Here is a 113,261-nt window from a genome sequence, read left to right on the forward strand (position 1 = left end):
TTCGACCTCGCCGACCGGTACGGCGTGCTCGCCCTGCCCGGCTGGGAGTGCTGCGACAAGTGGGAGGGCAACAACAACGGCAGTGAGGCCGGCGAGAAGTGGACCGCCGCGGACTATCCCGTCGCCAAGGCTTCGATGGCCGCCGAGGCGGCACGGCTGCGTGACCACCCCAGCGTGATCTCCTTCATGATCGGCAGCGATTTCGCGCCCGACGCGACGATCGAGAAGAACTACCTCGACGCGCTGGAGGCGGCCGACTGGCCGACGCCGGTGATCCCCGCGGCCTCCGACAAGTCCTCGCCGATCCTCGGCAGTTCGGGCATGAAGATGACCGGCCCGTACGACTGGGTCCCGCCGAACTACTGGTACGCCAAGCGCGAGGGCGGAGCCACCGGCTTCAACGCCGAGACCAGCGCGGGCCCCGGCATCCCCACGCTCGACACGCTGCGCCGGATGATGTCCCCGGCCGAGCTGGAGACGCTGTGGAAGGACCCGTCGGCCAAGCAGTACCACCGCTCTCCGTCGTCCACCTTCAGCAACCTCAAGATCTACGGCGAGGCCCTGGCGGGACGGTACGGCACGCCGAAGAACCTCGACGACTATGTGCGCAAGGCGCAGCTCGCGCAGTACGAGAACGTGCGCGCGCAGTACGAGTCGTACGGGCGCAATGGCAGCGATTCCAGCAGGCCCGCCACCGGCGTCGTGTACTGGATGTTCAACAGCGGCTGGACCTCGCTGCAGTGGCAGCTGCTCGACCGCCATCTCGACCAGGGCGGCGCGTACTTCGGTGCGAAGAAGGCCAATGAGCCGCTGCACATCCAGTACTCGTACGACAACCGGTCGGTGGCGGTCGTCAACAACCGGCACGCGGCGGCCTCGGGCCTGACCGCGCGCGTGACGCTGTTCAACACGGACGGCACGCAGAGGTACGACAGCACCGTGGCCGGTCTGGCGGTGGCCGGCGACGGCGCGAAGACGACGGCTCTGACGCTGCCGTCGTCCGTCAGCGGTCTGTCCACCACCTATCTCGCCAAGCTGCTGCTCACGGACAGCAAGGGCAAGGAGGTGAGCCGCAATGTCTACTGGCTGTCCACCGAGCCCGACGTCCTGGACTGGGACAACACCGACTGGTACCACACACCGACCACCGCTTACGCCGACCTCAAGGGCCTGAGCTCCATGGCCGGGACGACCGTCTCCGCGACCGCTGCCACGACGGCCGCCGGCGGAACATCCACGACCACGGTCGCCGTGCGGAACACCGGAACGGGCAGGACCCCGGCGCTGCTCACCGACCTCCACCTGGTGGACGAGCGGGGCGCGCCGGTGCTGCCGGTCCAGTGGTCCGACAACCAGGTCAGCCTCTGGCCGGGCGAGTCGGCGACGCTGACCGCCGTCTACCGCACCGCGGATCTGCACGGTTCGGCACCGCGGCTGCGCTTCTCCGGCTGGAACATCCCGACGACGACGGTCCCGGCCGGCTGATCGCGGCCTGCCGGCCCTGGACCGGAGACCGGGGCTCAGAAGCCGAGGTCGGAGAGACCGGGGTGGTCGTCGGGGCGGCGGCCGAGCGGCCAGTGGTAGGCGCGGTCGGACTCCTTGATGGGCGCGTCGTTGATGCAGGCGTGGCGCGTGCGCATCAGGCCGTTGTCGTCGAACTCCCAGTTCTCGTTGCCGTACGAGCGGTACCAGGTGCCGGCGTCGTCGTGCCACTCGTAGGCGAAGCGGACCGCGATGCGGTGGTCGTCGTACGCCCACAGCTCCTTGATCAGGCGGTAGTCGAGCTCCCTCGACCACTTGCGGGCCAGAAAGGCGACGATCTCCTCGCGTCCGGTCACCCACTCCGCGCGGTTCCGCCAGCGCGAGTCCTCGGTGTAGGCGAGGGCCACCTTCTCCGGCGTGCGGCTGTTCCAGCCGTCCTCGGCGAGACGGACCTTCTCGATGGCGGACTCCCGTGTGAAGGGCGGGACGGGCGGCTTCGCGGACATGGCTTCTCCCGGTGCTTGGGTGCGGCCGGCCACGGTCGGCCGGGCGAGAACGTGCGTTCTCCGCTCCGCGTTGTACGTTAGGAGAACGATGATTCTCGCGCAAGTGGAGCACCCCGATGGACCGTGACGAAGCACGTACGAGACTGCTCGACGCCGCCGAGGAGCTCTACTACGAGCGCGGCGTGCAGGCCGTCGGCATGGACGAGATCCGGGCCGCGTCAGGCGTCTCTCTCAAGCGCCTCTACCAGGTCTTTCCGTCCAAGGCCGATCTGGTGCGGGCCTATCTGGAGCGGCGCGATGTCCGCTGGCGCTCGGAGCTCGTCGACTACGCGGACCGCCGGCCCGCGGGCCCGGACCGCATCCTCGCCGTCTACGACTGGCTGGCCCTGTGGTTCGCCGAACCCGGCTTCCACGGCTGTGCGTTCATCAACTCCTTCGGCGAGCTCGGAGCGGTCGATCCGGCCGTCGCCGCGGCCGCACGCCACCACAAGGCGGCCTTCCGCGAGTACGTCGCGAGCCTGGTGCAGGCAGCCGGACTTCCCGAGACGCTGTCGGATCCGCTCGTACTCCTCGCCGAAGGCGCGATGACCACCGCGGCCATCACCGGCTCGGCGGAGCCGGCGCGCCACGCGCGGCGGGGCGCGGCCCTGATGCTGCGGAGCGCGGAGCCGAGCGGGCACTGACCGCGGCCGAAAGCGGGCTCGCCCGGAGTCCGTTCCGGCCTGCGACCAGGGTGACTGAGCTATCTTGAGCAGGATCCGGACGAGAAGGAGTGACACCGGTGGCCTCAGATCAGCAGGCACGCGCACAGGCGTCTGCGATCACGCCGGGGCGACCGTCGGTCGAGGCCGAGCCGCCGCCCACCGACAGGGTTCTCGCCCTCTTCGGCGGCCACCGGCTGTCGCCCGCGCAGCGGCGCATCGCCCAGTATCTGGTCGATCACCTCACCGAGGCCGCGTTCCTGTCGATCACGGAACTCGCCGAACGCGTCGGCGTCAGCCAGCCCTCGGTGACCCGGTTCGCCTCCTCGCTGGGGTTCAGCGGCTATCCGGCGCTGCGTGAGGCGCTGCAGCCCATCGCGCTGAGCGCGGTCGCCGGTTCGCCGGACACCCGCGAGGAGATCCGGCGCAATGAGCTGCAGGCCGCCGTCGACGCGGAGATCGAGAACCTGGAGAATCTGCGCCGCCTGCTCGCCGACACCCATCAGGTGCTGGACGTGGGCCGCGAGCTGGCCCGTTCGGTCCCGCTGACCATTCTCGGCCTGCGGATCTCGGTGTCGCTCGCGGAGTACTTCGCCTACGCCGCCCGGCGCATCCATCCCGACGTGCGCACCGTGACCCGCGGCGGCAGCGTCGCCTACGACGGGCTGCTCCAGTCGCGGGAGGCGGGCGGGACCTGGGTGCTGGCCTTCGCGATGCCGAGGCACGCCAAGGAGACGCTCGCGGCGATGCGGGCGGCCCGCAGCACCGGCCTGCGCGTCGCGCTGATCACCGACCTGGCGCTCGGGCCGCTGGTGGAGGAGGCCGATGTGGCGCTGACCGCGGGCACCGGATCACGCCTGGTCTTCGACTCTTACGCGGCGCCCGGCGTACTGTCCGCGGCGCTGCTGCAGGCCATGGCCGACGCCGATCCGCAGCGTACGCAGGTCCGGCTCGAGGGCTATGAACAGGCCGCCGAGCAGCACACCTTCTTCCTCGAGGACTGATCCCGCCCTCACCGGGAACGCACCCCACCACTGACCCGGCAGCCCCGTCCGGCACAGGGGTTTTCACGTCGAGCAGAGCATGAAATTTTTCATACCCTTGATTACCAGACGGTATATATATTTACTGCCTTGGACGGCCCTGCGATCCGAAGGATCCAGAGCCTGCTTCCCGCCCTTCACCAAGGAAAGTCGGCCGCACGCACCATGCACACCAAGCCTCGGCCCCCATCGGCCGACTGCGGCGAGCCGTCGCGGGCCAGATAGACCGGACACCGCTGGACGGCGCACTCCTCCTCGCGCCACTCCACGCGGTGTTCCATCCGGGCATTCCGCCCCCTGCGGAGTGTCCCCTAGGCGGCCCCGGTCAACCCCTGGGCCGGGGCCGCCAGAAATCCCAGGCCAGCGATCCTGCGCCGATCCGCACAATCGGAAGCGACGACGATGTCCCAGACCTACACACCGATCGGCTCTGACTGGCCGTACCAGGTCAACGCGCCCGGCACTCCCGACTGGGAGCGCACGGCGGCCCGGTGGCTCCGAGACCTCCTGCCGGCCCGCTACGCCGGCTACTCGACCCTGACGCGCCACAACATCCTGCTGGCCCGGCACGCGCAGCTCCAGCTGCAGCACGAGATACGGGCCGTGCGCACCGCACTCCAGACCTGCCGGGCCGAACTGCCCACGCTGGGCGTCTCCGACCAGGTCATCGAGTCGGCCATCAGGCTCTACGCCGTCGAGCTTGAGCAGCTGAACCGGCTCGCTCGCGGCGTCCGGCTGATCACCGAGGCGCTCCTCGCCGGAAGCCAGCCGCAGCGCAGGCGGGTCCAGGTCACCTAGGGCCTGTCGGCTCAGTCCTGCTTCAGGGCGGCCGTGAGCGTGGCGAGCGACTCGGCGACCTTGGCCTCGGTGGTCGCCTTGTCGATGCCCGCGGCGGCGAGGACGCCCGTACCGGCCTCGTACTCCAGCAGCGCGAACAGGATGTGTTCCGTGCCGATGTAGTTGTGGCCCAGGCGCAGAGCCTCGCGGTAGGTGAGTTCGAGCGTCTTGCGCGCCCCCGCGTCGTACGGAATGAGGTCCGGCACCTCGTCCGACGCCGCCGGGAGCGCGGCGGTCGCCTCCTGCCGGACGGTGTCGAGCAGGACGCCCTGCGCGACGATCGCGCCCGCGGCGAGCCCCTCCGGTTCGGCCAGCAGACCGAGCACCAGATGCTCGGGGCGGACCTTGTCGTTGCCCGCGGCACGGGCCTCGTTCATGGCCACCATCACCGCGTTCCTGGCGCGCGGGGTGAAGCGGCCGAAACCCTGACTGGGGTCGAGGTCCGGCGTCTCGCCGGAATCCTTGGACACAAAGCGCTTCTGGGCCGCCTGCCGGGTCACGCCCATGCTCTTGCCGATGTCCGTCCAGGAGGCGCCGGAGCGCCGTGCCTGGTCCACGAAGTGGCCGATCAAATGGTCGGCCACGTCACCGAGATGGTCGGCGGCGATGACCGCGTCGGAGAGCTGGTCGAGTGCGTCGCTGTGGACCTTCTTGATGGCCTCGATCAGATCGTCGAGACGTACGGGGTTCGTCGTGCGAACTGGATTCTCCATGTGTCAACCGTAGGTTGACACCCCGCCACTGTCAACCCGTTGTTGACAATGACGGGGCGCGGAACGCTTCGCAGAACGCGGGACGGTCAGCCGAACGCCACCGAGCTGATCTTGTTGTCGAAGTTCACCGAGTTCAGGTCGGCGACATTGCCGTTGATGACGACCGAGTCGCCCTTGCAGTCGGGCTCCGACCAGATTTCCATCGAGCCGCTCACCGAGACCGAGGAGGCCACGCCCCGGCGCGCGACGTTCTGGCAGCCCTCGCCCGCGACTCCCTGAGCAGGGCCGCTGTCCGAGAAGTTCGGCTCATCAAAGAGGATCGCGCTGGTCGCGCGTGCGCCGCCCTGGTCACCGGCAGAGCCGTTTCCGGCCTCCTGACCGCCGTCCTGGCCGCCGTCCTGGCCGCCGTCCTGGCCGCCCTCGGCCGGCTGGCCGGCCTTCTGGCCGTCCGGGGTCACGCCGAACCAAGTGCCGCCCACGCCCTGGCCGTTGGTGTCGCCGGGCCGGGTGTCCTTGTTGAAGCGGTAGACCGGCCAGCCGCCGATCGTGATCTGGTGCGTGCCGTCGTCACGGGTGATGACGCCGACGGCCGACGACTCCACGCCGTCGACGAAGATCCGGCCGCCCGGATCGACGATCACCGGCGGCCAAGTGACGGCGCACTCGCCGGAGCAGGTGGTCGTGGACGGGTTGGCCGTGTCGTTGTCGAACCGGTACAGCGTGAAGCCCTGGCCATTCACGACCACCGGTTTCAGATTGCCCGCCTGGGAGGCCGAGAGCTGGGTCCACTGGCGCTGGACCGGCTGCGTGGCCGGCTTCCCCGGCTGGAGCGCCGCGTCGCCGCTGTTGCCCGGCGCATTGTTCTGCCGCGCCGTGCCGGACTTCAGGGTCAGGTCCATCGCGCCGGAGCCCGCCGCGCCGGCCGGAGCGGCCCCCGCGGCCCCTGAGGTGGACGAGGATCCGGCCGCGTCGTCGGTGCCTCCGCAGGCGGACAGCAGCAGGACCGCCACCGCCGTCACAGAAGCAAAGAGTGCGCCGTTCTTGTTGAGCATCGGGTGAGTCTCCTCGGGTCGGTCGCCGTTCGTCTCGCGGCGGTCGGCCCTAGACACGGGCAGGGGCGCGGTTGCGTTCTCCGATCGGGCGGCCGGATCAATCCCAGGTCAGGGGGCTGAACGGACGGGGCCGTGTATCGGATCGGCCACGGCCCGGCGTTGCGCGGTTGACGCGGACGGCGTCTCAGGAATTGGTTGAGCAATGCGGCCCCCGCGCCCGTATCCGTTTGCGTGGAAAGGCCGGATTGAGGGGAGGGCCGATGGACGAGCTTCTGAGGTTCACTGTGCTGGGACCCGTCCGTGCCCGGAGGGGCTCGGTCGAGGTGCCGCTCGGCGCACCGCAGCAGCGCGTGGTGCTGGCGGTGCTGCTGGTGCGGCAGGGGTCGCTGGTGCCGGTCGAGGAGCTGGTCGACGCGGTGTGGGGCGAGGATGTTCCGGCGTCCGCGACCAGCTCCGTGCGTACGTATGTCCACCGGCTGCGGCGGGTGCTCGAGGAGGGCGTGGAGTCCGGCTCCGTGATCAGCTCGGTGGGCCGGGGCTATCTCATGAACGCCGGAGCGGACGAGCTGGATCTCGCGGCCTTCCGGCAGCTGGTGGCCGACGCCGACCAGGCCCGCCGGGACCGCGATCCGGAGCGGTCCGTCGTGCTCCTGCGCGAGGCCCTCGCGCTCTGGCCGGGCAGCGCGCTCGGCGGCATACCCGGAGCCTGGGCGCAGGCGCAGCGCACGCATCTCGACCGGCTGCGGCTGGCCGCCGTCGAAGCACGGCTCACCTCGGAACTGGACCTCGGCGGCCATCAGGAGGCCGCGCCCGAGCTGACCGCTCTGGTCGCCGAGCACCCCTTGGACGAGCGCTTCCGGGAGATGCTGATGCTGGCCCTCTACCGTTCGGGCCGACAGGCGGCCGCGTTGGAGGTCTACCGGCGCGGACAGTCGCTGCTCGCCGATGAGTTGGGAGTCGATCCCGGCCCGGCGCTGCGGACGCTGCACGAGCGGATCCTGCGCGCCGACGACACCCTGCTCCTCCCGGAGCCGACCACCAGGGCCGCCGAGGAGCCGGTCGCCGTACCGCAGGCCGCACCCACCGCCGTACCGGCCCAACTCCCCCACGATCTGCGCGCGTTCACCGGACGCGAGGGCGAGATGGCCCAGCTGGCGGAGCTGTTGCCGCCGCCCGGTGAGGACGACTCCCGGGCGTACGGCATCGTCAGCGTCGTCGCCGGAACGGCCGGCGTCGGCAAGACCGCGTTCGCCGTGCACTGCGCGCACCGGATCGCGGACCGCTTCCCGGACGGCCAGATCTATCTCAATCTGCGTGGCTTCGACGCGCCCGGCCTGCCCGTCACTCCGACGCTTGCGCTCTGTGCCGCACTGGAGGGCCTCGGCGTGCCGGGCGACAAGCTGCCGCAGGAGGTCGACGCACTGGCGGCGATGTACCGCAGTCTGCTCGCCGGGCGAAGAGTGCTCGTGCTGCTGGACAACGCCCGCGACACCGCGCAGGTCCGTCCGCTGCTGCCGGGAGCGCCGGGCTGCATGACCATCGTCACCAGCCGCAATCAGCTCTCGGGTCTGATCGTCAAGGACGGCGCCCATCATGTGCGGCTCGATGTGCTCTCGCCCGCGGAGGCACGCGAGGCGCTGGCGCGCCGGATCGGCGACGCACGCGTGTCGGCCGAGTCGGACGCGGCAGTCGAAATCGTCGAACGCAGCGCCCGACTACCGCTGGCGCTGGCCCTGGTGGCGGCCCGTGCCGCGACCCGGCCGGGCTTTCCGCTGGCCGCGATAGCCGAGGAGCTACGGGACTCATCGGGCCAGCTGGACGCGTTCGGCGACGACGACGGCACGGTGGACGCGCGCTCCGTCTTCTCCTGGTCGTACCACGCGCTCACCCCCGCTGCCGCCCGCTTGTTCCGGCTGCTCGGCGCGCATCCGGGCCCCGACCTGACCGTGCCGGCCGCCATGAGCCTCGCCGGACTCGACGCGACGCAGGCGCGGCGGCTGCTTTCCGAACTCAGCAGGGCCCATCTCGTCGACGAGCACCGGCCGGGCCGCTACGCGCCGCACGATCTGCTGCGCCTGTACGCGACCGAGCTGCTGGCCGCGCACAACTCCGAGGAGCAGCGGCGCGAAGCGACCCACCGCGCGCTCACGCACTATCTGCACACCGGGTACGCGGCCTCCCGCAACCTCAATCCCATTTGGCCCGTCCTGTCGCTCACTCCGCCCGCTCCCGGCGCCGTGCCCGAGGACATCGCCGACCATGAGCAGGCCCTGACTTGGTACCAGGCTGAGAGCCAGGTACTTCAGGCTGGTATCGAACAGGCCGCCCGCACCGCCGGGTTCGAGAGACATGCCTGGCAACTGGCCTGGGTGTTCCTGGAGTTCCTCCAGCGCCGCGGCCACTGGGACCAGCAGATATCGACTCAGAGCACAGCCCTGGAGGCCGCGAGCCGGGCCGGCGACCGCGAAGGCGCGGCGCACGCGCACCGCAATCTCGCCCGCGCCCAACTCCAGACGCACCAGACCGACGAGGCGCTCGCCCATCTCCAGCAGGCGCTCATCCTCTTCGAGGGGCTCGGAGATCTGGCAGGACAGGGCAGCGTGCACGGCAATATCGCCATGGCGCGCACCGGTCAGGGCGAGGTCCGTAAGGGGCTCCATCACGCCCAGCTGTCCGTCGGCCTGTTCCGGAAAGCGGGCGTACCGGCCCTTTACGCGCGCGCCATGAACAACCTCGGCTGGACCCACGCCTCGCTCGGCGAGTACGAGCAGGCGCTGCATCACTGTCTGGAGGCGCTGGGCGTGGTCCAGCGCCTCGGTGACCGGATGGCCGAGGCCGGCACCTGCTCCAGCATCGGCTATGTCCACCATCAACTGCGGGACTACCACCGGGCTGTCGACTTCTACCGGCGCGCGCTCCGCCTGGACCGCGAGATCTCGGACCGGTACAACGAGGCCGACACGCTCAGCCACCTCGGAGACACGCTGCTCGCTCTCGGCGACCGCGAGGCGGCACGCGAGTCGTGGGGCAGCTCGCTCCCCGCGTTCGACGACCTCGACCCGGACGCCGCGAAGGCGGTCCGGGCCAAGCTCGAAGGCCTCGACAACGGCGCGACGCCGTAAGGCCCTGGCCGGAACGACCTGGGCCCTGTCCGGAGCCTGCCGTCAGCCTGCCGCGCTCACCGGCGCGAACCCCTGCGCGATCAGCACCTGGCGCAGTGAGCGGAGGGCATGGCTGGTGCGGGACTTGACCGTGCCCTCTGCGACATCGAGCTCGGCCGCCGTCTCCTCGACGCTGCGGTCCAGGTAGAAGCGGAACACCAGGACCTCCCGGTGAGGCTCGGTCAGATTTTCCATGGCGCGGGCCATGACCTGGGCGGTGACGGTTTCCTCGACCGCGTCGGCGACGGTCATGTGGTCGAGTGCCGACGAGTCGGACTCGGCCGGCCGGGCCTGCCGTGCCCGGTGGGCGTCGATCGCCAGCCGGCGGACCACCTTGAAGAGCCACGGCCGCACCATCGCGGGCGTGGCACCCAGCGTGGCCGCATGCCGCCAGGCACGGATCAACGCCTCCTGGATGATGTCCTCCGCTCGTTGTTCATCGCCCGCCGTGAAGCCTTTTGCGTAGGCGAGCAGAAAATCCCCGTAAGTGTCGTAGACGGAGCGTACGAACGCCTGGGCCGCCTTCTCGGCCTCTTCGGCGCACGGCCGCTTGCGTGGTGTGAGGTGGTGATGGTGAGGGCGCGCGGCCGGAGTCCGGACCGCGCGGTTCTCACAGGCGAAATCAGTGGGCGTGGAGCCCGTCCGATGCGTGCTCAAGTTGGTTCTCCCCGTTGCGCGCCATGCATCAAATGCCGTTCCTCCGCAAGTTCCGACCTGCGGACTCCTTGATGCTGGCAGTCGTCGATCGCCACCCGATCGCCGCTGTGTCGCCGTCCGATAGACGCCCGGTACACGCTCGTCGGGCGCCCCCGAGAAGGGCGCGGCCGAGGGTCAGACGTCGCCGGGTTCGATCGGCTCGACCCTCAGCTCGGTGCCCCGGTACGGCACGGTGGCGTCGCCCAGGTCCCAGCCGGGAGCGGGCTTCGGGCTTCCGTTCACCCACTGGGTGCCGGTCTGCCGCTGGTCCGGCAGGACGATGAGGCCGAAGCGGACCTCGTTGCCGTCGACCGTGCCCGAGGCGCGGTACAGACCGGCCGGAGCTTCGGACTTGCTGAGCGTGAAGCTGGTCTTCCACTGGCCCTTGGCCGCGGTTCCGCTCAGGGTCCCGTTCTGGACGGTGGCGTCGAGCACCGCGCCCTCGTCTCCGGAGAGGACCAGCCGGTCGGCCCCGGCGACACCGCTGAGCCAGGCCTCGTCCGCCGTGCCGTTGGAGACATACGCGATGGCCTCCGAACGCCAGACGACGACGGCGATCGCAAACCGGCCGTCGTCGCTGATGCCGACGTAGCGGGCCTTCTCGGTGGGCTGCGGCGTGGCTATCTCCGCCGCCGGCGGCTGGGTCCCCGGCGCGGCCTCCGCCGTGGGCAGGGGCGGCGCCACAGGAGGCGACGACGGCTGTCGGGCGCCGGTGGCCGCGGTGGTGTCGGTCTGCCCGCCGGTCACGAAGCCGGTGGCGATATCGGTGACGACAAGGGCCAGTGCGAGGGCAAGGGTGCTGATCAGGGCGATGAGCAGGCGTTTACGGGTCATTGGTGTCTCCGGGAGAGTGGATGGGGCCGGTACGAAGGGGGTGAGGGGTCAGCCCAGACGGCCCGCCTCTTTGTCGATCTCCAGGCCGAGCGCCCCGGTGTCCAGACCCCCGTCCACGCCGACCGCCAGCCGCCATGCCGCGTCCGGCACATCGCCGAGTACGACCATCGCGTCCGACCGGCGGAGTCCGGCCGGAGCGCCCCCGGCCCACATGTCCTCACGGAACCGGTCCGCGTCCACGACCAGCAGGCGAGGTGCCCGCCACTCGGCGTCGTCCGAGCCGCCGCCCTCGATGAGGCCGTAGATCTGGGTGACCGACGCCGAGCGGTTCGACCCGATCGCGGCCGTGTCCGTGCCGCGGGCGAGCGCCTCGTCGAGCGTGGCCGCGGTGTGCAGCCGCCCGGAGGACATGCCGGACAGCCCGGCCAGTTCGGCGGCGACCGAGCCGATCAGCGTCACTTCCGTGCCGCGGCCCACCGGTCCGGTGACCAGCTCACCGACGAACGCTCCGGCCAGCCGGTGCACATCCGCGGTCGCGCCGGTCAGCGCGACCGGAGCGCCGGCCCGCGCGAGATCGACCAGCATGCGGCTGCCGTCGTGCAGGCCGAGCGTCACGGTCAGCGGGAAGGGCTGGATCTGCCCGGCCACGTCCTCGCCGCCGGTCGGCCGCTTCCTGCTGATGGACCACTCCTCGCCCGACTCGTCCACGTCCCAGGGCCGCGGCGGATCGGTGTCGGCGCGGGTCAGCCTCAGGGTGATGCGGTCGGCCGAGCAGTCCAGGACATACACATCGGGCAGTTCCCGTCCTGCCCGTGCGCAGCCGACGGCCAGCGCGCGGAGCGCCAGATCGACGGCTTCCAGCGCGTCGCGCCCGGTCACGTCGGGGCCGACGACCCGCCGCGGGGCACGGCCTTGCGGCGGGGCTCCGCGGGACTCCCGGATCAGCGCTCCGATCGCGCCGAGCAGCAGCACGCCGATCACGACGGCCAGCACAACAGACACGGTCATGCGGTCCAACCACCTTGCAGTCAGAGGAATTCGGGCTCGGTCCGGCGACACAGGCGCAGACCGAGCCCGAATACGGCGGCGGAGGTGGATCGGTTCTCGGGTCCGCGCAGAGAACGCGTCCGAGCGCGCGGCCGTAACAGAGCGGACGCCTCGCAGTGCCTCCGAGACCGTCCGGTACTCCCTCGAACTCCTCGTACTCGTCCCGTACTCCTCTCGTACTCCTCCAGAACGGAGCCCCACGTGCAGCTGAGAATCACCGTCGTAGACAGCGTCGGAGACGCCTTCGACGTGCATCTCGAGGCCGATCCGCAGACACCGGTCGCCGCGGTCGCGCAGGCGCTCGCACAGGCCGGCGGGGACGCCGAGCCCCTCTCCGGGCCGAGCCTGATCGTCGAAGGGAAGGGCGTGGACCCGGAATCGACGCTCCAGGACTCGCCGCTGCGGGACGCCGCCGTGGTCCATCTGGCCCGCCCGCAGCGCGGCCTGGCGAAGGAGCCGGACGGCCTGGTCGAGGTCCGCGTCGTCGGTGGCACGGGCGCGGGCACGGTGCACCGCCTGGACATGGGCGAGTACGAGATCGGCACCGCGTCCGACGGCACTGTGCGGGTCGGCCGCAGCCGCCCGGCCAACCGGGCTGCCCGCCTCCGCGTGGGCCCCGGCGGCCGCTGCACCCTGCTGGCGCACCTGGGCGGATCGCCCCTCGAGCTGGACCGCGAGGACATCGACGGCGACACGCCCTGGCCTGCCGGGGCGCAGCTCTCGCTGGGCGCGCCGGGCGGCTCGCTGCTCGAACTCGTGCTGCCGCAGCGGCCCGACGCCGCCGTACAACCCTCGGAGGACGGCGGCGGACTCGACTACAACCGGCCGCCGCGGCTGCTCCCGCCGAAGCCCGAGACCCGGTTCAGACTGCCGTCGCCGCCAGGCGAACCGGAGAAGCGCCCGCTCCCGTACATCGCCGCGATCGTGCCGCTGCTGATGGCCGCGGGCGGCGTGCTGATCTTCGGCCGTCTCTCCGCGCTGCTGTTCGGACTGCTCTCGCCGGTGGCGGTGATCGGCAGTTACGTCATGAGCCGCCGCAGCGGCAAGGAGTCGTACGCGACCAGGCTGGCCAAGTGCAAGGAGGCCAAGGCCCGCATCGAGAAGGACGCCGAGGAAGCGCTGGTCGCCGAGCGCACGGCCCGCCGCCGTGGCTTCCCGGACCCGGCCGCCGTACTGCTGACAGCCGTCGGCCCGCGTCGCAGGCTGTGGGAGCGGCGCAAGGCCGACGCCGACTTCCTGGAGCTGCGCATCGGCACCGCCGACCAGCCATCCGAAGTCGTGCTCCAGGACCCCGAGGCCGACGAGCACAAGCGCCAGATTCCGCGCGAGGCGTATGACGTGCCGGTCACGGTGGCCCTGCGCGAAAGCAGGGTGCTCGGCATCGCGGGCACCGGCGACCCGGCGCGGGCCGTGGCCCGTTGGGCGGTGGGGCAGGCGGCGATCCTGCACAGTCCGCGCGATGTGCAGATCTACGTCCTCACCGGCGCGGGAGGCCTCGGCGGCGGCGCGGAGGACTGGGCTTGGATCCGCTGGCTGCCGCATGTGCGCCCGCAGTTCGGCCAGGACACCGTGATCACGGTGGGCACCGACACGGAGTCGTCTGCCCGCCGCGTCGCCGAACTCACCGCGCTCATCGGCGCCCGGCTGGCCGCCGCCGCACGCCCGGGGCGCCCGGCCTCCAGGGAGCCGGATGTGCTGGTGGTCCTCGACGGGGCACGGCGGCTGCGTTCGCTGCCGGGCGTGGTACAGATCCTGCGCGACGGGCCCATGGTCGGCGTGTACGCCGTGTGCCTCGATGCCGAGGAGCGGCTGCTGCCGGAGGAGTGCCAGGCGCTGGTCGTCGCCGAGCCCGGCGGCACGCTGCGCGTCGGCCGCTCCGGTGCGGCCACGGTCACCGGCGTACGGGCGGATGTGGTCACCACGTCCTGGTGCCGTTCGGTGGCCCGCGCGCTGGGTCCGCTGCGGGATCCGGGCGGCGCGGACGAGGAGGCTTCGGTCCTGCCGTCCGCCGCGCGGCTTCTCGACGTACTGTCGCTGGATCCGCCGACACCACAGGCGGTACGCGGGCGTTGGGCCGCGGGCGGACGGACGACGTCGGCTGTCGTCGGCGTCTCGCTGGACGGCCCGTTCGCACTCGATCTGCGGCGCGACGGCCCGCACGGGCTGATCGCCGGAACCACCGGTGCGGGCAAGTCGGAGCTGCTGCAGACCATCGTGGCGTCGCTGGCGGTGGCCAACCGGCCGGACGCGATGACCTTCGTGCTCGTCGACTACAAGGGCGGCTCGGCCTTCAAGGACTGCGTCGACCTGCCGCACACCGTCGGCATGGTCACGGACCTCGACGCCCACCTCGTGGAGCGAGCGCTGACGTCCTTGTCGGCCGAGCTCAAGCGCCGCGAGCACATCCTCGCCGCCGCCGGGGCCAAGGACATCGAGGATTACATCGATCTCCTGCGACGCGAACCGGGCCGGGCGCCGATGCCCCGACTCCTCATCGTCATCGACGAGTTCGCCTCCATGGCCCGCGATCTGCCGGACTTCGTGAAAGGCCTGGTCAACATCGCCCAGCGCGGACGATCCCTCGGCATCCATCTGATCCTGGCCACACAGCGACCCGGTGGAGTCGTCTCGCCCGAGATCCGGGCCAACACCAATCTCCGCATCGCACTCCGCGTCACCGATCAGAGCGAGAGCCAGGACGTCATCAACTCGCCCGAGGCGTCGGCCGTTTCGAAGGGCACACCGGGCCGGGCCTATGCCCGGCTCGGCCAGACCTCGTTGGTGCCGTTCCAGGCGGGAAGGGTCGGCGGCCGAAGGCCCGGCGCTTCGACTGCCTCCGCTCCGGAACCCTGGGTGGTGCCGTTCGGCTGGGAGCAGCTGGGCCACCCGCTGCCGCAGCGCCCGCGCGCGGCACTTCAGCAGTCGGACGACGCGGTCACCGACCTCGCCGACCTTGTTCAGGCGATACGGGACGCCGACCGGGAACTCAACATCCCCCCGCAGCACAGCCCGTGGCTCCCGGCCCTCGGCGTGAGTCTTGTACTCGACGAGCTGCCGGCTCCCGAGCGCGGCGGCTATGACCTCGCGCCGGTCGCGTACGGACTGGTGGACCTGCCCGCCGACCAGGCACAGCAACCTCTGGCCCTGGATCTGGCGGCCTTCGGTCATCTGCATGTCATCGGCTCACCACGGGCCGGGCGGTCGCAGACCCTCCGTACCATCGCGGGCGCGCTCGCCCGCACCCACTCCTTCGCCGACGTCCATCTCTACGGAATCGACTGCGGCAACGGCGCGCTGCTCGCGCTCGAGGCGCTTCCGCACTGCGGCGCCGTCGTCCAGCGCACGCAGCCGGAGCGGCTCGCCCGGCTGCTGTCCCGGCTGACCGCCGAGGTGGCGGCGCGGCAGGAACTGCTGGCCGCGAAGGGGGCTGCCGATCTGCCCGAACTGCGGGCCGCGCTGCCCGCGTCGGAGCGGCCGCCGCACATCGTCGTCCTGCTCGACCGGTGGGAGGTCTTCGACAAGACGCTCGCCGAGTACGACTCCGGGGCCCTGCTGAACGGTGTGCTCGGGCTGCTCCGCGAAGGCGCGAGCGTGGGCGTCCATGTGGTCGTCGCGGGCGACCGGACCGTGTTCTCGACGCGGCTCAGTTCGACCACTGAGGACAAGTTGGTGCTGCGGCTGAACGAGAAGTCGGAGTACAGCATGATCGGCGTCCCGCAGCGGTCCGTGCCCGACGACATTCCGTCCGGCCGTGCGCTGCGGGCGGTCGACAAGGCCGAAGTGCAGATCGCGCTGCTCGGGCCGGACACGTCGGGGCAGGCGCAGGCAGCGCTCCTGGGCGCCATCGGCGAAGCGTGCCGGGAGCGCGATGCCGAACTGCCGGACGCCAGGCTGCCGTTCAGGGTCGATCTGCTGCCGGACCGGCTGACCGCCGAGCAGGCCGCGGGGTATGTGCCGCAGCCGCATCCGGGTCCGCTGTGGGCCATGGTCGGCGTCGGCGGCGACGAACTGACCGCCATGGGCGTCGATCTGGCGCTCAACCCGTCCTTCATTGTGGGCGGCCCCGCGCGCTCCGGACGCAGCACGGTGCTGCTCACGATGGCGCTGTCGCTGCTGGCCGCCGGGGCCGATGTGGTGATCGCGGCCCCGCGCCGCTCGCCGTTGCGCGATCTGGCGGGCCGGGACGGCGTACGGGCGGTGTTCACCGACTCCGACATTCCGCGGGAGGACCTGGAGAAGGTGCTGGATGACGACCCGAGCCCGGTCGTGGTGATCGTCGACGACGCCGACGGGTTGCAGAAGTCGCAGGCGGACCCGGTGCTCGGCGAGATCGCGCGCAGCGGTGCGGAGAGCGGGCGAGGGCTGCTGCTGGCCGGGCAGACCGACCGGCTGTCGGCCGGGTTCTCCGGCTGGTTCGTGGAGGTACGGCGCAATCGGCAGGGTGCCCTGATCAGTCCGCAGGCAGCCGGCGACGGCGAGCTGATCGGCGCGAAGGTGCCGCGCAGCCGGCTCGGCGGGGGCAGGCCGGGGCGGGTGCTCTTCCATGCGGGAGACGGGAAGCTACGCACGCTTCAGGTGCCGGAGACCCGGCTGTAGTCGGGCCCGTACGGGAAAGGGCTCCCGCACCGTCGGCGGACGGTGCGGGAGCCCTTCGTCGTGATTGCAGGTCGGCTACTGCTCGCCGCCGTCGGAGCCCTGGTTGTTCTCGCGAACGGCCTCGCCCAACTCACCGGCTCCGTACAGGAGCCCGACGCCGGCGAGAGCGATACCCGAGTAGTCGGCCATCCGCCGGAACGTGTCCAGCTGGGTGGGCGGGGTCGGGATATTGCTCCCCGGAGGGGCCGGGGGCGGATAGCTGTGCGCGGGCGGGGTCGGGGCCTGGGGCGTCGGGGCAGGCGTCGCCGGGGCAGGCGGTTGGCTGACGGACGGCGGGGCGGACTGCGGACGCGGCGGCGGTACGAAGTCCGGCGACGGAGGACGCGGCGTCACGGGCGTGTTGGGCGGCGGCGACGGCGGCACGGGCGACTGCGGAGTCACCGGTGTGTTCGGCGGCGTGGGCGGTGCCTGCGCCGGAGGAGTGATGGTGGGCGGGGCGGACTGCGGACGCGGCGGCAGGCCTGGGTCGCCCAGCGGAGGCCGGTCCGCCGTCGGCGGCGTGGACCCCGGGCGCGGCGGCAGATCGGCCGGCGGCCGCGGCGACCCCAGAGGTTCGGGCGTCGCCGGACGCGGCGTCACCGGAGTGTTGGGCGGCGTCGGCGTCGGCGACACCGGAGACGGCGGCGGAGAGCTGGTGCCCGGCGGCGCGGACTGCGGACGTGGCGGCACGTCGGGCGTCGGCGGTCGGACGGTTGGCGGTCGAACGGTTGGCGGCGGCACCGGCGCGGGGGCCGTCGGGGTGGGCGTCGGCGTGGACGTCGGAGCAGGGGCCGGCGGGCGGCCCGGCGGCTTGAACAGGCCACCCAGTCCCTTGACGCCCTTCAGCGCTCCGATCGCGGCGAAGCCGCCGAACGCGATTCCGATTCCGCCCAGTACGAGGCCGACGATGTCCCACTCCCCCGTCGCGACCCCCTTGGCGATGACCATCCCGAGCCCCGCGACGCCGAGCAACAGGCCGGCTCCGATGGCGAAGATCTGCAGTCCGGGAACGAAGGCGGCGACCGCAGCGACGATGACCCCGGCGATGCCGAGGATCACCCCGACGACCTCGTCCCAGAAGCTGTCCCAGAAGCTCTTCTTCTTCACGGCATTGTCGGACGCGCCGTCCAGCTCGGTGGCCGCGTTCGCCGCATCTCCCACCCGCAGCTGCTCGGCGTCGGTCGCCAGCTGCTGGGCGGCCATCAGCTGAAACTGCGCGTCGGCCAGCTCGCCCTGCGCCGAGTCGTGTGCCGTCTGTGCCCTGGCCACCGCGTCGCGCGCGGCCGCACGGGTCTGCTCGTCGTCCGGCGGAGGCACCGCCTCCTGGCCCTGCGCGGTGGCCAGGTTCAGGCCGGCCGACATGACGGCGGCCTGGGCCGCGTCCACCCGGGCTTTGGCCTCTCTGCCTTGCTCCAGCGCACGGTTGGCCTGGTCCTGGTGGGTCTCCAGAAGCGGTACATAGCTCTGGAGCGCACCGGCCGCGGACCGGTAGGAGTCCTGCAACTTGCCGATCTGGTCCGGGAGTTCATCGAGCTGCTCCCGGAGCTTGTCCATGGTCTTGCCCTCACCCAGGTCCGAATTCCTGAGCCGGTTGATCACGGAGAAGGCGGATTCGGCGTCGTCGGCGATGGACTCGTATTCCACGGCGAGCCGCCGCAGTACCTCGGCGTCGCCCGGGGTCGGGTCGTCGGAGCGGTCGAGGACTTCCCATTCGCTCAGTGCTGGTCGCGCCATGACTATGCGACCCCTTCCGGCTCTTCGGGTTCAAAGCGGAGTGTTTCGGCGATCGCGTCGAACACCTCGAAGAACGGCTCCATGAGGGTGAGATTGGGCGTGGATCCTGCAATCACCAGGAAATCTGCGGTGCCCGGAATCGGAACCACGGTCTGCAGCATGGCCATGCGGACCCAGCCCTTTCCGTAGAAGTCGATGTCCTCGACAGAGGTGACCCGCCCCGCTGGTCCGGCGTACGGCAGGTCGATCATGTCGGTCTGGTTTCCCGGAGTGTTCTTGCCGAGCGGCAGCTTCGCATTCCGCACGGCATAGGCGAGCATCAAGTCGACGAGTTCCGGGGGTTCTTCGGGCGGCGGGACGACCCGCAGCACCATGCTGGTGCCGATCAGCGTCGAGCCGTCCTCGAACAGATCGAAGACCCCGGCCATTTGGAGTGCGCCGCGCGCATGTGCGCTGCGTGCGGACTTGCGTGCCGCGCGGACCAGGGAGTCGACCTGTTCGGGGCCGGCCTTGGCTCCTCCGGACATGGCGAGATTGGCCTGGATGCCGCGGCGTATCGAGGCGTCTCTGGTGCTCGGATCGAGATCGAGGTTCCACCAGCTCTCGGGGAACTTGAGAAAATAGTGCGTGGGAGCGGACACCGTCGGTGCGCTGTCCTGCCGAGTTCCGGTCATTGCTGTTCCTCCAGCTGCCTACGACGGTGATTCGAGTTGCTGCGCGAGCTTGTCGTCGGTGTCGGCGAAGTTGCGCAGAACTCCGTCGACGCTCTCGCGGAAGGTGTCTGCGTTCTCGCGGACGCGTTCCTGGCCGGCGCGCCATGCGCCGTCGAAGCCGCCCACGGAGTCTCGGAGCCGGGAATCACCCACGTCATCCTCGGTTCCGACCGACTCCAGGCTGGCGGTCCGCTCGATGCGGTCACGAATGCGCGTCAGCGTGTCGATCAGCTCGGCGAGTTCATCGCCCGGAATGCGAATTCTGGCCATCCATAACCTCCTTGGAGTGCCCGGAGGGGGCGGACCGGGCATCCCCGGAACCGCCCCCGCCGAAAAGGTCGGAGAAGGTCAGCCGATGGACCCGGCGGTCTGGTCGTCGGTGCCGACGAACGCCTCGGCGACCGCCTTCAGGAAGCTGCTGACGCCTTCGAGGCCCTCGATGGCGTTCTTGGTGCCGGTGTTGTACTCGTCCCAGTACGGCTTGAACTTGGTCTCGGAACCCGGCGTGCTGTATGCGGCGGCGACCACGTCGGCCATCTTGGTGTCGGCCTCCTGAAGGGACTGCTGCAGCTGCTCCTTCTGGTTGCGCAGCCAGGTGGCTGCCTCCTCGATCTCCGTGGGGTCGATGCTGATCTTGCCTGCCATGGCGGTTGTCCTTTCCGGTGGGGCACCTTGGATCCGGTGCCTGCTGCGGCCGCGCGGCCTGGGCCGCGACGTCCTCAGGCCCTCGATACGGACGGGCCCCGGTTCGCGTTCTCGCGCTCGTTCGCCGGATGGTCCGTCCCGCTCTGCTGTTCAATGGAGCTGTACGATCCCGGTACGTGAGAGGAGCCGCCGTGTCGCCCACCGTCGTGCCGCCCGTCGGCCCGCGCATCCGGCGGGCGCGCCTGGAGCGCGGCTGGAGTCTGCGTGCACTGGCGCGTGAGGTCGGGGTGTCCGCGAGCCTCGTTTCGCAGATCGAGACCGGCAAGAGCCAGCCCTCGGTCAGCACCCTGTACGCGATCACGACGGCGCTCGCCATCCCGCTGGAAGGTCTCTTCGAGGCGGAGGAAGAACCCGCGCCGGCCGCTTCCGCAGCCCCGGCGCCGGTGGGACCGCCCGGCACCGTTCTGCAGGCCCTCGCGACCTTCGCCGCCGCGCCGGCCCGCCGGATCGGCCCGCTGACCGGGCCCGACCAGCGTGAAGTGCTCGAACTCGACTCCGGAGTCGTATGGCAGCGCCTCGGCCATGTGCCCGGCACGGAGGTCGACTTCCTGCTGGTCACCTACCGGCCGGGCGGCTCCTCGTCCAGCGCGGGCGGACTGATGCGCCATCCCGGCACCGAGTACGGCTACCTCACCTCGGGAGAGCTGGTCCTCACCCTCGGTTTCGAGGAGCACGTCCTGCGTCCGGGCGACGCGGTGTGCTTCGAGTCGACCACTCCGCACCGGTACCGCAATGACGGACCCGAGCCTGCTGTCGGCGTGTGGTTCGTCGCCGAGCACGGAAGTGTTCCGTAACGGGAGTGTTCAGTAGCACTTGACACTCTCGCGAGGCGGTCGTTCACTGAAAGTGAGCGGACTCCAGGATTGGGAGTGGTCGCGATGGCGATCCGCACCTTCGGGCCCAACGCGGTCGACTGGGAAGAACGCGTCGACCTGGACCGGCTGCGCAAGGAACGGCTCGCCCGGCTGCGGGCCGCGCTCGAACGGTCCGAGCTCGGGGCCGTACTCAGCTTCGACTTCTCCAACATCCGCTATATGACGTCGACCCATATCGGCACCTGGGCGATGGACAAGCTGATCCGGTTCGCGCTGCTCGTACGCGGCGGCGAGCCGGTCATCTGGGACTTCGGATCGGCCGCACGCCACCACCAGCTCTACAACCCCTGGCTCGACCACGAGACCAAGGACGGGGCGCCCTCCGGCGCCCGTGCCGGGATCTCCACGCTGCGCGGCGCGTTCCATCCGGACGCCGGGATCGCCGAGGACGTGGCGCGCAAGGTGGCCGAGGAGCTTCGCGAACACGGCATGGCGGGCGAACCGCTCGGCGTCGATCTCGTCGAGATGCCGATCCTCGCCGCCCTGCACGCGCAGGGCATCGAAGTCGTCGACGGACAGCAGCTGTTCCTCCAGGCGCGGCGCATCAAGACGCCCGACGAGATCTCGCTCCTCTCACAGGCCTGCGCGATGGTCGACGCGGCGTACGAGGAGCTGTACGGCTATCTGCGCCCGGGCGTACGCGAGAACGAGTGTGTCGGAGTCGTCAGCAAGGTCCTCTACGACCTGGGGAGCGAGTACGTCGAGGGCGTCAACGCGATCTCCGGAGAACGCTGTTCGCCGCATCCGCATGTCTACAGCGACCGGCTGATCCGTCCGGGCGACCCGGCGTTCTTCGACATCCTGCACAGCCATCTCGGCTACCGCACCTGCTACTACCGCACGTTCGCCGTCGGCAGCGCCTCCACCGCCCAGCGCGACGCGTACACCCGCTGCCGCGCCTACATGGACGAGGCCATCGACCTGGTCAAGCCGGGCGCGACGACCGCCGACATCGTGCGGGTGTGGCCGCGGGCCGAGGAGTTCGGCTTCCCGGACGAGACGGCCGCGTTCGCCCTCCAGTACGGCCACGGCGTCGGGCTGTCGATCTGGGAGAAGCCCATCTTCAGCCGGCTGGTCTCGCTGGAGCATCCGGAAGTGCTGGAGGAGGGCATGGTGTTCGCCCTCGAGACGTACTGGCCCGCCGCGGACGGCTGGTCGGCGGCGCGTATCGAGGAGGAGGTCGTGGTGACCGCCGACGGATGCGAGGTGATCACCAAGTTCCCGGCCGAGGAGCTGCTGGTCGCGGGCCGCAAGTACTGGACGGTCGGAGGAGAGCTCAACACCCGGCGCGAGGCGCAGTCGCATCTCAACACCCGTGACGGCAGGGGCGCGTCATGACCGGCGCCGTCGAACTCCTCGCGCTGTACGAGCAGATGGCGGTGATCCGCCGCACCGAACAGGCGGCCTACGACCTGTTCATGTCCGGCCTGGTCAAGGGCACCACGCATCTCGCCGCGGGTCATGAGGCCATCGCCGTCGGCGCGAGCGCGGCGCTGCGCCCGGACGACTATGTCTTCGCGACCTACCGCGGCCACCATCACGCCATGGCGCGCGGCGCGACGCCCGAGGAGTGCCTGGCCGAGCTGATGAGCCGGGCCACCGGGGTGTGCGGGGCCAAAGGCGGCTCCATGCATCTGACCAAGGCGTCCGCCGGCATGCTCGGTTCGTACGCGATCGTCGGCGCCCATCTGCCGATGGCGGTCGGCGCTGCCTGGTCGGCCAGGCTGCGCGGCAGCGAGCAGATCGCGGTGGCGTTCTTCGGCGACGGTGCGACGAACATCGGCGCGTTCCACGAGGCGCTCAATCTGGCCGCAGTCTGGAAGCTGCCGGTGCTCTTCGTCTGCGAGAACAACCTGTACATGGAGTACACGCCGATCGCCGACGTCACGGCGGTGCCGCGACCGGCGGCCGACCGGGCACCGGCGTACGGCATCCCCGGCGAGGTCGTCGACGGCAATGACGTTCTCCTGGTCCGCGACGCAGTGGCACTGCTGGCCGAGCGCGCCAGGTCGGGTGCGGGTCCGAGCCTGCTGGAGGCCCAGACGTACCGCCACTTCGGGCACAGCCGCGCCGACCCGGCCACCTACCGCCCGGCCGAGGAGGTCGAGCGATGGCTCAAGCACGATCCGCTGGGTCTCGCCCGCGACCGTCTCGCGGCGCTCGGTGTCTCCACGGCGGATGCCGACGCCCGCGCGGCGCAGGTCGTCGCCGCCGCCGTCGACGCTGCCAAGAACGCACCAGGACCCGATCCGCGGGAGGCGCTGACCGACGTGTGGGCGGACGGAGGTGCGGCGTGGCGGACGTGATCACCTACCGTGAGGCGGTCGCCGAGGGCATCGCGCGGGAGATGCGCCGCGATCCGGCGGTGGTGTGCCTGGGCGAGGACATCGGCGCGCCGGGCGGCGTGTTCAAGACGACCGCCGGGCTGCACAAGGAGTTCGGCTCCGGGCGGGTGTGGGACACGCCGATCTCCGAGCAGGCGATCGTCGGGGCGGCGATGGGCGCCGCGATGACCGGAATGCGACCGGTCGCGGAGATCATGTTCTCCGACTTCCTGGCCTGTTGCTGGGACTATCTGGCCAACGAGATCCCGAAGGTGCGGTACATGACGGGCGGCCAGGTCACGGTGCCGCTGGTGGTGCGCACCGCGAACGGCGGCGGGCTCGGCTTCGGCGCACAGCACTCGCAGGCCACGGAGAACTGGGCGTTCACCGTCCCCGGACTGAAGATCGCGGCGCCGGCGACTCCTGCCGATGTCATCGGCATGATGGCGGCGGCGATCCGCAGCGACGACCCGGTGGTCTTCTTCGAGCACAAGGGACTGCTCGCGACCAAGGGCCCGCCGGCGCCACCGGGCCATGTGGTCGAACTCGGCCGCGCCTCCGTCGTACGCGAAGGCAGTGACATCACGCTGGTCGCACTGGCCTCGATGGTGCCCGTCGCGCTCGCCGCGGCCGAACGGCTCGCCGGCGAAGGGATCTCGGCGGAAGTGGTCGACCTGCGCTGTCTGGTGCCGCTGGACACCGCGACCGTGCTCGCCTCGCTGGCGAAGACGTCGCGGCTGCTGACCGTCGAGGAGAACCCGTACCAGGGCGGCTGGGGCGCAACAGTTGTATCGGTCGTCGCCGATGAGGGATTCGGCCTGCTGGACGCGCCCGTCCGCCGGGTGGCCGCGGAGTGTGTGCCGCTGCCGTTCGCGGACGTGCTCGAAGAGCAGGTGATCCCCACCGTCGACAAGGTCATGGCGAAGGTCCGTGACCTCACCTCGTACTGAACACGGAAACCGGAGGAAGGCGAGTCAAGGCGATGACCAGTCGGATGCTTCTGCGCTCGGGCCATGTGGTCACGATGGACCCTGACATCGGAGACCTGCCTCAAGGGGACGTCCTCATCGAGGACGGGAAGATCGCGGCGGTCGAGCGGGAGATCTCCGCGGACGCCGAGGTGCTCGACATGACCGGCCGTATCGTCGCGCCGGGTTTCGTCGACACGCACCGCCACACCTGGGAGGCGTCGATCCGCGGCTGCGCGCCCGACGCCACGCTCGACGACTACTTCGTCGACGTCCTGGACACCTTCGCGCCCGTCTACCGGGCGGTGGACGTCTACGCGGCCAATCTCGCGGGCTCGCTGGAGTGTCTCAGCGCCGGCATCACCACGCTCGTGGACTGGTCGCACATCAACAACAGCCCGGATCATCCCGACGCCGCGCTCCAGGCCCTGAAGGAGACGGGCATCCGCGCCCAGTACGCGTACGGCAGCGCCAACACCTCGCTCGCCGCCTACTGGTTCGAGAGCAAGATCGCCATTCCGGGCGACGACGTACGGCGGGTGCGCGAGCGGTACTTCTCCTCCGACTCACCCGACGGCGGACTGCTGACGATGGGCCTGGCCACTCGCGGTCCCGGCTTCTGCGTCAATGACGTCGTCGAGTCCGAGTGGCACCTCGCCCGCGAACTGTCCATCCCCATCACCGTGCACGTCGGGATGGGCCGGCTGGCCGGCCGCTTCGGCATGGTCAAGCAGCTGCACGACCTCGGCCTGCTCGGCCCCGACACCACCTATGTCCACTGCTGCCACTTCAGCGACGAGGAGTGGCGGCTGGTCGCGGACAGCGGCGGCACAATCTCCATCGCGCCCCAGGTGGAGACGCAGATGGGGCACGGCTGGCCACCGGTGATGAAGGCGATCGAGTACGGCCTGCGGCCCTCGCTCTCCATCGACGTGGTCACCACCACGCCGGGCGACATGTTCACGCAGATCCGCGCGGCCTTCGCGGCCGAGCGGGCCAGGGTCAACGCCGAGTGCTGGCAGGCCGACACGCCCGTGCCGGACACGATGCTGACGGCGCGCCGGATGCTGGAGATCGCCACGGTCAACGGCGCGCATGTCGCGGGTCTGGAGGACCGCACCGGCTCATTGACACCGGGCAAGCGGGCCGATGTCATCGCCATCGACGGGACGGCGCTCAATGTCGCGCCGGTGATCGACCCGGTGGCGGCGATCACGCTGTGCGCCGACGTGTCCAACGTGGAGACCGTCATCGTCGACGGCACGGTCCGCAAGCGCGACGGCAGGCTGCTCGCCGACACCGAGCGGGCACGGCAGCTGGTCGAGGAGTCCCGCGATCATCTGATGGCGGCGGCCGAGGTACGGAAGCAGCAGGCATGACGGACCGTCCCGCGTTTCTGGTGCGCCGGGCGGCGGACGCCGAGTTCGCCGACCCGCCGGGACCCGCGCACTCCGGATTCCGCAGACGAACGGTGGTCGGCGAGGAGAACGGGGCCGTGCACACCGGCTTCGGCATATGCGAGCTTCAGCCGGACGGTGCGATCGGCGCGCATGTGCACGCGTACGAGGAGTCCTTCCACCTGTTGTCCGGAACCGTGATCCTCGACCTGCGCGACGGCTCGTTCCTGCTGGAGGAAGGCGACTACGGCCTGCTGCCGGTCGGCGTGGAGCACGCCTGGCGCGGCGCCAAAGACACCGTCGCACGCTGGGCGGACATGCTCGCGCCGGTGCCGCGCGCACGGTACGGCCACGACACGCAGGCCGTGCCCGCGCTGCCGGCCCGCACGCCGGCCCGCGTCGACGTACGTGATCCGCGCACCCGCTCGTTCGGCCACTTCGATGCCGCACAGATGGATCCCGGCAAGCAGTCCCAGGATCTGCCGGCGGTGTCGGCGAGCATGCGCACGGCGCTGCTCGTCTACAGCGGCATCGGCGTGAAGATGATGGTGGACAGCGATCTCGGGGCGGTGGCCTCGACGATGTTCATGGTGCAGTACGCCCCGGACGGCGTCGCAGGTACGCACGACCACCCCTTCGAGGAGACGTATCTGATCCTGGAAGGGGTCGTGGACGCCACGTTCGACGGCGAACGGCACCGGCTCGGAGTCGGCGACGCAGCCTGGGCCGGGGCCGGTTGCGTCCACGGATTCGCCAACGCCGGGCAGGGTCCGGTGCGCTGGCTGGAGACACAGGCGCCGCAGCCGCCCGCGCGCCACTCGTACCGATTCACCAGGGACTGGGACTATCTGCGCGAGGCACTGGAGAAGAAATCATGAACGATACGTCCCGCTCTGTGGTCGTCATCGGCGGAACCGCCGGAATGGGCCGCGAGATCGCCCGTCACTACGCCGACCGCGGCGACACAGTGGTGCTCACCGGCCGTGACGCGGACCGCGCGGACACCGTCGCCAAGGAGATCGGCGGCCGCAGCCGTGGCCTCGGCTTCGATCTCGCACGGCCGAAGGAGATCGCCGGCGCGCTGGCGGGCCTGGACCGCGTCGACGATCTGGTGCTCGCGGCCATCTCCCGCGACCACAATCCCGTCGCCGAGTACAACATCGAGGCCGCGCTCCATCTCGTCACGCTGAAGCTCGTCGGCTACACCGAGGTGGTCCATGCACTGATTCCCCGGTTCGGCGAGGAGAGCGCGATCGTGCTGTTCGGCGGGCAGGCCAAGGAACGGCCGTATCCGGGTGCGACGACGGTCGCGACCGTGAACGCGGGCGTGCTGGGCCTGATGCGCACGCTCGCCACCGAGCTCGCGCCGGTCCGCGTCAACGCGATCCATCCGGGCATCGTCGGCGACAGCCCGTTCTGGTCGGACAAGCCCGCCGAGGTGCTCGAAGCCTTCCGGTCGCAGACGCCGACCGGGCGGCTTGCGACCATGCGCGACGTGGTGGACTCCGTGGACTTCCTGCTGCGCAACCGTTCGGTCAACGGCGTCAGCCTCAATGTCGACGGAGGGTGGCTGCTGCGGTGACTTCCGGAATTCGGGTGGCGGTGATCGGCACCGGGCGCATGGGCGGCGCGATGGTGGTCCGGCTGCGCGGCGCGGGCTTCGGGGTGAGTGCGTACAACCGCTCGCGCGCGAAGGCCGAGGCGGTGGCGGCACGTTCGGGCGCGACCGTCGCGGCGACGGCCCGCGAGGCGGCGGCGGCAGCGGATGTCGTACTCGTCTCGCTCGCCGACGACGCGGCCGTGACCTCGGCGTACGGCGGTGAGGAGGGCATCGTCGCCGGACTGCGGCCCGGCAGTGTGGTGCTGGAGACCAGCACCGTCGCGCCGGAGACGGTCGCCGCGCTGCAACCGCTCGTCGACAAGCAGGGCGCGACACTGCTGGACACACCCGTCTCCGGCAGCGTCGTCTTCGTCGAGGAAGGGAAACTCGCCGTGATGGCGGGCGGCCCGGGTAACGTCCTCGACCGGGTGCGGCCGGTGCTGGACGCGCTCGCGGCGCGGGTCTTCCACGTCGGGGAGAGCGGCTCGGGCGCCGCGATGAAGCTGGCCGTGAACTCAATCGTCCATGCGCTCAACCAAGCCGTCTCAGAAGCGCTGGTGCTCGCCGAACAGGCGGGCGTGGAGCGGGAGTCGGCGTACGAGGTCTTCGCGGCGAGCGCGATCGCGGCGCCGTTCGTGCAGTACAAGCGGGACGCGTTTCTCCATCCGGACGAGACTCCGGTGGCCTTCACACTCGATCTCGTCGCCAAGGACCTGGATCTCGCCCTGGCCCTCGCGGAGCGGGTCGGCACGCCGATGCCGCAGGCCGCGGTGAACCGGCGGCTCGCCCGGGCGGCGGGTGAGGCGGGCTTCGCGGAACGCGATCTCAGCGCGATGGCGGCGTATCTGAGGCAGTCGCGGGAGCGCGGCGCTCCGTAACGCGTGGGCCGGTGTGCACTCGGACAGACGCTCCGCGACGCTCCGAAAGGACCGTTCTCCGGCGCTGCATCGTGCCGCTACATCGTGCCGTCGGCCCAGCCGCCGTCGACGCGCCTGCGGCCGCCACCGGGCCCGGCGCCCACGGACTCCAGATCACGGTCCGCCACGCGCATCAGCTGCCGGGCGAGGTCGCTCATGGCGCGGCTCGCGGCGAGTTCGTCGCCGATCGCCGGTACCTCGACGTCCTGCGGGTTGCAGTGGGCGCTGCCGCGGCCGGTCAGCGTCGCGGCGCCGGTGTCCAGCACCGCCCGGGCCTTGGTCGTGCCGTCCTCCTCGGACAGGAACAGGCCGACCTTCCACTCCAGCGTGCGTGTCATGACGCACCTCCTCGCCGGGTCAGAGCGTGCTGCCGCTGCCGTGCGGCGCGTACAGGTCCAGGAGCCGGACGCGTGCCGCGTGCAGGCGATGGGCCAGCACACTGCCGACCCAGTGGCCGATCGCGGAACCGAAGGCGAGATCCGCGTCCATCATCATCCGTACGTTCCGCGCATCGAATTCGAGGGCGCGCACCGGTGTCATGGCCTCGGCGCCGAGTCCCCACTCGTACGGCGGGAACAGCCAGGACCAGCCGACGAGTTCGCCGAAGCCGAGGCTCTCGATCACGACGGGACGCTGCTGCGGAACCTGGATGTCGAGCGTGACAGTGCCGGATCGGATGATCCAGAAGAACTCCGCGGGGCTGCCTTCCTCGAAGATCCGGGTGCCTTCGGGAATGTTGACCTCGCGCGCCAGCCCCATCAGGCGTGCGCGGTGTTCGGCGGACAGGGCGGACGACATACGAGTGGGAGAAGGGGTGCTCATCGCTGGGCCTCCGTATCAAGTGCTCCGATGTCCTCGTTGACCGCGGAGCACTCCATTCCATGGAAACACCCTGCGCGCGGTGTCACCAGGTACCACCCGGCCCCGGCCCGGTACAGGTCGGTCCCGCGCGGCGGAACCGATGGGGCCCGCGTCGTCGTGAAAAGGACGAAGGACCGGCCGGAGCGAGAGGGAGAGCCGTGGGCGCAACGCGGATCGACGGGAACTGTCTGGAACTGCCGGGCGGTGTGCGTGTCCGTTTCATACGGACGCTTCGGCTGCCGGAATCGGGCACGCATCCGCTGCCGCCGGGTCTCGGCGAGTTTCCGGTGCGGCGGGTCGAGGACTACCCGGACGGCGTGCCGCCCGAGTGGCTGAGGCGCGGCGGTGTGCTGGTCCCGGTCCATCTGCGCGAAGCGATGTGGCTGAGCTTCGCCGGTACGCATGAGCCGGCGGCTCTGCAGGTCGGCGTGGGCAAGGTGTGCGCGGTGTCCGGCAAGCCGTGGAGCAGCCGCCTGTCGCGGAAACCGCAGAACTATCTGGTGCTGCCGCAGCAGCCCTGGCTGGACGGCATCAACTCGGGCACCGGGACGGTACGTCAGTTTGTCGCCGTGCCGCTCGGCATGGGTGCGACGGTGGAGGGACAGATCACCGGCGAGGAGACCGTCGGCGGCGTGCAGCTGCAGACCTTCCCGCTTTCGGACACAGCCTTGTCGGCATGGCACGAGGAGCAGCGGGAGATCGCCCGTCGGGCCGCCGAACGCGCGCGGACCGCGCCCGGGTACGGCGGATACGGCGCGGCCGCCACGGGCTCCTTCGGCGGGCCTCCGCCGCAGGGAGCCCCGCCGGCACCGGGAGGCGTCCCGGCACCGGCGCCCATGGCTGCGGGTGGCCCACCGAGGGCGGCCGCCGCGATGGGCATCGGGGCCGGCGGCACGATGAAGCAGTCGATCTACCAGGACCAACGGCCGGTCGGTGACTGGTCCGCGGAGCCCTCGGGCCGGGTCTTCATCCATCTCGTCACGCCTCCGGAGTGGCAGCGGATCACCGGAGAGGCTCCCCCGCCGTCGCCCGCCGACCGCGCCGCCTACACGCGGGCCGGACTGCCGTGGTTCGACTACTACGACGCGGACGGCACGGATCTCGCTCCGTCGGAGGCCCTGAGCGATGTGAAGCCGGTCGGCGACTGGCTGGGGCAGGACCTCGATCCGTGGCAGCAGCCCGCGCCACCGCAGGTGAAGCCGCTCGGCGACCCGCCTCCGCCGGGGCAGGCGGTGTCGGACGGCGACTGGTGATCTCAGGCCGTGCCCGGCGCACGGCGCACGGCGGCATCCGGCCCGCGAGTGCCGCCGTCTTGGCTCCGGATCGTCGCGGCGGCGCGCTGCAACTCGCTGAGGACCGTGCGGACGGCTCTGCGTGCGGTGCGCTCGGGGCGGTGCAGGGCGTCGATGTGGCGTCGCGCGTGGACTCCGCCGAGCGGCCTCAGGACCACCGCGGGATGTGGACGCGCGGTCCAGCGGGGCATCAGGGCGAGTCCTCCTCCGGCGGCGACGACCTCGGCGACCACGGTGAATTCGTTGATGCGATGAACGATGTCGAGCCGGCGGTTCGCGGCGGTGGCGATGGCCTCGATGGTGGCCATCAGCGGGAAGCCGTCGTGGACGGTGATCCAGGGCTGGTCGGCGACATCGCGAGGAGTGAGGCGTCGCCGGGCGGCCAGCGGGTGGTCCGCGGGCATGGCGACGTCGAGCGGTTCGTGCAGCAGCTCGGTGACCGTCACGGTGTTGGGCCACGGCGGCGCATGGTCGAGACGGTGCGCCAGGACGAGGTCGTACTCCCGGGTCAGCGGTGGGAATTGGTCCTGCGCGACATCCTCGTCGGCGAGCGTGAGCCGGGGGCCGCCCGGCCCGCCGAGGCCGCGCAGCAGGAGCGGGCAGAACGCTCCGGCCGCGCTGTGGAAGGCCGCCAGCGACACGTGTCCGTCCGGCTGGTCCACGAAGTCGTCCATGGTGTGCCGGGCACGGGCGAGGGCCCGTTCCACATCGATCGCCGCGCCGGCCAGGGCCTGCCCGGCAGCGGTGAGGACCAGTCGTCGTCCGTCGCGTTCGGTGAGCGGCACGGGGATCGAACGCTGCAGAAGCCGTAGCTGCTGGGAGATCGCTGATGGCGTCACCAGCAGCGCCTCGGCGACGGCGGTGACACTGCCCAGTTCGCCGAGTTCCCGCAGGACCCGAAGCTGCCGCTCATCCATCCCCATAGTGTAGGCGGGCTAAAGCGTCCTTTGAGAAGGTCGTACTTGGCTTCAGTATCGGCGCACTGCAGGGTTGGGGCGTGCCTGATTCCCGCCGTACCGACCTGGTACTTCTGCTTGTCGCGATCGTCTGGGGCTCCAGCTACCTCGCGGCCAAGACAGCCACCGATGCCACCCCGGTCCTGGTGGTGCTGTTCGCGCGGTATGCGATCTCCGCGCTTGCGTGCATCGCCGTCATCGCTGTCATCGCCGTCGCCGCCCGCCGGAGGTCCGGCCGCTGCACCCGGGAGGAGATCAGGATCGGGTCCGTGCTGGGAGTCACCCAGGCTGCCGTACTGGTTCTCGAGACATACGGCGTCGCGCACACCAGCGCGGCCAACGCCGGCCTCATCATCAGCCTGACCATCGTGCTCACCCCGTTTCTGGACCGCACCGGCCGGCAGGGCATGCTGCCGCCCAGGTTCTTCGCCGCAACCGGCGTGTGCGTACTGGCCGTCGGGCTGCTGATGTCGGGCGACGGCCTGCACGCTCCAGGACTCGGCGACCTGTTGATGCTTGTCGCCGCTGTGGTGCGGGCGGTGCATGTGGCGCTGGTCGGGCGGCTGACCACGGGCCGCACTCTGCGTCCGCTGCAACTGACGGCCATTCAGACAGTCGTCGGTTCTGCCCTGTTCCTGGTGCCCGCGGCGGGCGAGCTGCCGGTGCTGGCCCAGGCCGGTGCCGCGACTTGGACCCAGCTGATCTATCTCGCCCTGTTCTGCAGCGTGTTCGCCTTCCTCGCCCAGACCTGGGCGGTGCAACGCACCTCCGCCAGCCGGGCCAGCCTTCTCCTGGGCACCGAGCCGGTCTGGGCCGTCGTGATCGGCATCGGTCTGGGCGGCGAACGGCTCACCGTCGCCACCGCCCTCGGTGCGGCACTGATGGTCGCCGGGACCTACTGGGGCCAGTCCGTCGAACGCGCCCACCGCGCCAGTGCCGGCCCGAGGCGGACCCCGGCTGAAGCGAAAGAGCCGGACGGGCGCTCGGTCACGGTGTGACGAGCACGGCCACCCCGGTGATCCGTCCCGCCGCCAGGTCCTTCAGGGCCTGGTCCGCCCGCCGCATCGGATAGCGCGTGACCCGCACGCTCGGACGCAGCCGCGCCGCCTCGGCGAGGAACGCGCGGCCGTCCGCACGGGTGTTGGCGGTGACGCTGCGTACGGTCCGCTCCTGGAACAGGTGCCGGTCGTAGTCGAGCGGTGGTATCTCGCTCAGGTGGATCCCGGCGATCGCGAGTGTGCCGCCCCGGTCGAGCGCAGCGAGCGCCACCGGCACCAGATTCCCGACCGGGGCGAAAAGGATCGCGCAGTCCAGCGGCTGCGGAGGTGCGTCGGCTCCCGCCGAGGCCGCTCCCAGCTCGAGGGCCAGCCGCTGGGCATGCGGCGAGCGCGTGACGACATGGACTTCGGCACCGCGGGCCAGGGCGAGCTGCACCGTCAGATGGGCGGAGGCGCCGAACCCGTAGATGCCGAGCCGGCCGCCGGGCGGCAGCTCCGCCCGTTCCAGTGCCCGGTGGCCGATGATCCCCGCGCACAGCAGAGGTGCGGCGTCCTCGTCGCTCCACCCCTCCGGCAGGCGGTAGGCGTAGCGCGCGTCCACGAGCAGGTGGTCGGCGTAACCACCGTGGATGTCCCAGCCGGTGTAGCGCGAGGCGGGGCACAGGTTCTCCCGGCCGGTGCGGCAGTAGCGGCACTCTCCGCAGGTTCCGGCCAGCCAGGCCGCCCCCACCCGGTCGCCGACGCGAAGGTCCAAAACGCCGGGCCCGGCGGCGATCACCTCTCCCACGGCCTCGTGGCCCGGCGTGCAGCGTGTCCGGTGCGGTGCCAGATCGCCCTCGGCCAGATGCAGGTCGGTCCTGCACACCCCGCAGGCGCGCACCCGCACCAGCAGCTCGCCCGGCCCGGGCCCGGGAGTCTCGCGCTCGACGAGCCGCAGCGGGGTGGACGCGATCGGCCCGGGCCGCTCGACCACCCAGGCGGATGTCGGCACGGGTACCTCAGAGGCCGTCATCGCTCTCCCGTCATGTGAGGGCCTTCGCGAGCGCCGCGGCGGTCTTGGCGATCAGCGGGTAGTCGGCCTTGGCGGCGGGATCGTTCTTGGTCGTGAGCACGGCCAGCACGATCGGTGAGCGGTCGGCGGTCCAGGCGATGCCCACGTCGTTCCCGGTTCCGTACTTCCCGGAGCCGGTCTTGTCCGCGACGCTCCAGTCCTTGGGGAGTCCCTTGCGGAACTGTTCCCCGCTGGTCGTGTTCTTCAGCAGCCATCCGGTCAACCGCTTCCGGTCCTGCGGCTCGAGCCCGTCGCGGAGGCAGAGCCGCGTATAGGTCCCCGCGATGGCCCGCGGGGTGGTGGTGTCCTCCACGCGCCACGGTTCCGCCGAGTTCAGTTCAGTCTCCCACCGGTCGAGCCGCGTGGCCGGATCGCCTATGGAGCGGCAGAACCGGGTGATCGCGGTGGGCCCGCCCAGCTCCCGCAGGAGGAGGTTTGCGGCGGTGTTGTCGCTGTGGCGGATGGCGGCGTCACACAGTTCCTCGACGGTCATGCCGCCGGCGAGGTGCTCTGCCGTACCGGTGATCGGTGAATGGGTCGCCAGGTCCGACTCGGTGTACCGGATGCGCCTGGCGAGGAAGGCGCCGTCCCGGTCGAGATCGCGCAGCACGGCCGCAACGGCGAGTGGCTTGAACACCGAGCAGATCGGAAAGCGTTCGTCCGCGCGGTGGCGCACGGTCGCGCCGGTGGCGACATTGTGCGCGAACACGCCCAGCCGTGCCGCATGCGTACGCTCAAGATCGCGCAGTTGTCCGGAGATCTCCTCTCCGTCCTTGGCCGGGGCCGCGGATCCCTGTGCCGCAGACGCGGATCCGCCCGCCGGGGCCGCGGACGCCGTCCCGCCGGCGGGAGTGCAGGCGGCCGCGAGTGCCGCCCCGGCGCCGAGGGCCAGAAGTGAGCGACGGGTGGGTGCGGCTCCTCGCGTGTCCACGGTGGAATCCTTCGCTGTCGAACGGCTGGTCTCAATCGGCTTCTCTCAATGATCAAGACAACCTCGACAGCGCGATCGGTTCCTTTCCGCTGCCGGCTCCTTCTTATGGCGCGATGTTGTGGTTCAGACGGAACAGGTTGCCGGGGTCGTAGCGCCGCTTGATCTCCCTCAAACGGTCGTAGTTCTGCCGGTAGTTGGCCCGGACGCGGTCCTGGTCGTCGTGGTCCATGAAGTTCACATAGCCGCCCTCCAGGGAGTGCGGCTCCAGCGCCGCGGCGTAGGCGCGCGCCCAGCCGACGGTGGCCTCGCAGTCGGCCCGGGTCAGGAGAGCCGGGCCGATGGCGGTCGAGAAGTCGGCGTCCCGGTAGGCGAACGCGGTGTCCTCGGGGCCCACCCGGTGGCAGGCGCCGTCGATCGGGAAGATCACGGTCGAGCTCTGGATGGTGGGCGTCGTGGCGCCGTACTCAACGTGCGCGTCGATCGCTCCGTCCGGCAGTCCGCGGCTGAAGGTGCCTTTCCAGTAGTGGAAGAGACCCGCGGGGAGCATTTCGTCGAAGAGCGTGTTGATCACCGGATACGGCATGCGTTCTACGTACTGCCCCACCACCGGACCGAGGCCGGCGAGACGGGCACGGATCTGGTCGTCCTCTTCCTCGGGGCCGCTCCAGCAGGTCACCACTCCGCACAGCGGCCGCCCGTGCCAGCGCTCGGGCAGGAACGGGACCGGCGGGCCGAGCCCGACGACCAGCAGCGCGCCGAGCTTCTCGTCGGAATCGGCGATCAGCTCGCGGTATCGCCGCATCGTGTCGCCGTCGAGGGGGTAGAACGTCGGCCCGCCGAGAATGTCGGCCACCGGATGCAGCCGGTACTCGAAGGACGCGACGACCCCGAAGTTGCCGCCTCCGCCGCGCAGTGCCCACAGCAGGTCGGCGTTGCGCTCCTGGGTACAGGTCACGAAGGATCCGTCGGCGGTGACCAGGTCGGCCGAGATCAGGTTGTCGCAGACCAGCCCGCAGGCCCGGGCCAGATGGCCCATGCCGCCTCCGGTCGTCAGCCCGCCGATGCCGGTGCTGGACACGACCCCGCCCGTGGTGGCCAGTCCGAAGGCGTTCGTGGCGTGGTTGAAGTCGGCCCAGGTGCTGCCGCCCTCGGCCCGGGCCGTGCGCGTCTGCGGGTCGACCCGGATCCCGCGCATCCGGCCGAGGTCGAGGACGATGCCGTCGTCGCAGGTGCCGGCGCCGGTGACGCTGTGGCTGCCGCCGCGCACGGCCAGCAGCAGATCGTGCTCGCGGGCGAAGCCGACGGTGGCGACGATGTCGCCCACGTCGACGGCCCGCACGACGGCCGCCGGCCGTTTGTCGTGCATGGCGTTGTACACGGCGCGGGCCTCGTCGTAGTCGGGATCGCCGGGCCGCACGATCTCACCGTGCACGGCTGCCTGGAGCCGCTCCACCATCGTGTCGTCGAGGGTTGTTGTGTAGGTCGTCATGGCCGCCACCGGCCTTCCGCGTCTTCGGGGCCTTCCGAGTCTTCCGAGTCTTCGGGGAAGGGATACGCATCCGTTCTAGACGCGGCAGCCGGCGGCGCTCATCGCCGGAACCGCCCATCTCGCGGATCCGCGGCATGGGCAGAACGGCCCATGCGCCGTCACGCCAGTCCGTGCGTGTAGGCGTACGCCGTGGCCGCGGCCCTCGACGACACACCGAGCTTCGCGAAGATGTTGTTGAGGTGACGGGCGACGGTGTGCTGGCTGATCACCAGCTCGGAGGCGATGGACCGGTTGGTGCGGCCCGCGGCGACAAGGCGCAGCACCTGGACCTCGCGCCCGGTGAGCTCGCCCGGGAGCTGATCGTGCACAGCGCTGAGCAGGGCGGCCGCCCGCCGGGCGTCGGGCACCGCGCCCAGCCGCTCGAACACCGCCTGTGCGGCACGCAGTTCCAGCCGTGCGCCTTCGTCGTCCCCGGCGGCGCGGTCGGCGGAGGCGAGAGCCATCCGGACCTGCGCGGCCTCGTACGGGACTCCGAGCTCCAGCCAGAGCGACAGCGCCCGGCGCAGCAACGGCAGCGCACGTTCGAGGTCGCGGTCGGCGAACGCCACCGCGCCGCCCGCGGCCGCGGCGATGGCGTGCAGCACGGTGGTCTCGGACTCGCGTCGCTGCTGCCAGTCGCGCGCGGTCGAGTCCAGTTCGCCGGCTGCCATACGGGCCTGGTCGAGCTGTCCGAGGGCGAGGGAGACCTCGACCTGGGCGGCGAGCAGCCGGCAGCGCTCGAGCCGGCCGGGACCGTCGCCTTCCTCGGCAGCCAGCGCGATCCGCAGGGCCGCGGCGGCGGAGTCGGCCTTGCCCTGGGCCAGCCGCAGCAGCGCGAGTCCGGGCTGCGGGTCGCGGCCCAGCTCGTGCGCCCGCTCGTACGACGCCTCGGCCGCGGCCAGCTCGCCGCGCCGCCGCTGGATGCCGCCGCTCAGGTAGAACGCCTCGGCGGCCGTCCGGGCCTCGTACGGCAGCAGCTCCTCGCAGGTCACGACGGCCTCGGTGGCGGCCCGGGGCCAGTCGCCGCACAGTTCGAGCACCTCGACCCGGTGCACCCGGCACAGACCCCGGAAGCTGTTCTCCTCGGGCATCGACGCGCACCAGGCCATGGCGGCGTCGGTCCACTCGACGGCCCGCTCCAGGTCGGCGGAGGCCATGCACTGCTGGAGACCCAGGCAGTAGATCCACCCGGTGAAGAACGAGCTGAGCTCGCCGGCCATGGCCGAGCACATGGCGTCGTCGAGCAGGGCGAGCCCGCCGGCGATCCGTCCCTGCGCCAGCAGCACGCCCGCCTGCGCCTGGGAGCTCATGGCGAGGAGATCCGGACTGCCGCAGCGCCGCGCGATACCCGCCATGCGCCGGGCCGAGTTCATGGCCTCGTCGAACGCGCCGCGCTGCTGTGCGTCCTCCGCCTCGACCCAGGCGAGATAGCACTGCTCGACACACTCGGGTTCGCTGTCGAGGTGCTGCCGCGCCCGGCGCAGCCAGCCGGCGGCCGCGGCGGTACGGGATGCCAGCTGGTGCTCGTAGAAGAGCAGCCAGGCCATGTATCCGGCCTGCCTCCCCGCGCCCTCCGCCACATAGCCGGAGTACGCCTTGGTCCGCGCCGCGATCGACTCCTCGACGTGACTGGTCCACCAGGCGGCGTCGGCCAGTGCGGCCAGGTCGTCCGGGGTCAGCCGCCCGGGGTCGAGGTCGCGCAGAACGGCGTACGCATCGGCCCATGCCTCGCGGGCGACAGCGTCTCTTGCCTGCTGGATCGCCTGCTCGATCGCCTGCGCACTGCCGGTGATCTGATCGGCCACCGCGGCACCCTCCTCGCTCCCCACGAGCCGGACTACCCCTCACCAGGATAGGAGCGGGCGGCTCCAAGAGGAGCGGCTTGAGGCGCACTGCGCGCACTGCACCCGGGCCGGACGGCGAAAGGGGACCGGCGCTCGCGCGCCGGCGCCCTGGTCAGCGAGGCGCGGGCGCGTACACGACCCAGGTCTGCCCGGCGGCGAACGTCATGTCCCGTCCGTCCGGCGTCGTGAAGGCGGTACCGGACTCGGCCGCGCCGCGCTCCCATTCGGCCTCGTGCACCATGCCGTCGCGCAGTACGAGCGCGGTGCCGGAGCCCACTGTCTCGGTGTACGGGGTCGTGTTTCCCCCTCGGTCGTGGAAGCGCGACGGGCGCACCGTCACGTGCTGGACGATGACGGTGGCCGCGCTCAGCTGCCGGCCCGCCTGCGTGCGGGAAGGGGTCCCGTCCATGGCGACCAGCCATTGCTTGCGCTCCGCCGACCAGCTGAAGTCGAAGCGGGCGGCCGGGTAGCGGACGGTGTAGCGGGGCAGCGGTTTGCCGCCCTGTGGTGCCGGCCCGAACTCGAACCCGGCGTACTCGGCGGCGTTCACACCGGACGCCTCGGGCACGGCGCGCTCGGGCCTCAGATAGAGGTTGTGCGGGGCGGCCCGGTCCCGGCCGCGGAAGTACGCGTCCGGCGCCTCTCCCGGCGGAAGCGGGCGCAGCGGAGCTGCCTCGATGAGCGGCAAGAGTTTGCTCTGTGCCCCGGAGAAGGCGAGGACCGGCCGGTCGAACTGCCGGAGCAGTTCCAGGTCGGTTTCGCGGGCGCTGCGTACCGGACCGATGACCGGCGGCAGCTGGGAGGAGTAGACGGCGAGCAGGCGGCTGAGACCCGCCTCCACCTGCTCGACATAGACGATGTCCGCCGCGTCGAGACCCGTCGGGGGCCTGGCGGGGCGGACGTTGTCGATCTTCACCGCGAGTACGGGCGAGTCGGAAACGGATGGGCCGGTGGACCGTGCACGGTCGTCCGGCGCCGGACTGCCGCCGCCCTGGCATCCCGACACGGCGACGGCGACCGCGGTGAACAGCATCGCGAGCGTGGCCGCGGCCGACCGCCGACCCGTCCCCCGGACAGCACGGTTGTGAACCTCTCCGACCTGGCTACGGCTCGGTCTGTTCCCCATCTCTCCATTCTGCGGTGGCGCGGCGTGAGGCGGTATGTCGAAGGCGTGAGGCGGTATGTCGAAGCGGTGTCGCCTTGCAAGTTGGCCTGCCCGGGCCCGGTGCCCGACAGCGCGGGATACCGGGGTTCACCTGGGCCCCGAGCCCACGCGCGGGACAGGACGGGACATGGTCTGATGGTTCTGGGAGCACCGGTCCCAGCTGCATCCCGGGAGAGATTCGGATGAGCACCTATCGAGTTGCTCAGGTGGCCGCCGCCGGCGGGCCCTTCGAGATCGTCGAGCGCGAGGTACCGAAACCGGGCCCCGGCCATGTACGGATTGCCGTGGACGCGTGCGGCGTCTGCCACAGCGACGTCGGATTCGTCGACGCCGCGTTTCCGGGCGTCCGGTTTCCGCTGGTCCCCGGGCATGAGATCGCCGGGCGCATCGATGAGCTCGGCGAGCGAACGCAGAGCCGCGGTTGGCAGGTGGGCGACCGGGTGGTGGTGGGCTGGTTCGGCGGCAGCTGTGGCTACTGCACGCCGTGCCGGCAGGGCGATTTCGTGGTGTGTGTGAACCTGAAGATCCCCGGATGGGCATACGACGGCGGTTTCGCCGAGGCCGTGATCGCACCGGCCGATGCCCTGGCCAGGATCCCCGACGCGCTGGCGGCGACGGACGCCGGGCCCTTGGGCTGTGCCGGGGTGACCACGTACAACGGTCTGCGGCGCAGCTCCGCGCGGCCCGGCGACCTGGTCGCCGTGCTCGGCATCGGCGGCCTCGGCCACCTGGGAGTGCGTTACGCGGCCGCCATGGGCTACGAGACCGTGGCCATCGCCCGCGGAGCGGGCAAGGCCGACTTCGCCAAGCAGCTCGGCGCACACCACTACATCGACAGCACGGCGGACACCACGGTCGCGGACGCACTGCAGGCCCTCGGCGGCGCCCAGGTCGTCCTGGCCACCGCCGCGAATTCCGACGCCATCACGGCGACCGTGGACGGGCTGCGTCGCCGCGGCGAGCTGGTGGTGATCGGCGTGTCCCCCGAGCCGCTGGGAATCAACCCGGTTCAGCTGCTCATGCCAGGCAGGATCGTGCGCGGCCATCCGTCCGGCACCGCGCAGGACGTGCAGGACACCATGGAGTTCAGCGTCCTGCACGGCATCCGCCCGATGACGGAGATCATGCCGCTGGAACAGGCCGATGAGGCGTACCGGAAGATGCTGTCCGGCACGGCACGCTTCCGCATGGTGCTCACCGCCCGCTGACCTTCAGCCCATCCTGTGGTCGAGGTTGATCGCCGAGCTGATGAGCGCGAGATGGGTGAATGCCTGCGGGAAGTTGCCGAGGTGCTCACCCGTCAGTCCGATCTGCTCGGCGTACAGACCCACATGGTTGGCGTAGGTGAACATCTTTTCCAGCGCGAGCCTGGCGCGCTCCACGTCGCCGGTGCGGGCAAGCGCCTCGACCCACCAGAACGAGCAGATGGAGAACGTACCCTCGGTGCCGTCCAGGCCGTCGGGCGCCTGCTCCGGGTCGTAGCGGAACACCAGGCTGTCCACCACGAGACGGTCGGCGATGGCGTCGACGGTGGACCGGAACCGTGGGTCGGTCGGTGAGAGGAACTTGACCATGGGCATCAGCAGCAGGGACGCATCCATGATCGTCTCGGGCGGCCCGGAGTCGGCCGCGAGGCGCTGGACGAAGGTTCCGACCTCCGGGTCCCAGCCGCGCGCCATGATCTGCCGGTAGATCTCGTCGCGGACCATGGCCCAGCGGCCCAGGTCGCCGGGCAGGCCGCGCTGCCGGGCCATTCTGATCATGCGCTCGACCGCGACCCAGCACATGAGCCGTGAGTACGTGTGATCCTGCTGGCCGGCCCGGGTCTCCCAGATGCTCTCGTCGGTGCTGTCCCAGTTCTCCAGCAGCCACTCGAGGATCTGACAGAGGTCGGCCCAGCTGTCGTGCGAGATACCGACGCCGTACTTGTTGAACAGGTAGATCGAGTCGATCAGTTCACCGTAGATGTCCAGCTGACGCTGGTCGCTGGCGCTGTTGCCGACGCGCACCGGATACGACCCCCGATAGCCCTCCAGGTGACCGAGAACCTCTTCGGGCAGATCGGCATGACCGTCGATCGAGTACATGACGTGCAAGGGGCCCGCGGGCCCGGCGGTCGCGGTGCGCAGGCGTTCGGCCAGCCACTCGATGAACTCCTGGGCTTCCTGCATGAAGCCCAGGCGCAGCAGCGCGTACAGGGAGAAGGCGGCGTCCCTGATCCATACGTACCGGTAGTCCCAGTTCCGCGGGCCGCCGACCTGTTCGGGAAGCCCGAGCGTAGGGGAGGCGATGATCGCACCCGTCGGCTCGTGGGTCATCAGCTTGAGCGTGAGAGCCGAGCGGTGAACCATCTCGCGCCAGCGGCCTGTGTAGGTGGACTGGCTGAGCCAGCGCCGCCAGAAGGCCACCGTGGCGTCGAAGAGCTCGTCGGCAGTCGTGGCATCCAGAGCGCCGTTCGCCGAATCGTCCCGATCGTCGCTCGTCTCGAGTACGAAGAGAGCTGTCTCGCCCTCGTTGAGGCTGAACTCCGCGTACGCGTCGGTGGCATCGAGCTTCAGATCGACGGTGGAGCGCACTGAGACGGCGAGCGTCTCGCCAGTGAACCGCACGCCCTGCTCCATCCGCTCCGTACGGGGCTCCTCGCGGCCGTAGTCCATGCGCGGCGCGATCCGCACCCTCAGGGCTATGCCGCCGCGCACATTGACCACTCGGCGCACCAGGCGTTGCCGGTGCCGCGGGTCCTTCTCCCGCAGGATGGGCATGAAGTCCTGGATCTCGACGATGCCGTCCTCTGTGAGCATGCGTGTGAGGAGGATGTTCGTGTCCGGAAAGTAGAACTGGTGATGCTTCACCTGTCGGCAGACCGGCGCGATCTCCCAGTAACCGCCCCGATGACAGTCGAGCAGCGAGCCGAAGAGGCTGGGCGAGTCGAAGCGCGGAGCGCAGAACCAGTCGATACGGCCGTCGGTGCCGACGAGCGCCGCCGTGCGCAGGTCGCCGATCAGACCATGCTCCTCGATCGGCAGATAGCCGCTCGGATCGGCGGTCCTCGACGTCTGCGCTTGCGTTCTCTCCATCGCTCACACCTGTCAGAACCAGTCCCGGCAACTCGCCGATGCGTCCAGCGTAGGCGCGTGCGGCCTGCTGCGCCCCCTCGTAGGTGACCGGCATGGGTGGTGAGGCTCCTCCTCTTGACAACAACCGACCCGAGGGAAAAGCTGTTGCGCATAGAGATGGTGGTTGTGTAATCAGAAACGCTCCCTTCATTTCGAGCTGCCGGCCGCCTGGCCTCGCACTGCTTCCCGCCACGTACCAGTACCGCCGGACAACACGCCCACGCGCAGACAAGGAAGCCGCCCGTGGCCATCTCCGTGTTCGATCTCTTCTCCATCGGCATAGGCCCGTCCAGTTCGCACACGGTCGGCCCAATGCGGGCCGCCCGCATGTTCGTCGGCCGCCTGCAGGAGGAAGGGCTCCTGGCCAGGACGGCATCGGTACGGGCCGAGCTCTTCGGCTCCCTCGGCGCCACCGGCCACGGTCACGGCACCCCCAAGGCCGTTCTGCTCGGCCTGGAGGGCAACGAGCCGCACACGGTGGACATCTCTCAGGCCGAGCTGGACGTCGAGCGCATCACGTCGGCGGGACGGCTGCGGCTGCTGGGCCGCGATGTCGGCGATGCGCACGAGATCGGCTTCGACGTGGACAGGCAGCTGGTGCTGCACCGCCGTCGTTCCCTGCCGTACCACGCCAACGGCATGACGCTCTTCGCGTACGACGCCGAGGGGCTGCCGCTGCAGGAGAAGACGTACTACTCGGTCGGCGGTGGGTTCGTCGTCGACGAGGATGCGGCCGGCGAGGACCGCATCAAGCCGGACGACACAGTGTTGAAGTACCCCTTCGGCGGCGGTGACGAGCTGCTGCTCCTGACCCGGGAGACGGGTCTGTCGATCTCGGCCCTCATGCTGGAGAACGAGAAAGCCTGGCGCACCGAGGCCGAGATCCGCGAGGGCCTGCTGGAGATCTGGCACGTGATGGAGGCGTGTGTGTCCCGCGGCCTGTCCTGCGAGGGCATTCTGCCGGGCGGGCTCAAGGTCCGCCGCCGGGCCGCCGCGGTGGCCAAGGCGCTGCGGGCGGACGGCGATCCGGCAGGTCGGGCGATGGAGTGGGTGACTCTCTACGCGATGGCGGTCAACGAGGAGAACGCCGCCGGCGGCCGGGTGGTCACCGCCCCGACCAACGGGGCCGCCGGCATCATCCCGGCCGTCATGCACTACTACCTCAACTTCGTGCCCGGCGCCGACGACGACGGCATCGTCCGTTTCCTGCTGGCGGCCGGTGCCATCGGCTTGCTGTTCAAGGAGAACGCCTCCATCTCCGGCGCCGAGGTCGGCTGCCAGGGCGAGGTCGGCTCGGCCTGCTCGATGGCCGCGGGCGCGCTCGCCGAGGTGCTGGGCGGCACTCCCGAGCAGGTGGAGAACGCCGCGGAGATCGGCATGGAGCACAACCTGGGCCTGACCTGCGACCCGGTCGGCGGTCTGGTGCAGATCCCGTGCATCGAGCGCAACGGAATGGCGGCGGTCAAGGCCGTCACCGCGGCCCGGATGGCTCTGCGTGGCGACGGCCGCCACCACGTCTCCCTGGACAAGGTCATCAAGACCATGAAGGAGACGGGCGCCGACATGAAGGTCAAGTACAAGGAGACGGCCCGCGGCGGACTCGCGGTCAACGTCATCGAGTGCTGAGGACACGGGAGTCGGCGGTGTCGTCGAGCTGGGGGTGAGTTTCATGGGCCGGGTCACCGAGCGGCGGCGCGTGCTGCGTATTCGGGACGGTGCGGTGAGCAGCCGCCCCGACACTCTGGTCGCGGAGGAGCCGCTGGAGATACGGCTGAACGGCCGCCCCCTCGCGGTCACCATGCGCACACCCGGCGACGACTTCGCGCTGGCCGCCGGATTTTTGGTGAGCGAGGGCGTCCTCGGCCGGGCCGAGGAACTGGCGAACATCGTGTACTGCGCGGGCGCAACAGTGGACGGTGCGAACACGTACAACGTCGTCGACGTGCGGCTCGCCCCCGGAGTGGTGGTGCCGGACATCTCGCTGGAGCGGAACGTGTACACCACCTCTTCGTGCGGCCTGTGCGGGAAGACGAGCCTGGACGCCGTACGGACCACCGCCCGCTGGCCGATCGCCGACACTCCCCCGGTCCGGATCGACCCCGAGCTGCTGGCGGCCCTCCCCGATCGGCTGCGGGCCGCACAACGGGTCTTCGACCGCACCGGGGGCCTGCACGCCGCAGGGCTGTTCTCTGCGGAGGGAGAGCTGCTGGACCTGCGTGAGGACGTGGGGCGGCACAACGCCGTCGACAAACTGATCGGCCGCGCTCTGCAGTCCGACGAGCTGCCGCTGTCCCGGAGCATCCTGCTGGTCTCCGGCCGCGCGTCCTTCGAGCTGGCGCAGAAGGCGGTCATGGCGGGCGTCCCGGTGCTGGCGGCGGTCTCGGCCCCGTCCTCCCTCGCGGTTGATCTGGCGGTGGAGACCGGTCTCACGCTGGTCGGCTTCCTGCGCGGCAGCTCCATGAACGTGTACGCGGGGGAGCAGCGCATTGCCGTGCGGCCGCGAGGAGGTCTCTCGAAGTGAGCCAGCAGGGGACGGGGACCGGTGGGTTCCCCGGCCGTCGCCGCCCGCGCCGCGTCGCGATGCTCAGTGTGCACACCTCGCCGCTGCACCAACCCGGTACCGGGGACGCCGGTGGGATGAACGTCTACGTCGTCGAACTCGCCAAGCGCCTTGCCGCGATCGGCATGGAGGTGGACATTTTCACCCGTGCCACCTCCGCGACGCTTCCTCCCGTCGTCGAGCTGGCGCAAGGGGTGTTCGCACGGCATGTGGCCGCGGGCCCTTACGAGGGCCTGGTCAAGGAGGAGTTGCCGACGCAGTTGTGCGCCTTCACGCACGGCGTGATGCAGGCCTGGGCCGGTCGCCGTCCCGGACACTACGACGTGCTGCACTCGCACTACTGGCTCTCCGGACACGTCGGCCGGCTCACCGCCAGGCGCTGGGGCGTACCACTCGTGCACACGATGCACACCATGGCCATGGTCAAGAACGCGTCCCTCGCCGAGGGCGACACCCCCGAGCCCGTGTCCCGCGTGCTCGGGGAGACACAGATCGTCCGGGCCGCGGATCGGCTCATCGCCAACACCGATAGAGAAGCGGACGAGTTGTTCCACCACTACGCCGCCGATCCCGCCAAGGTCGCCGTCGTCCACCCCGGCGTGAACCTGGACCTCTTCCGGCCCCACGCCGGCGGGATCGAGGCCGGCCGGACCGCGGCCCGCGCCCGTCTCCGGCTACCGCAGGAGGCGCTGGTACCACTCTTCGCCGGCCGCATCCAGCCCCTCAAGGCCCCGGACATCCTGCTGCTCGCGGTGGCCCGGCTGCTGGAGGAGCAGCCTGGACTGCGCGAACGGATCGTCGTGCCGGTCGTCGGCGGGCCGAGCGGCAGCGGCCTCGCCAAACCGGACGAGTTGCACAAGCTCGCCGCCCAACTCGGCATCTCCGAGGTCGTGCTCTTTCATCCGCCGGTCGGTCAGGCAGAGCTGGTGCACTGGTACCGGGCGGCCACCATGCTGGTCATGCCGTCCTACAGCGAGTCCTTCGGCCTGGTGGCCGCCGAGGCTCAGGCGTGCGGTACCCCGGTGATCGCAGCAGCGGTCGGCGGCCTGCCAGTGGCGGTACGGGACGGGATGACCGGTGTCCTCGTACCGGGGCACCGTCCTGCGGACTACGCGCGGGCGCTGCGCCGCTTCGCCGACGATGCGGCGCTCTCCGCCCGGATGGGCGCGGCCGCCGCCCGGCACGCCAGGTCGTTCGGCTGGGACACGGCCGCCGCGGTCACGGCGGACGTGTACGCGGCGGCGATGCGGGAGCGTGGCTGAAGGGCCTCTCAGCGGGCCGGCTCCAGCCGGACCACGATGGACTTGGAGGTGGGCGTGTTGCTGACCTCCGCGGTGGAGTCCAGCGGAACGAGGACGTTGGTCTCGGGGAAGTAGGCGGCGCAGCAACCGCGGGGGGTGGAGTACGCGACCGTACGGAAGGCCGGTGCCCGTCGCTCGACCCCGTCGGAGAACTCACTGATGATGTCGACCTGATCGCCATCGGCCAGGCCGTGTGCGGCGAGGTCGTCCGGATGTACGAAGAGGACCCTGCGGCCTTGGTGGACGCCGCGGTAACGGTCGTCCAGGCCGTAGATGGTGGTGTTGTACTGGTCGTGCGAGCGAATGGTCTGGAGGATGAGCCGCCCCGGCGGGACGCGCATCACCTCCAGGGGGTTGACGGTGAAGTTGGCCAGCCCGGTCCTGGTGGGGAAGCGCCTCTCGTCCCGTGGAGGGTGGGGCAACGCGAAGCCGCCCGGCTCTCTCACCCGGGCGTTGAAGTCCTCGAAGCCGGGCACCACGCGTTCGATGCGGTCCCGGATCCGGTCGTAGTCCGCCTCGAACTCCGCCCAGGGCACCTGCGAACCGTCGTCCCCGAGGACCGCCCGCGCCATCCGGCAGATGATCGCGACCTCGCTCAGCAGTGCGTCGGACGCGTGCGTCAGCCGCCCGCGCGAGAGGTGCACCATGCCCATGGAGTCCTCCACCGTCACCAGTTGAGGCCCCGCGGGCCGAAGATCGGCTTCGGTGCGGCCCAGGCAGGGCAGAATGAGCGCCTGCCGGCCCGCCACTGCGTGGGACCGGTTCAGCTTGGTGGAAATCTGCACCGTGAGTTCGCAGTTGCGCAGGGCTCGCTCGGTGAGTTCGGTGTCGGGAGCGGCGGACGCGAAGTTGCCGCCGAGAGCGACGAAGACCCGCACCTGGCCGTCGCGCATGGCTCGGATGGTCTCCACGGCGTCGTGGCCGTGCCGGCTCGGCGGGACGAAACCGAACTCCGCTCCGAGTGCGTCGAGGAAGGCGGCGTCCGGCTTCTCGTGGATGCCCATGGTCCGGTCGCCCTGGACGTTGGAGTGCCCGCGGACGGGGCAGAGGCCGGTGCCGGAGCGTCCGATGTTGCCGCGCAGCAGCAGGAAGTTGACCACCTCGCGGATGGTCGGCACCGAATGGCGATGCTGGGTGAGGCCCATCGCCCAGCAGACGACGATCTTCTTGGCGGCCAGTACCTCCTGGAAGGCCGCCCTGATCTCCTTCGCCGAAAGGCCGGTGGCTTCCAGGATGTCGTCCCACGACGCCTTGCGGGCCTGGCCGGCGAACTCCTCGAAGCCGTGGGTGTGCGCGGTGATGAAGGCGCTGTCGAGGACCGTGCCGGGGGCTTCGTCCTCCGCCTCCAGGAGCAGGCGGTTGAAGGCCTGGAAGAGGGCCTGGTCCCCACCGAGCCTGATCTGCAGGAACCTGTCGGACAACTGGGTGCCGCCGCCGACGATGCCGGTAGGCCGCTGGGGGTTCTTGAACCGCAGAAGTCCTGCCTCGGGCAGCGGGTTGACCGCGATGACGCGGGCTCCGCGGTCCTTCGCGGTCTCCAGCGCCGAGAGCATCCGGGGGTGGTTGGTGCCCGGGTTCTGCCCCACGACGAGGATCAGGTCGGCATCGTAGATGTCCTTCAGGCGGACGCTGCCCTTGCCGATGCCGATGGTCTCGACCAGGGCGGATCCGCTCGACTCATGGCACATGTTGGAACAGTCCGGCAGGTTGTTCGTGCCGAAGAGCCGGACGAGGAGCTGGTAGGCGAAGGCAGCCTCGTTGCTCGCCCGGCCCGAGGTGTAGAAGGCGGCCTGGTCCGGGGAGTCCAGGGTGCCCAGTTCCCGGGCGACGACGGCCAGCGCCTCGTCCCAGGAGACCTGCTGGTATCGGTCGCTGCCGGCGGGGCGGTACATGGGGTGGGTGAGACGTCCCTGCTGACCGAGCCAGTAGTCGCTGCGTTCGGCAAGCGCCGCCAGTGTGCTTTCGGCGAAGAACTCCGGGGTGACCCGGCGCAGGGTCGCTTCCTCCGCCACCGCCTTGGCGCCGTTCTCACAGAACTCGGCGCGGTGCCGGCGCTCGGGCTCCGGCCAGGCGCATCCCGGACAGTCGAAGCCCTCCTTCTGATTGACGCTCAGCAGGGTCAGCAGACTGCGGCGGACGCCCATCTGCGAGTGGGCGTGGCGCAACGAGGAGGTGACCGCGGGTATTCCCGCGGCGTAGTCCTTCGGCCGGTCCACGCGCAGACGGGCATCGCCGGGATCCTCGGCAGGTGCCTTGCGGGTCATCGGTTGCGCTCCGCGGTGTTCGGGGTTGAGTGAACGGAACTACTGGGGCCGGCCGGAGCCGAGACGGTCCTGGACCCAGTCGTGGAACTCGCCGATGTGGTGCTCGCTCGGCACCAGGACGCCGCCCTTCGCGTAAAGGCGCGAGCTCATCGCCGGCTGGCAGCGTTCACAGGCGTCGAAGTCCTGCCGGTTGACCCGGTCGAACAGCTCCACCGATCGGCTGACGTCCCGGCCGCTCTCCACCACGCCCTTCAGATACAGCCAGTCGCACTCGACGATCGTCCGGTCGACGGCCACCGGGTACATCCGGTGGAAGATCACGTGGTCGGGGACCAGGTTGATGAACACCTGCGGCCGCACCGTGATCGCGTAGTACCGGCGGTCCTGTCCCTCGGAGACCGTGGGAATGCGGTCCAGGCCCTCCGAGCCGTCGACGGTGAACCCCTTGACGTCCTCACCGAACTCGGCACCGTGCCCCACGTAGTACTGCGCCGCGAAGCCGTCGGCGAACTCCGGGAGCACCTCGGTCAGTTCGGGGTGGATCGTCGCGCAGTGGTAGGACTCCATGAAGTTCTCGATGATCAGCTTCCAGTTGGCCTTCACGTCATAGACGATCCGCCTGCCGACCTCCAGACTCTCGATGTCGTACCGGCCGATGGACTCCACGTCCCCCAGACGCGCCACCACGTCCTCGATCACCGACTCCTGGAACGAGGGCGGGTTCTCGGCCAGGCACACCCACACATAGCCCAGCCACTCGCGCACCGCCACGCCCGCCAGGCCGTACTCGGTCCGGCCCACGTCCGGCATCTTCGTCAGGTTCGGAGCCGCGACGAGTTTGCCGTTGAGGTCGTAGGTCCAGGCGTGGTACGGGCACTGAAACGCCCGCTTCACCTCGCCGGACTCCTCCGTGCACAGCTTCGCGCCCCGGTGCCGGCACACGTTGAAGAAGGCGCGGACGGAGTTGTCCCGCGACCGGGTCACCAGGACGCTCTCCCGTCCCACGTCGACGGTCTTGAACGCACCCGGCTTCGCCAGCTCCGACGAGCGCGCCGCACAGAACCACATGGACTCGAAGATGCGCTCCTGCTCCAGACGGAAGATCTCCGGGTCGGTGTAGTGATCACCGGGGAGAGTCGGGATCAGGCTGTCGGGCAGGCCGGTCGTGGTCATGGTTCACCTCAAAGGGAAGCGTCTCGGGCAGGAACCCCTGAAGTTGCTTTATGTGCAACGCGTATCGACTTGCGCAACAAACAGTGCAGGCCGCCCGAACCGCTGTCAAGAGGTCTCCCGGGGCCGCCGAAGGCGCTCCGCCTCCGGGAGGCAACGTCGAGTGCAGGCTCTTGACCGCAGGGCGCCACAACCAGGACCATGTTGCGCATCAGTCTCACTGTTGCGTAATACGCATCCTTCGGGAGGACTCAGTGTCTCTTCGACCGCAACCCGACGGCGAGTTCGTCCTCACCCTGTCGTGCCCCGACCGCTCCGGCCTCGTCCACGCCGTCACGGGCTTCCTCGTCCGGCACTCCGGGAACATCCGGGAGAGTCAGCAGTTCGACGACCGGCTGCAGGACCGCTTCTTCATGCGTGTGCACTTCGACGTCTCGAATCCGAGCATGTCCCTGGAGAACCTGCGTTCCGGCTTCGCCCCGGTGGCGGAGGCGTACCGGATCTCCTGGCAGCTGCACAACGCGTCGACTCCGACCCGCACACTGATCATGGTGTCGAAGTTCGGTCACTGCCTGAACGACCTGCTCTTCCGGCGGCGCACCGGCGCGCTGAACATCGAGGTGCCGGCGATCGTCTCCAACCACCGGGACTTCGAACCGCTCGCCGAGAGCTACGGGATCCCGTTCCACCACATTCCCGTGACCCGGGAGACGAAGGCCGACGCGGAGGCGAGGCTGCTGCAGCTCGTCGACGAGCTCGACATCGACCTCGTGGTCCTCGCCCGCTACATGCAGATCCTGTCGAACGATCTGTGCAAGCAGCTCGAGGGCCGGGCGATCAACATCCACCACTCGTTCCTGCCGAGTTTCAAGGGCGCGCGGCCGTACGTCCAGGCGCACGAGCGCGGCGTCAAGCTCGTCGGGGCCACGGCGCACTACGTCACCCCGGACCTCGACGAGGGGCCCATCATCGAGCAGGACGTCATCCGCGTGAACCACGCTCAGAGCCCCGAGAGTCTGGTCACCCTGGGGCGCGACGTCGAGGCGCAGGTCCTCGCCCGGGCCGTGGAGTGGCACAGCCAGAGCCGGGTCATGATCAACGGCAATCGCTCGGTCGTCTTTCGCTGACCCGGGTTGACCTGTTCGCATATGGTTTCGCCATGAGCAGCTACGGCACCGAGTCCGCAGGCACGTCCAGTGGCGGTGTGCAGTCCGTCGACCGGGCTGTCACCGTGCTGGAGATCCTGGCCCAGCGCGGCGAGGCAGGCGTCAGTGAAGTGGCCGAGGCAATCGATGTCCACAAGTCCACTGCTTTTCGCCTGCTCGGCGCGCTGGAGGCGCATGGGATGGTCGAGCAGGAGGGCGAGCGTGGAAAGTACCGCCTCGGCTTCGGAATCGTGCGCCTGGCCGGTGCTGTCACGGGGCGCATCGAGGTCACCAAGCATGGCCGGGGGATCTGCGAGCGTCTCGCCGAGGAACTGGGCGAGACGCTGAATATCGCGGTGCTCGAGGCCCACCACGTGATCAACCTCGACCAGGTGCGCGGCCCGTCCGCCATCACCGCGCAGAACTGGGTCGGACGGCAGACACCACTGCACTGCACATCGAACGGAAAGATCCTCTTGGCCCACCTCGAGCCGAAGCGTCGGGATGAGCTCATCGCCGCGGCCGGACTTGCTCGTATGACGGCACACACGCTGACTTCCAGGAAGAAGCTGGAAGCGGATCTGGCCGATGTCCGCAAGCGGGGCTACGCCATGACGGTGGAGGAATACGAGGAGGGCCTCAACGCCATGGCCGCTCCTGTGCGTTCGCGCGACGGCGAGACCATCGCTGCCCTCACCGCCTCGGGGCCCGCCTTCCGCCTCACCGAGGAGCGGATGCACGAGCTCGCACCCGTGCTGGTCGAGGGGGCGGACGAGCTGAGCCGCCGACTCGGCTTCGCGGGCTGACGCGTTACCCGAAGTCTCACAGCCTCCACTCAGCGGCCGCGTCCAGCAGCCAGTCCGTCAGGTAGTCGGCGAAGGACGAACGGACCAGTACCCAGAATCCCGCCCTGGGTTCGTCGCGGGCGACCAACACGACCTGGGTACGGCCCAGGGTGGTCTGGGCGCAGCGTCCGGCCGTGAAGGAGCGCGGGTGCAGATCCAGCGCGCAGCCGTGGGCCAGCAGGTCACGGGCGCGCGGACCCGCGACGAGGAGGGCGGTGCGCTGAGCGGAGACATCGATGACGGACACAGGCTCGTCACCGCAAGCCCCACGGATCCGGCCCTCCAAGTCCTGCTGACTGCCCGGCGGGCCGACCACGAGCCACTCGTCGGGGCCGAGCCACAGCGCAGTCAGCTCCCCTGCGCGTACGACAGTGTTGGGTTCGACGGGCAGTTGGAGGTCCAGCGCCAGCCCGACGGCGTCCGCTGCCGCTCCCTTGGGGTCGAGGCGCACATTGATCTGGGTGAGGAAGGGCAGTTCGGCCAGCCGGATCGCGCCCTCGGATGTGCGTGTCGCGGCGGCCAGGCGGTCGGCGACGTGCGACAGAGGGCTGCGGAGCGGGGCAGTTGGGGTGGTGTCAGCCATCGCGGCGGGCTCCCTCGGGGTCATAGAGGACGGGACTTGCGACGGTCACCGGGACCAGCCGGTCGCCCACGGGGGCGTAGAGCCGCTCGCCGATGCGCTCCCTGCCGCCCTTGATCAGGGCGAGCGCGAAGGTCCGGCCGAGGGCGGCACTGCGGTAGCTGGAGGTGACGTGGCCGAGCATCGGGACAGGCGGGGCGGGCAGCACACTGTCCGCGACCAGGTGCGTGCCTTCGGGCAGGAACGTGCCCGGGTCGTCGGGGAGCAGGCCGACGAGGTGCTTGCGGTCGGGGCGGACGGCGTCGGCGCGGGCGTAGGAACGCTTGCCGATGAAGTCCGGCTTCTTCTTCGACACCACCCAGCTCATGCCGAGATCCTGCGGCGTCACCGTGCCGTCGGTGTCCTGACCGACGATCGGGTAACCCTTCTCGGCCCGCAGGACGTGCATGGTCTCGGTTCCGTACGGGGTGATGCCGTACGGGGCGCCGGCCTCGTACAGCTCCTCCCACAAGGCGAGGGCCTCCCACGGCGAAACGTTGATCTCGTAGGCCAGTTCGCCGGAGAAGCTGATCCGGCACACCCGCGCGTCGATGCCGGCGACGGTCGTGTCGCGCCACGCCATGAACGGGAAGTCCTCGTTGGCCACGGCCAGTCGGGGTGCGAGCGAGCCGAGGACGTCGCGGGAGCGCGGGCCGACCAGAGCGACGGTGGCCCACTGCTCGGTCACGGACGTGCAGTGGACTCGCAGTTCGGGCCACTCCGTCTGGAGCCACTCCTCCATCCAGTCCAGTACCGCGGCCGCGTTGCCGGTCGTGGTGGTGACCAGGAAGCGGTCCTGGGCGAGGCGGATGACGGTGCCGTCGTCGAAAACCATGCCGTCCGGGCGGCACATCACGCCGTAGCGGATCATGCCGATCTTCAGGGTGCTCATCATGTTGGTGTAGAGCAGATCGAGGAAGGCGCCGGCGTCCGGGCCCTGTACGTCGATCTTGCCGAGGGTGGAGGCGTCCATGAAGGCGACGCCCTCGCGGGCGGCGGCGCACTCGCGCAGCACGGCCGTCTCCATGTCCTCGCCGTCCTGCGGGTAGTACCAGGGGCGCTTCCACTGGCCGACGTTCTCGAAGAGCGCGCCGTGCGCTACATGCCAGGAGTGCAGGGCGGTCGTACGGATCGGGTCGTGCAGCGCTCCGCGGTCGCGGCCGGCGAGCGTGGCGAAGGAGACGGGGGTGTACGGCGGTCGGAACGTGGTCGTGCCCAGCGCCGAGATGTCCACGCCGAGCAGTTCGGCGACGACGCCACTGGCCAGAACGCCCGAGGTCTTGCCCTGGTCGTTGGCCGTGCCGGCCGTGGTGTAGCGCTTGGTGTGCTCGACCGAGCGCATTCCGGCGCTGGTCGCGCGGGTCAAGTCGTCGATGGTGACGTCGCGTTGGAGGTCGACGAAGCGCGGGGCGCCTTCGCGGCCCGGGACGGTGAAGACCTCCATGGGGGGCGTCTCAGGCTGTACGGGCACCTGCGGGAGGCGGTGCGTCTCGCAGGTGTAGCCCTCGGCCTCGATCGCGCGGGCTCCGGCGCCGGCCCCTTGTGCGAGGACCCGGGCCAGGTCGAAGACGCCGCCGGCGCTGCCCGCGACCTCGACCAGCACGCGGGAGGTGTCGGGGACGAAGGTGCCGAGCTCCTCGTCGTGGCGCAGTTTGCCGCCCGCCTGGCTGAACAGGTGCGCGACGGGGTTCCAGCCGCCGGAGACCAGCAGCAGGTCGGCGGCGAATTCCCGCTGCCCCACGGACTCTCCGTACGGGGCCACGGTCACGGAGGTGAGACGCGGGGCGCCTTCCGTGCCGGTGACGGCGTGGCCGGACAGCACTTCGATGCCGGCCTGTCGGGCACGCTGCGCCCACTCCCCCGGCTCGGTGCGGGTGTCGACGATCGCCGAGACGGCCACGCCTGCCGCGGTGAGGTCCAACGCGGCCGGGTAGGCACTGTCGTTGGTGGTGAAGACGACCGCGTGGCGGCCGGGCAGGGCACCGTGACGGTTGACGTGGGCGCGGGCCGAGGCGGCCAGCATCACGCCGGGGCGGTCGTTGTCCGCGAAGGCGAGCGAGCGCTCGTGGGCGCCGGTGGCGAGGACGACGCGGCGGGCGCGGATACGCCAGACGCGTTCGCGGGAGACGTTCTCCGGGGCGTCGGCACCGAGGTGGTTGGTGCGGCGCTCCACGGCCAGGAGATGGTTGTCGTCGTAGTAGCCGAAGACGGTGGTGCGGCGCAGGACGCGGACATCGGGGGCCGCGTCCAGTCGGGTGCCGGTTTCGTCGACCCAGTCGAGGAGTTCGCCGGTGCCGAGGAGGCTGCCGCCGAGTTCCGGTTGGTCGTCGGCGAGGATGACGCGGGCGCCGGTGCGGGCGGCTGCCGCCGCGGCTGCGAGGCCGGCCGGGCCCGCGCCGACGATCAGCAGGTCGCAGTGGGCATGTACGGCGTCGTAGCGGGCCGGGTCCGGGTCGGTGGAGAGGCGGCCCTGGCCCGGGAGGCTGCTCGCCACGAGGCCGCCGTAGAGCTCGACGGTCGTCGCGGGGAGCATCGGCTCCGGGAAGGGTGCCTCGATCTGGACTACGGCGTTGGGCTCCTCGACGCCGGCCGAGAAGATGCCGCGCGGGCGGCCGAGCTTGACGCTGGTGCCTGCCTGGATGACACCGTTGGCCAGGAGGGCGGAGGCGAGGGTGTCGCCTCGGAAGCCTTGGTACTCGGTGCCGTCGAAGGTGAAGGTGAGGGGGGCGTCTCGGTGGATTCGGCCGCGGGTGGGGTGGCGGAACGGTTGGCCCGCGGCAGAGCCGCTGATGGATGCAGCGTCCCCGCCGTCCCTGCCCGTCCCATCCTGAAGGGGCTCCGCCCCCTGGACCCCCGTCGGCCCTGAACGGACCTCGTCCTCAAACACCGGACGGGCTGGATGCACTGGACGGGGCTCAAAAGCTGCCGGGCGCTCCTCCCCCGCCCGGTACACCGCCAGGATCTCGTTCGTCGCCGTGTTCCGCACCGCGTTGAACCACTTGCGGCAGCCCGCCGCATGGCTCCAGCGCTCGGCGAACGGGCCGTTCGGGTTGTCGCGGAAGAACAGGTACCGGGCCCATGCCTCGTCGGTCAGGGCCGCCGGGTCCTCCGGATACGGCACATGGGCCTGGCCGCCGTAGTGGAACTCGGCCTCGTCGCGGGGCCCGCACCACGGGCAGGGGATCAACAGCATGGTTCGGCTCCCTAGTGGGCCACGGCGGCTGCGCCGTGCTCGTCGACGAGCGCGCCTGTGGTGAAACGGTCGAGCGAGAAGGGGGCGTTGAGGGGGTGAGGGGTGTCGTGGGCGATGGTGTGGGCGTAGACCCAGCCGACGCCCGGGGTGGCCTTGAAACCGCCTGTTCCCCAGCCGCAGTTGAGGTAGAGGTTGTCGACCGGGGTCAGGCCGATGATCGGCGAGGCGTCGGGGCTGGTGTCGACGATGCCGCCCCAGGTGCGCAGTACGTGGGCACGGGCGAAGACCGGGAAGAGCTCCAGGGCCGCGGACATCTGCTCTTCGATGATGTGGAAGGCGCCGCGCTGGGTGTAGGAGTTGTACGAGTCGATGCCCGCGCCCATCACCAGCTCGCCCTTGTGCGCCTGGCTGACGTACACGTGGACCGCGTTGGACATGACGACCGTCGGGTGCACCGGCTCGAGGAGTTCGGAGACGAGCGCCTGCAACGGGTGGCTCTGGAGCGGGAGTTCGATGCCCGCCATGGCGGCGAGGACCGAGGTGTGGCCTGCCGAGCAGAGGGCCACCTTGCCCGCCGCGATCGGACCCAGGCTCGTCTGCACTCCGACCACCCTGCCACCGACCACGTCCAAGCCCGTGACCTCGCAGTTCTGGATGATGTCGATTCCGGCGGCGTCGGCCGAGCGGGCCAGGCCCCAGGCGACGTGGTCGTGCTTGGCGATGCCGGCGCGGGGCTGATAGGTGGCGCCCAGGACCGGATAGCGCACGTCCGGGGAGATGTTGACGATCGGGCAGAGCTCTTTGACCTGCGCGGCGTCGAGCCATTCGGCGTCCACGCCGTTGAGGCGGTTCGCCTCGACCCGGCGCACGCTGTCGCGGACGTCCTGGAGGCTGTGGGCGAGGTTCAGTACGCCTCGCTGGGAGAAGAGGATCGGGTAGTCCAGCTCGTCCGCCAGGCCCTCCCACAGCTTGAGCGCGTGCTCGTAGATTCCCGCGCTCTCGTCCCAGAGGTAGTTGGAACGGATGATCGTGGTGTTGCGGGCCATGTTGCCGCCCGCGAGCCAGCCCTTCTCCAGCACGGCGACGTTGGTGATGCCGTGGTTCTTCGCCAGGTAGTGGGCGGTGGCCAGGCCGTGGCCGCCACCGCCCACGACGATCACGTCGTACGAGCGCTTCGGCTCGGGTGTGCGCCACAGCCAGTCGGGGTGTTCGGGGAGCTCGGCGCCGGGGGTGCGGGGGCTCATCGGGCGTCTCCGTCTTCGGACAGGTGCGGGTAGAGCGGGTGCTTGGCGGCCAGTGCCTCGGTGCGGGAGCGCAGGGCGGCGACGTCCGGCTCGGGCTGGAGGGCCAGCGCAATCACGTCGGCGACCTCGGCGAAGTCTTCCTCGGTCAGGCCACGGGTGGCCAGCGCCGGGGTGCCGATGCGCAGGCCCGAGGTGACCATGGGCGGGCGCGGATCGAAGGGCACGGCGTTGCGGTTGACGGTGATGCCGATCTCGTGGAGCAGGTCTTCGGCCTGCCTGCCGTCGAGTTCGGAGTCGCGGAGGTCGACCAGGACCAGGTGGACGTCCGTTCCGCCGGTCAGCACCTTCACCCCGGCCGCCCCCGCATCCGGCTGAGTGAGGCGCTCGGCCAGGATGCGGGCGCCGGCCAGCGTGCGGGTCTGGCGCTCCGCGAACTCCGGTGACGCCGCCACCTTGAAGGACACCGCCTTCGCGGCGATGACGTGCTCCAGCGGGCCGCCCTGCATGCCGGGGAACACCGCCGAGTTGATCTTCTTGGCGAGGTCGGCCTCGTTGGTGAGGATGACTCCGCCGCGCGGGCCGCCGAGTGTCTTGTGGGTCGTCGTGGTCGTCACGTGCGCGTGCGGGACGGGGTTCGGGTGCAGCCCTGCCGCGACCAGGCCGGCGAAGTGCGCCATGTCGACCATCAGCAGGGCGCCCACCTCGTCGGCGATCCGGCGGAAGGCTGCGAAGTCCAGCTGCCTCGGGTACGCCGACCAGCCCGCGATGATCATCTTGGGGCGGTGTTCCTTGGCGAGCCGCTCGACCTCCTCCATGTCGACGAGGTTGTCCGCCTCGGACACGTGGTACGGCACGACGTTGAGCATCTTGCCGCTGTAGTTGAGGCGCATGCCGTGGGTGAGGTGCCCGCCGTGCGCGAGGTCGAGGCCGAGGATGGTGTCGCCGGGCTGGAGCAGCGCGAAGAAGACGGCGGTGTTGGCCTGGGCACCGGAATGCGGCTGCACGTTGGCGAACCCGGCGCCGAAGAGGGACTTGATCCGCTCGATGGCCAGGCGCTCGGTGACGTCGACGTGTTCGCAGCCGCCGTAGTAGCGGCGGCCGGGGTAGCCCTCGGCGTACTTGTTGGTCGCAACCGAGCCCTGGGCCTCCATCACCGCGGTGGGCGCGAAGTTCTCGGAGGCGATCATCTCCAGGGTGGACTGCTGGCGGTGCAGTTCGGCGCGGAGGGCTTCGTGGACCTCGGGGTCCAGCTCCGCCAGGGGGGTGTTCAGCGCGTTCATACGGGGTTCGCGTTCCTCTCGGCGGCCTCGACGACATTGGCGAGCAACATGGCTCGGGTCATGGGGCCCACACCCCCGGGCATCGGCGCGATCCACCCGGCGACCTCGGCGGCCTCCGGGTGCACATCGCCGACCAGGCCGTGGTCGGTACGGGTGATGCCGACGTCCAGGACGGCCGCGCCGGGGCGCAGCATGTCCTTGGTGATCAGTCCGGGCGAGCCGGCGGCCGCGACGACGATGTCCGCCTCACGTACGTGCCAGGCCATGCCTTTCGTTCCGGTGTGGCAGAGGGTGACGGTGGCGTTCTCGGACCTGCGGGTGAGGAGGAGTCCGATGGGGCGTCCCACGGTGATGCCTCGTCCGATCACGCACACGCGCGCTCCCGCGAGCGGGACGTCGTACCGACGCAGGAGTTCGACGATGCCGCGCGGAGTACAGGGCAGTGGTGCTTCGACACCGAGGACGAGCCGGCCGAGGTTGACGGGGTGCAGTCCGTCGGCGTCCTTGGCCGGGTCCATGCGTTCCAGCACGGCGTTGGCGTCCAGGTGGCGCGGGAGCGGGAGCTGGACGATGTAGCCGGTGCAGGCCGGGTCGGCGTTGAGTTCGTCGATGACGTCCTCGACCTGTCGCTGCGAGGCGTCGGCCGGCAAGTTCCGGCGCAGCGAGGCGATGCCGACCTGCGCGCAGTCGCGGTGCTTGCCGGCGACGTAGGCGCGGCTGCCCGGGTCGTCGCCGACCAGGACGGTGCCGAGGCCCGGCGGGCGGCCGCCGTTGGCGGTCAACTTGGCCACGCGCTCACCGAGTTCGCGGCGGATTTCGGCGGCGGTCGCCTTGCCGTCGAGGAGTTGCGAGGTCACCGGCGGTTGTCCTTTCCTCGAAAACGCAGTCGTGCTAGCCACGGAGGCGGGACATGGTCGGGTCGAACAGGGGCTCCTCGGCGACGACCGCCTCGACGCGCTGGTCGAAGTAGCCGATGTGGACGGTGGTGCCGGGAGTGGTGAGGTCGGTGGGCAGCCAGGCGTAGGCGATGCCCTTGCCGATCGTGTAGCCGTAGGCGGCGCTGGTGACGTAGCCGACCGCGCGGTCACCGTCGTACACCGGCTCCTTGCCCATGACGACGCCCCTGGGGTCGTCGATCGTGAGGCAGGTCAGCTTGCGTCGCACGTCTGCCTTGCGGCGCTCCAGCGCGGCCTTGCCGATGAAGTCGTCCTTGTCCGCCTTGACGGCGAAGCCGACACCGGCCTCGTACGGGTCGTGCTCGTAGGTCATGTCGGTGCCGAAAGAGCGGTACCCCTTCTCCAGGCGGAGGCTGTTGAAGGCGCCTCGGCCGGCCACGATGCCGCCGAGCGGCTCGGCCGCCCGCCACAGGGTGTCCCACAGCTTCTGGCCCAGGTCGGCGGTGGTGTACAGCTCCCAGCCGAGCTCACCGACGTACGACAGGCGCATCGCGGTGACGGGGACGGAGCCGATGTGGGCGCGCTTGGCGCGGAAGTACTTCAGGCCGGTCGCCGAGAAGTCCGCGTCGGTGAGCGGCTGCAGGACGTCGCGGGCGAGCGGTCCCCACAGGCCGATGCAGCAGGTTCCTGGGGTGATGTCGCGGACCTGGACCGTGCCGTCGGCGGGGAGGTGGCGGGTGAACCAGTCCAGGTCCACGTTGCCGTTGGCGCCGATCTGGAAGAGGTCGGCGGCCAGCCGGGCGACGGTGACGTCGCTGCGGATACCGCCGTCGTGGTCGAGGAGCAGGGTGTACGTCACCGAGCCGACGGACTTGGCGACCTTGCCGGTGCACAGCCGCTCCAGGAAGTCGGCAGCGCCGCGCCCGCTGACCTCGAGCCGCTTGAGGGCCGTCATGTCGTACATCGCGACGGTCTCGCGGGTGGTCTGGGCCTCCGCGCCGACGATGGGCGACCAGTACTGCGCGGCCCAGTCGTTGGGCGTGACGATGGAACGGCCTTCGACCAGGCCCGCGTTGGCCTCGTACCACTGGGGCCGCTCCCAGCCGTTCGCCTCCAGGAAGAAGGCGCCCAGCTCCTGCTGGCGGGCGTGGAACGGGCTCATGCGGATCGGGCGCGGATGCCCCGACGGCTGGAGCGGGTGCAGGATGTCGTAGACCTCGACGAAGTTCTGGCAGTCGCGGGCCAGCACGTACTCCGGGGAGAGCTGGTGCGGCTCGAAGCGGTTGACGTCGCACTCGTGCAGGTCGAAGGACGAGCAGTGACCGTCGACCAGCCATTCGGCCACGGCCCGTCCCACGCCCGCGGAGTGGGTGACCCAGACGGCCTCGGCGACCCAGAAGCCCTTGACGTCCGGGGACTCGCCGAGAAGGGGCAGTCCGTCGGTGGTGAAGGAGAACAGGCCGTTGATGCCCTCCTCGACCTTGGCGTCCCGGGTGGCGGGAAGCAGCGACTGGGTCTCGGCCCAGGCGTCCGCGAAGTCGTCCTCGGTGAACTTCAGGACAGACGGCATCTCGTCGGCGTCGTCCACGGACAGGATGTCGTCGGCGGAGACCGGCATGGGACGGTGGCCGTAGTAGCCGATGCCCAGGCCGTCGAAGCGGTCGCGGTAGTAGAGGTCGGCGTCCTGGTGGCGCAGGATCGGACGCACCGCCTCTCGCGTCTGGCCCGCCAGCGCCGGTATCGGTCCGGTCCAGGCCAGTTGGTGGGCGAGCGGGGTGAGCGGGAGGTTCATGCCGACCATGCGGGCGATCTTCGGGCCCCAGATGCCGGCGCAGCACACGACGGTGTCGGCGGGGATCTCGCCCTGGTCGGTGAGGACGCCAGTGACCTCGCCGTCGGCGTGCAGTACGTCGAGGACCTCGTGGCGGGCCAGGAAGCGCACACCGCGCTCGGTGGCCCGGCGGATCTGCGCCTCGACGGCGAGGACGGCCTTGGCGATGCCGTCCGTTGGAACCAGGAGGCCACCGAGGACCCGGTCCGGGTTCACGAGCGGGTGCTGGTCGACGCACTCCTCGGGACTCAGCAGCCGGCTCTCGATGCCCCAGGCGGTGAGCCAGCCCTGGCGGCGGTGGAGTTCCGCGACGCGCTCCGGAGTGGTCACCACCTCGAGTCCGCCGACCTGTTGGAAGCAGGGCTGGCCGTCGACGTCGAGTGAGCAGAACTTCTCGACCGTGTAGCGGGCCAACTCGGTCATGGTCTTTGAGGAGTTCGTCTGGAAGACCAGGCCCGGGGCGTGCGACGACGATCCCCCGGTGGCGGGAAGCGGGCCCTGGTCGACCACGGTCACATCGGTCCAGCCTCGCGCGGAGATCTCGTCGGCGAGCGCTGCCCCCACGACGCCCGCTCCGATGATGACCACCCGGGGTCCCGCCATCGCCGCACCTCCGACTCGAAAGCGATCCAGTTGCTGTGTGCGCAACATGGTTCAGGTTGCGCAACTCAATGTGCCTGTCGTGGGGGTGGGTGTCAAGGGGTCCGTGACGTCGGAAAACCACCCCGAACACGACTGGTAAAACCACCCCGAACGCGACGCGGCCCGGCAGGCTGACGGTGCAGCCTGCCGGGCCTTCGCGACGGGTTTCTCGGGGCGGTCGTGCGCTCTACTTGATCCAGGCACCGACCTTGTCGCGGTTGGCCTCGACCCACTTCTTCGCCGCCGCTTCGGGTGACATCTTGTCCACCGCGATGTACTTGGCCACGGCGTTCTGGTCGTCGTTCGTCCAGGTGAAGTTCTTCACCAGGTCATAGGCCGGGCTGCCCGACTTGGCGAACTTCGCGCTGACGATCTTGTCCAGCTTGTACACGGGATAGTCACAGGCCACCTTCGCCGCGTCGGCGTCACAGCCCGCGGTGTACTCGGGCAGCTTGACCTTGACCAGCGGCACCTCGGACATGAACCACTGCGGCTCGTAGAAGTACCCGATCACCCATTCCTTGTTCTTCTCGGCGTTCCTGAAGGCCTGGATGAGCGCGGTCTCGCTGCCCGCGTACACCACCTTGTAGTCCAGCTTCAGGTTCTTCACCAGCGCCTCGTCGTTGGTGACGAACGACGGGTCGCCGTCGAGGAGCTGGCCCTTGCCACCCGACTCCGAGGACTTGAACGCGGACGCGTGCTTGTTGAGGTTCTTCCAGTCGGTGATGTCGGGGTGGGCCTTCGCCAGCCACGGCGGCACATACCAGCCGATGAGGCCCTCGTTGCCGGTCGGCCCCGCATCGACGGCGGTCTTCTGGTCGGTGATGTACTTCTTCTTCAGGTCGTCGTGGCCCCAGTTCTCCACGACCGCGTCGACCTCGCCCGTCCCGAAGCCCTGCCAGGCGATCTCTTCCTTCAGATCCTTCTTGGTGACCTTGCAGCCGAGGTCCTGCTCGGCGACATACGCGATGACCGCGGCGTTCGCCTCATAGCCCACCCACGGGTTGACCGCGAGGTTGAAGGTGCCGCACTTGCCCGAACTGCCCGAGCCGCCGGCGCTGTCGTCACCGACCTTTGCGCCACCGCAGGCCGTGAGGGTGAGGCCGAGAACCGCTATACCGGCCGCGCCGGCCCGCCAGTGTCTTGCCATGGTGTCGTGCTCCTTATGCGATGGTGCGGCGAGCCGCTGCCTGAGTGATCCGGTCGAACATGACTCCGAGCAGGACGATCGCGAGCCCGGCCGCCAGCCCCTTGCCATAAAGCTGTCCCTGCGAGAAACCGGCCACGACGTCGTAGCCGAGGGCGCCTGCTCCTACCAGGCCGCCCACCACAACCATCGACAGCACGTAGATCAGGCCCTGGTTGGTCGCGAGCGTCAGGGCACTGCGTGACATCGGCAGTTGAACCTTGGTGATGATCTGCCAGGTGTTGCACCCGGCGGACGTCGCCGCTTCGACGGTGGTCTGGGGCACCGCCCGCACGCCGTCGGCGATGATCTTGATGGCGACCGGCGCCGCATAGACGACGGCGGCGACGATGGCCGTGAACCGTGTCGCGCCGAACAGCGCGAGGAACGGCACGAGATAGACGAACGGCGGCATGACCTGCGCCGCGTCCAGGGTGGGCCGCAGCAGCCGGTCCACCAGCATGCTGCGCCCCATCCACACCCCGAGGACGACACCGAGCAGCATCACCAGCACCGTCGCGACCGCGGTCGACGCCAGTGTCGTCATGCCGTCCGACCACACGCCCGTACCGACCAGCAGTCCCACGCACACGGCCGTGGTGACCCCTGCGCGCCGGCCACCGAGCACCGTGCCGACTCCGATCAGAGCCGCGCCGACAAGCCACCACGGGGAGTCGGTCAGCAGGGTCTGGAACGGATTGAGCAGGCCGTTGGTGATGGCGTCACGGAAGGCGTTCGTCAGGCCCGACAGGTTGTCCTGCGCCCAGGTGGTCACGGCGTCCGCCGCCTTGGCGATGGTGCTGCCGGTGCTGCCCTCGCCGGGGAACTCGGCCGCCCACATATACGTGTGCGACAGATACGCCAGCACCGCCGCCGCCACTCCGCCGCCCACCAGCAGATGCCGCCGCCACTTGAGGAAGGGGCTCTTCGAGCGCCGGGCGGCCTCCGCCCGTCCGCTCGCCGCGGTGGTGACCCGGTCCAGCACGATGGCCATGACGACGATGGCGAGACCGGCGTTGAACGCCGTGCCGACGTCCAGTGACTGCAGGGCCTGGACAACGGTCTTGCCGAGGCCGGGTGCGTCGATCAGGGCTGCGATGGTGACCATGGCCAGGGCGGCCATGATGGTCTGGTTGACGCCCATCACCACGGTCCGCTTGGACATCGGCAGCAGGACCTTGAGCAGCGCCTGCCGGCGCGTGGCCCCCATCGAGCCGGCCGCCTCGACCGTCGTCTCCGGTACGGAACGGATGGCGTGCGCGGTGATGCGGATCGCCGGCGGTGCCGCGTAGATCAGGGTGGCGATCGTGGCGGAGGCAGGGCCGATGAGGAAGAACAGGGTCAGGGGGGCCAGGTAGACGAAGGTCGGCATCGTCTGCATGAAGTCCAGGAAGGGCGTCACGATCTTGTTGACCCGGTCCGACAGCCCCGCCCACACACCCAGTGGAATCGCGAACAGCAGCGCCACGAAGACCGCTGAGAGGGTCAGCGACAGCGTGTCCATGCTCTCCTGCCACAGACCCTGCAGCCCCAGGAAGGTGAAGCCGGCCACGGCCAGGAGCGCGACGCGCCAGTTGCCCACCGCCCACGAGACGTACCCGGTCAGGCCGACGACGCCGAGCCAGCCGATCTGCGGCACCGGTCGGTCGCCTGACGGCTGCGAGACCAGCTCCTGGACGAAGGTCACCAGGTTGTCGATGACCAGGCGGATCTCGTTGAAGAAGTACAGGAAGAGCGGGTTGGAGTTGCGGTTCGCGCCGATCGAGTCGTTCACGTCGTTGAACCAGCGGTGCAGATCGGTGAGGTCGGCCGCGGCCAGTGTCAGGGTCTGCTTTCCGCGCAGTACGGCGAAGAGCACCAGCCAGACGACCAGGATCGCGGCCAGCACTGTCCGGCGGCTGATCCTGCGCGCGCTCGCGACGGGCGGCGCGGCCCGCTCCACCGTCTCCGTCTTCTCCGGTTTCTCCATGGCGACGGTCATCGCATGTCGCCTTCCTGTCCGGCGACCACCGCGAGGATCTCCTCGTCGCCGACGATGCCGAGCAGCTTGCCGTCCTCGACGACCTTGATCGGCTTCTCGGCCGCGAGCACCGCCCGGGTGGCCTCCCGCACGACGACGTCCGGGCCCAACTCGGGCCCGTCCAGCGGGTCGTCGGGCTCGGCGGGACGCATGATCCACCGCAGCGTCAGTACGTCGCCGCGCGGCACGTCCTTGACGAAGTCGCGCACGTAGTCGTCGGCGGGGGCGCCGACCAGTTCGTCGCCGGTGCCGCACTGCACCATCTTGCCGTCGCGCATGATGAGAATGCGGTCGCCCAGCTTGAGCGCCTCGGAGAGGTCATGGGTGATGAACACCATCGTCTTGCCGACCTCGTGGTGCAGCCGGATGACCTCGCTCTGCATGTCACGGCGGATCAGCGGGTCGAGCGCCGAGAACGGCTCGTCGAAGAGGAGCACGTCCGGATCGCCGGCCAGCGCGCGGGCGAGACCGACGCGCTGCTGCATACCGCCGGAGAGCTGGTCGGGGTAGGCGTTCTCGTAGCCGGCGAGGCCGACGAGTTCGACGACCTCCAGCGCCCGCTTGGTGCGCTCGGCCCTGCCCATGCCGCGGATCTCCAGCCCGAACGCCACGTTTTCGACGACGCGGCGGTGGGGCAGCAGCCCGAAGTGCTGGAAGACCATGGAGAACTTGCTGCGCCGCAGTTCGCGCAGCCGCTTGTCGTCGGCGTCCCGGATGTCCTCGCCCTCGAAGACGATCTCACCGGCGGTGGGTTCGATCAGCCGGGTAAGACAGCGCACCAGGGTGGATTTGCCGGAGCCGGACAGGCCCATGACGACGAAGACCTCACCGGGCGCGACCTCGAAGTTCACGTCGCGCACGGCGGCGGTACATCCCGTGCGGTCCATCAGCTCGCGGCGCGTGAGCCCGCACAGCTCCTCGGAGTCCGGTACCTGGTCCGCCTTCGGCCCGAACACCTTCCACAGCTTGCGCACGGATATGACCGGCGTGGGTGCCGCGTCCTCGGGAGTGCCGCGTCGTCGCAGCGCCTCGGTCTGTGTTGGCGTCATGGTCGCCCTCTTTCGGCGTTCAGCCGCGGAACCAGTGCTGCGGCCGGGGTTGGATGTTCTGCCAGATGTGCTTGGGCTCCCGGTACTCGTTCAGGCCGGTCGGTCCCAGTTCCCGGCCCACGCCGGAATGCCCGAAGCCACCCCATTCCGCCTGCGGCACATAGGGGTGGTAGTCGTTGATCCACACCGTGCCGTGGCGCAGCCGCCGGGCGACCCGCTGGGCCTTCCCGGCGTCCTGTGTCCAGACGGCTCCGGCGAGTCCGTACTCGGTGTCGTTGGCGATGCGTACGGCGTCGCCCTCGTCGGTGAAGCGCTCCACGGTAAGAACGGGTCCGAAGGACTCCTCGTGCACCACCCGCATGTCCTGCCGGCATTCGTCGAGCACGGTGGGCGGGTAGAAGTGGCCGTTCGCCAGGGCCGGTTCATCGGGGCGTTCGCCACCACAGCGCAGTACGGCACCTTCGGCCAGTCCGGCCGCGACATACGCCTCGACCTTCGCCAGGTGCTGCGCGGAGATCAGCGCTCCGGTCTCCGCCTGCGGATCGAAGGGGCCGCCGAGGCGGATCTGCCGGGCACGGCGGACCACCTCGTCGACGAAACGGTCGTGCAGTGAGTCCTCGACGATCAGCCGGGCGCCGGCCGAGCAGACCTGCCCGGAGTGCAGGAAGACGGCCGTGAGCGCGAAGTCCACGGCCGACTCGAAGTCGGCGTCGGCGAAGACCAGGTTGGGGTTCTTGCCGCCGAGCTCCAGCGCGACCTTCTTCACGGTCGCGGCGGCGGTGGCCATGATCCGCCGGCCGGTGTCCAGGCCGCCGGTGAAGGAGACCATGTCGACGGCGGGGTCCTCGGAGAGCGGGGCACCCACCTCGGGCCCGGCACCCAGGACGAGATTGGCGGCGCCGGCCGGCAGCCCGGCCTCCTGAAGTGCCTTCATCAGCAGGATCGAGGTGGAGGGGGTGAGTTCACTGGGTTTGAGGACGATCGTGTTGCCCGCGAGGAGGGCAGGGGCGACCTTCCAACTCGCCTGGAGCAGCGGGTAGTTCCAGGGGGTGATCAGTCCGCACACGCCGATCGGCTCGTACACGACACGGCTTACGGCGTCGTCGCGGCCGGTGTCGATCACGCGGCCGGCGTCGGTGCCGCCGAGCCCGCCGTAATAGCGGAAGCAGGAGGCGACGTCGGCGATGTCGTACTCGCTCTCCACCAACCGCTTGCCGGTGTCCAGCGACTCGGCGCGGGCGAACTCCTTGGCGTCGCGCTCGAGGATGTCGGCGGTGCGCAGCAGCAGCGCGCCGCGCTCGCGCTCGGGGGTGCTCGGCCAGGGTCCTTCGTCGAAGGCCCGGCGGGCCGCGGCGATGGCGGCCTCGGTGTCGGGACGCGTCCCTTCGGACACGGTCGCGGAGAGCGTGCCGTCAGCGGGGCAGCGGATGTCCCGGTGACCTCCGGCCACCGGATCCCGCCATTCTCCGGCCACGTACAGGTCTGCCACGTCGGAGCCCTTCGAGTAAGCTTCGTTGCGCATTACGCACCGTATTGCTTGTGGTGGAACACTCTGGAGAAGGCTGGAACCCACGTCAAGTGGTTGGGGGATGTCGGTTTGGCCAAGCCGACGACTGCGAGGACACCTGGTCCACAGGCCGTATACAGCTGATTTCCGATCCGAGCGCGAACGGAAAAATCTGCGTTACGGCAGTCGGTCGAGCAGAGCGCGACGCCACCGCTCGGTCTCGGCGATCTGGTTGAAGGTGAAGAGGTGCAGGCCGGCCACTCCCGCCGCGGGCGTGGTGAGCGCCTCTGCACCGCGCGCGAGCAGCCGCTCGGGCGAGTAGCCGCCGGGGGTCACAAAGCGCAGGAACCAGGAGGGATGCCGGGTCAGAAAGCGAGTCGACTCCCCCACGCCGATCTTCGTCGCCATGGACAGCAGCTTCGCCCGCTGCACCGGCCCCGCGACACCCACGTACACAGGCAGGGCGACGTTTCGGCGGCGTATCCGGCCCACCCAGTCGCCCAGCACGCGCGGGTCGAAGCAGAGGTTGCTCACGATGTACGTGGCGTGTGCCCGCTTGTCCCACATCGCCTGGATGGCGAGGTCGTCGTGGATGAGCGGATGACTCTCGGGGTAGCCGGTGACGCCGACCTCGGCGAAGGGGCTGCCCAGCTCACCCATCCTGCGCAGTACCGGCAGCGCCCCGTCGTAGGCTCCGGCCGGCGGATCGGCGTCGCCCGCCGGGACGAAGACGTCGTCGACGCCCGACCCACGGAGCCGGTCGATGACGTCCTTGAGGTGGGCGTCGTCCCGCAGCAGGCGCGCGGGCACGTGCGGGACGACGCGGTAGCCGTGCGCGGCGAGCCGGGTGGCGAGGTCGAGGGTCGGTTCCAGGCCCTTGACCGGCGACGCCGTCACGGTGACGACGACGTCGCGCGGGACATGGGCGAGGACCTTGTCCTCGGTCGCCTTCGCGGGCAGCACCTCGTAGCGGACGCTGTCCAGCAGCACGCGGAAGCCTGCGGCGCCCAACGCTTACCCGGCCTGCTGCTGGGCGTCGCGGTACCGGTAGTACGCGGCCTTGGAGGGCGGCAGCGGTTCCTTGTCGAGGATGAGGTCCGCCGCCCTTTCCGCGATCATCATCACCGGCGCGTAGATATTGCCGTTGGTGACATAGGGCATCACGGACGCGTCGACGACACGCAGACCCTCCACGCCGTGCACGCGCATGCTGGTGGGGTCAACGACGGACATCGCGTCGGTGCCCATCTTGCAGGTGCACGAGGGATGCAGGGCGGTCTCGCCGTCCTTGGCCACCCAGGCGAGGATCTCCTCGTCGGTCTCGACGGACGGCCCGGGCGAGATCTCCCCGTCGCTGTACGGGGCCATGGCAGGCTGGTCGAGCAGCTTGCGGGCGACCCGGATCGCCTCGACCCACTCGCGGCGGTCCTGTTCGGTGGACAGGTAGTTGAAGCGCAGCGCCGGGTGCTCGTTCGGATCCCTGCTCTTGATCTTCACCGAGCCGATGGCGTCGGAGTACATGGGCCCGACGTGCACCTGGTAGCCGTGTCCACCGGCGGGCACGGAGCCGTCGTAGCGAACCGCGATGGGCAGGAAGTGGAACATCAGGTTGGGGTAGTCCACGTCCTCGTTACTGCGGGCGAAGCCACCTGCCTCGAAGTGGTTGGTCGAGGCCGGGCCCTTGCGGAAGAGCCACTGCAGGCCGATGAACGGGGCGCGCCACTTCGCCAGGTACGGCTGCATGGAGACGGGCTGTTTGCAGGCGTACTGGATGTACACCTCCAGGTGGTCCTGCATGTTCTCGCCGACGCCCGGCAGGTCGTGGACGACGTCGACACCGAGCGCGCTCAGTTCCTCGGCGTTGCCGACGCCGGAGAGCTGAAGCAGCTGGGGGGAGTTGATCGCGCCGCCGCAGAGGACGACTTCGCGGGCGCGCACCTGCTGGGGCGCGCCGCGACCGCGCCGGTACTCGACGCCGACGGCACGCTTGCCCTCGAACAGGACGCGGGTGACGAGGGCGCGCGTCTTGATCGTGAGGTTGGGGCGCTTTCTGGCGGGCTTGAGATACGCCTTCGACGCCGACAGGCGACGTCCGCGGTGGACGTTCCGGTCGAACTTGGCGAAGCCTTCCTGCCGGTAGCCGTTGACGTCGTCGGTGGGAGCGTAGCCCGCCTCCTCGGTGGCCTTGAGGAAGGCGTCGAAGAGCGGGTTGGTGGCCGGGCCGCGTTCGAGGACGAGGGGGCCGTCGTGGCCGCGGAACTCGTCGTCCGGGTCGGCCGCGAGACAGTTCTCCATCCGCCGGAAGTACGGCAGACAGTGCGCGTAGTCCCAGTTCTCCATGCCGGGATCGGCGGCCCAGCGCTCATAGTCCATGGGGTTGCCGCGCTGGAAGATCATGCCGTTGATACTGCTGGAGCCGCCCAGCACCTTGCCGCGCGCGTGGTAGACGCGCCGGCCGCCCATGTGGGGCTCGGGTTCGGACTCGTACTTCCAGTCGTAGAAGCGGCTGCCGATCGGGTAGGTCAGCGCCGCGGGCATGTGGATGAACACGTCCCACGGGTAGTCGGGGCGACCGGCCTCCAGCACCAGCACCCGGTTGCCCGGGTCCGCGGAGAGCCGGTTGGCCAGTGCGCTGCCGGCCGATCCACCACCGACGATGACGAAGTCGTACTGCTGGGGAGCCATGGTGCCTCGTCTCGCTCGCTCCGTAGATACGCGCGGCATGCTAGTACGAGTATCGCCATGCGCACCAGGTTGCGAACAGCGCAACTTGTAAAGCGCGTGCGTCAGCCCTGTGACCTGGGCCGGTGCCCTTGTTCTTTACTGCGCGTATAGTTTCGCTGTGAGCAACTACAGTCCAGATAACGAAACGACAGGTTCGCCCGCCGGTGGAGTACAGTCCGTCGACCGCGCCATCAACGTCCTGGAGATCCTGGCCCAACGCGGCGAGGCCGGCGTCAGTGAGGTGGCCGCCGAGATCGACGTTCACAAGTCCACCGCGTTCCGCCTGCTCGGCGCCCTGGAAGCGCGCGGCCTGGTGGAGCAGGCGGGCGAGCGCGGCAAGTACCGCCTCGGTTTCGGCATCGTGCGCCTCGCCGGCGCGGCCACCGGACGTATCGACGTCACCCAGCAGAGCCGCCCGGTCTGCGAGCGTCTCGCCGAGGAGATCGGCGAGACCGTGAACCTCGCAGTGATGCAGGAACGCTACGCGATCAACCTCTACCAGGTGCGCGGCCCGGGTGCCGTCACCGCGCACAACTGGGTCGGCCAGCTGACCCCGCTGCACGCCACCTCGAGCGGCAAGATCCTTCTGGCCCACATGCCCGTCCAGGAGCGCACCGCACTGCTGGCCGAGGTCGGCCTGAAGAAGATGACCCCGCGCACCCTGACGGCGAAGACGAAGCTTGAGAAGAATCTCGCCGAGGCCCGGGAGCGCGGCTACTCCTGGACCCTCGAGGAAATGGAGTTGGGGCTCCACGCCATGGCCGCGCCGGTCCGCAACCGCGACGGAGACGTCATCGCGGCCCTCAGCGCCTCCGGACCCGCGTACCGGCTCACCGAGGAGCGCATGCACGCACTCGCTCCGATGCTGGTCGAGGGCGCGCACGAGGTCAGCCATCGCATGGGCTACCTGGGCTGAGACCGTGTGCCGCCGGCGACATCGACGTCGGCTGCCGAGCACCGGCCCGCAGGGAACCGGCCCGCAGGGAACTGCCGTTACTGCGACTGCACCGCCCCCAGACGCTCCTGGACAAAGGCGTGGAACTCGCCGATGTGGTGCTCGCTGGGCACCAGGACGCCGCCCTTGGCGTACAGCCGGGAACTCATCGCGGGCTGACAGCGCTCGCATGCGTCGAAGTCCTGCCGGTTGACACGATCGAAGAGCTCCACCGACCGGCTGACGTCCTTACCGCTCTCGACGACATGCTTGAGGTAGAGCCAGTCGCACTCGACGATCGTGCGGTCCGCGGCGACCGGGTACATCCGATGGAAGATCACGTGGTCGGGCACGAGGTTGATGAACACCTGTGGCCTGACGGTGATCGCGTAGTAGCGGCGGTCCTGATCCTCGGTGACCCCTGGAAGGCGGTCCAGCCCCTCGGAGCCGTCGACGGTGAAGCCCTTGATCTCGGTGCCGAACTCCGCGCCGTGCCCCACGTAGTACTGAGCGGCGTACCCGTCGGCGAACTCCGGGAGCACCTCGGTCAGTTCCGGGTGGATCGTCGCGCAGTGGTAGCACTCCATGAAGTTCTCGACGATGAGCTTCCAGTTCGCCTTGACGTCATAGACGATCCTCCTTCCGACCTCTAGGTTCTCGATGCCGTAGCGCTCGATCGTCTCGGCGTCGCCGAGACGTGCGACCACGTCCTGCACAACCTCGTCGAACGGGGGCGGGTCTTCCGCGAGGCACACCCACACGTAGCCGAGCCACTCGTGCGTCGCCACGCTCACCAAGCCGTACTCCGTGCGGCCGATGTCGGGCATCTTGGTGAGGTTGGGCGCTGCGACGAGTTTGCCCGTCAAGTCGTACGTCCAAGCGTGGTAAGGGCACTGGAAGGCGCGCTTGACCTCGCCGGTCTCCTCCGTGCAGAGCTTGGCCCCGCGATGTCGGCAGACGTTGAAATAGGCGCGTATGGAGTTGTCCCGTGCGCGGGCGATCAGGATGCTCTCGCGGCCCACCTCGACAGTCCGGAAGGCGCCGGGCCTGGCCAGGTCGGAGGCGCGCGCAGCGCAGAACCACATTGTCTCGAAGATGCGCTCCTGCTCCTGGGAGAAGATTCCGGGATCCGTGTAGGAGGAGCCGGGGAGGGTGGCGATCAGGCTGTCCGGCAGGTCGGTCGAGGTCACAGTGCACTCCTCGGGGTGCGTCATGGATCGGGTCATTCACACGCCGGGAAGAGCGGCACCGGACGTCGTCTTGCCTGGAGCAGGGCTGAACGCCATACGCAACGGCAGCAGGAGATGCCGTGCGGTCAGCGTCAGAATGCCGCGGTTGCGAGCTGCTTGCGCCAACGCGTGAACAGCCGTGGCTGGTTCATCCCGAGCGCGGCGACCGGGTGCCCGGCACGCCGGTAGACGGCCAGGACGTTGCGGTCGTCCGGGGCGCCTTCCTCGATCGTCACGCTGTCGGCGCCGGCCGCGTGACCGACGAACTGGATCTTCACCCCGTACTGGTCCGACCAGAAGTACGGCGGACGGGGCACGCCCGGTTCCGCCGAACCCGACGACAGCAGCACGGCCACAGCCGCATCGGGCCGCTCGCGCGCACCCGTCCAGTGCTCGACGCGGCGATGAGCACCGGCACGGGGGTCGTACCAGTTGGCGCAGTCACCGACCGCTACCACGCCCGCCAGGCTGGTGCGGCCGTCCGCACCGCATGTGACGCCGTTGTCGAGCGCGACGCCGGATCCCTCCAGCCAGTCGACGCACGGGCGTGCGCCGACGCCCACGACGACGATGTCCGCGGGGACGGTGCGGCCGTCCTCCAGCAGGACGGCGTCGACCCGGCGCTCGCCGCTCAGTCCCTTGACGCCCACGCCGCACAACAGGCGTACGCCGTGGTCTGCGTGGAGGGCGGAGACGATGCCGCCCATGGTCTCGCCGAGCGGTCCGGCCAGCGGCGTCGGCGCGGCCTCGACGACCGTCACGTCGAGGCCGAGAGCGCAGGCGGTGGAGGCGACCTCGGCGCCGATGAATCCGCCGCCGATCACGACCAGCCGTCCGCCCAGGGCCAGTTCGTTCCGCAGTGCGCGGGCGTCGTCCAGTGTGCGCAGGGTGTGCACACCGGCCAGACCGTCCGTGCCCGGCAGCGTGCGCGCGGTCGCGCCGGTCGCGATGACGATGCCGTCGGCCCGGACCTCGCGGCCGTCGGCGAGCCGCACGGCGCGGTGAGCGCTGTCGAGCCCAGCGGCGCGGGCGCCGAGCAGCCACTCCGCCTGCAGATCCTCGTCGTCCGACTCCAACGCGAGGTCGGCTTCACCCATGCCGCCGGTGAGGTACTCCTTGGACAACGGCGGCCTGTCGTAGGGGCGATGGGACTCGTCGCCGATGATGACGAGGCGTCCGTCGTAGCCCTGCCCGCGCAGCGAGCGGGCGGCGGACAGTCCGGCGAGCGAGGCGCCCACCACGGCCACGGTCCTCACGCAAGACCTCCGGCGAGCCGGGCCGCGATGCACGGCGGCAGGTTGGGAGCGTCGGTGGACAGCTGGACGTAGACCATGCCGTCCTCGACGAACACCTGATGGGTGCGCACCGGGCGCTTGGCCGGCGGAGCGTCCACGGCCCCGGTCCGCAGGTCGAACTTCGAGGAGTGCAGCGGGCATTCCACCTCACGACCCTCCAGCCAGCCGTCGGCGAGCGAGGCGTCCTGGTGGGTGCAGGTGTCGTCGATGGCGTAGACCTCGCCGCCATCGGTATGGAACACCGAAACCGGCGGATCGATGTCGAGCCGGAAGGCCTCACCCCGCGGCAGATCCACGAGACGACACACGGGAATCATCATGACACCTCGGTGCGTATAACGGAACGGATTGCGGTGAACGCAACGCCAGTTTGAGGGCGGCTCCGAACCCTGTCAAGACATCCAGAGGACGGGCCGCCCCGTAACGCGGCGTTGCCCAGAGCGAAACCTCACGCATGACAAGCAACGCATCGCGCCAGGGAGTCCGCGGCGGCGATCAGTGTTCATTCGACCTGCTCAAGGCGTGCGCAGGCCGATGCGTGAGGGACTCACGGGCACGAGGAGACCTCGCGCCGCGGTCAGAACCCGCGGTCGATCCACTCCTGGAGATGCGGGGCCTCGGCGGCGATGGTGGTCGTCTCTCCGTGGCCGGTATGGACGACCGTGTCGCCGGGCAGAGTCAGGAGCCGGTCCCGGATCGAGTCGACGATGGCGCCGAAGTCGCTGTACGACCTCCCCGTGGCCCCCGGCCCACCCGCGAAGAGCGTGTCACCGCTGAAGAGCGCCTTCAGGGCCGGCGCATACAGGCAGACCGCCCCGGGGGCGTGGCCGGGTGTGTGCAGCACGGTCAGCTCGACACCCGCCACCGTGACGACCTGCCCGTCGGCCAGTGCACCGTCGGGCGCCCGCTCGGGGTGGGTCTGCTTCCACAGCGGCAGGTCGTCCGCATGGAGCAGGATCGGAGCACCGGTGCGTACGGAGAGTTCGGGCGCGGCGTCGATGTGGTCGTTGTGGGCGTGTGTGCACACGATGGCCCGCAGGGTGCGTCCGCCGAGCACTTCGGCGATCGCCTCGGCGTCGTGTGCGGCATCAATGACGACGGCCTCGGTGTCGTCACCGATGATCCACACGTTGTTGTCGACGTCCCAGGTGCCACCGTCCAGGGAGAACGTGCCTGAGGTGACAAGGTGTTCGATGCGGGTGCCTGCCATCAGAAGACCACCACCGAACGCAGCACGTCGCCGCTGTGCATCCGCTCGAAGGCCTTCTCGACGCCGTCGAGGGCGATGGTCTCCGTCACGAACGCGTCCAGGTCCAGTCGGCCCTGCAGATACAGGCCGATGAGCATCGGGAAGTCACGGGAGGGCAGGCAGTCGCCGTACCAGGAGGACTTCAGTGCGCCGCCCCGCCCGAAGACGTCCAGCAGCGGGAGTTCGAGCTTCATCTCCGGCGTCGGCACGCCGACGAGGACGACTGTGCCGGCCAGGTCGCGGGCATAGAAGGCCTGTTTGTACGTTTCCGGACGCCCGACCGCCTCGATCACCACATCGGCGCCGAAGCCGCCGGTCAGCTCGCGTACCGCCGCCACGGGATCGCCCTGCCTGGAGTTGACCGTGTGGGTCGCTCCGAGCTTCATCGCGGTGTCGAGTTTCCGGTCGTCGATGTCGACAGCGATGATCTTGGCGGCTCCGGCGAGCCGGGCACCGGCGATCGCCGCGTTTCCCACCCCGCCGCAGCCGATGACGGCCACACTGTCACCGCGTCCGACGTTGCCCGTATTGATGGCAGCACCGATACCCGCCATCACTCCGCATCCGAGCAGGCCGGCAGCGGCCGCCGATGCCGCCGGGTCGACCTTGGTGCACTGCCCCGCCGCCACCAGAGTCTTCTCCGCGAACGCGCCGATACCCAGAGCAGGAGACAGCTCGGTGCCGTCGGTCAGGGTCATCCGCTGCTTCGCGTTGTGGGTGTTGAAGCAGTACTGCGGCCGTCCCCGCCGACAGGCCCGGCACTGCCCGCAGACGGCACGCCAGTTGAGGATGACGAAGTCACCCGGAGCAACGTCGGTGACACCGTCCCCCACCGACTCCACGACACCCGCGGCCTCGTGACCCAGCAGGAAGGGGAAGTCGTCGTTGATGCCGCCCTCGCGGTAGTGCAGATCGGTGTGGCAGACCCCGCACGCCTCGATCTTGACCAGCGCCTCACCCGGACCCGGGTCGGGGACGATGATCGTTTCCAGGCTGACGGGGGCACCCTTCCCCCGCGCGACAACAGCACGGACATGGTGAGCCATGGCTACTCCTCAGCTGGTACGAGACTCAAGTCGATCGTTTCTCATTGCGGTACGTATCTCACGTACCGCAACAAAGCATCATGGAGGGGCGAGCGGCGGTCAAGGATGTTGCCGCTCAAATCAGGGCAGTCTGCGGGACCGGGGCCGTGGCTGCGAGACCCCAGCGGGCGGTCACCCGCACCGCGTCGACCGTCGAGGCCACGTCGTGTACGCGAACACACCAGACGCCCTGCACGGCGGCGAGGACGGACACCACGGAGTGGGAGCCCCATGACTCGGCCGGGCCACGCCGGTCATGCGACACCGACCGGGGCCACGGTGGTGGAGAGCTGCGTTCGTCGCGACCCTGCACGCGCAGCGAGCGAGGCGCCCACTACGGCCACGGTCCTCACGCAAGACCTCCGGCCAGCCGGGCCGCGATGCACGGCGGCAGGTTGGGAGCGTCGGTGGACAGCTGGACGTAGACCATGCCGTCCTCGACGAACACCTGATGGGTGCGCACCGGGCGCTTGGCCGGCGGGGCGTCCACGGCCCCGGTCCGCAGGTCGAACTTCGAGGAGTGCAGCGGGCATTCCACCTCACGACCCTCCAGCCAGCCGTCGGCGAGCGAGGCGTCCTGGTGGGTGCAGGTGTCGTCGATGGCGTAGACCTCGCCGCCATCGGTATGGAACACCGAAACCGGCGGATCGACGTCGAGCCGGAAGGCCTCACCCCGCGGCAGATCCACGAGACGACACACGGGAATCATCATGACACCTCGTTGCACATAGAGAAACTAGCTTCAACTTACGCAACGAGTCTGAGGGCGGGTCCGGAGCCCTGTCAAGGCACAGGAAAAGCCAACGAACGGCAACGGCCGGGCTGTGCGGCACGGGGTGGCAGTCACCTGGGGAACGCGCCGGAAGTGCCCCTCAGCGGGCGATCGCGGGCACGGGGGCATGAACCCCATGCAGTTGGACGAACTGATGGGCTGGGCCTGCGCCGCAGCCGGAGTGCCCGGCATGACGGTCTCCTTGCAGGTGCGCCACCACCGACCCAGTCCCACTGGAGACTCCCTGCGGGTCTACGCCCGGGTCACGGGCACCGAGAGCCGCAAGATCTTCGTGGACGGCCCGATCAGCGCTGAGGCAGATCCGTCGGCCATCGCGGTCACCGCGGAGGGTGTCTTCGTCTCGCCCGTCCCCGACCGCACCCGCGCCCTGTTCCCGACCACCCAGTGGCACCCTGTCCGGGCCGATTCGGGAGTGGCACGCGGAGCTGTCGCTAGAAGATTCCCTGGCCCGGGCCCAGCACACCCCGCGGGTCGTACCGCCGGCGGGCCGCCGCGAGGGTGGGCCAGGTGGGGCCGAAGTGGCGGCGCCAGTCCGGCTTGGTGAAGGGGATGGAGCCGACCGGGTAGCGGTGGCCGCCTGCCGCGCGGGCGATGTCGTATGCCGAGCGGTTGGCCTCGAGGAGGCGGTCGATCGTCGTCGGGTCGTCGGGCGGCGTCGCGCGCAGGATGGCGAAGAGGTAAGGGACGGGCCCGTCCGGCATGCGGAGAAGGGGAGCGGTGAACCGTTCGCGACGCAACGGGTAGAGGAGGACGAGGCCTGGGCCGACGTCGTCGGGGGTGAGGGAAGCGAGGATCTCGCGGGTGACGTCGGCCGTTCTGGCGCCGGGGAGCAGGAGGTTGACCCAGGGGTGCGCCCAGTACCAGAGGCCCGACTCCTTCAGGTCCGCGACGACGGGCGCGAGGCGGTCGAGGAAGTCGTAGTACGGCAGGTCGGTGATCTGCGCGCCCTGCGCGTCGTGCCGAAGCCCACGCAGGAGGACTGCGTCGTCGGGAGCGCCGCCGACGGGCGGGCCGTAGGCGACGGCCTCGATGACGCCGTTGCGGAAGAGGCCGGAGTCGTCGGCGGTGACCTGGCCCTCGACGTAGTCGAAGCGTTCGTCCTCGGCGAGGAGGCGCTGGTCGTCCAGGTAGGTCCGCAAGTCGTCGTACGGCAGGAGGTAGTGACGTACGGACTCCGGCGCCGCCACCAGCCGCAGCGTGGCGCCCACGATGATCGCGCACTGCCCGAGCCCGGCGCGCACCGCCTGGAACAGGTCGGGGCGCGTCTTCGCGGAGCAGCGCAGCAACTCCCCTGCCCCGGTGACGACTTCGAGCACGACGACGTTGTCGACCTGTGCGCCGTGCCGGTGCGACTGGCCGCCGATGCCGCCGACGGACAGCGTGCCACCGACCGAGAGTTCGAGGTAGTCGGTGAAGACGGGTGGCGTCAGGCCGTGGGCGAGGGTGGCCTTGGCTACGTCGCTCCATGTGGCGCCAGCGCCGACGGTGACCGTTGAACTGCCGGTGTCCACTGTGCCGATGGCGGCGAGCGGCGCGGTCTCGACGACCAGACCGCCGTCGACCTGGGCCTGCCCCAGCGTGGCGTGGCCCTGGCCGCGTGCGGCGACCTGGATGCCGTGCTTGTTGCAGAACCTGACCATGGCGACGACGTCCGCCACGGAGCCCGGTCTGAGCACCGCGGCCGGGGTGCGGTGCACGATGTGGCCGTAGTCATCGGCGGCGGCGGCGCGGGACGCCGTATCCGTGAGGAGCGTTCCGTCGAGGTCGGGTACGCCCGCGAGTCCGGACGCGTCGGAATCGGAGGCGGACGCCGCCCAGCTCCGGGTGAAGGGGTCGAAGCCGATGACGGCGGCTCCTGCGACGGCGAGGCCGCGTAATGCGGCTCGTCGGGACGGACGGTGGGACATGACACCCCCAGTGGTTCACGGATTCTGTGCGTCTGCGCTACGTCAACGGACTTCGGTACGGGCGAGTTCCGCTGCGACTCGCCGGAATCAGTACGCCACCGTCAAATCACCCCCTAACAGCGCATCACAGACACTCCTCGTTCCAACCCGTCGAACCCCTGAAGCACGTCCTTGGCGAGCCAGCATGGAGGCCGGACGGATAGCCTGGCTCCGAACTATGTTGTCCCGCCACATGTGCGCCTGACCTGCGTGTTTCTACGGTGTGCCGAAACATACCCGTCCCCACCGCACACGAGGAAGTGGCGCACATGGCCTCCGCAGCATCCGCTCCACCGACGCCGAGCAACCTCAAGCGCATCGTCGCCGCCAGCCTCATCGGCACCACCATCGAGTGGTACGACTTCTTCCTCTACGGGGCGGCCGCCGCCCTGGTCTTCAACGAGTTGTTCTTCCCGGGCTCCGATCCGCTCGTCGGCACCCTGCTCTCCTTCCTCACCTACGCGGTGGGCTTCGCCGCCCGGCCGATCGGCGCGCTGGTCTTCGGGCACTACGGCGACCGGCTCGGCCGCAAGAAGCTGCTGGTGCTCAGCCTGCTGCTGATGGGCGGGGCGACCTTCGCGATCGGGCTGCTGCCGACGCATGCCACCATCGGCAGCGCCGCGCCGGTGCTGCTCACCGTGTTGCGGCTGGTGCAGGGCTTCGCTCTCGGCGGCGAGTGGGGCGGGGCCGTGCTGCTGGTGTCGGAGCACGGGGATGCCAAGCGCCGTGGCTTCTGGGCGTCCTGGCCGCAGACCGGCGCGCCCGCTGGGCAGTTGCTGGCAACCGGCGTGCTCTCCGCCTTGACGGCCCTGCTGTCGGACGCGGCCTTCGCCTCATGGGGCTGGCGTATACCGTTCCTCCTTTCCGGCGTGCTGGTGATCGTCGGCTTGTGGATTCGTCTCTCTGTCGATGAATCTCCGGTCTTCAAGGCGGCGCTGGCACAGGCCGAGCAGCGCAAGGCTGCCACCGAGCAGGTCGAGAAGATGCCGCTCGTGGCCGTCCTGCGACATCACTGGCGCGATGTGCTGGTCGCGATGGGCGCGCGCATGGCGGAGAACATCAGCTACTACGTCATCACCGCCTTCATCCTGGTGTACGCCACGACCGCCGTTGACCTGAGCAAGCAGACCGCACTGAATGCTGTACTCATCGCCTCGGCCGTGCACTTCGCCGTGATCCCGGCCTGGGGCGCGCTGTCGGACCGCATCGGCCGGCGGCCCGTGTATCTCATCGGCGCCATCGGCGTCGGGGCCTGGATGTTCCCGTTCTTCGCGCTCATCGACACCGGCAGCTTCGGCAGTCTGCTGCTCGCCGTCACGGTCGGGCTGGTGCTGCACGGGGCCATGTACGCGCCCCAGGCGGCCTTCTTCTCCGAGATGTTCGCGACGCGCATGCGCTACTCCGGGGCGTCCATCGGCGCGCAGTTCTCCTCGGTCGCCGCCGGAGCACCCGCGCCGCTGATCGCGACCGCACTGCTCAAGGACTACGACTCGTCGACGCCGATCGCCCTGTATGTCATCGCCGCCGCACTCATCACGGTGGTGGCCATCGCCTGCGCCCAGGAAACCCGGCACCGGGATCTGAACGCGGTCGACACCGAGGTTCCGCAGGACGCCCCCGCACCGGCTCCGGCGGATGCGCGAACCGTCTGAAACGAAAGACACCCAAGGCCGTATGGACCGCGCGGGCTCCTGGAGGAGTCCGCGCGGTGGCGCGTTCAGCGGGCCACGGCCGCCGACATCGCATGCAGCCGCAGCGCCAGTTGAATCTCGAGCGCCCTGGCGGGTGACTGCCAGTCGGGACCGAGCAGCCGGCCGATCCGTTCCAGCCGCTGAGCCACCGTGTTCACATGGACATGCAGGTCCTCCTTCGTACGGGCCGGGCTCATGCCGCTCGCGAAGTACGCGTCGAGCGTGCGGACCAGATCGGTGCCGCGCCGCCGGTCGTACTCGACGACCTGGCCCATGGTGCGCTGCACGAACCCGTCGATGTCGCCGGGGTCGGCGAGCAGCAGACCGAGGAATCCCAGGTCCTGCGCCGCCGCACCCTGACCTGACCTGCCGAGCAGCCGCAGCGCGTCCAGGCAGCGCCGCGCCTGCTCGTACGCGCCGGCTATCGGGCCCGGATCGCCGGCAGGCGCGGCGACGGGAGAGGACGCGCCCACGGTGACCGACTCCCGGAGTGTGCCGCCCAGTTGTCGCGCGGTCTGGCGGGCCAGATCGGAAGCGCTGTCGCCGGGGCCCAGCGGCAGCAGCAGCACGGCTCCGCCGTCGCGGGCCGCGGCCAGTCCCGACCGGGTCGCGGCCAGATGCGAGGCGGCGGCCAGCAGCCGCTGACGGTCCGCGGTCTCCCGTGCGGCGGACGCACCGTCGCCGGTGTCCCGGTCCGGCGCGCCCGCGCCCGGTCCGTCTATTCGGGCGGCCAGCACGACATGAGGAACGTCGAGGTCGGCTCCGAGCCGGGCCGCCCGCTCCCGGAGCAGCCGGGGGTCGCGGTCCGGTGCGTCGAGGAGATCGTCGAGCAGCTCGCCCCGAACACGCTGTTCGGCGTCGTGCGCGGAGCGGCGGGCGAGCAGCAGCAGCGAGGTGACCATCGCGCCGCGCTCCAGGGTGCGCCGGTCGACCGGGTCGAGGTCCGGATGGCCGCGGAGCACCAGCGCGCCCAGCAGCTCGCCGCCGGCCGAGACCGCCGCCACCCAGCCGTCCCCCTGCCGTACGGCCCGGCCGTCCGCGCCGGTCGCGTCGGGGTCGTCGTCCGTGAACTCGACGGTGCCGTCCAGGACTTCGGACAGCGCGGCCGCCACATCGTGGACGCCGCCGCCGCGCAGCACGACCTCGGTGAGCCGGTCGTGGACCTCGGAGGCGCGCTCTATGACGCCGCTGTGGTCCCGGATGATCTCATTGGCGCGCTCCAGCTCGGCGAGCGCGGAGCGGGTCTCCGCCAGCAGGTTCGCGGTGTCGATGGCGACGGCGGCATGAGCGGCGAAGGAGGCGAGCAGCGCGACCTGCTCCCGCTCGAACACCCGCTCCCGGCGATCTGCCGCGAACAGCACGCCGATGACCTGGCTGCCGAGCATCAGCGGCACGCCGAGGATCGCGACAAGCCCCTCCTCGCCCACCGCCGTGTCGATGGCCCGGGTGTGCTCGAAGCGTGGGTCGTCGAAGTAGCTGTCGGTGACATAGGGACGCGCGGTCTGCGCCACCAGCCCGCCGAGCCCCTCCCCCATGCCGAGACGCAACTGCTGGAAGCGCGCGGACACGGATCCCTCGGTGACCCGCATATAGGTGTCGCCCGCCGACGAGTCGTTCAGGCTCAGATACGCGACCTCGGTGCCGAGCAGCGACCGGGCCCGCTGCACTATCGCCCGGAGCACGGCGTCGAGGTCCCGCAGTCCTGCCAGATCGTGCGCGGTCTCGAAGAGCGCGGAGAGCTCCGCCTCGCGTCTGCGCCGGCCCTCCAGCTCGGCGCGCACCCGCAGCGCGAGCTGCTTGGCGTGCTCGAGGCCGGCGAGCGCGTCGGGCCCGGCGCCGCTCGCGCGGGCGAGCAGCACCGGCCGGTCGTACGCCTCCGCGGCGGCACCGCGTGCGAGGAGCTCCAGGTAGGAGGCTTGATCGTGGGACATGGACACAGGATTACCTGCCGGACGGGTCGTGGCACAGCCCTGTGGACGACGGAGCCGATGTGGACAACCGCGTCACCCGGCGTGCGGCCCGAACAACCCGGCCCGAGCGCGGCCCGAACAACCCGAGCGGCCCGGCCGTCAGTGCGCGGTCCAGCCGCCGTCCATGGCGAGCGAGGTGCCGGTGATGAACGATGCCTGCGGGCTGCACAGATACAGCACCGCTTCCGCGACCTCCTCCGGCTCGACGAGCCGCTTGATCGCGGAGTCCTTGAGCAGTACGTCCGCGAGGACCCGCTCCTCGGCCACGGAATGGGCCGCGGCCTGGTCGGCGATCTGCTTCTCGACCAACGGGGTGCGCACATAGCCGGGATTGACGCAGACCGAGGTCACTCCGTGCGGGGCGCCCTCGAGTGCCGCGGTCTTCGAGAGTCCCTCGAGGCCGTGTTTGGCGGCCACATACGCGGACTTGAAGGCCGATGCGCGCAGCCCGTGCACGGACGAGATATTGACGATCCGGCCCCACCCCTGGGCGTACATGTGCGGCAGCGCGCCTCTGATCAACCGGAACGGCGCTTCCAGCATCACGGTCAGCACGGTGTGGAAGACGTCCGGCGGGAACTCCTCGATGGGCCGGACCAGTTGCAGCCCGGCGTTGTTGACCAGGATGTCCGCACCGGCCGCCGCCGCCTCCGCCGCGTCGAGATCGGTGAGGTCCAGGACCTGCGGCTCCACGGCACCGGCCGTGCCCGCACTGAGCGCGGCGAGGTCCTCGAGCCCCTCCGCGTCCCGGTCGACGGCCCTGACCTTCGCTCCGGCGGCCGCGAGCCGCAGCGCACAGGCACGGCCGATGCCGCCGGCCGCCCCGGTCACGAGTGCCGTACGGCCGCCGAGATCGAGCTCGACCGTGGGAGAGACAGGAACAACACCGGGGGCGGAGGGCGGTGTGGAGGGCGAGGTCATGCTTGGAACCCTAGGCAGCGATCATCCGCCGACCGATGTGGTCAGCACCCATACTTCATTGCTCCGCAGTGGGCTGGAACCATGCCGGTCCCTCATTCAGCGCCTGCTTGATCCGGAAGAGCGCGAGCTCCGTCAACTCCGGCAGCGCATCCACCGGAAACCACGCCACTTCCAGCGACTCGTCGTCGTTGACCCGCGCCTCGCCGCCGACCGCCCTGCAGCGGAAGGTGATGTCCATGTACTGGCAGAGGTCGCCGTTCGGATACGTCACCGGCCTCGGCAACCCCTGGACGAGTACGACACGCTCGGCGACACAGCGCACCGCCGTCTCCTCGTACACCTCCCGCACGGCGGTGGCCGCCGGTTCCTCGCCAGGTTCCGGAATCCCGCCGATGATCGACCACTTGCCAGTGTCGGCGCGCCGCCCCAGCAGGACCCGCCCGTCGTCGTCGAAGACAATCGCGCTGACGCCCGGCAGAAGCAGCAGCTGATGGCCGGCGCCGGCGCGGATCTCACGGATGAAGTCAGGGATGGCCATGGCTTCGACCCTAACCGCCAGTCGGGAACGCCCGCTGGCTATCCGGCATCCGCCGGTCCCCGCGCCCCTTCGACCGGTACTTCGCTCGTCGCCTCGGCCGTGCCCGCCCCGGTGCTTTCAGCCGTGCCCGCGCCAATGCTCTCGCCCACGGCCGCGCCGTCGCCCGTGACGCCCGCGGCCGTCCCCTCGCCGCCCTGAGCCGTCGCCTGCCGCCGCGTCCGTACGACCCGGGCCACGGCCCAGCCCACGCCGCCCGCCGCGACCAGAATCAGCACGATCTCCGGCCATGTGCCGAGCCGCGTCGCCGGAGTGAGCGAGGAGCGCAGCGGCACCTCCGCGACCAGCGCGTCCGGAGTGAACATCCCCGTCTTCTGGACGATCTTCCCGTCCGGCATGATCACCGCACTGACACCGCTGGTGACGGGCACGACCACGGACCGCCCGTGTTCGACGGCCCGCACCTGCGACATCGCCAGCTGCTGATACGTCATTTCACTGCGGCCGAAGGTGGCGTTGTTGCTCGGTACGGAGATGAGCTGCGCGCCGTGCGTGACGGTGTCCCGTGCCGCGTCGTCGAACGCCGCCTCGAAGCAGGTGACAAGACCGACCTTGGTGCCGGCCAGATCGAAGACGCCCACCTTGTCGCCGGGGCCGAAGTCGCGCCGGACCCGGTCGACGTCGGCGCTGAAGAGCCGTACGACCGAGCGCATCGGGATGTACTCGCCGAACGGCTGCACATGGCGCTTGTCGTACGTGTCGACGGGACCGCGCTCGGGATCCCACTCGATGAGGGTGTTGCGCAGCTTGCCCGTGTCGGGAGTGAGGACGGCGCCGACGACGGTCGGCACGCCGATCGCCTTCACGGCCTCCTCGATGCGCAGCCTGGCGTCCGCGTTGCGGTAGGGATCGAGGTCCGAGGAGTTCTCCGGCCACAGCACGAAGTCCGGCTGCGCCACCTTCCCCGCCTTCACATCGGCCGCGAGTTCTTCGGTGCGGCGCACGTGGTTGTCGAGGACCGCGCGCCGCTGCGAGTTGAAGTCGAGGCCGAGGCGCGGCACGTTGCCCTGCACCGCGGCGACGGTCGCGGTGCCGTCCTCGGCGGAGTCGTCGACGAGCGGCAGCGCGGCGAAACCGGCCGTGACCGGCACGAGAACGGAGAGCAGCGCTGCTGCCATCGGGCCGCGCGGCAGCTCACCGGCGCGCCGGTACGCGAGGACCCGGCGCACCGTCTCGTACAGGCCGAATCCGCACACCACGACCGCGAAGCCGAGCAGCGAAGTGCCGCCCAGCGCCGCGAGCGGCAGGAAGAAGCCTTCCGCCTGCCCGAAGGCGATCTTGCCCCAGGGGAAGCCGCCGAACGGCATCCTCGCGCGGACCGCCTCACCGACGATCCACACGGCCGCGCCCCACACCGGCCACACCGGAAGCCGGCTGACGGCGGCGACGCCCATGCAGGCGAAGGCGACGAACAGCGCCTCCACGGCGGCCAGTGCCACCCAGGGCAGCGCGCCGACCTCCTCGCCGGTCCAGACGAGCAGCGGCAGCAGAAAACCGACGCCGGTGAGATAGCCGAGCCCGAGCGCGGGCCGGAGCCGGCGTCCGTACAGGGTCCAGCCGAGCAGGCCGAAGGCGGGCAGCGCCAGCCACCACAGCGGGCGGGGAGGGAAGCTCAGATACAGCATCACCCCGGCCAGCGCTGCGGCCCCGGGCCGCACGAGCCGTCCCAGCATCGGCCGGCCTGCGGCGGGGGCGGGCGGTGGGGCGTCGACGGAGGTGATGGTGGCGCTCACCTGCCGGAGTCTACGGCGGTGACCTGTGCCACCGGGAGCCCGGTAGGGCGCTGCCGGCACTCGGCGGGCGGTGGTGGCCGCTCTGCGACCGGTGGGTCGGCGGATCGTTCCTGCGCAATCTGTCCACAAACCCGTGTCACTGCCGTTACCGTGTGCGCCAGCCTTGCCGCCCGACGCTGGTCGGCTGCCGCGGCAGGGCCCGTCACAGCTCGGGGGGTCGACGGGATGGCTGCACCGGACGGCCGGTCGGCGGCACGGGAGCGCGGCAGCGCCACCGACGTCGCCGGCGTTGTCGTCCTCGGCGGGTGCGCCGTGTGGTCGCTGATCAGCGCGGTCGGGCGGGAGGCCAGGCCCGAAGGTGTGCTGCTGGCCGTGTTCGCCGTCGCCGCCGGGTACGCCGTCGGCAGGATCAGCGGCACGCTGCTTCCGGTCGCCGCCGCCTCGGCCGCGGCACTCGCCGCCCTCGGTCTCGCGATCGCCTCACGCCAGGGCGTTCCGGGCGCGAACGCGGGCGCACCCGAACAGCCCGGGCACACCGGCGCCGCCGCCGCGCTGCTGGTGCTCGCCGCGGGCGCCGCCTGTTGCGCCGCCGCGGCGGCCCGGCCCGCCGGGCTACGACTCGGCCTGCGGATGCTGGCTCTCGCCGTGGCCTGCACCGCGCTGGCGCTCGGATCCGTCCCGGCTTTCGCAGCCGCGCTCGGCGTGCTGCTCTGCTCGCTCGCGGCGATCCGGATGGACCGGCGGTCCGTGGCGCTCGGCGGTCTGGCCGTCGCGACCGGCCTTGTGGTGGCGACCTCGTGGGGCATTGCCGAGGACGCTCTGCCGGACGGGCTCACTGTCTCGCTGGAGGGGCAGCTGACCCAGAACCGGGTGGCGCTGTGGCAGGACGCGCTCGCGCTGGCGAAGGACGAACCGGTACGCGGCGTGGGCCCGGACCGCTTCGGCCAGTTGAGCACCACCGCGCAGCAGTCGCTGGGCTCCGACGGCAAGCCGCACTCGGCCTCGCTGCAACAGGCGGCCGATCAGGGTGTGGTGGGCGTTGCGCTGTTGGGGGCCGCGTTCTGCTGGATGCTGTACGGGCTGTGGCGCTCGCCGCGCTCCACTGCGGTGGTACTGAGTGCGGGCGCGGCGCTCACCGCGCTCGCGGTGCTGGCGAATCTGGGGAACGCACTGAGTTTCGCGCCGGTGACGGCGGGCGCCGGATTGCTGGCCGGTCTTGCGACGGCGCGCGTCGCGAGCGGCGGGTCTTCGGAATCGGGTGATCACACGCTGTCGACCGCCGAGGACATACCCGCGCGGTGAGGGCCCTTCGGTGGCTCAGGCTTCGGCGGGCTTGCTCGTCCCGGCCGGACGCAGCCCGTCCCGGATCGCCCGCACCGCCGCTTCCGCGTCGTCGACCGTCACCGTGAAGGTCCTGCCGTCACCGAGTGTGACGATGATGCCCTCGCCGCGGCGCACGACGACGGCCGTGCCCTGCTCCGGACGCCAGCGATAGCCCCAGCCGCCCCACTGCCGCGGAGTGACCTGCGGCGCGAACTCCGCGCCCACGACATGCTCCAGCGGGATCCGGCGGCGCGGCAGGCCGATGTGGCCGCAGCGGACCTCGACGCAGTCGCTGTCCACCTTCACCGCCACATGGACGAAGGCAAGCGTGCCGTAAAGGATGAACAGTCCTGCCGCGACGCAGCCGATCACGGACATCAGCAGCGGAGCGATGCCCGAGGTCCAGGCCGAGTCGACGGCCAGCTCGATGCCGAGCGCCATGCAGGCCGCTCCCGCCAGGGCGAGGAGCCACTGCATACGGTTGGTCGCACGGCCGGTCCAGACCGCGGGCTTGTGCTCCGCGGCGGGGTTCGTGTCGTGTGAGCGGTCCGTCATGCCAAGCAGAGTACCGAGCTTCCGACGGGTCAGCATGGGGTCGGCAATCTGGATCACGTGGAGTAATTCACGGGCCAACGGCGGCCTGGAGCAAGGCCCGAGCCGGTGACCGTCAGTGCGCGGGGCTCACTGTCTGCAGCATCCGGCCCTCGGCGTAGTGCATCGCCTGCTGGGGAAGCACGGACTCGCGGCCGCTGAGCAGCACCCGAAGGCGGCCGACGGGCTCGGCGTCGGGAACGGGCAGTTCGCCGATACGGCGCAGCGCCTGCGCGGCGACAGCCCCGGCCGAGCCGTGCAGTTCCACGGGCTCGCCGACCGCGGCACGGATGCGCTCGGCAACCAGCTCGTAGTGGGTGCAGCCCAGGACAACGGCCCTTACATCGCGCGGCGTGAGCGCGGCCGCTGCTGCCACCGCCTGGTCGATGGCGCTCTCGTCGGCCTGCTCGACGGCGTCCGCGAGACCGGGGCACGGCACTTCGGTGACGTCGACGGAGTCGGCGAAGTCGCGGATCAGTCCGCGCTGGTAGGGGCTGCCGGTGGTGGCCGGCGTGGCCCAGATGGCGATCGGGCCGCCGCCTGCCGACGCCGGCTTGATCGCGGGCACCGTGCCGATCACCGGGATCGCCGGCTCCAACTCGGCCCGGAGCGTGGGCAGTGCGTGCACCGAGGCGGTGTTGCACGCGACGATCAGCGCGTCGGGACGGTGGCCGACGGCGGCCCTGGCCACGGCGAGCGCGCGCTCCGTGACGCCGTCCGGCGTACGCGGCCCCCACGGCATGCCGCCGGGGTCGGAGGAGAGCACAAGATCGGCGTCGGGCCGCAGCCGGCGTACCGCCGCTGCCGCCGCAAGGAGGCCGATTCCGGAGTCCATGAGGGCGATCTTCACCCGGTCACCATAGTCGACCGCCCTTGCGCCACCGGTGCGGTGGGGCAGACTGCGGCGAATGAGCGCCATTGCCTGGATCGCCGTCGGATCGCTGGCCGCATGGGGGTGGCTCCTGCTGGGGCAGGGCTTCTTCTGGCGTACGGATCAGAGGCTGCCTCGCCGCGAAGCCCCCGCCTCCTGGCCGGATGTCGCCGTCGTCGTGCCCGCGCGCGACGAGGCCGAGGTGCTGCCGCTGAGCCTGCCGTCACTCCTCGCGCAGGACTATCCCGGCCGGGCCGAGATCGTGCTGGTCGACGACGGCAGCACGGACGGCACCGGAGAGCTGGCGCGCGCACTGTCCGCACGCCACGGCGGGCTGCCGCTGCGAGTGGTCTCTCCCGGCGAGCCCGAGCCCGGCTGGACCGGAAAGCTCTGGGCGCTGCGGCACGGGATCGCGCTGGCCCGGGAGCGAGCGCCCGAGTATCTGCTGCTGACCGACGCCGATATCGCGCACAGCCCTGACAGCCTGCGCGAGTTGGTGTCCGCCGCCCGCACCGGTGGCCTCGATCTCGTCTCGCAGATGGCTCGTCTTCGGGTGGCGAGCGGCTGGGAGCGCCTGGTGGTACCGGCGTTTGTGTACTTCTTCTCGCAGCTCTACCCCTTCCGGTGGGTCAACCGGCCGGCGGCGCGGACAGCGGCCGCCGCGGGCGGCTGCGTTCTGCTGCGTACGGAGACCGCCGAGCGGGCGCGCGTGCCGGAGTCGATCAGGCAGGCGGTGATCGACGATGTGTCGCTGGCGCGGGCCGTGCAGCGCTCCGGCGGCCGCATCTGGCTGGGGCTGGCCGACCGGGTGGACAGCGTGCGGCCCTATCCGCGCCTTGCGGACCTGTGGCGGATGGTGTCGCGCAGCGCGTACGCCCAACTTCTGCACAGCCCTTTCCTGCTGGCCGGGACGGTGGTGGGCCTCGCGGTCATCTATCTCGCGCCGCCCGTCGCGCTGTGCGTCGGGGTGTTCGGGCACGACACGGTCGCCGGCTGGGCCGGAGGCCTGGCGTGGGCGGTGATGACGGCGACGTATCTGCCGATGCTGCGCTACTACCGCCAGCCGCTGCTGCTCGCGCCCGTGCTGCCGTTCACCGCGCTGCTGTACCTGCTGATGACGGTCGACTCGGCCGTACAGCACTATCGCGGCCGGGGAGCCGCCTGGAAGGGACGTACGTACGCACGTCCCGAGGCGGCTCCCGACCGGTGAGGCGCTACTTCCTGCCGGGCGTCCAGTTCATGCCCCAGCCATAGGCGTAGTCGATGGTGCGCTGCGGGCTGACTCCTCGCTCCGGAACGAGGAAGCGGGCCTCGCGCTGGACGACGAGGTCCGAGCCGGTGTTGGTGATCAGCGCCAGGGCGCAGACGGTGGACGGCACGGTGCACTCGCCGAGCGAGAAGTCGATGGCGGCGCCGTGCTGCGGCTGGAGGGTGACCGTGGCGTCGAGATCGGCGAAGCTGCGTGCGCCCTGGTAGATGGTCACGAAGATCACGACTCGGCGGAGCCGGTCCATGTGGTCGAGATTGATGGTGAGGTTCTCGCCGGAGGTGCCGCCGGTGCGGTCGTCGCCGTCGAGATGGATGTACGGCGGCTGGTTGAGCGATCCGAAGGCGTTGCCGAGCGCCTGGACGACGCCCTTCTGGCCGTCGGTGAGTTCAAAGAGCGCGCACAGGTCGAGGTCGAGGTCGCCGTGCATGGCGACGGCCCGGCCGAGCTTCGCGCCCCAGCCCTGGAACTGCTTGCGCACCTGCCAGCTCAGGTTGACCCGCATCGCGCCGGACGTGCCGCCCTGCTTGGTGAGCGAGACGGACGGCGTGTCCTTCGTCAGCGTCACCTTGGTCAGGCGTACGGGCGCGGACGGCGGAGCCGACGGAGGAGCCGGAGGGGCGGCGGGCGGCGGTGTCACAGGGGCGGCCGCGACGGGTGCCGGGGGCGCGGGTGCGGTGGCCGGGGCCGGGGCTGCCTGCTGGGGCTCGTCGACCGTGATGCCGAAGTCCGTCGCCAAGCCCTCGAGTCCGGTGCTGTAGCCCTGCCCCACGGCCCGGAACTTCCACGCGCCCTGCCGCCGGTAGAGCTCGCCGAGCACAAAGGCGGTCTCGACACTCGCGCCCTCGCTGTCGTACCGGGCGATCTCGGCCCCGGACGCCGCGTCCATGACCTTGATGTACAGCCCGGGCACCTGGCCGAAGCTGCCGGCGTCGGCCGATGCCGCGAGCACGACCTTCTCGATCGCGGGCTCCACACGCCCGAGGTCGACCCACACCAGATCCGTCACGCCGTCGCCCTCGGACTTCTTGCCTTCGTGGCGTACGGATCCGGAGGCGTGCGACGGCTGGTTGTAGAAGACGAAGTCCGCGTCCGAGCGGACCTTGCCCGAGTCCGCGGCGATGAGCAGGGCCGAGGCGTCGACATCGGGCACTGAAGAGCCTGCACGCCAGCCCAACTCGACGCGTACTTGCTGCGCCTGCACCGGTGTATTGGCTCCCTTAAGCATGGACATGCTCGCCCCCAACGCGCGTCACGAAGTCCCGACAGTTCATCTGCCCGCCAACCTATTCCTCAGAGCGCCTGCGACGCCCCTGCCAACCGGGAGTAACCCGCTCTCAGCTTGCCCTTTACACGATCCGAACGAAGTCCGGCGACCGTTTTCCCCAGTTTCGCTCGCATTGGGGATCCTGAGCCACTCGCATCTCCAGAAACAACCCTCTTATCGGGCTCCCCAACCAGCACATCGTGGGCTTAACTTATGTTCCATGACCTCCCCCCGCTCCACCTACGGCGGCGGCTACTACTCCGCTCCGTCGTTCCCCGACACCCCGATCTACGACTCCCTTGTCGCCGAGCGGGGCACGCCTCAGATCGCCCCGATCCGAGTGCCTTCCGCGTACGAGTCCACCGGCAGCTACCTGCCGGCGCTCCCCGCGGCTCTGCCCGCCCTCCCGGCGGCCCCCTCCGCACATCAGGCGCCTGGTTACGGGTACCCGCAGCCGGCCCGCCCCTCTTACGGCTACCCCCAGCAGGCGCAGCAGCCGATGCCCCTGCAGCAGGCGGCCGCTCCGTACATTCCGCAGCAGCCCTCGGTGCCTCGCGGCTACCCGGGCCCCCAGCCCCATCCGCAACAGCAGCAGCGGCCCGCGGGCACCGGCTACGAGGCGATGCGCCCGGCGGCGGCCCGCCCCGCGCCCGCCCCTGCGCCGAACGGCTACCAGGACCAGTACAACCGTCCGTACCAGGGCCAGTACCAGGGCCAGGGGTACTGACCGGCAGGATGTCAGCGGTGACTGGCACCATGGCCGTATGGCCAATCCAGTTCTCCGTTCCCTCCATGTCCACCCGGTCAAATCGGTGGCGGGGTACGCGCCCGGCGAGGCGGCCGTAGAGCCGTGGGGACTCGCCGGCGACCGTCGGTGGACGCTGATCGACGCCTCGGCGAAGGTGGTCACCCAACGCCAGCAGCCACGGCTGGCGTTGGCCCGTGCCGAGGCATTGCCGGACGGCGGGATCCGGCTGACCGCGCCCGACCGTGAGGCGCTGACCGTCGCCGTTCCGGAGCCGGTCGGCACGATCCCGGTCGACGTGTTCGGGGACAAGGTCGAGGCGGTGCCCGTCGAGGGGCCCGTGGACGACTGGTTCAGTGGTTATCTCGGCGCAGAGGTGCGGCTCGTCCATCTCGACGACCCGGCCACCCGGCGCCCCTTCAGCCCGGACTACGCGCTCCCGGGCGAGACGGTCCATTTCGGCGACTCGTCTCCGCTGCTCGTCACCACATTCGCCTCGCTCGATGCCCTCAACTCCCTGATCGCGCAGGGTGATCATCCGGACGAGGGCCCGCTGCCCATGAACCGATTCCGGCCGAACGTGGTGGTGGACGGCACGGCTCCCTGGGCCGAGGACGAATGGAAGCGGATCGCGATCGGCGAGGTCACCTTCCGGGTGGCCAAGCCCTGCGGCCGCTGTGTGATCGCGACGACCGACCAGCGGACCGCCGAGCGCGGCAAGGAACCGCTGCGCACGCTGGCGCGCCATCGCCGCTTGGCGGACCGGGTGGTGTTCGGTCAGTGCGTCGTACCCGAGCGGACCGGCGTCATCCGCATCGGCGACCCGGTGCGTGTGCTCGACTGACCCGACGGGCTGATCCCGACGGCTGATCCCCAGGACTGATCCCGACGGCCCCGTGGCTGATCTCCGCCAACGGGAACATCCAGCGGCGGCAGGCTCGTTGGACGAGCGGGTGACGTTCCTCTCTCTTCGGGCGACGCGCGCTTGTGCCGCGCCGTACGGGGCTATCACGGACGCAGAAGGGGGTGCAGGACTGTGCGAACCGCCGCAGGCGTCTGGCGCTGGCGCCGCAATCCCCTGCGCCGCGCGACCGATCTCGCCGAGGCATGGGTGGCGCTGGTCGCGGCGCTGCTTCTGGTCACCGCGGCACCGGCCATCGGCTGGATCGCCGGCAGTCTCACCGACGAGTCCTTGCGGCAGTCGGTCCGCGTCCAGCGCCAGCAGCGTCATCCGGTCACCGCGACGGTGCTGAAACCGGCTCCGAAGCCCAGACCCGGTGCGTACGACCCCGAGTCCTCGGCCACCCGCGAGCGCCGGCGGGCGGTGGTCGCCAAGTGGCGGGCGCCGGACGGCAGCAGGCACACCGGCGCGGTCTCCACCGAGCTGCGCACCGTGCGCCCCGGCGACACCTTCACCGTGTGGACCGACGCCGCGGGCCGCGTCGTCGGCCGCCCCATGGATGCCGCGACCGCCCAGGTGCACGCGGTGCTCGCGGGGATAGGCGCCGCGTTCGCCTCCGCGGGGATCTTCGAAGGCGCCAGAAGACTGATCGTTTGGCGGCTCGTCCGGCGCAGATACGCACGCTGGGACCGGGCGTGGGCAGCCGCGGGGCCCGACTGGGGCCGCACCGGCGCGGGCAGCTGACCGCTCACGTCTCGTCAACTCCCGCGCCTCGCGCGCGCTACGGTGGTGCGACCCCGCGCAGGGGTCGGGGAGCGCCCCCCTCAGAGGCGCTGCGGAGCTGAATCACGAGGTGGGGGCAGAGCAGCACGATGGCACAGGGCACGGTCCAGGTGACGCACACCGGTACATCGCGGTGGCGTCGCCGCACGGGTGAGTATGTCTCTCTCGCCGCTGCCCTGGAGGCCGCGGGAGACGGCGACATACTCACCGTCGCCCCGGGCACGTACCGCGAGAATCTCGTGGTCCAGCGTGCGGTCACGCTGCGCGGCCCCGAAGGCGCGGTCGGCTCGGTGCGCATCGCGCCCGCCGACGGTGTTCCGCTGACCGTGCGGGCCTCCGCCACCGTCCAGGACCTGCATGTGGAGGGCCAGGACACGTCCGCCCCCGCGCTGCTGGTGGAGGACGGCACGCCCGAGCTGGTCGGCGTCCGGATCGTCACCCGTTCCGCGGCCGGCCTCGAGGTGCGGGGCGCGGCCCGCCCCACCGTCCGCGGCTGCACCGTCGACAATCCGGCGGGCGTCGGAATCGCCGTACTGGAGGGCGCGGGCGGCGTGTTCGAGGACTGCGAGGTGGTCTCGGCCGGCCAGTCGGGCATCTCGGTGCGCGGCGGCGCGCACCCGCGCCTCGAGCGCTGCCGGGTGCATCACGCCTCGGGCGCGGGCCTGACCGTCACCGGCGAGGGCACCGGCTTGGAGGCCATCGGCTGCGAGGTGTACGAGATCAAGGGCACCGGCGTGCAGATCGCCGCACGTGCCTCGGCGCATCTCACCGACTCCAGCGTGCACCGCACTTCGGCCGACGGCGTCACGCTCGACACCGACGCCGTGCTCACCCTCTCCGACTGCGACATACACGACATCCCGGAGAACGCGATCGATCTGCGTTCCCGGTCGGTGCTGACGCTCACCCGGTCCACGGTCCGCCGCTTCGGGCGCAACGGCCTTTCGGTGTGGGATCCGGGCACCCGAGTGGACGCCAACCAGTGCGAGATCCACGACAGTACGGGCGACTATCCGGCCGTCTGGGTCAGTGACGGCGCGACCGCCGTCCTCGACTCGTGCCGCGTCCGGGACGTGCCGGACGCGCTGTTCGTGCTGGACCGCGGTTCGCGCGCCGATGTCGTCGACAGCGACATCTCGCAGGTGCGCAACACGGCGGTGTCGGTGAGCGACGGCGCGACCGCGCAGCTCGACGACTGCCGGATCCGCGAGGCGTCCACCGGAGCCTGGTTCCGCGACCACGGCAGCGGAGGCACGCTGAACGGCTGCACCATCGACGGCGCGCAGACCGGCGTGATCGTCACCAAGGGCGCGGATCCGGTGATCGAGCGCTGCACGATCACCTCTCCCGCCGAAGCCGGGTTCTATGTCTCCGCGGAGGGCCGCGGCACCTTCCGCGGCTGCCGGGTCACCGGCAGCGGCGGCTACGGCTTCCATGTGATGGACGGCTGCCGGACGACGCTGAGCAAGTGCCGCACCGAGCGCTGCGCGCGCGGTGGTTACGAGTTCGCGCAGCGGGACGGCCAGGTCGTCGAGGACTGCACCAGCGACGAGAGCGCGGTGCTGGCCGGGGCCGAGCCGGTCACGGCCGCGCTGACCCAGGCCCAGTCCCCCGGGCTGCTCACGGCGGTCCCCGCGCAGCCCTCGCCCGCGGCAGCGCCCGTCGAGCCGGTACGCACCTCCGGCGCCGTGCTCGGTGAACTGGACACGCTGGTCGGCCTGGAGAGCGTCAAGCGCGAGGTCCGCACGCTCACGAACATGATCGAGGTGGGCAGGCGCCGCCAGGAGGCGGGCCTGAAAGCAGCGTCCGTCCGCAGGCATCTGGTCTTCACCGGCTCCCCCGGTACCGGCAAGACGACGGTGGCGCGGCTGTACGGCGAGATCCTGGCCGCGCTCGGTGTGCTGGAGCGCGGCCATCTCGTCGAGGTGTCCCGGGTGGATCTGGTCGGCGAGCACATCGGCTCGACCGCGATCCGCACCCAGGAGGCGTTCGACCGGGCGCGCGGCGGTGTGCTCTTCATCGACGAGGCGTACGCCCTCTCTCCCGAGGACTCCGGACGGGACTTCGGCAAGGAGGCCATCGACACGCTGGTGAAGCTGATGGAGGACCACCGTGACGCCGTGGTGGTGATCGTCGCCGGTTACACCGCGGAGATGGAGCGGTTCCTGTCGGTCAACCCCGGTGTGGCGTCCCGGTTCTCACGGACCATCACCTTCCAGGACTATGTACCGGACGAGCTGCTGCGGATCGTGGAGCAGCAGGCCGACGACCATGAGTACCGACTGGCCGACGGCACCGGCGAGGCGCTGCTGAAGTACTTCACGGCGCTGCCGAAGGGGCCTGCCTTCGGCAACGGCCGCACCGCTCGGCAGACCTTCGAGTCGATGGTGGAGCGGCACGCGGGCCGGGTCGCCGAGCTCACCGAGGTGAACACCGACGACCTGACCCTGCTCTACCCGGACGATCTGCCCGAACTGCCCTGAGCCTGCCGGGGAACGGCCGGTCCGATCCGGTCGAGCAGCACCCGCCGCTCGGTCTCGAAGGCCGGATCGGCCTGGTACTCGGAGTGCCCGAGGATCGGCTCCGGCAGCGGATGCTTTTCCGAACGCCCGTAGACCAGCGGGTCCTTGAACGCCTCGCAGTCGACTCCGGGCCGAGTTCCGTCGGCCGGTACGAGTACGGGCCCGCCGATCGGGTCGGTGATCCGCCACAGGTTGCGCCAGGTGTGCACCTGGCCGCTCAGCTCGGCCAGCGCGACCGGCCCGAAGTACGCCGGGAACCAACGTCCGTACAGCCGCTCCAGCGGTGATCCGTAGGTCAGCAGCGCCACCCGGCGGCGGGTGGCGGCAGGCAGCTGCCAGACGGCCGCGGCAGCCAGCACGCTGCCCTGGGAATGGCCGGAGATGACGAGCCGGCCGCCGTTGTTGCGCGCGGTCCAGGTGCACATCCGCCAGGTGAGGTCTGGCACGGCGCGTTCCGCGTAGCACGGCGGTGCGAAGGGGTGCGCCGCGCGCGGCCAGAAGGTGCCGACGTCCCACAGGACGCCGATGGTGCGACGCGTCGACGCGTCGCGGTATGCGCGCCGGCCCCAGGTGACGAACAGTATGAAGCCGAAGCCGATCAGCCAGGAGCCCATCGACTGCGCGGTCTCCGCGGCGGATTCGACGAAGCCGCCGTCGTCGCCGAAGGCCTTGCCCGGCACTTCACCGCTCACCCACGCACCGACCACCGCGCCGGCGCCGAGGAGCAGAGTGGCGCCGGCGACGAGGCCGACGATCCACGGCGCGACGTCGGTGAGCGCGGCCCGGGCCCGGGTGCCGGCTATCCGCCGGGTGCGTACGGCGTCGGAGCGGGTCACGGCGTAGTCCGTCTCGACCGTGCTCGCCAGGCCGCGGGCGGTGAGCCAGGTCCGTACGACGAGGACGAGGACCGGGACGAGCAGCACGATCAGCAGGACGGGAATGACGGAGGCCTGCCAGCTGAGCAGCACCGGCGGCCCGGGGATGAACCCTTCGCCGTTCATGCCGGGTGTGCCGGGTCCGTCCAGCCAGTCGGCGACGCGCTGGGCGACGCCGCCGGTCATCACCCCGCCCAGTGCGCAGGCGAGCATCGCGACGGCCGGTCCGCCGAGGCCGCCCAGCGCGGTACGCGCGTGATGCACCTGCCGGTGGAGCACCCAGGCGGCCACGGCCAGGGCGACGACCAGCGCGCCCTGGGCGAGCGCGATGACGCGGAAGGTCACATCGCCGGGCAGCGTGGCAGTGGAGGCCCAGCCGGGCCGTGACCAGGCGGCGTACAGCAGCGAGAGCGCCAGCACCGCGAGCGCCGCGCCGGGCAGGGCCCGCACGGCCGCGCGGTCGATTCGCGCGTCGATCCGCCGTTCGCTGCGTCCCCTGCGCACGACCACCCACAGCACCGCCAACAGGCCGACGACGAGGGCCGCTTCCAGCAGCCAGCCGCAGACTTCGAGCAGCGTGTCGTCGCCGCCGCGGTCGTGGCGGGCGGCTGCTCCGGCGACGGCTGCGGCGACGGTGAGGAAGCCGGCCGCGGTGTGCGCGGCACGGAGACGGGCGACGAGCCGGCGGCCGTACCAGAAGCCGGGACGGCCGAGCGCGGGCCGTAGGACGGGCTGCTGCGGATCAGTTGTGTCCACGGAGGACTCGTCGATGTCCTCCTCACCCTCGCTGATGTCCTCACCGGTTGGCGGCCGCTGGGACTCGTACGCGCTCCAGGTGCGGTTGGAGAGGTACCAGAGAAGGCCGACCAGCGCGGCCGGCACGAGCGAGGCGAGCGCCAGACGCCGGCCGGGCTGCGACCACCAGCCGCCGTTCGCACTGGACATGAAGCCGAGCCAGGAGCTGTCCTCGGTGCACTCGGGCGAGCCGGCGCACTGCCAGGCCAGCAGGTCGAGCGCGACCTCGCAGGCGGCGGCCGTCAGCAGCACGGTGAGGCTGAGGGCGATCAGCCGCACCAGCACTCCGTACAGCCTGGTCGTCCTCGTGCGGCCCTTGGCGCGCGGGCGCATCCAGTGCGCCAGGTTGGCCACCATGAAGGGGAGCAGCAGCAGCCACAGGGCTCGCGCGCTGTTGCCCGAGGTGAGGTTGGACCAGCAGTACGCCTCGGGAATGGGCCGGTCCTGGTACTTCTCGGGGTGGCTCTCCGCCTTCTCGTCGTCGGTGCGCCGGAACACGGCGGCCTTCTCGTCGCCGGATATCCGCAGCGTACGGGGATCGCCGAGCATGTCCTGCGGGGTGGCTCCGCCGACGCCGTGGACCAGCAGTTCGAGCGCGGGCCCTCCGTTCTGCGGGACCGGACTGGCAGAGGACACTTCTGTGACTCGCTCTCTGGGCTAAGGGCGCTCGATGGGAGGATCGGTGAGCGCGCGGCTGCTCTGCGTGCATGCCCAAGAATCGCGGATCATGGCAGTTCAACGCACGCCTCTCACCGAATCTCCGCGAGCCCGTGTCGCGCGGCGCGTGCGAGGATGAGGCTCCTTGACCGCAAACGGCGTTACGGCGACTTGGGACGACGACATGGAAGGACCGGCCCCGGCAGTGACCGACAACCAGAACCTGCTCGCGGAGCAGCGGCGCGCCCTGATCCTCGACGAGGTGCGCAGGCGCGGTGGGGTGCGGGTCAACGAGCTCACCCGCAAGCTCAATGTCTCCGACATGACAGTGCGCCGGGATCTTGACGCGCTGTCCCGGCAGGGGGTCATCGAGAAGGTCCACGGCGGCGCGGTGCCGGTGGTCGAGGCGAGTACGCACGAGCCCGGGTTCGAGGCCAAGTCGGCGCTGGAGCTGAGCGCCAAGGAGGACATCGCGCGGGCGGCCGCGAAGATGGCCGTGCCCGGCAGCGCGATCGCGCTGTCCGGCGGGACGACGACGTATGCGCTGGCGCACCATCTGCTGGACGTGCCGGATCTGACGGTGGTCACCAACTCGGTGCGGGTCGCGGATGTGTTCCACGCCGCGCAGCGGGCGGGCGCGGCCGGCGGGCAGCGGGCGGGCGCCGCCACGGTGGTCCTCACGGGAGGCGTGCGGACGCCGTCGGACTCGCTGGTGGGGCCGGTGGCGGATCAGGCGATCCGCTCGCTCCACTTCGATGTGCTGTTCCTCGGTGTGCACGGGATCTCGGTGGAGGCCGGACTGTCCACGCCGAATCTCGCGGAGGCCGAGACGAACCGCCGTTTCGTGCAGGCCGCGCGCCGTGTGGTGGTGGTCGCAGACCACACCAAGTGGGGCACGGTGGGGCTGAGTTCCTTCGCCCGGCTGACCGACGTGGACACGCTGGTGACGGACGCGGGCCTGTCGGCCGCGGCGCGCGAGGAGATCGCCGAGCACCTGCCGGGCCTGGTGGTGGCGGGCGGTCCCGAGAGCGAGAACGGACAGGAAGGCTGACGCCGGGTGCCCGCGTTCCGGCTCATCCGGGCCGTGGCTCTCACGGCTGACGAGGCCTGGCTTCGGGTCACCGACTGGCGGGCGCACGCGGCTCAAGTGCCGCTGACGTCGCTCGCCTCGGTGACCGGGTCGCCGACCGGGATGGGCACGGTCTTTGTCGTACGGTCCGGTCTCGGGCCGCTCGGTTTCGACGATCCGATGGAGGTCGTCCACTGGGAGCCGCCCGCGGACGGTGAGCCGGGCCACTGCAGGCTGGAGAAGCACGGCCGGGTGATCACGGGCTGGGCGGAGATCGAGGTGCGTCCGGAGGGTCCAGGCTCGGTGGTGGTCTGGCGGGAGGAGCTTGGTGTCCGGCTGCTGCCGCGGCTGCTGGATCCGCTGGTGGTCCGGGTCGGCCGGCGGGTGTTCGGCCGCGCGCTGGACGGACTTCTTGCGGGTACCGGGCCTGGCGCATGAAATGCGGGCCCGGTGCAGACTGCTGACTGCCCGTCAGTTAGGGTGTGCACCCCCTGAGCCCTCTCCAGCGGAGGTACGGACCATGGCACGCCGACTGCGACCCGTCGAACTCGACTTCCTCGACACCGCTCCGCTCCAACTGGTCTTCGCGGCCGAGCTGTCGGCCGCTCCCAAGGCCGTGTACGAGGCGCTGGCCGACGATGTGAGCGGCTGGCGCACCTGGTTCACCGCCGTCAGCGAGGCCACGCCGACGCATGGCGGCGCGGGCCGTGATGTCCGGCTCAAGGGCGGCGTGTTCTTCGGCGAGACGATACTGGCCACGGATCCCGACGAGCGCTATGCGTACCGCGTGGACCGGACCAACGCCCCAGGTCTGCATGCGCTGTTGGAGGAGTGGCGGCTCACGCCCGCGGGGAACGGCACGCGGGTGCAGTGGACCTTCGCGGCGGACGCGCCCGCGCCGGTGCGGGCGCTGATGCGGCTGGGCAAATCCGGCCCCGGTGCTTCCTTCCGGAGCGCGATGCGCCATCTCGACCGCAGGCTCACCGAGTCCCGGTGACACCACGGCGGACGGTTCAGCCGGTTCAGACGGGCCAGACGGTTCAGACGGGCCAGACGCCGGTCGCCAGGAACCGCTCGATCGACGCGGTGTACGGGACGATGTCCAGGCCCTGCTCCTCGAGCCAGGCGTCGGAGTAGTACTTGTCGAGATAGCGGTCGCCCGGGTCGCAGAGCAGCGTCACCACACTGCCCCTCCGTCCGTCCGCCACCATCTCGGCGATGATCTTCAACGCGCTCCACAGGCCGGTGCCGGTGGAGCCGCCCGCCTTGCGCCCGATGGCCGCGTCCAGCGCGCGGACGGCGGCCACGCTCGCCGCGTCCGGCACCTTCATCATCCGGTCGATGGCGCCCGGCACGAAGCTCGGCTCCATCCGCGGCCGGCCGATGCCTTCGATGCGCGAGCCGCAATCGCTGCTCGCCAGCGGGTTGTTGTGGGTCCAGCCGTCGAAGAAACAGGAGTTCTCCGGGTCGGGCACACAGATGCGGGTGTCGTGCTGCATGTAGTGCACATACCGCGCGATGGTCGCGGAGGTGCCGCCGGTGCCCGCGGTCGCGACGATCCAGGCAGGCTCCGGATACCGCTCCAGCCTCAGCTGCTCGTAGATCGATTCGGCGATGTTGTTGTTGCCGCGCCAGTCGGTGGCCCGTTCCGCATAGGTGAACTGGTCCATGTAGTGGCCACTGGTCCGCTCGGCGAGCGCCGCCGACTCCTCGTAGATCTTCCGGGAGTCGTCCACGAAGTGGCACTGTCCACCGTGGAATTCGATCAGACGGCACTTCTCGGGGCTGGTGGTGCGCGGCATCACGGCGATGAACGGGACGCCGATCAGCTTGGCGAAGTACGCCTCGGAGACGGCGGTCGACCCGCTGGACGCCTCGATGACCGGCCTGCCCGGCCGGATCCAGCCATTGCAGAGCGCGTACAGGAACAGCGACCGCGCGAGGCGGTGCTTGAGGCTCCCGGTCGGATGGGTCGACTCGTCTTTGAGATAGAGATCGATGCCCCACTGCTCGGGCAGCGGAAATCTCAGCAAATGCGTGTCGGCCGAGCGGTTGGCGTCCGCCTGGACCCTGCGGACCGCCTCCTTCAGCCACGTCCGGAACTCCGGATCGCTCCGGTCCACATCGACGGTCACCATCGCCTCGCCCGCCACAGGCTTCTCACTCGTGCTCATGTGCGCCGTCCCTCGATTTGACCGACTCTGTTTCCCTCTTGCCACAGTAAGCCCCTCACCTGCGCAAACGTTCACTTTGGGCATCCATAGGGGATACTTGTGGGCCGGTACTCGCCCCGTTGGGGCCGCACGTACTGGTGCGCTGGGCCGGAGTTGTGCAGACTTCCCAGCAGACGACGGTTGAAGGGGGCGGAACTCGATGGGGATGGCAGAGCCCGAATTCCGGGCCACGGGCGTACGGATCGAACGGTGGCCCCGCTCGCTCACCAATGCGGGACAGGTGCTGATCAAGGACGGCAAGCTCGCGCTGCTCACCAGCTACGGCAGGGTGATCGACAGCGCGCCCGTCCGGGCCGTACGGGCCGGAAAGCCCTGGTTCGCCGATGACGCGAGCACGGTGGCGACGGTCAACGGAAAGCGGTACCGGCTGACGATGGGCCAGCGGGGCAAGCGGCTGGACGGCCGGGCCCTGGCCGGACGCTTCCTGGACGCGGTGCGCGGCGCCGGAGGCTCCAGGCACTGAGAGTGCCCGCCCGGGTGCTGCGAGTTGCGGGATTGTGGCCATTGGTTCACGCTTGTCTCACATCACTCAGGGTGCACCGGCGGTGACGCTGCGATCCAGCCCGCCGGACAAAACAGCAGCCGGCCAACTGCTGGATCCGATCCTTCGTCTTCTTCCGGACCTCATTCGGGGAGTCGCAGCCGTGATCAGCCAGCCAAGCAGGCACTGCACGGTGGAGCTCCAGGCCCTGCCGTCGCGGATCGGTCAGGTCCGCAGAATCATCTCGGCGCAGCTGCGCTACTGGCATCTCGATCCTCTGATCGACCAGGCAGCGCTCGGCGTCACAGAATTGCTGACCAATGTCCATCGGCACGCCGAGCCGGACAAGTCGTGCACCGTCGAGATCGAGCTGCTCCTCGACCGGCTCACGGTCTCTGTCCATGACCACGATCCACGTCTTCCGACCGTACGCGACAACGATCCCTTCGCCACCTCGGGCCGCGGGCTCGAACTGATAGCCGCGGTGAGCGAGAGCTGGGGTGTGCAGCCCCAGGGCGACACGGGCAAGGCCGTCTGGTTCACCCTCAGCACGCCTTCGCCGACCGTCGAGTTGCCACCGCGTCCAGTGGCGTACGCGACGACGGACGGGCTGAAGGTCAGCCCGTCCGGCGTTTGAGGACAGAGCACAGCGCCCGTCCGGCGTTTGAGGACAGAGCACAGCGCCCGTCCGGCGTTTGAGGACAGAGAGCACAGCGCCCGTCCGGCGTTTGAGACAAAGCGCCGTGCCCTACGGCGTTTGAGGAGCCAGGTCCGGGGCGGAGCCCCGGGCACCGGCTACTCGGTCGCGATCGCCCGCAGTACGTCCAGCCGTGCCGCGCGCCGGGCCGGCCGCCAGCCCGCGACCGCTCCGGCGACGAGGCCGACCAGCGCGACCACCAGCAGCTGCACCGGCGGGACGGCGAAGGCGAACGCGGTGTCGCCCGCGCCTTCGGACGCCTTGACGAGCACCCAGCCGAGCAGCCCGCCCAGTGCCAGTCCGCCGGCCGTGCCGAAGGCGGCGACCAGCACGGATTCGTAGCGCACCATGGAGCGCAGCTGGTTCCTGGTCTGGCCGACGGCCCGCAACAGGCCCAGTTCCCTGGTGCGTTCGTGGATCGCGAGAGTGAGCGTGTTGGCGATGCCGAGCAGTGCGATCAGCACGGCCAGCGCCAGCAGGGCGTAGACGAGAGTGAGCATCATGTCGATGGCTCCGGCCGCGCTCTGTGCGTACTCGTCGCGGGTCTGCACCTCGGGATTGCCGTACGCCGACGCGGTCTTCTCCACCGCCGCCGTGCCGTCCGCGGTGGACACGCCGTCCTTGAAGCTGACGGCGATCAGCGTGTCGGAGTCCTGGGCGCGGTGCGGCGCCCATGCCTCGCGGGTGATCACGTAGTCTCCGGCGAGCTCCGACTGCTCGAAGACGGCGCGGACCGTGAAGGTCTCCTTTGTGCCGTCCGTGAAGGTGAGTTCGGCGGTGGAGCCGGGCTTCCAGCCCTTCTTGTCGGCCTCCGTGTCCGCCACGGCCACGCCGTCGCGGCCGAGCCCGTCCAGCGAGCCCTGCACGGTGCCCAGGTCGAAGGACTTGCCCAGCGCGACCGGGTCGGTGACGGTCAGCTGGCGGCCCGAGCCGTCGACCTCCGCGACGCCCTGGCCGAGACCGACCGCGGACGCCACCTCGGGCTGCGCCGCGATGGCCGGCGCGAGCCTGGGGCTGAGGCCGCTGCCGCCCGCGCCGAACGCCGGCACGCTGACCGCGACATCGCCGGCGAAGGACCGGGAGACCGTCTGGTCCATGGTCGCCTTCAGTGATGCGCCGAAGACGGTGAACAGCGATACGACGGCGACGCCGATCATCAGCGCGGTGGCGGTGGCGGCGGTGCGCTTGGGGCTGCGCAGGGCGTTGCGCTTGGCCAGGCTGCCGGAGACGCCGCGCAGCCGGTCCAGCGGACCGCCCAGGATCCGTACGGCGTACGACGAAGCCACCGGACCGAGCACCACGAAGGCGGCCAGTGCCAGCACCGCGCCGAACGCGGCGAGCCAGATCGACCCACCGGCCGGCACGCCGACCAGGATGGTGCCGATGCCGGCCAGCGCGACGCCGGCTCCGACGTAGGCGCGCTTCTTTGACGCCGCGGAGTGGTCGACCGCCGTCTCGCGGAGCGCGGCCAGCGGCGCGGTGCGTCCGGCCCGTACGGCGGGCAGCAGCGCGGACCCGAGACACACGATCACGCCGACCGCCAGTGGCAGCAGCATCGAGATGCCGCTGATGACCAGTGCGCCCTCCGGGAAGGGGAAGCCGATGACCGGGAAGAGCGCCTGCAGTCCGGCGGCGATGCCGATGCCGCCCAGCAGTCCTGCCGCGGACGCGACGAACGCGACGACGGCGGCCTCGACGAGCGTGGCGCCGACGACCTGGCGGCGGGAGGCGCCGAGCGCACGCAGCAGCGCGTTCTCGCGGGTCCGCTGGGTGATGACGATCGCGAAGGTGTTGTAGATGGAGAAGGTCGCGACCAGCAGCACGATGCCGGAGAAGACCAGAAGCAGCGTGGTGAACAGGTTCAGGAACTGACTGGAGATCATGTCCTGGTTCTCTGCGGTCGACTCCTGGCCGGTGATCGCCTCGACGCCGCCCGGCAGTACCGGAGTCAGCGCGTCCACCAGCTCCTGCTGGCTGGTGCCGGGTCCGGCCCGCACCTGGATGGACGACGCCTCGCCGGGCTTCGGCGTGAGGTACTTCTCGGCGTCGGCCCGCGTCATGCCGGTGAAGGTCACCTGGGCCATGCCGTCCTCGCCGCCGAAGGTGGCCAGGCCGACGATGGTGACGCGCACCGGGTCGGGCGTGCGCAGCACGGTCCGGTCGCCGATCTTCAGCCCGCCCTTGTCGGCCGCGCCGCGATTGACCACGACTTCGCCGGTCTTGGCGGGTGGCCGGCCTTCGGCCAGCTGGTACGGGTTGAGCGCGGTGTCGTCGATCCAGTTGCCGGCCACGGTGGGCGGGCCCTGTCCGCCGATCGGCTTGCCGTTGGAGCCGACCAGCTGTCCCGCGCCCTGGATGTTGGGCACGGCCGCTGCGACGCCCGGCGTCTTCTCGATCCGGGCGACGAGGTCCGTCCGCACGGGCTGCCGGGTGCCCTGGCTCTCGCCGGGCACGGTGACGACATGGGAGCTGCGGACGACCGCGTCGGTGCCGCCGTTGGCGCTGGCGAACATGGTGTCGAAGCTGCCGCGCAGCGTGTCGCCCATGACGAGCGTGCCGGTCAGGAAGGCCACGCCGAGCAGTACGGCGGTGAACGTCCCGGCGAAGCGCCGCTTGTGCGCGCGCAGCGAACTGAGGCTGATCCGCAGTGAGGCACGGCTGCCGCTCATGTCGCCGCCCCCTTGCTGTCGAAGGCTTTCAGGCGGTCGAGCACGCGCTCGGCAGTGGGCGCCTCCATCCGGTCGACGAGCCGTCCGTCCGCGAGGAAGACGACCTCGTCGGCGTGGGCGGCGGCGACCGGGTCATGGGTGACCATGACGACCGTACGGTCCGTCTGCCGGACCGCGCGGCCGAGCAGCCGCAGCACCTCTTCGCCGGAGCGGGAGTCGAGGTTGCCGGTGGGCTCGTCGGCGAAGACGACATCGGGCCGGCCGGCGAAGGCGCGGGCCACGGCGACCCGCTGCTGCTGGCCGCCGGAGAGCTCACTCGGCCGGTGGTGCAGCCGGTCGCCCAGGCCAACGGTGTCGACGAGGGCCTCCAGCCACTCGCGGTCCGGCTTCTCCGCGGCCAGGTCCATCGGCAGCGTGATGTTCTCGGCGACGGTCAGGGTGGGGATGAGGTTGAACGCCTGGAAGACGAAGCCGATGCGCTCGCGGCGCAGCAGGGTGAGCCTGCGGTCGTCGAGCGCGCTGAGGTCGGTGTCGCCGATGAAGGCGGATCCCGAGGTGAGCGTGTCGAGTCCGGCCGCGCAGTGCATCAGCGTCGACTTGCCGGAGCCCGAGGGCCCCATGATCGCGGTGAAGCGGCCGGCCGGGAAGTCGACGCTCACCCCGTCCAGGGCCCTCACTTCGGTGTCGCCCGTGCCGTAGACCTTCACGGCGTCGACGACCCGGGCCGCGGTGCGGGTCGCGGTGGTGGTGACGGTCATGCCGCACCGCCCTTGTCCACGCGGCCGAACTGCTCGTCCAGGACGGACAGCCGGCGCCAGTACTCGTCCTCGTCGATCTCACCGGCGGCGAAGCGGCGGCCGAGCATCGCGATCGGCGAGTTCTCGCCATGGCCCTTGTCGCCGTAGCCCCTGTCGCCGTAGGCCGCGCGGGGTCCCTGCCAGGGGCCACGACGGCCTCGCCAGATGCCGGTACGGCGCAGGACGGTGACGACGCCGACGACGACGGCCGCCCAGATCAGCGGGAAGAAGAGAATCCACGGGCCGGGCCCGTCGTGCGCCAGGGTGTTCATCTCGGTTCAGCTCCTCGGTAGCGATGGTGTTGCGTGGTTCCTTGTCGCTTCCGAGGCTCCCGCCGGCAGGGGGTCGAAGTCGTCGTACGGCCAGCGGCAGTGCGCGTACCACTCCGGGAGTACGCAGGGCTTTTGGCGCTGCTCCCGTGCGGTCGGAGCTGCGCCGCGACTGCCGCGGCGGTCCCGCCCGGGGTCACCGCCCCGGCTGCCGCCGGTGCCGTGCGCCGGGGTCAGATCCCGTTCTCCTCCTCCAGCCGGCGCCGTACCCGCCCCTCGTGGATGAGCCGTCCCACCAGTGCGCCCCCGTAGACGACGAAGCCGACCCCGACCAGCCACGACTGGATCACCAGCACCGTGCCGAACGGGCCGTACGTCACCGCGTTCGAGGCGATCAGCGGTGAGAAGACGAGCTGCGAGAACACCCGTAGACCGAGCAAGGACAGGGCTGTCGTCACGGCCCCCGGCAGCAGGGCCCGCCAGCGGACCCGGCCGCCGAGCAGCAGCCGCTGGGAGATCCAGAAGAAGAGGAACGTGCCGACCAGATCGCCGAATCCGCCCAGCAGCGCCCGCCAGGCCGAATCGGTGGGCACGGGCACATTCACAAAGACCACGAGCGAGAAGATCAGCAGCGCGAGCCAGACGACATGCCGCCACATCGTGTGCCAGCGGGCCGTCGGCAGGTCCCAGACCTTCTCGTAACCGGTCTGCACGGCCGAGCCGAAGGTCAGACCGAACACGGTGAGCGCGGCGAGACCGAAGGCGGTGGTGCGCTGCAGGGCGACCCCTGTCGGGCCGAACAGCCGCTCCACCTCGTCCAGCGACGCCTCCGAGACGCCCAGTGCCTGGCCCAGCCAGCGGGCGAAGCCCTGACCGCTCGCCGGGTCGGCAGCCGCGACGACGATCAGCAGCGGGACCAGTGTCAGAAAGCCGAGTGCGGCGAAGCCCATGGCGCGGTGCATCAGCTCCATCTCGCGGCCCCGTTCCCAGGCGAGGCCGACGGGGGACGCGAGAATCCTGCTCTGCAGGCGCTGGAGCCGGTGCGCAGGTGACGGCGCGCCGGGGGGCTTGTGGGTCATAGCTCGTCGACTACCCGAAAGTACGAGGCGAAGAGTCCATTGTGCCCCCGGACGGGTGTCGCCGCCCGCCGTGCCCGATACGAGCGGATATGCCGCCGGGGCCCGCCCGGGCCGTCAGACGAGCGCGCCCAGCGGATCGTCGAGGACCGGCTGCCAGGCCAACTCCGCCGCTCCCACCAGGCTGTTGTGGTCGAGCGAGCACGCGAGGATCGGCACTCCCCCGCTGCGCCCCCACAGGCTGCGGTCCGCGACGACGGCGCGCAGCCGCTCCGGGTCGGCCTCGAGGAGTTCCTTGTGCAGCCCGCCGAGGATGATCCGGTCGGGGTTGAGGATGTTGACAAGACCGGCGAGCCCGAGGCCGAGGCGGTCGATCAGCTCCTCGCCCGCGGCCCGTACGGACGGATCGTCGTACTCCGAGCGCAGTAGCTCTCTGGACTGCTCGAGCAGCGAGACCTCGGGACCGGGGACGCGGCCGGCCGCGGTGAGGAAGGCCAGCGGGTCCGCCTCGACGTCGAGGCAGCCGCGGCTGCCGCAGTGGCAGGGCCGGCCCTCGGGGTTGACCGTGAGATGGCCGACCTCGAGCGCGAGGCCCGAACTGCCGGTGTGCAGACGGCCGTCGAGGACGAGCGCGCCGCCGACGCCGCGGTGGCCGGTGGCCACGCAGAGCAGATGCTGGGCGCCGCGGCCCGCGCCGTGCCGGTGTTCGGCGAGCGCGGCGAGGTTGACATCGTTGCCGGTGAAAGCGGGCCCCGGGATGCCCGCCGCGCGCACGCAGTCGGCGAAGATGCCGCGTACGGGCGCCCCGGCCGGCCAGGCCAGATGCAGCGGGTTGAGCGCGGTGCCTTCCGGTTCGGCGACCGCGGACGGCACGGCCAGGCCCGCGCCCACGCACCGCCGGCCGCTCTCGCGCAGCAGGGCGGCGCCCGCGTCGACGACCTCGCCGAGCACCTGCGCCGGGTCCTCGGAGACCGTGACACAGCCCGGAGCGGTGGCGACGGTGCTGCCGCCGAGGCCGACGAGCGCGGCGCGGAATCCGTCGGCGTGCACCTGGGCGGCGAGGACGACGGGGCCCGTGTCGTCGACGGAGAGACGGTGCGAGGGCCTGCCCTGGGAGCCGGCTGCCGCACCGGGCCGGGAGTCGACACGGATCAGCCCGAGTGCCTCCAGTTCGGCGGCCACGGCTCCCGCGGTGGCGCGGGTGACGCCCAGCTCGGCGGTGAGCACGGCGCGGGTGGGCGCGCGGCCGGTGTGTACCAGCTCCAGCGCGGGGCCGAGCGCACTGCGGCCCCTCTCCAGCCTTGGTTTGATGCTCGTCGCCTTGCCGTTCATGGAGGCGAGTCTCCCATGATCCGGAGGGTGTGCAGCCGTCTTGTACGGATCGGGTCCGGGCCCCTATGCTGAGTTTGTGCCGCACCTAAACAAACTGCGGACCGCCGTACCGGGGGGACCTGGCAAAGACATCGCCCCACCCTCCCTGTCCCGCCTCCGCACCGCTCTGACCCTGTTCTTCGCCCTGGACGGCTTTCTCTTCGCCGGCTGGGTCGTCCGCATTCCCGCGATCAAGGAGCAGGCCGGGGCGTCGGCGAGCGACCTCGGCCTCGCGCTGCTGGGGGTCTCGGCGGGAGCGGTGGTGACGATGACGCTCACCGGCCGGCTCTGCCGCCGCTTCGGCAGCCATCCGCTGACGGTGGTCAGCGCCGTGCTGATGTCGCTGAGCATCGCGCTGCCGCCGCTGACCCACTCCGCGTTCACGCTGGGACTGGTGCTGCTGGTCTTCGGAGCCGCGTACGGCGGGATCAATGTCGCCATGAACAGCGCGGCCGTCGATCTGGTGGCGGCGCTGCGCCGGCCGGTGATGCCGAGCTTCCACGCGGCGTTCAGCCTCGGCGGAATGATCGGCGCGGGCCTCGGCGGACTGGTCGCCGGCGGCCTCTCCCCCACCGCCCATCTGCTCACGCTCACGGCCGTGGGCCTGCTGGTCACCGCCGTCACGGGCCCCGTACTCCTGCGCCATCCGGCACCCGTCACGGAGCAGTTGAGCAAGGAGCCCGCCCCCACCAGGCTCAGGGGCCGCACCCGCCGGATCGTCGTGCTGTTCGGTGTCATCGCGCTCTGCACGGCGTACGGAGAGGGCGCGATGGCCGACTGGGGCGCGCTCCATCTGGAGCAGGACCTCGACGCCCACCCCGGCGTCGCTGCCGCCGGATACTCGCTGTTCGCGCTCGCCATGACGGCGGGCCGGCTCTCCGGCACGGCACTGCTGGAGCGGCTCGGCCAGACCCGCACGCTGGTCGCGGGCGGCACGACGGCCGCCGCCGGAATGCTGCTCGGCGCGCTCGCGCCGAGCGTGTGGCTCGCGCTGCTGGGCTTCGGCGTGGCCGGACTCGGCCTGGCCAACATCTTCCCGGTGGCGGTGGCCAGAGCGGGCGCCGTGGCGGGACCCGGCGGCGTCGCCGCGGCGTCCACGCTCGGCTACGGCGGCATGCTGCTGGGCCCGCCCGCGATCGGCTTCGTCGCCGACTGGTTCTCGCTGCCCGTGGCGCTGACCACGGTCGCGGCGCTCGCGGCGGCCGCGGCGGTGACCGGGTACTCGGCCCGGCATGCGTCGGCGCCCCAGGCCGGGTGAGTAGGCGTACTCAGGCGGATCGGCCGCCCCGGACGCACCATGGAAGTCACCGCTGACCATGCGGGGATACGTCCATGCGGCCGTCGATGTGGGGAGAACGCCATGAACTCTGAACGGTCCGAGCGGCTCGGCGCGCTGACCCGGCTCACTTTCGGCAGTCGCGTCTCCCAGGTGTATCTGGCACTGGTCGCCGTTGCGGCGGTCTATGTCGCAGTCGACGCGATCTTCGTCCACCACGAGGACGCCTCGTTCGCGGGCGTCTGGCTGTTCGCACTCACCGCTCCGACCGTCTTCGTCTTCCTGCTCCTCGGCGACCTGTTCGGCGACGCGGTCTCCGGGGCCTCGTGGTTCGTCTACACCGCCTTGGTGCTGTCGGTGCTGATCCAGTCAGCCGCCCTCGGATGGTTCGGCCGCCTGCTGCGCGGACGTCCTCGTTCCGCGCACCCCCAGGGGGCTTGATCCCGGTGGGACAATCGGCGGCATGGAGACCGCTGAGCTGATCAAATCCCTGGTCCGGGACGGACAGTTGCTGGCCGCGGCCGCCGTCGAAGCGGGCCCAGGCGCGCCCGTGCCGACCTGTCCCGACTGGCAGGTCCGCGACCTGCTGCGGCACATCAGCATGGTGCACCGCTGGGCGACCGCGTTCGTCACGGAGGGGTACACCGGCTACCACCCGGCCGAGCCGGAGACCGGGCTCGACGGGGACGAGCTGGTCGAATGGTTCCGCGAGGGGCACGGGCTGCTGGTGGCCGCGCTCAGCGAGGCGCCCCCCGACGTGCAGTGCTGGACCTTCCTCCCGGCACCCTCTCCGCTCGCGTTCTGGACGAGGCGGCAGGCGCACGAGACCGCGATCCACCGCGCGGACGCCGAGTCGGCGCTGGGCGGCAAGCCGGGACCTGTGGCCGCGGCATTCGCCGCGGACGGCATCGCCGAGCTGCTGACCGGTTTCCACGGCCGGTCGCGGAGCCGGGTGCGCTCGGAGGCGCCGCTCTCCCTGCGCGTACGGCCGCTGGACACGGACGACGTGTGGACCGTCTGGTTCTCGACGGACGCGCCGCGCACGGAACCGAGCGACGAGGGCCCCGCGGACTGCGAGTTGAGCGGTACGGCGGAGCAGCTCTATCTGGCCCTGTGGAACAGGCTCCCGCTGAGCGCGGTCTCCGTCACCGGTGACGCGGACGTCGCCAGGCTCTGGCGCGACAGGTCACCGGTCACCTGGTCGTAGACAGCCCGCCGGATGCGCCGGCTCAGATCGTCGTGCCCGGCAGCATCCGGGAGAGCACCGCACGCTGCAACGGCTGCACCTCGGCGTGCCTGGCCCTGCCCTCGTCGGTCAGGGCCACCCGGACACCGCGCCGGTCCTCGGGACACATGCAGCGCATGACCAGTCCGTCCTTCTCCAGCCGGGCGACGAGTCGTGACAGGGCGCTCTGGCTGAGATGCACGCGGGACGCCAGCTCCTGCACGCGGAAGGACGCCGCGCCGTCGGCGGCGCGCTCCTCGGCGAGTACATCGAGGACCTCGAAGTCACTGGCGCCGAGCCCGTGCTGATGGAGCTCGCGGTCGAGCTCGCAGATCGTACGGGCGTGCAGCGCGAGGACGTCCCGCCACTCCTCCACGAGCGCACGCTCGGACTTCTTCGCTGCCATGACGGCACGTTAGCAGAAAAGCCGCACTTTGTTGCATCGGAATTAAATGCGCTTGCATTCAATGCACGTGCATGTACTGTGCTCCGCATGACCACTCCGCCCAACGTCCCCGTGGCCCTGGAGCGCTGGAGCCCTCGCCTGTGGGGCACGCTGCTCGTGCTCTGCGCCGCGATGTTCCTCGACGCCCTCGATGTCTCGATGGTCGGCGTCGCGCTGCCCTCGATCGCCACCGATCTCGATCTGTCCACCTCGACCCTGCAGTGGATCGTCAGCGGCTACATCCTCGGCTACGGCGGCCTGCTGCTCCTCGGCGGCCGCGCCGCCGACCTGCTCGGCCGGCGCCGGGTCTTTCTGATCGCGCTCGCCGTCTTCGCGATCGCCTCGCTCCTCGGCGGACTCGTCGACTCCGGACCGCTCCTGATAGCCAGCCGCTTCATCAAGGGGCTGAGCGCCGCGTTCACCGCCCCGGCCGGACTCTCCATCATCACCACGACGTTCAAGGAAGGACCGCAGCGCAATCGCGCGCTGGCCATCTACACCACCTGCGCCGCCACCGGCTTCTCGATGGGCCTGGTGCTCTCCGGTCTGCTCACCGAGGTCAGCTGGCGGCTGACGATGCTGCTGCCCGCGCCCATCGCACTGATCGCGCTGATCGCCGGCATCAGGCTGATCCCGCGGAGCAGCCGGGAGGACTCCGGCAAGGGATACGACCTGCCCGGCGCCGTCACCGGCACGGCCTCGATGCTGCTGCTCGTCTTCACCGTCGTGCAGGCTCCCGAGGTGGGCTGGGCCTCCGCCCGTACGCTGCTGTCGTTCCTCGCCGTCGCCGTGCTGCTCGCCGCCTTTGTCACCATCGAGCTGCGCAGCTCGCATCCGCTGATCCGGCTCGGCGTACTGCGCTCCGGCAGCCAGATCCGGGCCAACCTCGGCGCGGCCTTCTTCTTCGGCTCGTACATCGGCTTCCAGTTCCTCGTCACGCAGTACATGCAGTCCCTGCTCGGCTGGTCGGCGCTGCAGACGGCGCTGGCCTTCCTTCCGGCGGGCGCGCTGGTGGCGCTCTCCTCGACGAAGGTCGGCTCGATCGTCGACCGGTTCGGCACGCCGCGGGTCATCGCCGTCGGCTTCGGCCTGCTGGTGATCGCGTACGCACTCTTCCTCCAGATCGACCTCGCGCCGAGCTACGCGGCGGTGATCCTGCCGTCGATGCTGCTGCTCGGCGCGGCGTGCGCGCTGGTCTTCCCGTCGCTCAACATCCAGGCCACCAACGGCGTCGAGGACCACGAGCAGGGCATGGTCTCCGGCCTGCTGAACACCTCGATCCAGGTCGGCGGCGCCATCTTCCTCGCCGTGGTGACCGCGGTGATCACCGCGGGCGGCGGCGAGGGCGGCACACCGCAGGAGGTGCTGGACAGCTTCCGGCCGGGCCTGGTGGTGGTGACCGCGATCGCGGCCGTCGGACTGCTCATCACGCTGACCGGGCTTCGTACCCGCCCCGGCCGGAAGAGCGTGCTGGTGGCGAAGTCCGTGCCGGAGAAGGAGCCGGAGCGGGTGACGGTCGGCGACTGACCGGAACCGTGCTCAAGGGGGCGGGGGGGGGGGGGGGGGGGGGGGGGGGGGGGGCCGCGGCGGCCCCCCCCCCCCCCCCCCCCGCCCTGTGACACTTCGGACATGGGGCGACGAACACAGGCGGAGCGGGACGCGATCACGGTCGAGATCGGATACGCACTGCTCAGCGCGGTGCTGGTCGCCGCGGTGGTCTTCGGAGTGATCGCCGGGCCCAAGCTGATGTTCACCATGCCGTACGCCGTCGAGCGCGGGCTCCTCGTCGCGGGCGGCGTGGCGGCCGTGGTCGTCTTTGTACTGCGCCTGATCACCGTGCTGTGGCGCTTTGCGCGTACCGCCCCTCAGCCGAGCCAGCCCGGGCGGACCAGGCCCGACTCGTAGGCCAGGACCACCAGTTGGGCCCGGTCGCGGGCCCCCAGTTTCACCATCGTGCGGCTCACATGCGTCTTGGCGGTGAGCGGGCTGACGACCAGCCGGCGGGCGATCTCCTCGTTCGACAGGCCGATCCCGACCAGGGCCATCACCTCGCGCTCGCGTTCGGTGAGTTCGCCGAGCCCTTCGGCGTCGGCCGGGGCCTTGGAGCGGGCCGCGAACTCGGCGATCAGCCGGCGCGTCACGCCCGGCGACAGCAGCGCGTCACCTTCCACCACCGCCCGTACCGCGCGCAGCAGTTCCTCCGGCTCGGTGTCCTTCACCAGGAAGCCGGACGCGCCGGAGCGGATGGCCTCGAAGACGTACTCGTCCAGCTCGAAGGTCGTCAGCATGACCACCTTCACCTCGCCGAGCCGCTCGTCACCGGTGATCCTGCGCGTGGCGGCCAGCCCGTCGAGCAGCGGCATCCGGATGTCCATCAGCACGACGTCGGGACGGAGTTCACCCACCAGCCGCACCGCCTCCTCACCGTCGGCGGCCTCGCCCGCGACCTCGATGTC

General features: G+C 70.5%; 97 protein-coding genes (2 of these 97 only partly in view). 41 read left to right on the forward strand and 56 right to left on the reverse strand.

The genetic code is table 11. The annotated features are described in order from the left end of the window. Positions 1 to 1,485, forward strand: the 3' portion of a protein-coding gene (locus ACH4YL_RS01805; protein ID WP_398503754.1) for a glycosyl hydrolase 2 galactose-binding domain-containing protein. It extends 1,242 nt beyond the left edge of the window; the window shows 1,485 of its 2,727 coding nt (coding positions 1,243-2,727); the start codon falls outside the window, past its left edge; the stop codon is at positions 1,483 to 1,485. A 35-nt stretch (positions 1,486 to 1,520) separates the two neighbouring features. Here ACH4YL_RS01805 and ACH4YL_RS01810 read toward each other — a convergent pair whose 3' ends face one another. Next, positions 1,521 to 1,988 carry a DUF1348 family protein gene (locus ACH4YL_RS01810; protein ID WP_398503756.1) on the reverse strand — a complete coding sequence of 156 codons (468 nt, stop codon included), beginning with the start codon at positions 1,986 to 1,988 and terminating at the stop codon, positions 1,521 to 1,523. Positions 1,989 to 2,104: 116 nt separating this feature from the next. On the opposite strand from ACH4YL_RS01810, the gene ACH4YL_RS01815 reads away from it, so the two are divergent. The 3 genes from ACH4YL_RS01815 (at position 2,105) to ACH4YL_RS01825 (ending at position 4,530) form a co-directional block, all read left to right on the forward strand. Beyond that, entirely contained in the window at positions 2,105 to 2,671 is a 567-nt protein-coding gene (locus ACH4YL_RS01815; protein ID WP_398503758.1) for a TetR/AcrR family transcriptional regulator, read from the forward strand. A gap of 98 nt (positions 2,672 to 2,769) precedes the next feature. Next, positions 2,770 to 3,693, forward strand: coding sequence for a MurR/RpiR family transcriptional regulator (locus ACH4YL_RS01820; RefSeq protein ID WP_398503760.1), 924 nt, complete (start codon positions 2,770 to 2,772; stop codon positions 3,691 to 3,693). A 441-nt stretch (positions 3,694 to 4,134) separates the two neighbouring features. After that, a complete protein-coding gene (locus tag ACH4YL_RS01825) occupies positions 4,135 to 4,530 on the forward strand; it encodes a hypothetical protein (RefSeq protein WP_398503762.1) in 396 nt (131 codons plus the stop codon). 11 nt (positions 4,531 to 4,541) lie between these two features. Here ACH4YL_RS01825 and ACH4YL_RS01830 read toward each other — a convergent pair whose 3' ends face one another. Both ACH4YL_RS01830 and ACH4YL_RS01835 read right to left on the reverse strand, forming a co-directional pair. Then, complete coding sequence (locus ACH4YL_RS01830) at positions 4,542 to 5,282, reverse strand: Clp protease N-terminal domain-containing protein (protein ID WP_398503764.1); 741 nt, start codon at positions 5,280 to 5,282, stop codon at positions 4,542 to 4,544. Between the two features lie 86 nt (positions 5,283 to 5,368). After that, positions 5,369 to 6,334 carry a hypothetical protein gene (locus ACH4YL_RS01835; RefSeq protein WP_398503766.1) on the reverse strand — a complete coding sequence of 322 codons (966 nt, stop codon included), beginning with the start codon at positions 6,332 to 6,334 and terminating at the stop codon, positions 5,369 to 5,371. A 260-nt stretch (positions 6,335 to 6,594) separates the two neighbouring features. Between ACH4YL_RS01835 and ACH4YL_RS01840 the strand changes: the two genes are divergently transcribed. Then, positions 6,595 to 9,456 carry an AfsR/SARP family transcriptional regulator gene (locus ACH4YL_RS01840; RefSeq protein WP_398503767.1) on the forward strand — a complete coding sequence of 954 codons (2,862 nt, stop codon included), beginning with the start codon at positions 6,595 to 6,597 and terminating at the stop codon, positions 9,454 to 9,456. Between the two features lie 42 nt (positions 9,457 to 9,498). On the opposite strand, the gene ACH4YL_RS01845 is transcribed toward ACH4YL_RS01840, so the two are convergent. From ACH4YL_RS01845 to ACH4YL_RS01855, 3 genes are all read right to left on the reverse strand, one after another. Then, positions 9,499 to 10,152: a sigma-70 family RNA polymerase sigma factor gene (locus tag ACH4YL_RS01845; RefSeq protein WP_398503769.1), complete on the reverse strand. Its 654-nt coding sequence runs from the start codon at positions 10,150 to 10,152 to the stop codon at positions 9,499 to 9,501. A 174-nt stretch (positions 10,153 to 10,326) separates the two neighbouring features. Next, a complete protein-coding gene (locus tag ACH4YL_RS01850) occupies positions 10,327 to 11,025 on the reverse strand; it encodes a hypothetical protein (RefSeq protein ID WP_398503771.1) in 699 nt (232 codons plus the stop codon). A 48-nt stretch (positions 11,026 to 11,073) separates the two neighbouring features. Beyond that, positions 11,074 to 12,033 (reverse strand): hypothetical protein, encoded by a 960-nt coding sequence (locus ACH4YL_RS01855; protein ID WP_398503773.1) that lies wholly within the window; start codon positions 12,031 to 12,033, stop codon positions 11,074 to 11,076. Positions 12,034 to 12,273: 240 nt separating this feature from the next. Here ACH4YL_RS01855 and ACH4YL_RS01860 point away from each other — a divergent pair, with 240 nt between their 5' ends. Beyond that, positions 12,274 to 16,668 carry an FtsK/SpoIIIE domain-containing protein gene (locus tag ACH4YL_RS01860; protein WP_398503774.1) on the forward strand — a complete coding sequence of 1,465 codons (4,395 nt, stop codon included), beginning with the start codon at positions 12,274 to 12,276 and terminating at the stop codon, positions 16,666 to 16,668. Positions 16,669 to 16,743: 75 nt separating this feature from the next. Here the strand turns inward: ACH4YL_RS01860 and ACH4YL_RS01865 are convergent, their stop codons facing one another. The 4 genes from ACH4YL_RS01865 to ACH4YL_RS01880 form a co-directional block, all read right to left on the reverse strand. Next, positions 16,744 to 18,441, reverse strand: coding sequence for a hypothetical protein (locus ACH4YL_RS01865; protein ID WP_398503776.1), 1,698 nt, complete (start codon positions 18,439 to 18,441; stop codon positions 16,744 to 16,746). Positions 18,442 to 18,443: 2 nt separating this feature from the next. Next, on the reverse strand, positions 18,444 to 19,115 hold the full coding sequence (locus ACH4YL_RS01870; RefSeq protein ID WP_398503778.1) for a hypothetical protein: 672 nt from the start codon (positions 19,113 to 19,115) through the stop codon (positions 18,444 to 18,446). Positions 19,116 to 19,133: 18 nt separating this feature from the next. Further along, positions 19,134 to 19,424, reverse strand: a complete 291-nt coding sequence (locus ACH4YL_RS01875) for a hypothetical protein (RefSeq protein ID WP_398503780.1) — start codon at positions 19,422 to 19,424, stop codon at positions 19,134 to 19,136. Positions 19,425 to 19,502: 78 nt separating this feature from the next. Then, positions 19,503 to 19,799: a WXG100 family type VII secretion target gene (locus ACH4YL_RS01880; protein WP_398503782.1), complete on the reverse strand. Its 297-nt coding sequence runs from the start codon at positions 19,797 to 19,799 to the stop codon at positions 19,503 to 19,505. Between the two features lie 191 nt (positions 19,800 to 19,990). Here ACH4YL_RS01880 and ACH4YL_RS01885 point away from each other — a divergent pair, with 191 nt between their 5' ends. The 8 genes from ACH4YL_RS01885 (at position 19,991) to ACH4YL_RS01920 (ending at position 27,901) form a co-directional block, all read left to right on the forward strand. Next, positions 19,991 to 20,653: a helix-turn-helix domain-containing protein gene (locus ACH4YL_RS01885; protein WP_398503784.1), complete on the forward strand. Its 663-nt coding sequence runs from the start codon at positions 19,991 to 19,993 to the stop codon at positions 20,651 to 20,653. A gap of 84 nt (positions 20,654 to 20,737) precedes the next feature. After that, on the forward strand, positions 20,738 to 22,072 hold the full coding sequence (locus tag ACH4YL_RS01890; RefSeq protein ID WP_398503786.1) for a M24 family metallopeptidase: 1,335 nt from the start codon (positions 20,738 to 20,740) through the stop codon (positions 22,070 to 22,072). Further along, positions 22,069 to 23,040: a thiamine pyrophosphate-dependent dehydrogenase E1 component subunit alpha gene (locus ACH4YL_RS01895; protein ID WP_398503787.1), complete on the forward strand. Its 972-nt coding sequence runs from the start codon at positions 22,069 to 22,071 to the stop codon at positions 23,038 to 23,040. Before ACH4YL_RS01890 ends, ACH4YL_RS01895 begins: the two co-directional genes overlap by 4 nt. Next, positions 23,028 to 24,008: an alpha-ketoacid dehydrogenase subunit beta gene (locus ACH4YL_RS01900; RefSeq protein WP_398503788.1), complete on the forward strand. Its 981-nt coding sequence runs from the start codon at positions 23,028 to 23,030 to the stop codon at positions 24,006 to 24,008. Before ACH4YL_RS01895 ends, ACH4YL_RS01900 begins: the two co-directional genes overlap by 13 nt. 32 nt (positions 24,009 to 24,040) lie before the next feature. Next, positions 24,041 to 25,405 carry an amidohydrolase family protein gene (locus ACH4YL_RS01905; protein WP_398503789.1) on the forward strand — a complete coding sequence of 455 codons (1,365 nt, stop codon included), beginning with the start codon at positions 24,041 to 24,043 and terminating at the stop codon, positions 25,403 to 25,405. Further along, positions 25,402 to 26,301: a cupin domain-containing protein gene (locus ACH4YL_RS01910; protein WP_398503791.1), complete on the forward strand. Its 900-nt coding sequence runs from the start codon at positions 25,402 to 25,404 to the stop codon at positions 26,299 to 26,301. The genes ACH4YL_RS01905 and ACH4YL_RS01910 overlap by 4 nt, the downstream gene beginning before the upstream one ends. Continuing rightward, positions 26,298 to 27,005, forward strand: coding sequence for an SDR family NAD(P)-dependent oxidoreductase (locus tag ACH4YL_RS01915; RefSeq protein WP_398503793.1), 708 nt, complete (start codon positions 26,298 to 26,300; stop codon positions 27,003 to 27,005). Before ACH4YL_RS01910 ends, ACH4YL_RS01915 begins: the two co-directional genes overlap by 4 nt. After that, the gene (locus tag ACH4YL_RS01920; protein ID WP_398503795.1) at positions 27,002 to 27,901 is read left to right on the forward strand and encodes an NAD(P)-dependent oxidoreductase; all 900 of its coding nucleotides are present in this window, start codon (positions 27,002 to 27,004) and stop codon (positions 27,899 to 27,901) included. Before ACH4YL_RS01915 ends, ACH4YL_RS01920 begins: the two co-directional genes overlap by 4 nt. 77 nt (positions 27,902 to 27,978) lie before the next feature. Here ACH4YL_RS01920 and ACH4YL_RS01925 read toward each other — a convergent pair whose 3' ends face one another. Further along, entirely contained in the window at positions 27,979 to 28,278 is a 300-nt protein-coding gene (locus ACH4YL_RS01925; RefSeq protein ID WP_398503796.1) for a DUF1876 domain-containing protein, read from the reverse strand. 19 nt (positions 28,279 to 28,297) lie between these two features. After that, on the reverse strand, positions 28,298 to 28,762 hold the full coding sequence (locus ACH4YL_RS01930) for a Crp/Fnr family transcriptional regulator (RefSeq protein ID WP_398503798.1): 465 nt from the start codon (positions 28,760 to 28,762) through the stop codon (positions 28,298 to 28,300). A 197-nt stretch (positions 28,763 to 28,959) separates the two neighbouring features. Here ACH4YL_RS01930 and ACH4YL_RS01935 point away from each other — a divergent pair, with 197 nt between their 5' ends. Further along, entirely contained in the window at positions 28,960 to 30,054 is a 1,095-nt protein-coding gene (locus ACH4YL_RS01935; protein WP_398503800.1) for a hypothetical protein, read from the forward strand. 2 nt (positions 30,055 to 30,056) lie between these two features. Here the strand turns inward: ACH4YL_RS01935 and ACH4YL_RS01940 are convergent, their stop codons facing one another. After that, positions 30,057 to 31,010, reverse strand: coding sequence for a LysR family transcriptional regulator (locus ACH4YL_RS01940; RefSeq protein WP_398503802.1), 954 nt, complete (start codon positions 31,008 to 31,010; stop codon positions 30,057 to 30,059). Positions 31,011 to 31,090: 80 nt separating this feature from the next. Between ACH4YL_RS01940 and ACH4YL_RS01945 the strand changes: the two genes are divergently transcribed. After that, positions 31,091 to 32,047, forward strand: coding sequence for a DMT family transporter (locus ACH4YL_RS01945; RefSeq protein WP_398503804.1), 957 nt, complete (start codon positions 31,091 to 31,093; stop codon positions 32,045 to 32,047). Here ACH4YL_RS01945 and ACH4YL_RS01950 read toward each other — a convergent pair. From ACH4YL_RS01950 to ACH4YL_RS01970, 5 genes are all read right to left on the reverse strand, one after another. Beyond that, positions 32,037 to 33,059, reverse strand: coding sequence for a zinc-dependent alcohol dehydrogenase family protein (locus tag ACH4YL_RS01950; protein ID WP_398503806.1), 1,023 nt, complete (start codon positions 33,057 to 33,059; stop codon positions 32,037 to 32,039). The two genes, ACH4YL_RS01945 and ACH4YL_RS01950, sit on opposite strands and share 11 nt — an antisense overlap. A gap of 10 nt (positions 33,060 to 33,069) precedes the next feature. Then, the gene (gene bla / locus ACH4YL_RS01955; protein ID WP_398503808.1) at positions 33,070 to 34,029 is read right to left on the reverse strand and encodes a class A beta-lactamase; all 960 of its coding nucleotides are present in this window, start codon (positions 34,027 to 34,029) and stop codon (positions 33,070 to 33,072) included. A 103-nt stretch (positions 34,030 to 34,132) separates the two neighbouring features. Further along, positions 34,133 to 35,518, reverse strand: a complete 1,386-nt coding sequence (locus ACH4YL_RS01960) for an FAD-binding oxidoreductase (RefSeq protein WP_398503810.1) — start codon at positions 35,516 to 35,518, stop codon at positions 34,133 to 34,135. A gap of 158 nt (positions 35,519 to 35,676) precedes the next feature. Further along, the gene (locus ACH4YL_RS01965; RefSeq protein ID WP_398503812.1) at positions 35,677 to 37,362 is read right to left on the reverse strand and encodes a LuxR C-terminal-related transcriptional regulator; all 1,686 of its coding nucleotides are present in this window, start codon (positions 37,360 to 37,362) and stop codon (positions 35,677 to 35,679) included. A gap of 151 nt (positions 37,363 to 37,513) precedes the next feature. Next, positions 37,514 to 38,434, reverse strand: coding sequence for a DUF3048 domain-containing protein (locus tag ACH4YL_RS01970; RefSeq protein ID WP_398504373.1), 921 nt, complete (start codon positions 38,432 to 38,434; stop codon positions 37,514 to 37,516). Between the two features lie 314 nt (positions 38,435 to 38,748). Here ACH4YL_RS01970 and ACH4YL_RS01975 point away from each other — a divergent pair, with 314 nt between their 5' ends. Continuing rightward, on the forward strand, positions 38,749 to 39,774 hold the full coding sequence (locus tag ACH4YL_RS01975) for an alcohol dehydrogenase (protein WP_398503814.1): 1,026 nt from the start codon (positions 38,749 to 38,751) through the stop codon (positions 39,772 to 39,774). 3 nt (positions 39,775 to 39,777) lie between these two features. On the opposite strand, the gene ACH4YL_RS01980 is transcribed toward ACH4YL_RS01975, so the two are convergent. Next, the gene (locus ACH4YL_RS01980) at positions 39,778 to 41,643 is read right to left on the reverse strand and encodes a glycoside hydrolase family 15 protein (protein WP_398503816.1); all 1,866 of its coding nucleotides are present in this window, start codon (positions 41,641 to 41,643) and stop codon (positions 39,778 to 39,780) included. Positions 41,644 to 41,925: 282 nt separating this feature from the next. Between ACH4YL_RS01980 and ACH4YL_RS01985 the strand changes: the two genes are divergently transcribed. Genes ACH4YL_RS01985 through mshA form a run of 3 tightly spaced genes read left to right on the forward strand, consistent with a single transcriptional unit; the run spans position 41,926 to position 45,504 of the window. Then, positions 41,926 to 43,308: an L-serine ammonia-lyase gene (locus ACH4YL_RS01985; RefSeq protein WP_398503818.1), complete on the forward strand. Its 1,383-nt coding sequence runs from the start codon at positions 41,926 to 41,928 to the stop codon at positions 43,306 to 43,308. 43 nt (positions 43,309 to 43,351) lie between these two features. Beyond that, positions 43,352 to 44,203, forward strand: coding sequence for a formate dehydrogenase accessory sulfurtransferase FdhD (gene fdhD, locus ACH4YL_RS01990; RefSeq protein ID WP_398503820.1), 852 nt, complete (start codon positions 43,352 to 43,354; stop codon positions 44,201 to 44,203). Beyond that, positions 44,200 to 45,504 carry a D-inositol-3-phosphate glycosyltransferase gene (gene mshA, locus ACH4YL_RS01995; protein ID WP_398503821.1) on the forward strand — a complete coding sequence of 435 codons (1,305 nt, stop codon included), beginning with the start codon at positions 44,200 to 44,202 and terminating at the stop codon, positions 45,502 to 45,504. The genes fdhD and mshA overlap by 4 nt, the downstream gene beginning before the upstream one ends. 8 nt (positions 45,505 to 45,512) lie before the next feature. Here the strand turns inward: mshA and ACH4YL_RS02000 are convergent, their stop codons facing one another. Beyond that, a complete protein-coding gene (locus tag ACH4YL_RS02000; protein ID WP_398503823.1) occupies positions 45,513 to 47,807 on the reverse strand; it encodes an FdhF/YdeP family oxidoreductase in 2,295 nt (764 codons plus the stop codon). Positions 47,808 to 47,846: 39 nt separating this feature from the next. Further along, positions 47,847 to 48,980: an aromatic ring-hydroxylating dioxygenase subunit alpha gene (locus tag ACH4YL_RS02005; RefSeq protein WP_398503826.1), complete on the reverse strand. Its 1,134-nt coding sequence runs from the start codon at positions 48,978 to 48,980 to the stop codon at positions 47,847 to 47,849. A 251-nt stretch (positions 48,981 to 49,231) separates the two neighbouring features. Here ACH4YL_RS02005 and purU point away from each other — a divergent pair, with 251 nt between their 5' ends. Together purU and ACH4YL_RS02015 are read left to right on the forward strand one after the other, a co-directional pair. Beyond that, positions 49,232 to 50,104 carry a formyltetrahydrofolate deformylase gene (purU, locus tag ACH4YL_RS02010; protein ID WP_398503828.1) on the forward strand — a complete coding sequence of 291 codons (873 nt, stop codon included), beginning with the start codon at positions 49,232 to 49,234 and terminating at the stop codon, positions 50,102 to 50,104. 32 nt (positions 50,105 to 50,136) lie between these two features. Beyond that, complete coding sequence (locus tag ACH4YL_RS02015) at positions 50,137 to 50,928, forward strand: IclR family transcriptional regulator (protein ID WP_398503829.1); 792 nt, start codon at positions 50,137 to 50,139, stop codon at positions 50,926 to 50,928. A 16-nt stretch (positions 50,929 to 50,944) separates the two neighbouring features. On the opposite strand, the gene ACH4YL_RS02020 is transcribed toward ACH4YL_RS02015, so the two are convergent. The 12 genes from ACH4YL_RS02020 to betA form a co-directional block, all read right to left on the reverse strand. Next, positions 50,945 to 51,550, reverse strand: coding sequence for a sarcosine oxidase subunit gamma (locus ACH4YL_RS02020; protein WP_398503831.1), 606 nt, complete (start codon positions 51,548 to 51,550; stop codon positions 50,945 to 50,947). Further along, on the reverse strand, positions 51,543 to 54,779 hold the full coding sequence (locus ACH4YL_RS02025; RefSeq protein ID WP_398503833.1) for a sarcosine oxidase subunit delta family protein: 3,237 nt from the start codon (positions 54,777 to 54,779) through the stop codon (positions 51,543 to 51,545). Before ACH4YL_RS02025 ends, ACH4YL_RS02020 begins: the two co-directional genes overlap by 8 nt. Positions 54,780 to 54,790: 11 nt before the next feature. Continuing rightward, positions 54,791 to 56,023, reverse strand: a complete 1,233-nt coding sequence (locus ACH4YL_RS02030) for a sarcosine oxidase subunit beta family protein (RefSeq protein WP_398503834.1) — start codon at positions 56,021 to 56,023, stop codon at positions 54,791 to 54,793. Next, positions 56,020 to 57,303 carry a serine hydroxymethyltransferase gene (gene glyA, locus ACH4YL_RS02035; protein ID WP_398503836.1) on the reverse strand — a complete coding sequence of 428 codons (1,284 nt, stop codon included), beginning with the start codon at positions 57,301 to 57,303 and terminating at the stop codon, positions 56,020 to 56,022. Before glyA ends, ACH4YL_RS02030 begins: the two co-directional genes overlap by 4 nt. Continuing rightward, on the reverse strand, positions 57,300 to 58,160 hold the full coding sequence (locus tag ACH4YL_RS02040) for a bifunctional methylenetetrahydrofolate dehydrogenase/methenyltetrahydrofolate cyclohydrolase (RefSeq protein WP_398503837.1): 861 nt from the start codon (positions 58,158 to 58,160) through the stop codon (positions 57,300 to 57,302). Before ACH4YL_RS02040 ends, glyA begins: the two co-directional genes overlap by 4 nt. Before the next feature lie 34 nt (positions 58,161 to 58,194). Next, positions 58,195 to 60,633, reverse strand: coding sequence for an FAD-dependent oxidoreductase (locus tag ACH4YL_RS02045; RefSeq protein WP_398503839.1), 2,439 nt, complete (start codon positions 60,631 to 60,633; stop codon positions 58,195 to 58,197). Between the two features lie 226 nt (positions 60,634 to 60,859). Beyond that, positions 60,860 to 61,822: an ABC transporter substrate-binding protein gene (locus ACH4YL_RS02050; RefSeq protein WP_398503841.1), complete on the reverse strand. Its 963-nt coding sequence runs from the start codon at positions 61,820 to 61,822 to the stop codon at positions 60,860 to 60,862. Between the two features lie 13 nt (positions 61,823 to 61,835). Beyond that, the gene (locus ACH4YL_RS02055; RefSeq protein ID WP_398503843.1) at positions 61,836 to 63,839 is read right to left on the reverse strand and encodes an ABC transporter permease; all 2,004 of its coding nucleotides are present in this window, start codon (positions 63,837 to 63,839) and stop codon (positions 61,836 to 61,838) included. Next, positions 63,836 to 64,927 (reverse strand): glycine betaine/L-proline ABC transporter ATP-binding protein, encoded by a 1,092-nt coding sequence (locus ACH4YL_RS02060; protein ID WP_398503844.1) that lies wholly within the window; start codon positions 64,925 to 64,927, stop codon positions 63,836 to 63,838. The genes ACH4YL_RS02055 and ACH4YL_RS02060 overlap by 4 nt, the downstream gene beginning before the upstream one ends. A 19-nt stretch (positions 64,928 to 64,946) precedes the next feature. Continuing rightward, positions 64,947 to 66,416 carry an aldehyde dehydrogenase family protein gene (locus ACH4YL_RS02065; RefSeq protein ID WP_398504374.1) on the reverse strand — a complete coding sequence of 490 codons (1,470 nt, stop codon included), beginning with the start codon at positions 66,414 to 66,416 and terminating at the stop codon, positions 64,947 to 64,949. Positions 66,417 to 66,611: 195 nt separating this feature from the next. Beyond that, on the reverse strand, positions 66,612 to 67,445 hold the full coding sequence (locus ACH4YL_RS02070; RefSeq protein WP_398503846.1) for a 5,10-methylenetetrahydrofolate reductase: 834 nt from the start codon (positions 67,443 to 67,445) through the stop codon (positions 66,612 to 66,614). 3 nt (positions 67,446 to 67,448) lie between these two features. Continuing rightward, complete coding sequence (gene betA / locus ACH4YL_RS02075; protein WP_398503848.1) at positions 67,449 to 69,119, reverse strand: choline dehydrogenase; 1,671 nt, start codon at positions 69,117 to 69,119, stop codon at positions 67,449 to 67,451. Between the two features lie 157 nt (positions 69,120 to 69,276). On the opposite strand from betA, the gene ACH4YL_RS02080 reads away from it, so the two are divergent. Further along, positions 69,277 to 70,074: an IclR family transcriptional regulator gene (locus ACH4YL_RS02080; protein ID WP_398503850.1), complete on the forward strand. Its 798-nt coding sequence runs from the start codon at positions 69,277 to 69,279 to the stop codon at positions 70,072 to 70,074. A gap of 77 nt (positions 70,075 to 70,151) precedes the next feature. On the opposite strand, the gene ACH4YL_RS02085 is transcribed toward ACH4YL_RS02080, so the two are convergent. From ACH4YL_RS02085 to ACH4YL_RS02110, 6 genes are all read right to left on the reverse strand, one after another. Continuing rightward, positions 70,152 to 71,282 (reverse strand): aromatic ring-hydroxylating dioxygenase subunit alpha, encoded by a 1,131-nt coding sequence (locus tag ACH4YL_RS02085; protein ID WP_398503852.1) that lies wholly within the window; start codon positions 71,280 to 71,282, stop codon positions 70,152 to 70,154. A 131-nt stretch (positions 71,283 to 71,413) separates the two neighbouring features. Further along, positions 71,414 to 72,577, reverse strand: coding sequence for an NAD(P)/FAD-dependent oxidoreductase (locus ACH4YL_RS02090; protein ID WP_398503853.1), 1,164 nt, complete (start codon positions 72,575 to 72,577; stop codon positions 71,414 to 71,416). Then, entirely contained in the window at positions 72,574 to 72,936 is a 363-nt protein-coding gene (locus ACH4YL_RS02095; protein ID WP_398503855.1) for a bifunctional 3-phenylpropionate/cinnamic acid dioxygenase ferredoxin subunit, read from the reverse strand. The genes ACH4YL_RS02090 and ACH4YL_RS02095 overlap by 4 nt, the downstream gene beginning before the upstream one ends. A 257-nt stretch (positions 72,937 to 73,193) precedes the next feature. After that, the gene (locus ACH4YL_RS02100; protein ID WP_398503857.1) at positions 73,194 to 73,826 is read right to left on the reverse strand and encodes an MBL fold metallo-hydrolase; all 633 of its coding nucleotides are present in this window, start codon (positions 73,824 to 73,826) and stop codon (positions 73,194 to 73,196) included. Beyond that, on the reverse strand, positions 73,826 to 74,911 hold the full coding sequence (locus tag ACH4YL_RS02105) for an S-(hydroxymethyl)mycothiol dehydrogenase (protein ID WP_398503859.1): 1,086 nt from the start codon (positions 74,909 to 74,911) through the stop codon (positions 73,826 to 73,828). The genes ACH4YL_RS02100 and ACH4YL_RS02105 overlap by 1 nt, the downstream gene beginning before the upstream one ends. 388 nt (positions 74,912 to 75,299) lie before the next feature. Beyond that, positions 75,300 to 75,662, reverse strand: coding sequence for a bifunctional 3-phenylpropionate/cinnamic acid dioxygenase ferredoxin subunit (locus tag ACH4YL_RS02110; protein WP_398503861.1), 363 nt, complete (start codon positions 75,660 to 75,662; stop codon positions 75,300 to 75,302). Between the two features lie 187 nt (positions 75,663 to 75,849). On the opposite strand from ACH4YL_RS02110, the gene ACH4YL_RS02115 reads away from it, so the two are divergent. Continuing rightward, on the forward strand, positions 75,850 to 76,287 hold the full coding sequence (locus tag ACH4YL_RS02115) for a PaaI family thioesterase (RefSeq protein ID WP_398503863.1): 438 nt from the start codon (positions 75,850 to 75,852) through the stop codon (positions 76,285 to 76,287). On the opposite strand, the gene ACH4YL_RS02120 is transcribed toward ACH4YL_RS02115, so the two are convergent. Then, positions 76,175 to 77,650 (reverse strand): FAD-binding protein, encoded by a 1,476-nt coding sequence (locus ACH4YL_RS02120; RefSeq protein ID WP_398503865.1) that lies wholly within the window; start codon positions 77,648 to 77,650, stop codon positions 76,175 to 76,177. The two genes, ACH4YL_RS02115 and ACH4YL_RS02120, sit on opposite strands and share 113 nt — an antisense overlap. 308 nt (positions 77,651 to 77,958) lie before the next feature. Here ACH4YL_RS02120 and ACH4YL_RS02125 point away from each other — a divergent pair, with 308 nt between their 5' ends. Next, entirely contained in the window at positions 77,959 to 79,341 is a 1,383-nt protein-coding gene (locus ACH4YL_RS02125) for an MFS transporter (RefSeq protein ID WP_398503866.1), read from the forward strand. Between the two features lie 65 nt (positions 79,342 to 79,406). Here ACH4YL_RS02125 and ACH4YL_RS02130 read toward each other — a convergent pair whose 3' ends face one another. From ACH4YL_RS02130 to lnt, 4 genes are all read right to left on the reverse strand, one after another. Continuing rightward, a complete protein-coding gene (locus ACH4YL_RS02130; RefSeq protein ID WP_398503868.1) occupies positions 79,407 to 81,311 on the reverse strand; it encodes a helix-turn-helix domain-containing protein in 1,905 nt (634 codons plus the stop codon). Between the two features lie 138 nt (positions 81,312 to 81,449). After that, the gene (locus ACH4YL_RS02135; RefSeq protein WP_398503870.1) at positions 81,450 to 82,271 is read right to left on the reverse strand and encodes a 3-hydroxybutyrate dehydrogenase; all 822 of its coding nucleotides are present in this window, start codon (positions 82,269 to 82,271) and stop codon (positions 81,450 to 81,452) included. A gap of 55 nt (positions 82,272 to 82,326) precedes the next feature. Further along, the gene (locus ACH4YL_RS02140) at positions 82,327 to 82,809 is read right to left on the reverse strand and encodes an NUDIX hydrolase (RefSeq protein WP_398503872.1); all 483 of its coding nucleotides are present in this window, start codon (positions 82,807 to 82,809) and stop codon (positions 82,327 to 82,329) included. A 38-nt stretch (positions 82,810 to 82,847) separates the two neighbouring features. Further along, a complete protein-coding gene (lnt, locus tag ACH4YL_RS02145) occupies positions 82,848 to 84,599 on the reverse strand; it encodes an apolipoprotein N-acyltransferase (RefSeq protein ID WP_398503874.1) in 1,752 nt (583 codons plus the stop codon). 225 nt (positions 84,600 to 84,824) lie between these two features. Between lnt and ACH4YL_RS02150 the strand changes: the two genes are divergently transcribed. Then, a complete protein-coding gene (locus tag ACH4YL_RS02150) occupies positions 84,825 to 85,901 on the forward strand; it encodes an O-antigen ligase family protein (protein ID WP_398503876.1) in 1,077 nt (358 codons plus the stop codon). 15 nt (positions 85,902 to 85,916) lie between these two features. Here ACH4YL_RS02150 and ACH4YL_RS02155 read toward each other — a convergent pair whose 3' ends face one another. Both ACH4YL_RS02155 and ACH4YL_RS02160 read right to left on the reverse strand, forming a co-directional pair. Then, positions 85,917 to 86,477, reverse strand: a complete 561-nt coding sequence (locus ACH4YL_RS02155; protein ID WP_398503878.1) for a hypothetical protein — start codon at positions 86,475 to 86,477, stop codon at positions 85,917 to 85,919. 112 nt (positions 86,478 to 86,589) lie between these two features. Then, positions 86,590 to 87,363: a glutamate racemase gene (locus ACH4YL_RS02160; RefSeq protein ID WP_398503879.1), complete on the reverse strand. Its 774-nt coding sequence runs from the start codon at positions 87,361 to 87,363 to the stop codon at positions 86,590 to 86,592. A 58-nt stretch (positions 87,364 to 87,421) separates the two neighbouring features. Between ACH4YL_RS02160 and ACH4YL_RS02165 the strand changes: the two genes are divergently transcribed. Further along, positions 87,422 to 88,594 (forward strand): glycosyltransferase, encoded by a 1,173-nt coding sequence (locus ACH4YL_RS02165; RefSeq protein ID WP_398503881.1) that lies wholly within the window; start codon positions 87,422 to 87,424, stop codon positions 88,592 to 88,594. A 4-nt stretch (positions 88,595 to 88,598) separates the two neighbouring features. On the opposite strand, the gene ACH4YL_RS02170 is transcribed toward ACH4YL_RS02165, so the two are convergent. Continuing rightward, the gene (locus ACH4YL_RS02170; RefSeq protein WP_398503883.1) at positions 88,599 to 89,885 is read right to left on the reverse strand and encodes a TerD family protein; all 1,287 of its coding nucleotides are present in this window, start codon (positions 89,883 to 89,885) and stop codon (positions 88,599 to 88,601) included. A gap of 253 nt (positions 89,886 to 90,138) precedes the next feature. On the opposite strand from ACH4YL_RS02170, the gene ACH4YL_RS02175 reads away from it, so the two are divergent. The 4 genes from ACH4YL_RS02175 (at position 90,139) to ACH4YL_RS02190 (ending at position 94,830) form a co-directional block, all read left to right on the forward strand. Beyond that, entirely contained in the window at positions 90,139 to 90,645 is a 507-nt protein-coding gene (locus ACH4YL_RS02175) for a DUF6643 family protein (protein WP_398503885.1), read from the forward strand. Positions 90,646 to 90,682: 37 nt separating this feature from the next. After that, positions 90,683 to 91,507, forward strand: a complete 825-nt coding sequence (locus ACH4YL_RS02180; protein ID WP_398503887.1) for an MOSC domain-containing protein — start codon at positions 90,683 to 90,685, stop codon at positions 91,505 to 91,507. A gap of 192 nt (positions 91,508 to 91,699) precedes the next feature. Then, a complete protein-coding gene (locus tag ACH4YL_RS02185) occupies positions 91,700 to 92,308 on the forward strand; it encodes a hypothetical protein (protein WP_398503889.1) in 609 nt (202 codons plus the stop codon). Between the two features lie 128 nt (positions 92,309 to 92,436). Then, positions 92,437 to 94,830, forward strand: coding sequence for a right-handed parallel beta-helix repeat-containing protein (locus ACH4YL_RS02190; protein ID WP_398503891.1), 2,394 nt, complete (start codon positions 92,437 to 92,439; stop codon positions 94,828 to 94,830). Here the strand turns inward: ACH4YL_RS02190 and ACH4YL_RS02195 are convergent. Then, entirely contained in the window at positions 94,800 to 97,175 is a 2,376-nt protein-coding gene (locus ACH4YL_RS02195; protein WP_398503893.1) for a hypothetical protein, read from the reverse strand. The genes ACH4YL_RS02190 and ACH4YL_RS02195 overlap by 31 nt on opposite strands. Before the next feature lie 226 nt (positions 97,176 to 97,401). On the opposite strand from ACH4YL_RS02195, the gene ACH4YL_RS02200 reads away from it, so the two are divergent. The 3 genes from ACH4YL_RS02200 (at position 97,402) to ACH4YL_RS02210 (ending at position 99,262) form a co-directional block, all read left to right on the forward strand. Further along, positions 97,402 to 98,247, forward strand: coding sequence for a DeoR/GlpR family DNA-binding transcription regulator (locus ACH4YL_RS02200; protein WP_398503895.1), 846 nt, complete (start codon positions 97,402 to 97,404; stop codon positions 98,245 to 98,247). Positions 98,248 to 98,253: 6 nt separating this feature from the next. Continuing rightward, entirely contained in the window at positions 98,254 to 98,703 is a 450-nt protein-coding gene (locus ACH4YL_RS02205; RefSeq protein WP_398503897.1) for an SRPBCC family protein, read from the forward strand. A gap of 82 nt (positions 98,704 to 98,785) precedes the next feature. Next, positions 98,786 to 99,262: an SRPBCC family protein gene (locus ACH4YL_RS02210; RefSeq protein WP_398503899.1), complete on the forward strand. Its 477-nt coding sequence runs from the start codon at positions 98,786 to 98,788 to the stop codon at positions 99,260 to 99,262. Positions 99,263 to 99,305: 43 nt separating this feature from the next. Here the strand turns inward: ACH4YL_RS02210 and ACH4YL_RS02215 are convergent, their stop codons facing one another. After that, a complete protein-coding gene (locus ACH4YL_RS02215) occupies positions 99,306 to 100,439 on the reverse strand; it encodes a PLP-dependent cysteine synthase family protein (protein WP_398503901.1) in 1,134 nt (377 codons plus the stop codon). Between the two features lie 199 nt (positions 100,440 to 100,638). Here ACH4YL_RS02215 and ACH4YL_RS02220 point away from each other — a divergent pair, with 199 nt between their 5' ends. Together ACH4YL_RS02220 and ACH4YL_RS02225 are read left to right on the forward strand one after the other, a co-directional pair. Continuing rightward, on the forward strand, positions 100,639 to 100,962 hold the full coding sequence (locus tag ACH4YL_RS02220; protein WP_398503903.1) for a hypothetical protein: 324 nt from the start codon (positions 100,639 to 100,641) through the stop codon (positions 100,960 to 100,962). Between the two features lie 181 nt (positions 100,963 to 101,143). After that, positions 101,144 to 101,617 carry an ATP-binding protein gene (locus ACH4YL_RS02225; RefSeq protein WP_398503905.1) on the forward strand — a complete coding sequence of 158 codons (474 nt, stop codon included), beginning with the start codon at positions 101,144 to 101,146 and terminating at the stop codon, positions 101,615 to 101,617. A 158-nt stretch (positions 101,618 to 101,775) separates the two neighbouring features. Here the strand turns inward: ACH4YL_RS02225 and ACH4YL_RS02230 are convergent, their stop codons facing one another. From ACH4YL_RS02230 to ACH4YL_RS02250, 5 genes are all read right to left on the reverse strand, one after another. Then, positions 101,776 to 104,346, reverse strand: coding sequence for an ABC transporter permease (locus tag ACH4YL_RS02230; protein ID WP_398503907.1), 2,571 nt, complete (start codon positions 104,344 to 104,346; stop codon positions 101,776 to 101,778). Further along, entirely contained in the window at positions 104,343 to 105,104 is a 762-nt protein-coding gene (locus tag ACH4YL_RS02235) for an ABC transporter ATP-binding protein (RefSeq protein ID WP_398503909.1), read from the reverse strand. The genes ACH4YL_RS02230 and ACH4YL_RS02235 overlap by 4 nt, the downstream gene beginning before the upstream one ends. After that, on the reverse strand, positions 105,101 to 105,415 hold the full coding sequence (locus ACH4YL_RS02240; protein WP_398503911.1) for an SHOCT domain-containing protein: 315 nt from the start codon (positions 105,413 to 105,415) through the stop codon (positions 105,101 to 105,103). Before ACH4YL_RS02240 ends, ACH4YL_RS02235 begins: the two co-directional genes overlap by 4 nt. Before the next feature lie 230 nt (positions 105,416 to 105,645). After that, entirely contained in the window at positions 105,646 to 106,491 is an 846-nt protein-coding gene (locus ACH4YL_RS02245) for a YhjD/YihY/BrkB family envelope integrity protein (RefSeq protein ID WP_398503913.1), read from the reverse strand. 114 nt (positions 106,492 to 106,605) lie between these two features. Next, entirely contained in the window at positions 106,606 to 107,820 is a 1,215-nt protein-coding gene (locus ACH4YL_RS02250; protein WP_398503915.1) for an ROK family protein, read from the reverse strand. 76 nt (positions 107,821 to 107,896) lie between these two features. Between ACH4YL_RS02250 and ACH4YL_RS02255 the strand changes: the two genes are divergently transcribed. From ACH4YL_RS02255 to ACH4YL_RS02265, 3 genes are all read left to right on the forward strand, one after another. Beyond that, the gene (locus ACH4YL_RS02255; RefSeq protein WP_398503917.1) at positions 107,897 to 109,117 is read left to right on the forward strand and encodes an MFS transporter; all 1,221 of its coding nucleotides are present in this window, start codon (positions 107,897 to 107,899) and stop codon (positions 109,115 to 109,117) included. A gap of 102 nt (positions 109,118 to 109,219) precedes the next feature. After that, on the forward strand, positions 109,220 to 109,576 hold the full coding sequence (locus ACH4YL_RS02260) for an SCO4225 family membrane protein (RefSeq protein WP_398503919.1): 357 nt from the start codon (positions 109,220 to 109,222) through the stop codon (positions 109,574 to 109,576). A 22-nt stretch (positions 109,577 to 109,598) separates the two neighbouring features. Then, positions 109,599 to 110,342: a maleylpyruvate isomerase family mycothiol-dependent enzyme gene (locus ACH4YL_RS02265; RefSeq protein WP_398503921.1), complete on the forward strand. Its 744-nt coding sequence runs from the start codon at positions 109,599 to 109,601 to the stop codon at positions 110,340 to 110,342. Positions 110,343 to 110,364: 22 nt separating this feature from the next. Here the strand turns inward: ACH4YL_RS02265 and ACH4YL_RS02270 are convergent, their stop codons facing one another. After that, positions 110,365 to 110,766, reverse strand: coding sequence for a MarR family winged helix-turn-helix transcriptional regulator (locus ACH4YL_RS02270; protein WP_398503923.1), 402 nt, complete (start codon positions 110,764 to 110,766; stop codon positions 110,365 to 110,367). Positions 110,767 to 110,853: 87 nt separating this feature from the next. Here ACH4YL_RS02270 and ACH4YL_RS02275 point away from each other — a divergent pair, with 87 nt between their 5' ends. Then, the gene (locus ACH4YL_RS02275; protein WP_398503925.1) at positions 110,854 to 112,332 is read left to right on the forward strand and encodes an MFS transporter; all 1,479 of its coding nucleotides are present in this window, start codon (positions 110,854 to 110,856) and stop codon (positions 112,330 to 112,332) included. 102 nt (positions 112,333 to 112,434) lie between these two features. Then, a complete protein-coding gene (locus tag ACH4YL_RS02280) occupies positions 112,435 to 112,710 on the forward strand; it encodes a DUF6332 family protein (RefSeq protein ID WP_398503927.1) in 276 nt (91 codons plus the stop codon). On the opposite strand, the gene ACH4YL_RS02285 is transcribed toward ACH4YL_RS02280, so the two are convergent. Next, positions 112,671 to 113,261 carry the 3' portion of a response regulator gene (locus tag ACH4YL_RS02285; RefSeq protein WP_398503929.1) on the reverse strand. It continues 75 nt past the right edge of the window, so only the last 591 of its 666 coding nucleotides appear in the window; its start codon lies beyond the right edge, outside the window — the gene reads right to left on this strand; its stop codon occupies positions 112,671 to 112,673. The genes ACH4YL_RS02280 and ACH4YL_RS02285 overlap by 40 nt on opposite strands.

This window comes from Streptomyces sp. NPDC020681, from assembly GCF_044334895.1.
Taxonomy (GTDB): domain Bacteria; phylum Actinomycetota; class Actinomycetes; order Streptomycetales; family Streptomycetaceae; genus Streptomyces.

Bases quoted from the DNA above. Each gene is read 5' to 3' on its own strand.
- ACH4YL_RS01810 (WP_398503756.1), bottom strand. From the start codon at position 1,988: ATGTCCGCGAAGCCGCCCGTCCCGCCCTTCACACGGGAGTCCGCCATC.
- ACH4YL_RS01815 (WP_398503758.1), top strand. From the start codon at position 2,105: ATGGACCGTGACGAAGCACGTACGAGACTGCTCGACGCCGCCGAGGAG.
- ACH4YL_RS01825 (WP_398503762.1), top strand. From the start codon at position 4,135: ATGTCCCAGACCTACACACCGATCGGCTCTGACTGGCCGTACCAGGTC.
- ACH4YL_RS01830 (WP_398503764.1), bottom strand. From the start codon at position 5,282: ATGGAGAATCCAGTTCGCACGACGAACCCCGTACGTCTCGACGATCTG.
- ACH4YL_RS01835 (WP_398503766.1), bottom strand. From the start codon at position 6,334: ATGCTCAACAAGAACGGCGCACTCTTTGCTTCTGTGACGGCGGTGGCG.
- ACH4YL_RS01840 (WP_398503767.1), top strand. From the start codon at position 6,595: ATGGACGAGCTTCTGAGGTTCACTGTGCTGGGACCCGTCCGTGCCCGG.
- ACH4YL_RS01850 (WP_398503771.1), bottom strand. From the start codon at position 11,025: ATGACCCGTAAACGCCTGCTCATCGCCCTGATCAGCACCCTTGCCCTC.
- ACH4YL_RS01855 (WP_398503773.1), bottom strand. From the start codon at position 12,033: ATGACCGTGTCTGTTGTGCTGGCCGTCGTGATCGGCGTGCTGCTGCTC.
- ACH4YL_RS01865 (WP_398503776.1), bottom strand. From the start codon at position 18,441: ATGGCGCGACCAGCACTGAGCGAATGGGAAGTCCTCGACCGCTCCGAC.
- ACH4YL_RS01870 (WP_398503778.1), bottom strand. From the start codon at position 19,115: ATGACCGGAACTCGGCAGGACAGCGCACCGACGGTGTCCGCTCCCACG.
- ACH4YL_RS01875 (WP_398503780.1), bottom strand. From the start codon at position 19,424: ATGGCCAGAATTCGCATTCCGGGCGATGAACTCGCCGAGCTGATCGAC.
- ACH4YL_RS01880 (WP_398503782.1), bottom strand. From the start codon at position 19,799: ATGGCAGGCAAGATCAGCATCGACCCCACGGAGATCGAGGAGGCAGCC.
- ACH4YL_RS01890 (WP_398503786.1), top strand. From the start codon at position 20,738: ATGGCGATCCGCACCTTCGGGCCCAACGCGGTCGACTGGGAAGAACGC.
- ACH4YL_RS01895 (WP_398503787.1), top strand. From the start codon at position 22,069: ATGACCGGCGCCGTCGAACTCCTCGCGCTGTACGAGCAGATGGCGGTG.
- ACH4YL_RS01905 (WP_398503789.1), top strand. From the start codon at position 24,041: ATGACCAGTCGGATGCTTCTGCGCTCGGGCCATGTGGTCACGATGGAC.
- ACH4YL_RS01910 (WP_398503791.1), top strand. From the start codon at position 25,402: ATGACGGACCGTCCCGCGTTTCTGGTGCGCCGGGCGGCGGACGCCGAG.
- ACH4YL_RS01915 (WP_398503793.1), top strand. From the start codon at position 26,298: ATGAACGATACGTCCCGCTCTGTGGTCGTCATCGGCGGAACCGCCGGA.
- ACH4YL_RS01925 (WP_398503796.1), bottom strand. From the start codon at position 28,278: ATGACACGCACGCTGGAGTGGAAGGTCGGCCTGTTCCTGTCCGAGGAG.
- ACH4YL_RS01930 (WP_398503798.1), bottom strand. From the start codon at position 28,762: ATGAGCACCCCTTCTCCCACTCGTATGTCGTCCGCCCTGTCCGCCGAA.
- ACH4YL_RS01940 (WP_398503802.1), bottom strand. From the start codon at position 31,010: ATGGATGAGCGGCAGCTTCGGGTCCTGCGGGAACTCGGCGAACTGGGC.
- ACH4YL_RS01950 (WP_398503806.1), bottom strand. From the start codon at position 33,059: ATGACGGCCTCTGAGGTACCCGTGCCGACATCCGCCTGGGTGGTCGAG.
- ACH4YL_RS01960 (WP_398503810.1), bottom strand. From the start codon at position 35,518: ATGACGACCTACACAACAACCCTCGACGACACGATGGTGGAGCGGCTC.
- ACH4YL_RS01970 (WP_398504373.1), bottom strand. From the start codon at position 38,434: ATGCTGTTCACCGCGGTCGCCGTCGCCGTGTCGGGATGCCAGGGCGGC.
- ACH4YL_RS01975 (WP_398503814.1), top strand. From the start codon at position 38,749: ATGAGCACCTATCGAGTTGCTCAGGTGGCCGCCGCCGGCGGGCCCTTC.
- ACH4YL_RS01980 (WP_398503816.1), bottom strand. From the start codon at position 41,643: ATGGAGAGAACGCAAGCGCAGACGTCGAGGACCGCCGATCCGAGCGGC.
- fdhD (WP_398503820.1), top strand. From the start codon at position 43,352: ATGGGCCGGGTCACCGAGCGGCGGCGCGTGCTGCGTATTCGGGACGGT.
- ACH4YL_RS02000 (WP_398503823.1), bottom strand. From the start codon at position 47,807: ATGACCCGCAAGGCACCTGCCGAGGATCCCGGCGATGCCCGTCTGCGC.
- ACH4YL_RS02005 (WP_398503826.1), bottom strand. From the start codon at position 48,980: ATGACCACGACCGGCCTGCCCGACAGCCTGATCCCGACTCTCCCCGGT.
- ACH4YL_RS02015 (WP_398503829.1), top strand. From the start codon at position 50,137: ATGAGCAGCTACGGCACCGAGTCCGCAGGCACGTCCAGTGGCGGTGTG.
- ACH4YL_RS02020 (WP_398503831.1), bottom strand. From the start codon at position 51,550: ATGGCTGACACCACCCCAACTGCCCCGCTCCGCAGCCCTCTGTCGCAC.
- ACH4YL_RS02025 (WP_398503833.1), bottom strand. From the start codon at position 54,779: ATGCTGTTGATCCCCTGCCCGTGGTGCGGGCCCCGCGACGAGGCCGAG.
- ACH4YL_RS02030 (WP_398503834.1), bottom strand. From the start codon at position 56,023: ATGAGCCCCCGCACCCCCGGCGCCGAGCTCCCCGAACACCCCGACTGG.
- glyA (WP_398503836.1), bottom strand. From the start codon at position 57,303: ATGAACGCGCTGAACACCCCCCTGGCGGAGCTGGACCCCGAGGTCCAC.
- ACH4YL_RS02045 (WP_398503839.1), bottom strand. From the start codon at position 60,633: ATGGCGGGACCCCGGGTGGTCATCATCGGAGCGGGCGTCGTGGGGGCA.
- ACH4YL_RS02050 (WP_398503841.1), bottom strand. From the start codon at position 61,822: ATGGCAAGACACTGGCGGGCCGGCGCGGCCGGTATAGCGGTTCTCGGC.
- ACH4YL_RS02055 (WP_398503843.1), bottom strand. From the start codon at position 63,839: ATGACCGTCGCCATGGAGAAACCGGAGAAGACGGAGACGGTGGAGCGG.
- ACH4YL_RS02060 (WP_398503844.1), bottom strand. From the start codon at position 64,927: ATGACGCCAACACAGACCGAGGCGCTGCGACGACGCGGCACTCCCGAG.
- betA (WP_398503848.1), bottom strand. From the start codon at position 69,119: ATGGCTCCCCAGCAGTACGACTTCGTCATCGTCGGTGGTGGATCGGCC.
- ACH4YL_RS02095 (WP_398503855.1), bottom strand. From the start codon at position 72,936: ATGATGATTCCCGTGTGTCGTCTCGTGGATCTGCCGCGGGGTGAGGCC.
- ACH4YL_RS02100 (WP_398503857.1), bottom strand. From the start codon at position 73,826: ATGGCAGGCACCCGCATCGAACACCTTGTCACCTCAGGCACGTTCTCC.
- ACH4YL_RS02105 (WP_398503859.1), bottom strand. From the start codon at position 74,911: ATGGCTCACCATGTCCGTGCTGTTGTCGCGCGGGGGAAGGGTGCCCCC.
- ACH4YL_RS02110 (WP_398503861.1), bottom strand. From the start codon at position 75,662: ATGATGATTCCCGTGTGTCGTCTCGTGGATCTGCCGCGGGGTGAGGCC.
- ACH4YL_RS02115 (WP_398503863.1), top strand. From the start codon at position 75,850: ATGAACCCCATGCAGTTGGACGAACTGATGGGCTGGGCCTGCGCCGCA.
- ACH4YL_RS02120 (WP_398503865.1), bottom strand. From the start codon at position 77,650: ATGTCCCACCGTCCGTCCCGACGAGCCGCATTACGCGGCCTCGCCGTC.
- ACH4YL_RS02125 (WP_398503866.1), top strand. From the start codon at position 77,959: ATGGCCTCCGCAGCATCCGCTCCACCGACGCCGAGCAACCTCAAGCGC.
- ACH4YL_RS02130 (WP_398503868.1), bottom strand. From the start codon at position 81,311: ATGTCCCACGATCAAGCCTCCTACCTGGAGCTCCTCGCACGCGGTGCC.
- ACH4YL_RS02135 (WP_398503870.1), bottom strand. From the start codon at position 82,271: ATGACCTCGCCCTCCACACCGCCCTCCGCCCCCGGTGTTGTTCCTGTC.
- ACH4YL_RS02140 (WP_398503872.1), bottom strand. From the start codon at position 82,809: ATGGCCATCCCTGACTTCATCCGTGAGATCCGCGCCGGCGCCGGCCAT.
- ACH4YL_RS02150 (WP_398503876.1), top strand. From the start codon at position 84,825: ATGGCTGCACCGGACGGCCGGTCGGCGGCACGGGAGCGCGGCAGCGCC.
- ACH4YL_RS02155 (WP_398503878.1), bottom strand. From the start codon at position 86,477: ATGACGGACCGCTCACACGACACGAACCCCGCCGCGGAGCACAAGCCC.
- ACH4YL_RS02165 (WP_398503881.1), top strand. From the start codon at position 87,422: ATGAGCGCCATTGCCTGGATCGCCGTCGGATCGCTGGCCGCATGGGGG.
- ACH4YL_RS02170 (WP_398503883.1), bottom strand. From the start codon at position 89,885: ATGTCCATGCTTAAGGGAGCCAATACACCGGTGCAGGCGCAGCAAGTA.
- ACH4YL_RS02175 (WP_398503885.1), top strand. From the start codon at position 90,139: ATGACCTCCCCCCGCTCCACCTACGGCGGCGGCTACTACTCCGCTCCG.
- ACH4YL_RS02180 (WP_398503887.1), top strand. From the start codon at position 90,683: ATGGCCAATCCAGTTCTCCGTTCCCTCCATGTCCACCCGGTCAAATCG.
- ACH4YL_RS02190 (WP_398503891.1), top strand. From the start codon at position 92,437: ATGGCACAGGGCACGGTCCAGGTGACGCACACCGGTACATCGCGGTGG.
- ACH4YL_RS02210 (WP_398503899.1), top strand. From the start codon at position 98,786: ATGGCACGCCGACTGCGACCCGTCGAACTCGACTTCCTCGACACCGCT.
- ACH4YL_RS02215 (WP_398503901.1), bottom strand. From the start codon at position 100,439: ATGAGCACGAGTGAGAAGCCTGTGGCGGGCGAGGCGATGGTGACCGTC.
- ACH4YL_RS02220 (WP_398503903.1), top strand. From the start codon at position 100,639: ATGGGGATGGCAGAGCCCGAATTCCGGGCCACGGGCGTACGGATCGAA.
- ACH4YL_RS02230 (WP_398503907.1), bottom strand. From the start codon at position 104,346: ATGAGCGGCAGCCGTGCCTCACTGCGGATCAGCCTCAGTTCGCTGCGC.
- ACH4YL_RS02235 (WP_398503909.1), bottom strand. From the start codon at position 105,104: ATGACCGTCACCACCACCGCGACCCGCACCGCGGCCCGGGTCGTCGAC.
- ACH4YL_RS02240 (WP_398503911.1), bottom strand. From the start codon at position 105,415: ATGAACACCCTGGCGCACGACGGGCCCGGCCCGTGGATTCTCTTCTTC.
- ACH4YL_RS02245 (WP_398503913.1), bottom strand. From the start codon at position 106,491: ATGACCCACAAGCCCCCCGGCGCGCCGTCACCTGCGCACCGGCTCCAG.
- ACH4YL_RS02250 (WP_398503915.1), bottom strand. From the start codon at position 107,820: ATGAACGGCAAGGCGACGAGCATCAAACCAAGGCTGGAGAGGGGCCGC.
- ACH4YL_RS02260 (WP_398503919.1), top strand. From the start codon at position 109,220: ATGAACTCTGAACGGTCCGAGCGGCTCGGCGCGCTGACCCGGCTCACT.
- ACH4YL_RS02265 (WP_398503921.1), top strand. From the start codon at position 109,599: ATGGAGACCGCTGAGCTGATCAAATCCCTGGTCCGGGACGGACAGTTG.
- ACH4YL_RS02270 (WP_398503923.1), bottom strand. From the start codon at position 110,766: ATGGCAGCGAAGAAGTCCGAGCGTGCGCTCGTGGAGGAGTGGCGGGAC.
- ACH4YL_RS02275 (WP_398503925.1), top strand. From the start codon at position 110,854: ATGACCACTCCGCCCAACGTCCCCGTGGCCCTGGAGCGCTGGAGCCCT.
- ACH4YL_RS02280 (WP_398503927.1), top strand. From the start codon at position 112,435: ATGGGGCGACGAACACAGGCGGAGCGGGACGCGATCACGGTCGAGATC.